Source organism: Paraglaciecola marina (genome assembly GCF_004360155.1).
Lineage (GTDB): Bacteria > Pseudomonadota > Gammaproteobacteria > Enterobacterales > Alteromonadaceae > Paraglaciecola > Paraglaciecola marina.
Map to the genome: position 1 here is coordinate 173,015 of NZ_SAIS01000001.1, position 115,343 is coordinate 288,357.

The following is a 115,343-nucleotide window of genomic DNA, read 5'->3' on the forward strand; positions in this document are numbered from 1 at the left end:
ATCTGACCAGAGTGTGGTGAACAAAACTGCATTGAGCTCTGATATGACAGTTAACAGCGTGTCCCAAGTAATAGATTTTGCTAGCACCCTTAGTCAAGCTTTAGAGCATAATCAAAACCAATCTTATAATAATCATGCTAGAGACGTTGCACAAATTCAAGGTGAGCAAAGCAAACAAGTGCAGCTAAATCAGCTAGAAACTAAGTATGATAAAGCGATTAATATTACTAAACCTGAAGGCCATCAACAATTAGCTGAAAAGGTTCGCTGGATGGTCAATACCAAGAATTTAGTAGCAGATATTCGTCTCGATCCAGCAGAGCTAGGCTCAGTACATGTTAAAGTCGCAATGTCTGGAGATTCTGCAACCGTCAATTTCGTGGTGCAGTCTCACCATGCACGGGACGCCATGGATTCAGCAACGCCGAGATTACGAGAAATGTTGGCTGATAAAGGTATAGAATTAGGGCAATCATCAGTACGCCAAGAAAGCAATGGTCAACAACAAGAACAAGGTGAGCTCGCCGGGAATGGTGGCGGATCTGAGCAAGGTATAGAAGAGCTTGAAGTGCCTGAGACTATGTTATCTCAACAAAATGTTGTGAATGGGGCTTTAGGTGGAATAGATTATTTTGTGTAATCGGATACTAAAAGTGTAAAGCACGTTGCCAAATTTTATTTGAACATGATAATAGGCAGAATGTTGTTTAATTTGAGAGAGCAGAATGGCTGAAGAAGAGTTACAGATGGAAGAGGGGGGCAAAAAAAGCAAGCTGATGATCATTATCATTGCTGTGGTTGTCCTGATAATTGGTGGTGGCGCCGCTTATTATTTTTTAATGGGCTCTGAAGAGCCTGCGCCTGTAGTTGAAGATGGAGCAGCGGTAGCAGGCTCTGAAGGTACTGATAACGCAGCGTCTGCCAATACATCATTGGTTAAAACGGGTACGGCTTTATATGTAGCAATGCCAAGGCCGTTTACCTTTAATGCCCCTGGTGCAACTCGGGATAGATATGTAGAAATTAAGGTGCAATTGATGATGCGTGGCTCTGATAACGAAGAGCAAGTAAAAATGCACATTCCCTTAATTGAAGGCACATTATTAACATCTTTCAGTACTGCTAATGCAGATGATTTAGCTACAGAGGCCGGTAAAACTGCTATTCGAGCTAATGCTTTAAAAGAAGTACAAAGAATTATGGCTGATTTAACTGGTAATCAAATTGTGGAAGAAGTTTTGTTTACTGGGTTCGTAATGCAGTAAATGGCATTGATTAAATGAGAGAGTAAGATTGAGCGATTTATTATCCCAAGACGAGATTGACGCGCTACTTCATGGAGTAGATGACGTTGAAGAAGAGGACGTTTCCGAAAGCGTATCCGAAGGGTCTGCGATGGAATATGACTTTTCCTCGCAAGATCGTATCGTCCGAGGCCGTATGCCAACACTAGAGATCGTCAATGAACGGTTTGCTAGACACATGCGGGTGAGTCTTTTTAACATGATGCGCCGTTCAGCTGAAGTATCGATTAATGGTATTCAGATGACTAAGTTTGGAGAATATATCCATACTTTATTTGTGCCGACAAGTTTAAACATGGTTAGGTTTCGCCCATTAAAAGGGACTGGCTTGATCACTATGGAAGCTAGGCTAGTGTTTATTTTGGTTGATAACTTTTTTGGAGGTGATGGTCGTTATCATGCCAAGATAGAAGGTCGGGAGTTTACGCCTACCGAACGGCGAATCATTCAAATGTTGCTTAAGTTAATATTTGAAGATTATAAAGAAGCATGGGCACCAGTAATGGATGTATCCTTTGAATATCTTGATTCCGAAGTTAACCCCGCTATGGCCAATATCGTTAGCCCAACAGAGGTAGTAGTAATAAGTTCTTTCCATATTGAACTTGATGGTGGTGGAGGCGATTTTCATGTGTCATTGCCATATTCAATGTTAGAGCCCATTCGAGAGTTATTAGACGCTGGTGTACAAAGTGACAAAGAAGATACAGATTTAAGGTGGAGTAAAGCGTTACGTGATGAAATCATGGATGTAAAAGTTGAACTGTCAACGCACATGATGGATATCGATATGACGTTGGAAGAGGTAATGGATTTTGAAGCGGGTCTTATTATCCCCATCGAAATGCCAGAGCATATTACCGTTATGATTGAAAAATTACCGACATTTAGGGCAAAAATGGGTCAATCAAGAGAAAGTCTTGCCCTTAAAATAATAGAAAAAATTCCGCGACCGACTTCAGTTAAGTCTGAGTTGCAATTGTTAACTAAAGGTGGACGTCGCATCGATAACGACGCCGAACTGCAAACCCTCGAAGATGATTGGTAAGTCTGTGTCATCGAATCGAGTATGGAGTAGAAAATGAGTGAAGAAGATGGTTTAGATGATTGGGCTGCGGCTATGGCTGAGCAAGCAGATGAAGAGGCAAAAGATGAAGAAGCTAAAGACGATTTTGGTTTAGCCGCTGAAGTCGCAGAGCTTGACGAGTTTGATGAAGATAGAGAAATTACGCCTAAGGAAAAACGTAAGCTCGACACCATATTGGATATACCTGTCACTATTTCTATGGAAGTAGGCAGGAGTAATATAAGTATTCGTAATTTGTTACAGCTAAACCAAGGATCTGTTGTTGAATTAGACCGCGTAGCAGGTGAGCCATTAGATGTTTTAGTTAATGGCACGTTGATTGCTCATGGAGAAGTAGTAGTGGTCAACGACAAATTTGGTATTCGCTTAACAGATGTTATTAGTCAATTGGAAAGAATCAAAAAGCTTAGGTAAAAAAAACACATGTAAAACATGGGCTTGGCGTATGCTTGGCCCATTTTTATTGTTCTCTAATCGAGCGTTTTCAGCAGCGCAAGACCTCACAAATCCCTCATCTATACTGTCAATTTTCCTCTCTTTATTGCTTGTTGTAGGCGTGGTTTTTGTGATTGCCTTTCTAATGCGACGGTTTAACGTCACTCAGTCTGGTTCATCAAACTTAAAAGTAGTTGCTTCAATGATGGCCGGCACAAGAGAAAGAGTGATGGTGATCGAAGTGGGCAATGAACAACATTTAGTAGGGGTAACCGCCCACAACATTAATCATCTAGCTAAACTTAGTCAGCCTTTACCTGATGATTCAGCAACGGGTAACGATAAGTTTAAGGGTAAGTTAGCCTTGTTCATGGCTGGAAAGCTCAGTCCTGCGATAGCTGATAGCCAACAAGCCAAAACTACTGAGCCAAACACACCTAAGCAAGGAGACATGCCATGAATAAAAATGGGCTAAGGATTTTGCTGGTTTTGGCGTTGGGTGCCTTTAGTTTTTCTGTCTATAGTGCTCCAGGTATTCCGGCGTTAACGCTTACTGATAATCCTGATGGGACTCAAGATTACACCATGACCTTGCAAGTTGTGGCAATCATGACAGCTCTCAGTTTATTGCCAGCCTTTGTGATGATGATGACGTCTTTCACGCGAATTATTATCGTCTTGTCTATTTTACGGCAAGCTATAGGTTTGCAGCAGTCTCCTTCAAATCAGATATTAATTGGCGTTAGCTTATTCTTGTCTATGTTCATCATGGCTCCAGTTTTTGAGAAAATAAATGAAACAGCTCTTCAGCCATACCTAAATGAAGAGATTACGTCTATCCAAGCTTATGAAATCGGTAAACAGCCATTAAGGGCTTTTATGTTGGCACAGACTCGGGTTAAAGATTTAGAAACGTTTGTGCAAATAGGCGGTATGGATGGTCAGTTTCAAGATCCCGCAGATGTCCCTATGAATGTACTAATCCCCGCTTTTGTGACCAGTGAGCTAAAAACCGCCTTTCAAATTGGCTTTATGTTGTTTATACCCTTCTTGATTTTGGATTTGGTGGTGGCGTCTATTTTAATGGCCATGGGTATGATGATGTTGTCTCCTATGATTGTATCTCTGCCATTTAAGCTAATGTTATTTGTGCTAGTAGATGGTTGGAATCTTATATTTGGAACTCTAGCTAATAGCTTTGGAATGGGGTGACCAATGTCAATCCTTGTAAGCATAATGGAGTATTTTGATGAGTCCTGAGGTATTCGTAGAGATTTTAAAAGAAGCACTCCAAATGGTGATTTTGTTGGTGTCGGTTATTATTTTACCTAGCTTATTTGTAGGTTTAATTGTGGCTGTATTTCAAGCAGCCACATCAATTAATGAGCAAACAATGAGTTTTTTGCCTAGGTTGATTGTGACCTTGTTAGCCTTAAGTTGGGGAGGACATTGGCTTGTGCAGAAGTTGATGGACTTCACTTTTACTATGGTTGAACGTATACCTGAAGTGGTTGGTTAATTTTAATGAGTATAGAAGGTAGTATTTAAATCGTGGAATTCGCTACTTCTACTATCACCCAATATTTAGCAGATTTACTGCTACCGTTTATGCGGATATCCGGTATGTTTGCTTCCATGATTGGTTTGAGTGCTCAAAGTGTACCGCCCACCACAAGAGCTTTATTGACGCTATTTCTTACCTTAATCATCATGCCTGTTATTCCTCCTGTTCCTGTTGTGGAAGTATTTTCGGTGGGGACTTTTGTATTAGTGATTCAGCAACTAATAATTGGTATTGCCTTAGGGTTCTTATCAAACATGGTATTGAATACTTTTGTATTAGCTGGGCAAATTGTGGCTATGCAAACCGGTTTAGGTTTTGCATCCATTGTCGATCCTGTTAATGGCATTAATGTACCAGCTGTTGGGCAATTCTACTTAATATTAGCGACATTACTGTTTTGGTCTTTGGATGGGCACTTAGCCATGATTAGAATGGTCGTAATGAGTTTCGAGGCTTTTCCTATTGGGGAGGCGTGGTTCTCACCCGAGCAGTTTAAAGAGATTGCCCATTGGGCTGGTTGGATGTTTGTTTCCGCACTGACCTTGTCTTTAGCTCCTATTGTTTCGTTACTCATTGTTAATTTAGCTTTTGGGGTAATGACGAAAGCTGCCCCGCAGTTAAATATTTTTAGCATTGGCTTCTCTATTGCACAGATTATGGGCCTATTCATTATGTGGTTAACGCTAGGGAACTTAACACACCACTTTGAGTTATTGTGGAACCGTGCACAAACTACTATGTGCCAATTGGTTTTAGTGTGTTCTTAAAGGAGGAAAGCTATGGCTGATGCAAATGAAAAAACAGAAGACCCCACCTCCAAAAAAATTGAGGACTCCCGAAAAAAAGGACAAGTTGCAAGGTCTAGAGAATTATCAACCACTCTAGTATTAGTGGCCAGTGCCATCGCTTTTTTGATGATAGGAGCGCAAATTGCCAGTGCTGTTTTTGAAGTCACACGTCGAACTTTTACATTATCTCGAGATGAGACTTATGATTTTAAACACATGTTTCAGGTCTGGGGGTTTGCGATAGAAACCATAAGTTTTCCAGTTTTGTTCTATATGCTGATTGTCACCGTCGCAGGTATCTACGGGAATATAGCCCTAGGCGGGTATAACTTTACATGGCAGGGAGCCTCGCCAAAAGCGAGTAAAATTAGTCCTATTGCTGGGATAAAGCGTATGTTTGGTATGAATAGTATTGTCGAACTATTTAAAGCGATTGCAAAATTTTTGGTAGTGGCCACCATGGCTTATATATCGCTTATTATTTTTCAAGATGAAGCGTTACATTTAGATTTAGAGCTTTACCCCCAGAATATATTTCATGCGCTTGATCTTATTGCTTGGGCTTTTCTACTCATGTGTTGTGCACTGATACCCATTGCAGTTTTCGATGTACCTTATCAAAGCTTTAAACATAATAAAGAAATGAAAATGTCGCTGCAGGAAGTTAAAGACGAACGGAAAAACTCTGACGGTGATCCACAAGTAAAAAATCGTATTCGTAAATTACAATACCAGGCTGCGGCCAATCGAATGATGCAAGAAGTGCCCAATGCTGATGTGGTGGTGACAAACCCAACTCATTTCTCTGTTGCTCTGAAATATGACCAATTAGGTACAAGAGCCCCAACACTTGTAGCGAAAGGTGTAGATGAAATGGCCATGCATATACGTAAAATTGCTAAAGCTCATGATGTACCCATTGTGGCGTCTCCCATCCTAGCTAGGGCTATTTACTATTCAACAGAGGCTGACCACGAAATTCCTGAAAAGTTATTTATGGCGGTTGCTCAAGTGCTGGCTTATGTATATCAATTGAAAGCCTTTAAACAAGGTAAAGGGAAGCGACCTAATCCTCTCAAGTCTAATCTGCCTATTCCACCAGAATTACGAAGATAAACTAAAATTTAGGGTATATTCGAATTTTGGCGCACTAGTTGCTTTTGTGTAAATAACTCATAGATTACAAGTAGAAGCGTCAATATTTCGTTTATGGAACTCACTCCTTACCTAAATAGATTTAACAAAAATAATCTTAAAACCGCGGCATCAGGTTTGGGCGCGCCAATTGTATTATTGGCTATTATGGGGATGGTTATTTTACCTATGCCCGCGTTCTTATTAGATATTTTGTTCAGCTTCAATATCGCACTTTCTCTGGTTGTTATTTTGGTTTCAGTGTTTACTAAGAAGCCCGTTGATTTTGGGATTTTCCCCTTAGTGTTGTTAATCGCCACCGTTTTACGGTTAGCATTAAATGTTGCCTCTACGCGAATAGTATTACTTGAAGGGCACGAAGGTGGAGACGCAGCAGGTAAAGTTATTCAAGCATTTGGTGAAGTAGTCATTGGCGGAAACTATGCGGTTGGTATAGTGGTATTTGCTATCTTGCTAATCATTAATTTTAAAGTAGTCACTGCAGGTGCTGGCCGTATATCAGAAGTGAGTGCTAGATTTACCTTAGACGCTATGCCTGGTAAGCAAATGGCTATAGATGCTGATTTGAATGCTGGTTTTATTGATTCAGATGAAGCTAGAAAGCGCCGTATTGAAATCACTAGCGAAGCTGATTTTTATGGTTCTATGGATGGTGCGTCGAAGTTTGTAAAAGGTGATGCTGTAGCTGGCTTGTTTATTATGTTGATCAATATAGTCGGTGGGCTCTTTATTGGCATGATCCAACATGACTTAAGTTTTGGGCAGGCAATTGAAATATATACTTTATTAACAATTGGGGATGGCCTGGTAGCTCAAATTCCTTCACTACTTCTCTCAGTTGCAACCGCTATTATAGTTACTCGAGAAAATGACTCACAGGAAATGGGGTCAGAATTAAGTAAACAGCTTGGAAACCAACAGGCCCTGTATATTACATCTGGTGTTTTATTTGTGATGGGAATAGTTCCAGGTATGCCGCATGTCGCTTTTTTAGGGTTTAGCGCTGTTGTTGGTGGATACGCCTATTATAACTATTGGCGAGCACAAAAAATTGCAAATGAGCCTAAGACAGTTAGTAACTTACCAGAGCAAAATCAGCAACCCGCTGAAGTAAAAGAATTGGGATGGGATGATGTTCAACATGTTGATACCATTGGACTAGAGGTCGGTTACCGTTTAATCCCTTTAGTTGATAAAGCCCAAGGAGGTGAGTTATTAAACCGTATTAAAGGGGTGCGGAAGAAATTATCTCAAGAGTTGGGCTTCTTAATCCCACCAGTACATATCCGTGACAACTTAGATTTAAGTCCAAATAATTACACCATAGCTATGTTGGGTGTCACGGTAGGTGAAGCCGAAATAAGTCATGATGATGAACTTGCTATTAATCCGGGACAGGTTTTTGGAAAGCTTGAAGGTAAAGTAACAAAAGATCCCGCTTTTGGGTTAGATGCTGTATGGATTAGAGCAAACCAAAGGGAGCATGCGCAAACCCTTGGTTATACAGTAGTGGATGCCGCAACTGTAGTGGCAACGCACTTGAGTCAGTTATTAACTAATAATGCATACCAATTGTTAGGGCATGAAGAAGTACAGCAATTGTTAGATATGTTAGCTAAAAATAGCCCTAAATTAGTGGAGGGCTTAGTACCCGATATCTTACCCCTGAGTACAGTGGTTAAAGTTCTACAAACTATGTTGTATGAGGGTGTACCTATTAGAGATATGCGAAGTATAGTGCAAACTTTGTGTGAATTCGGACCCAAAAGCCAAGATCCTGATGTACTAGTGTCAGCAGTCCGAATTGCTCTTAAGAGATTGATTGTTCAAGAAATAAATGGCGGCACAATGGAAATCCCAGTGATCACTCTAGCGCCTGAGTTGGAACAGATGTTGCACCAGTCTTTACAAGCTGGTGGTGCTGATGGGGCTGGTATTGAACCAGGCCTAGCAGAAAAACTTCAAAGCTCATTGAATGAGGCTTCACAGCAACAAGAATTGGCTGGTGAACCAGCAGTTTTACTGACTTCAGGTATGCTCAGGCCTGTGCTGTCTAAGTTTTTGAAACATTCTGTGAGTGGATTACACGTTTTGTCCTATCAGGAAATTCCAGATGACAAACAAATTAAAATTGTAAGTGCAGTAGGTCAATAATCTGACGGTTAAATATCGGATTAATGAGCTAAAGGGGGAAATGTGAAGATTAGACGATTTTATGGCAAAGACATGCGAGAAGCACTTAAACAAGTTAAAGACGAGTTAGGTGGCGATGCGGTAATCATGTCAAACAAAAAGCATGCTGATGGTATAGAGATTGTTGCTGCATATGACAAAGAGCCTGATGCTCAGTTGGTTAGTAAAAATAGCAATGATGAAGCCAATCTAAAATCAACCAATAAAATCCCCTCTTTAAGTGAGATTATTGGTGATACTGCTCCCGATAGTTTAAAAGCTCTATTAGAAAAGCAATCCCAGTCTGCCAGTAAAAAAACTGAGGCCTTAGAAGCTTACCAACCACAAGAGTCCACGCCCCAAAGTCCTAGCCGAGCAGAAAAGCAACGACCAAATAATCAAAATGATGCACTTTCAGAAATGAGACAAGAGTTATCTTCCTTAAGAAATATCCTGCAATTCCAGGTGTCAGGGTTAATTGCTCAAGAAAAGCAAAGGCAGCATCCTCTACACGGCTATCTATTAGAAAAATTACATAATATGGGAATTTCAAATAATTTGGCTGAAGAGGTGGTTTCATATACACCTGAATCGTCAGATGAGCGTCAGGCTTGGTTATTTCTTCTAAAGTTACTCGCAAATAAGTTACAAACCAAACAGGATGATATTTTATCGCAACCTGGCGTAGTTGCTCTAATGGGGCCGACTGGCACAGGAAAAACTACAACTATCGCAAAATTAGCGGCTCAAGCTGTAAAAAAATATGGAGTTGAAAATGTTGCGGTGATTACTTTAGATAATTACCGAATTGGTGCGTTTGACCAAATTGCTACTTACGGTAAAATTATTGGGTGCCCTGTGAAGCAAGCTCAGGATGCAAGTCAATTAACTGATTTACTTTATCAATTTAAAAATAAACGCTTAGTATTAATTGACACTGCGGGTTATAGTCAGAAAGATGCAAGATTAATCAAGCAGTTAGATACAATAAAGCAAAATTCATGTGTTAACATACGTAAATATTTAGTCATACAAGCCAATTGTCAGTATCGAGCAATGCAACAAACAGTAAATGAATATAGGAAGATTTCTTTGCATGGGTGTATATTGACAAAATTAGATGAATGTTACAGTTTAGGGGAAGCCATAAGTGTGGCAATAGAAAACAAATTACAGATTTGTTATTTAGCGGACGGACAAAGAGTGCCAGAAGACTTGCAGTCAGCCAGTACAAAACATTTAATAACAAGCGCAGCGAAGCTTTATAAAAAATATGCTTTAATTCATACTAGAGCTAGTAAAGTTAATAGTGAAGTAGCGGCAATATGATTGAGGACCAAGCGAGTAGTCTAAGAAGAATGAATCAATCTAGATTAATTAAAGTTATTGCTGTAACAGGCGGTAAAGGTGGAGTAGGGAAAACTAATGTTACCCTAAACACGGCTATTTCAATGGCGCAACAAGGCAAGCGAGTTATGGTACTTGATGCCGACTTAGGTTTGGCTAACGTTGATGTGTTATTGGGGTTAAGGGTTGAAAAAAACTTATCGCATGTATTATCGGGTGAGTGTACTTTAGACGATGTACTAGTAGAAGGACCTTACGGTATCCAGATTGCACCTGCGACTAGTGGTAGCCAGTCAATGACAGAGTTGACACCAACAGAGCATGCAGGGCTTATTCGGGCCTTTAGTGAACTCCAATCTCAGATAGATGTGTTGATTGTAGATACTGCAGCTGGTATATCGGATATGGTTTTAAGCTTTTCTAAAGCAGCTCAAGATATTTTGGTCGTAGTGTGTGATGAGCCCACCTCGTTAACTGATGCATATGCATTGATAAAAATATTAAATAAAGAACACGGGATCTTTCGCTTTAAAATTGTAGCTAATATGGTGCGCAGCTTACGTGAGGGTGATGAGTTGTTCTCCAAACTTACTAAAGTGACTAATAGGTTCTTAGATGTAGCACTAGAGTTAGTTGCTGTTGTGCCTTTTGATGAAAATGTACGTAAGTCTGTAAGAAAGCAAAAAGCAGTTGTTGAGGCCTTTCCCGCAGCTCCTGCCGCTAAAGCGATAAGAGGGCTGGCCCAAAAAGCAATTAGTTGGCCAATACCAAATCAACCAGGCGGACATTTAGAGTTTTTCCTTGAGCAATTGGTAACCAAAAAAGCAATGGATGACAACAGGTGAGTAGTAAGGCTTCAGCTTATCAACAATTGGCCGATAAAAATGATCTGGTAGAACGCCACGCATCATTGGTTAAACGTATCGCCCATCATTTAATGGTGAGATTACCGGCGAGTGTTTTGGTTGACGATTTGATTCAAGCTGGGATGATCGGACTGCTAGAAGCCTCTAGGAATTTTGATGGCAGTAAAGGTGCAAGCTTTGAAACCTTTGCTGGTATTAGAATTAGGGGCTCGATGTTAGATGAAATAAGAAAAGGTGATTGGACTCCTCGTTCCGTTCATAAAAATGGCAGGGCTATCACTCAAGCTATAAATGAAGTAGAAAGAGCTACAGGCAGAGATGCTAGAGATATTGATGTTGCCGAAAAATTGCAAGTTAGTATTGATAGTTACCATCAAATGCTGAACGAGGTGAATGCTGGTAAGATAATTGGTATGGAAGACCTTGGAGTAACCGAGGATGTAATTGGGACCGAGCAAACAAAAGGATCTGATGCTCCTTTTGAGGATTTAGTACAAGGTTCTTTTCAAAAGGCTCTTGCGCATACCATTACTACCTTGCCAGAGAGAGAAGCAATCGTTCTCTCTCTGTACTATGATGAAGAATTAAATTTAAGAGAAATAGGTGAAGTGCTTGATGTTAGCGAGTCTAGAGTTAGCCAGATACATAGCCAAGCTATGTTGAAACTTAAGTCTCGCATGCAGTATTGGCGTTCACAGGAAAATTAAAATGATAATAAATGGGTCAAAACAGTAGGTTTTGATTCTCACCGGAGGTGTTTTTTGGATAAGAACATGAAGATTCTTGTTGTTGATGACTTTTCGACAATGCGTCGCATTATCAAGAATTTACTTAAAGATCTTGGTTTTACAAACATACAAGAAGCGGATGATGGCAGTACTGCATTACCCATGCTTCAACAAGCTGCTTTTGATTTTGTTGTAACAGACTGGAATATGCCTGGGATGCAAGGTATTGATTTACTTAGAGCTATCAGAGCAGATGACAAATTAAAACATATTCCCGTTTTGATGGTAACTGCAGAAGCTAAAAAAGAGCAAATTGTTGCTGCAGCGCAAGCAGGGGTTAATGGCTACGTCATTAAGCCTTTTACTGCCGCCACTTTGAAAGAGAAATTGGCGAAAATTTTTGAACGTCTAGGTTAAATTCAGGCTTCCCTGAGTCCGAGGAGAGACTGTATGACTACCGTAAGTTCACCACCAATTTCTTTAGAAGATGCTAAGAAGTTGGTAAATTTGATTGAAAGTGGTGATAACCAAGCAGCCCATGAGCTTCTTGATAACGCTGGAAAACATAACTCAGTTGAATTATTTGCAGAAGTAGGAAAACTAACAAGGCAATTACATGATTCGTTAAATCATTTTCAACTAGATCCTCGAATTGCTGATTTGGCAAATGAGAGCATTCCAGACGCACAGAGCCGGTTAACATATGTTATGGAGGCGACTGAAGAAGCTGCCAATAAAACTATGGATCTAGTGGATTCTTGCATGACAGTTGCAACAGACTTAAACACTGGTTTTTTAAACTTACAACCTGATTGGAAAAAGCTAATGGCACGAGAGCTTAAATTGGGTGAGTTTAATGAGTTAGTAAAGCGTATGGATGACTTTTTGTTAAGTGGTGTGGATTGTACGAGTAACCTGACGGGGTTGTTAACAGAAGTGTTGATGGCTCAAGGTTACCAAGATTTAACGGGTCAAGTGATCCGCAGAGTGATTGAGTTAGTTAAAGAAGTTGAAGATAGTTTAGTTGATATGTTGACTATATTTGGTGGCCTTGAATTAAAGGCTAATGATCAGCTAAGCGAAAAGTCTAACAAATCTGATAACAAGGCCGATAAAGTTAAGGCTGAAGGTCCAATCTTGGACGCAGACAGTAGAGAAGATGTGGCGTCTAATCAAGATGACGTCGATGATTTGCTTTCGAGTCTAGGGTTTTAGGGGTACTGAAAATATGGCGTTTGATGTAGATGAGGAAATATTACAAGATTTTTTAGTGGAAGCTGGTGAAATCTTAGAGCAACTGCAAGAGCAGTTAGTTGACTTGGAGAACAATCCAGAAGATGCTGATTTACTCAACGCGATATTCAGGGGATATCATACAGTTAAAGGTGGAGCTGGTTTCTTATCTTTAACTGAGTTAGTAGAGATATGCCATGGCGCTGAAAATGTTTTTGATATTATGCGAAATGGTCAGAGAACGCTTACCCCTGAATTGATGGATGTTATTTTGCAAGCCACAGATTGTGTGGTCGTGATGTTTGATAATGTAAAAGCTGGTGAGCCTTTAGTGGCAGCTGAGCAGTCTCTTATAGAAACACTTACTAGGTTAAGTAAGCCCGAATCTGAAGATGAGGTGGCCACGGTTGAAGAAGTGGTTGAAGAAGTAGTAGAGCAAATTCCTGAAGAGGCCCCAGAGCCAACGAGCACGGCATCAGCAGATTCTGATGATTTCAGTGAAGATGAATTTGAAGCACTTTTAGATGAACTACATGGAAATGGTGCTCCAGTGTCGAAAGAAGACGCGCCCCCTGCAGGTAATGCAACGGATACTGGTAGTGATGAAGATATCAGTGATGATGAGTTTGAAGCTTTATTGGATCAGTTGCATGGCAAAGGCCAATTCAAAGCCGAAGAAAAAACAGAAGCAGCATCATCTGATAGTAATTCTGCACCTACGAACGCTTCAGGTGATGATATTACTGATGATGAATTTGAAGCACTACTAGATGAATTACACGGCAAAGGCAAAGGGCCTGTTGACGAGAAAAATGTCGCCAAGCCTGAAAATAAAGCTGTAAAAGAAGTTAAGAAAGCTGCAACACCAGCTAAAGATTCTGAAGCTAAAGTTAGTCAGGCAAAAGCGCCTGCTAAAGCTGCAAGTAAACCAGTAGCTAAAAAAGAAGAGAAAAAGCCTGCCGCACCAGTACAAGGTGAAACAACAGTTCGTGTTGATACTAAGCGTTTAGATCAAATTATGAATATGGTGGGAGAGCTAGTTTTAGTGAGAAACAGGTTGCTAAGTCTAGGAGTTAACGTCAATGATGAAAGTATGTCAAAGGCTATAGCTAACCTAGATGTTGTTACTGGTGACTTGCAAGGCGCTGTAATGAAAACCAGAATGCAGCCAATTAAGAAGGTATTTGGGCGGTTCCCCAGAGTTGTACGTGACCTTGCTAGAACTTTGAAAAAAGAAATCACCTTAGAATTAGAAGGTGAAGAAACAGATTTAGATAAAAATCTAGTTGAAGCATTAGCAGACCCTTTAGTGCATTTGGTCCGAAACTCTGTTGACCATGGTATTGAAATGCCAGATGAGCGTAAGGCCGCAGGAAAGCCAACTTTGGGTACTGTTAAATTATCGGCATCACAAGAAGGAGATCATATTCTTCTAAGTATTGTTGATGACGGTAAGGGCATGGATCCAGATAAACTAAAAGAAATTGCAATTTCTAGAGGTGTATTGGATGCAGATGCCGCTGCTAGAATGACAGATGTTGAAGCGTTTAACCTAATTTTTGCTCCAGGCTTTTCGACTAAAACTGAAATATCAGAAGTGTCAGGACGTGGCGTTGGCATGGACGTGGTAAAAACCAAGATTAATCAATTGAATGGTACGGTAAGTATTGATTCTCAAATGGGGGTTGGAACAACTTTAGAAATAAAAGTCCCATTAACTCTAGCTATTCTACCTACTTTGATGATTGTCATTGGAGAGCAAACATTTGCTCTGCCATTAGGCTCAGTAAATGAAATTATTAATATGGATGTTGAAAAGACAAATACAGTGGATGGTCAATTAACCATGATCGTTCGTTCTAAAGCTATCCCGCTGTTTTATTTGGGGGAGTGGCTTAATAGAAGTAACGCTGGGTTTGATAAATCTAAAGGTCATGTAGTGGTAGTGCAGATTGGTACCCAGCAACTTGGCTTTGTAGTTGATGCTTTGATTGGTCAAGAGGAAGTAGTAATAAAACCTTTGGATGAATTGTTACAGGGCACACCCGGTATGGCGGGAGCTACTATTACAAGCGATGGTGGCATTGCCCTTATTTTAGATATCCCTGGGTTACTTAAAAGATATGCGGCTAAGAAAACATAAGCAGTGAAGTTCAGATATGCCATCTAAAACCTCATGTAAAGTAAAGTTTTAAACAAGGTAAGTAGGCGAAAATGGCTTATAGGATTCTAATTGTTGATGATTCAACTTTTTTTCGTCGTAGAATCACCCAAATACTAGAGCAAGATAATGAACTTGAAGTAGTTGGTGAAGCGAAAGATGGTCTAGAGGCTCTAGCTGAAGTTAAACGGTTAAAGCCAGATGTAGTAACTATGGATGTTGAAATGCCAGTTTTAGATGGTATTTCAGCAGTAAAAAATATAATGGCGATGGCTCCTGTTCCCATTATTATGTTTTCATCATTAACGAGTGAAGGCGCTAAGGCTACGTTAGATGCTTTAGACGCTGGAGCTTTAGACTTCCTACCTAAGAAATTTGAAGACATCGCTTTAAATCGCCAAGAAGCCGTGCGTTTATTGCAAAGCCGTGTGAAAGCGCTATGCCTCAAGAAAAGTGCTTTGGGGAAGTCTAACACTAGTATTTCTAGACCGGCAAATAATGAATTTCTTCTAAGTCGACCACCCCCTAAGGTGGTTACACACACTAGCCAAAATAGTCGCAAAGAGGCTAGCCAAATTACTCACAATTATGGGTGCTTGGCTATTGGGGCTTCAACAGGGGGGCCTGTTGCTCTTCAAAAATTATTGACTGCTTTGCCGGCAAGTTTTAAGACCCCTATTATAGTGGTACAACATATGCCAGGGACGTTTACCAAAGCATTTGCTAAACGTTTGAATGATTTATGCAAAATACAAGTTAAAGAAGGTGAGCAAGGAGATACACTGCTGTCAGGTGTTTGTTATATTGCACCTGGTGGCAAGCAAATGAGTGTTCAAGGACGTGCGAACTCTGCTAGGTTAATTGTTTCTGAGGCAGAAAAATTCCCCGAATGCGTTTATAAACCAAGTGTAGATGTAACTTTTGATTCTATATGTGATGTTTACGGTGGTAATGTTTTAGCTGTGATCTTGACTGGTATGGGGGCTGATGGCAAAGAAGGGTGTCGTAAACTAAAACATAGAGGCGCTACTATATGGGCCCAAGACGAGAAAAGTAGTGTTGTTTATGGTATGCCGCAGGCTGTTACGATAGCAAAAATAGCACAGCATAATTATGACATAGAACAAATGGCCGGACGCATTAAAGCCGAAATGCTAAAGTAAAATTGAAGGTGCATATTTGTGTTTTTAAAAATGAATAGAATTACCCAATTTAACGTTAAGTTTATATTTTTGGTTAATGATTGGGTCAAGGCTTAAATTTGATTACTTGGACTGTTGCTAATCAAAAAGGTGGAGTAGGTAAAACCACTACAACCGTTACTCTCGGTGGTCTACTTGCGCAAGCTGGAAAAAAGGTTCTTTTAGTAGATACTGATCCTCAAGCGTCTTTAAGTTACTATTTTGGTGTTGAATCGGAGCAGCTTTCGTCCAGCTTGTATAATGTATTCACTGCAGGGCAAGCTCTAACTAAAGATAATGTTCTAGACTGTTTGTGCTCAACTAAACTGGACTCACTTTTTATTCTGCCAGCGACTATGGCTTTGGCTACACTTGATAGAAAGCTAGGTTCTCAAAGTGGTATGGGATTAATTTTACGTCAAGCTTTAGACTTGGTTGCCGATGAGTTTGATTATGCGTTAGTGGATTGTCCTCCTGTATTGGGGGTTTTGATGATTAATGCTCTAGCTGCGTGTGATAGAGTTATTGTACCTGTGCAAACTGAGTTCTTAGCATTAAAAGGGTTAGAGAGAATGATGCACTCTATGGAAGTTATGCAAAAATCTCTATTAAAGCGCTTTGTTTATACGATTGTGCCTACAATGTATGATAAGCGTGTCAAAGCTGCGACTGGTTCATACAGTACTTTAACTCGTACCTATAAAGATAAAGTATGGATTGGGCTAATTCCTATTGATACCAAGTTTAGAGATGCTAGTGAAGCGCAGAGCCCGCCCTCAGTATATTGTCCTAAGTCTAGAGGGGTGTTTGCTTATACTAAGCTTCTAACTTATCTAGAGAAACTGGAAAATGAAAAATGAGTAGTAGGTCTTTTGCCGAAGAAGAGGTGATGGAAGATTACATGTCTGCACTTTTGACCGAAGGGCCATCATTAGAAGTGTCGCAGACTCAAGCTGTAGAGCAGCTATTAAAGTCAATACCGGCGCCAAGAAGTGAGCCTTTTGAAGTTTCAAAAGAAAAATCTGTAGAAACAGAGCCTGTTGTAGCTAAAGTTGTCAAGCCACAGGTCGAAAAGAAGATAGCAGCTGTTATAAAACCAGTTAATGAGTTAGTACAGGTTTTACCAACTGAGAATTTTCAGGTATTGATCTTTGAAGTTGCAGGGATGACTTTAGCGGTGCCCTTGACTGAGTTAGGTGGAATACATGAGTTTGAAAGTGTAAATCAACTTTTTGGAAAACCTGCTTGGTTTGAAGGTGTGATGTTACTTAGAGATGAAAAGTATAATGTAGTGAATACCATTAAATGGTTAATGCCAGAAAATGTTGTAGAAAAAGTGGCAGAATCTACAAAATATCAATATCTTATAGTACTAGGGGAAAGTAATTGGGGGCTAAGTTGTGAAAGCGTAGTCAACAATGTAACTTTGTCACCAGATGATGTGAAATGGCGTAACCTACAAGGTAGCCGTCCATGGGTATCTGGTATGATTAAAAAGAAAATGTGTGCTTTGGTTAATGTTAAACAATTAGTTAGTATGTTAGACCAAGGCTTAAGCAGTAACGATTTGCCTGATTCAGGCCGGAGCAATTTGAATGAGTGACGAAAGAAGTGCAAGCAATACGGTAGCCGCTAATGGTGATGAAGTTTTGCAGTGGGTGACTTATAAACTAGGTGAAGAAACTTACGGAATTAATGTAATGCAGGTACAAGAAGTACTGCGTTACACTGAAATAGCGCCAGTCCCTGGGGCCCCTGAATACGTTTTAGGTATTATCAACCTGAGAGGAAACGTAGTGACGGTTATTGATACCCGATCGCGTTTTGGTTTGCCGCCTTCAGAAATGACAGATAATACACGTATCGTGATTATAGAGTCAGACGACCAGGTAGTGGGTATCTTAGTTGATAGTGTTGCAGAAGTTGTTTATTTAAGGTCTTCTGAAATAGACAGCGCACCTAACGTTGGTACCGAAGAAAGCGCTAAATTTATTCAAGGTGTGAGTAATCGAGATGGTCAGCTACTTATCCTTGTTGATTTAGATAAACTACTAAACGATGAAGAGTGGAACGAAATTACAAATATCTAATTACTACCACGAGGTTTGGATTAACTAAGACAAGGTTAGACGTTTTAGATTGTAATTGAGAGTACATTACGAAATAGAGAAGTTTATGAGTCTTTCATTATTATTGGGCGTAGTAGCTTTGTCTATAGCGATGTTTTGCTTAGGTTTGTTTTTTAAGGTTTATAAACAAAGCAAGAGTGCTGAGGCTAGCACTCATATTCAATCAGATTTAATATCTGAGTTAACAAGGGAGGTTGATCAATTGCGGGAAGAAATCCACGAAGTCCGCAGTGGTAACTTTGGAATAAACAAACGGGTTAAGGACCTAATGCAAGAAATCGCAGCACTGCAATCCGCCCAGCAATTCTTAGCAGAACAAGATCCACAAAGTCGCTTCTACAATAAAGCAGCTAAACTGATTAATGAAGGTGCAAGCTTGTCTGATATCATTCAAGAGTGTGATATGCCAAAAGCTGAAGCAGAGCTTCTTTTTAATTTGCATCGAGATAAGAGCTAACTTCAGCTGCAACCTTAATTACATCCCCATAAGCGTTTTATAAGTCCCTCTAGGCCATTCATTTCGTTCCTTTGATTAAATACAAACATCGCTATTTTATTGAATATTGATGGCGGTTTGTTAATAAATAACCTTTAGTTCTACTCTCTACCGAGTATTTTTTGCTATTGGCTATACCTTTTCGTTTAGACGTCTAGACGTAAAGATGTTGACTTTTGCACGGTATTTGGCAAGATTGAATTTCAATATCATTAGCAGTGGAGCCATTATGCCTATTAGAATTCCAGGTAATTTACCCGCACAAAATGTCTTAAATAAAGAGAATATCTTTGTAATGGATACTCAGCGCGCTGCTCAGCAAGATATAAGGCCAATGGAAGTAGGTATCTTAAACTTGATGCCCAATAAATTGGAAACAGAAGAGCAGTTTTTACGGTTACTTTCAAATACGCCATTGCAAGTTAATATAGATTTGATCCGTATAGATAATCAAGCTCCAAAGAATACTCCTGCAGCCCATATGGACAATTTCTACGTTGAGTTCGATGCAATTTCACATAAGCAATATGATGGGTTAATTGTTACTGGAGCGCCATTAGCTCACTTAGCCTATAGTGATGTGAAATACTGGGATAAAATGACAATAATCATGGATTGGGCTCGTCGTAATGTTCAGTCAACTTTGTTTTCATGTTGGGCTGCTCATGCCGCTATCTTTCACTATTTTGGCATTAACCGTCGCATACGCGAACAAAAGTTAAGTGGGGTTTATCGACATTTCGTACAAAGCGATCATGAAGAACTATTAAGAGGGTTTGATCATACCTTTAATGCCCCGCAGTCACGTTATGGGGAAATTAGTATTGAAGAGTACAACTCGGTACCTGAGTTGAATGTATTAGCTAGCTCAAAAGAAGGTGGTGCCTACATAGTCGCTTCTGAGGATAAAAGGTTGGTTTTTGTGACAGGGCACCCTGAATACGATCAAGATTCTATAAAGTTAGAATACCAAAGAGATCTATTAATTAATAGAGATGTGCAAATCCCTGTAAACTACTTCACTGATAATGATCCTAGTAAAGAGCCTATTTTAAGTTGGCGAGCACATGGCAGTTTATTGTTTACCAATTGGTTAAACTACTATGTTTATCAAAATACACCGTATGATTTAGCAAAACTTTCTGAATAATAGAAAATTGTTAATAGAAGAGTAATAGAGAGGGTTAACTTTGAGTCACCGTATACCACAGCAGCAATTGATAGAAGCTGCACAGCAAAGAATATTAATACTCGATGGTGCTATGGGTACTATGATCCAAGAGCATAAATTGGAAGAGGCTGACTATCGAGGTGAGCGCTTTGCTGATTGGAAGTCTGATGTAAAAGGTAATAATGACTTATTGGTACTGACGCAGCCTAAATTAATCTATGACATTCATTGCGCTTATTTTGAAGCCGGAGCAGATATTATTGAAACTAATACCTTCAATGCAACTGCAATTTCAATGGCTGATTATCATATGCAAGAGTTAGCTAAAGAAATTAATATTGAAGCTACTAAGTTAGCAAGAAAAGCAGCAGACAAATTCACCGCTAAAACTCCAGATAAGCCCAGGTTTGTGGCGGGTGTTCTAGGGCCAACTAGTCGTACCGCTTCTATTTCTCCAGATGTAAACGATCCTGGGAAACGTAATGTCACTTTTGATGAGCTAGTTGAAATCTATGTAGAGGCTACCCATGGATTAATAGAAGGTGGTGCTGATCTTATTATGGTAGAAACTATTTTTGATACCTTAAATGCTAAAGCTGCAGTGTTTGCTGTGCAAACTGTGTTTGATGAGTTAGCTGTGACCTTGCCTGTAATGATATCAGGAACCATTACCGATGCTTCTGGAAGAACCTTATCAGGGCAAACAGCGGAAGCTTTTTATTATTCAATGAATCATGTGGACCCTTTTTCGTTTGGGCTTAATTGTGCATTAGGGCCTGACCTGTTGCGCCAGTATGTAGATGAAGTGTCTCAAATTGCTGAGTGCTTTGTTACCGCTCACCCTAATGCCGGACTTCCTAATGAATTTGGTGAATACGATATGGAAGCTGTGGAAATGGCTGAGCACATTGAAGAGTGGGCTGCTTCTGGGTTACTAAATATTGTAGGTGGATGCTGTGGTAGTACCCCTAACCATATAAAAGCTATTGCAGATGTCGTTAAAAAATATGCACCTAGAAAAATTGTCAAGCGAGAAGTTAAAATGCGTTTGTCTGGCTTAGAACCTTTTGTATTGTAGGCGGTTGTGATGAGTAAAAATGAAGTAGAAGTTGAACAACCTTCTCAAGCATCGGCGAATTTTGTCAATGTTGGTGAGCGAACAAATGTCACCGGCTCAGCAATGTTCAAACGTTTAATCCTTGAAGATGATTATGAGAAAGCGTTAGATGTTGCCAGGCAGCAAGTAGAGAATGGCGCGCAGATTATTGATATAAACATGGATGAAGCCATGTTGGACTCAGAAGCTGCAATGACTAGATTTTTAAACTTAATAGCCTCTGAACCCGATATCTCAAGGGTACCTATCATGATTGACTCTTCTAAATGGTCAGTCATTGAAGCCGGTTTGAAGTGTGTGCAAGGTAAGGCAATTGTTAACTCTATTAGTCTAAAAGAGGGGGAAGAAAATTTTCTCCATCAAGCTAAATTGCTTAAGCGATACGGTGCTGCAACTGTCGTTATGGCTTTTGATGAAGTAGGCCAAGCAGATACAGAAGACCGTAAGTTTGAAATCTGTGAGCGTAGTTATAAATTACTTACTGAAAAAATTAATTTCCCTCCACAAGATATTATATTTGACCCAAATATTTTTGCTGTGGCAACGGGCATAGAAGAGCACAACAATTATGCTGTCGATTTTATAAATGCCACCCGCAGAATTAGGCAGCATTTGCCCCATGCTCATATTTCTGGTGGGTTATCAAATGTGTCATTTTCATTTCGTGGTAATAACCCCGTTCGAGAAGCGATGCATTCAGTGTTTCTATTCCATGCAATTAAAGCTGGTATGGATATGGGGATAGTCAATGCTGGGCAGTTAGAGGTTTATGACCAAATTCCCGCAGAGTTAAAAAAAGCAGTAGAAGACGTTATTTTAAATCGTCATGATCAGGCAACAGATAATCTTCTAGAGCTTGCTCCAAAATATCAAGGTGGCGGTAAGGTTCAGGTAAAAGATAATTTAGAGTGGCGTCAATTACCTGTAAATAAACGTCTAGAGCATGCTTTAATCCGCGGGATCATGGATTTTATAGAAGAAGATACAGAAGCAGCCCGTTTAGAGGCAGATAAACCATTACATGTTATTGAAGGTCCGCTAATGGATGGCATGAACGTAGTGGGTGATTTGTTTGGTGAGGGTAAAATGTTTTTGCCTCAGGTGGTTAAATCAGCTCGAGTAATGAAAAAAGCGGTCGCTTATTTGAATCCGTTTATCAAACTTGAAAAAGACCAAGGAAGTAGTAACGGTAAAATCCTTCTTGCGACCGTGAAAGGGGATGTTCATGATATCGGCAAAAATATCGTGGGCGTAGTTTTACAGTGTAATAACTTTGAAATTATAGACTTAGGCGTGATGGTACCCTGTGCGAAACTACTTCAAGTGGCAAAAGATGAAAATGTAGACATGATAGGATTGTCTGGTTTGATTACCCCTTCCCTAGATGAAATGGTTCATGTTGCAAAAGAAATGCAGCGTTTAGATTTTGATTTACCCTTATTAATTGGAGGGGCGACGACATCAAAAGCACATACGGCAGTAAAAATTGAGCAAAATTATCAGCATCCTGTTGTTTACGTGCCCAACGCAAGTCGCGCGGTAGGTGTATGTCAAAAACTTATCACTCCTGAAAACCGAGCTGCTTATGCGCAAGAGTTATCTGCAGACTACGAGAAGGTTCGGGTGCAACATGCTAAGAAACAACCACGTACAAAACCTATAACGTTAGAACAAGCTCGTGCTAATGGTTTCCAGTACGATTGGCAAAACTATGAACCGCCTGTACCGAATAAGTTAGGGGTGACCAATGTCTCTTTAGGGTTAGCTGAACTAGTTGATTACATTGATTGGACGCCATTTTTCTTAACTTGGTCATTGGCTGGGAGATATCCGCGCATCCTACAAGATGAGGTCGTTGGTAAAGAAGCTCAAAACCTTTTTGATGACGCTCAAGCAATGTTAAAGACACTATGTGATAACCCTAAGCTTAAAGCTTCGGGTGTAATGGGGATCTTTCCTGCGAATCGAGTACAAGATGATATCGAGATTTATATCAATGAAAGCCGTGAACAAGTCGCCTATATTGCTCACCATTTACGACAACAGACAGAAAAACCTAAAGGGCCTAATAATTGTTTAAGTGACTTTGTTGCACCCAAAACATCAGGAAAAGCAGATTATCTCGGTGCGTTTGCAGTAACGTCAGGAACATGGGAGGACGAATTAGCAAAAGCGTATGAAGATGACGGAGATGACTACAATTCTATAATGGTTAAAGCATTGGCTGATCGCTTTGCTGAGGCGTTTGCAGAATATTTACATGAAAAAGTACGTAAAGAAATTTGGGGATATGTACCAGATGAAGCACTTTCTAACGAAGAGCTTATTCGTGAGAAATATCAAGGTATTAGACCTGCCCCAGGCTATGCTGCTTGTCCAGAACATACTGAAAAGCAACTAATATGGGATCTGCTTGATGTAGAGAAGAATACGGGGATGAAACTCACTGAGAGTTATGCAATGTGGCCAGGAGCCGCCGTTTCTGGATTTTACTTTTCTCATCCAGAATGTAGATACTTTGCAGTCGCTAAAATTCAGGAAGACCAAATGCTTGATTACGCTGCTCGTAAGGGCTGGGACAAAGTAGAAGCCGAAAAATGGTTAGGACCAAATTTATAATGACATTAATAGATAAGCCATTCAGTCAGTCTTGTGAAAATAATAAGCAAGTTATCCTTAATGTATTAGAGCTGGTTTTAAAAGACAGCTCTAATTTGCTAGAAATAGGCTCTGGAACAGGGCAGCATGCGGTATATTTTGGTGAACACCTCAGCCATTTAAAGTGGCAAACGAGTGATATGAAACAGAATCATAAGGGAATACTCGCTTGGTTAGCTGAAAGTGCAGCCAATAATATATCTGCTCCTGTTGAGTTTACACTTGGCAAAAGTGATTGGCCACAAGGTGAGTTTGATGCAGTCTTTACTGCGAATACTACTCATATTATGCAACCTTCAGAAGCTAAGATAATGATGCAGATGGTGGCTCAAAACTTATCTGACGGTGGTATATTTTGTCAGTACGGACCATTTAATATTGACGGCCAATATACAAACGAATCAAATAAAAGGTTTGATCAACATTTACAAGCTGAAGGCTGTGGAGGTATCAGAGATATTGCAGAGTTAGTGGGTTGGGCTAAAGGGGTGACTCTTGTAGAGAAAGTCATAATGCCAGCCAATAACTTTCTGCTGATTTGGCGTAAGTAGGTAGTTATTCTTTACTTGGTATTTGTCTGTAGGGCAAGAGTAATTCTGCCTGTGCCTTATATTGTTGTAAGCCTTCAGTCTCTTTATCAATGAATTTTGCTACTGCATCATGAAAAGCTAACTCAGCTAAAAAATGGTTGGAATAACAATAAATGGGTTCGAACCCCCTTAATATTTTATGTTCTCCTTGGGTGCCAGGGTTAAATGTATCGATATTGTTTTCTATACAAAACTCGATGCCTTGATAATAGCAACATTCAAAATGTAAATTTGAAATATCTTCTAAAGCGCCCCAGTAACGTCCACAAAGTTGATGGTTATCATAGATAAATAACGCACTTGCTATTGGTTTCTCCGTTTTATAAGCGACTACTAGCATGAGATTTTCTAGCATGTTTATATATAATTGTTCAAAAAATTGCTCTGTCAAATACCCCTCATGTCCACTTCTTTTTAAATAAGTTTGTTTGTAACAATGATAGAAAAATTTCATATCTTGTTTAGTTAACATATCACCATGGAGGCGTTTTACTTCAACCTCTTGCTCAACAACTTTTAGGCGCTCTTTTTTAACGCTTTTACGTTTTCTTGAATTGAAGGTGGTGAGGTAATCTTCAAAGGATTTATATTCTTTGTTAAACCATTGAAATTGTACTGAATGACGCATTAGTTGTTTGTGTTTGCTTAAGTTTTCGCTTACTGACTTTTCGACAAATAACCAATGCATTGACGACATTGCTAAATTTTTTAGTTGTTGTTCGATGGTCTCGCATAATGCTGTTAACAACACATTTTTGTCGAAACACTCTGCAGTCATCAATTTTGCTGCTGTTACAGGAGTATATGGAATGGCTGATACCAGTTTGGGATAATAGTTAATGCCATATTCTCTGTAGGTATTGGCCCAAGCAAAGTCGAATACGTACTCACCATAACTATGGGTTTTCTTATACAATGGCAATACGCCTATTGGCTCTGCGTCCTGATAGATGACTACATGCTGAGGATGCCAACCTGTTTGCCCACCAACACAACCAGTAGTCTCAAGATTATGTAAAAAATTATAATGACAAAATGGGCTCTGTTCTTTTGCGAAAGCATTCCAAGTGGTTTGGCCAATTTTTTCAATAGATGTGAAAAATTTGAATGTAAATAATAATGTGTTGTTAGATGACAATTATCAAATCTTCCAGAGTGATATTTTATCCTAAATATGACAGAGAAAGCCTAAAAAATCATTAAATTTACACTAATTCGTTTATTAGCGCAGCGTAAGCATAGTAAACACGAGCCTCAATGTGATAGTCGCTTTGTAGATTAGTTAGTTTGAATATGTGTCAATAAAAGGATTGCAGAATAACGGATCAGCAAATGATTTCAATAAACATAAAATTTCGCAAGAATTGATAAATTATTTCCTTCAGGAATGCCCATTTGATTCGTTCGAGTTAGCACAAAAAGTATTCGGAAAAATTTTATAATGACTTTTCACTAAGGTTTTATTTTATAACAGGTAGGGTATACCTGATAATTGGCTAAAAAATAGTCATTTGTTGTGGCTGATTGCTACTAGAGCTTTAGTGTTGTTAACAAGGGCTACTTAATCATGTTATCGTTGCAGGCCATGCGCTTTCCGATAAAGGCTTGCGCTAAATTGATTAGCCAGTAATTTTAGTTATTCAGGATTGTAAATGAGTAAGTCAACAGCCGATATTCGGCGCGCTTTTTTAGATTTTTTTGCAGCACGTGGCCACCAAAAGGTTTCTAGTTCTTCTTTGGTGCCAGGCAACGATCCCACGCTTTTATTCACCAATGCAGGCATGAATCAATTTAAGGACGTTTTCCTTGGTTCAGAGTCTCGTAGTTATAATAAGGCCGTTTCTTCTCAACGCTGTGTACGCGCGGGTGGGAAACATAATGACCTTGAAAATGTTGGTTATACCGCAAGACATCATACGTTTTTTGAAATGTTGGGAAATTTCAGCTTTGGAGACTATTTTAAAGCCGATGCTATTCAATATGCATGGACGTTTTTAACTGAAGAATTAGGCTTACCAAAAGAAAAGTTACTTGTAACGGTTTATCATGAAGATGATGAAGCCTTTGATTTATGGGCTAACACTATTGGTGTACCAGAAGAAAAAATAATCAGGATCAGTACCTCTGATAATTTCTGGTCTATGGGTGATACTGGGCCATGTGGTCCTTGTTCTGAAATTTTTTATGATCATGGTGAACATATATGGGGCGGACCTCCAGGTTCACCGGAAGAAGACGGCGATAGATTTATCGAGATATGGAACTTAGTTTTCATGCAATACAATCGTCAAAGCAATGGAGATATGCTGCCGCTTCCAAAGCCTTCTATCGATACAGGTATGGGGTTAGAGCGAATCTCAGCTATTTTGCAAGACGTTCATAGTAATTATGAAATAGATATTTTTGTTAATTTGATCGAAGCCGCAGCAAATATTACGAGAGCGTCTGATAAAAATGATAAGTCTCTTCGAGTTATCGCAGACCACATTCGTTCTTGTTGCTTCTTAATTTGTGATGGTGTTTTACCTTCAAATGAAGGTCGCGGTTATGTTTTAAGGCGTATTATCCGCAGAGCTGTACGCCACGGAAACAAACTTGGTGCAAATGGTGTTTTCTTTTTCCGTTTGGTTGCAGCCCTAGAAGTTCAAATGGGGGAAGCTTACCCAGAGTTAGCAGCTAATCGAAAACTGCTTGAAAAGGTATTGAAAACCGAAGAAGAGCAATTTTCCCGCACATTGGAAAGAGGCTTGAATATTTTAAATGAGGCCTTAGCTAACTTGTCATCCAAGGTAGTGCCAGGAGAGCTTGTTTTTAGGTTATACGATACTTATGGTTTCCCTGCAGATTTAACCAATGATATTGCTCGTGAAAAAGAACTAACTATTGATGAGGTTGGATTTGAAGCTGCTATGGCTGAGCAACGAAAAAGAGCTCAACAAGCTAGCCAATTTGATACAGACTATAATGAGCAACTCAAATCAGATTTAGTTTCAGAATTCACTGGGTATCATTCTACAAGCGGAACGGCAACAGTAGTCGAGCTGTTTAAATCTGGTGAGTTAGTTCGAAATCTAAATGCAGGTGACGAAGGTATTGTTGTTTTAGACCAAACACCATTCTACGCAGAATCTGGTGGTCAAGCTGGAGATGTTGGTTTACTTGAAACACCAGCTGGAAATTTTATTGTTAAAGACACGGTCAAATTGAATAGTGCCATAGCTCACAAAGGTATAGCTAAAACTACTATAAAGTTAGGAGATGTGGTTGAGGCTAAGTTTGATGTAGAAAATCGTCAATCAACAAAGATCAACCATAGTGCTACCCACTTGATGCATGAAGCTTTAAAAAGAGTGCTAGGTGACCACGTTAACCAAAAAGGATCGCTAGTAACAGCCGAAAGATTACGTTTTGACTTTTCACATTTCGAAGCGGTAACAGCTGATGAAATACAGCTGGTAGAGAAATTAGTAAATGAACAAATAAGAGCTAACCATAGTCTTGAAACTAAATTAATGAATTTAGATGATGCAAAGGCTGCAGGTGCAATGGCGCTATTTGGTGAAAAATACGAAGAAGATGTTCGAGTTGTATCTATGGGCGATTTTTCCTTGGAGCTCTGTGGTGGTACTCATGTCAGTCAAACAGGTGACATTGGATTATTTAAAATAGTTTCAGAAAGTGGTATCGCTTCAGGTGTTAGGAGAATTGAAGCTGTAACGGCTGAGCAAGCACTACAGTTAACTCAGGATTACAGTGAGCAGCTAATTGAGATTGCTAGTTTGATTAAATCTGAACCAAATGCAATTTGTGGCCGTATACAACAACTGATTGAGCATAATAAAGCTACAGAAAAAGAATTAGATAAACTAAAACAGCAGCTTGCATCGAACGCTGGGGCAGATTTGTTGTCACAAGTGTACGAAGTAAATGGTGTTAAAGTGCTGTCAGCTAATTTGAAAGGTGTTGAGCCTAAAGTTCTTAGAACTATGGTCGATGATTTTAAGAATCAACTTGGTAGTGTTGTAGTGGTATTAGGGTTAGGTCAGGATAATAAAGTTAGCCTGATTGCCGGTGTAACTAAAGATTTGGTATCAAAGGTAAAGGCTGGCGAACTAGTCAACTATATTGCTCAGCAAGTTGGTGGTAAAGGCGGTGGAAGACCTGATATGGCTCAAGCTGGTGGTAATCAACCTGATAATTTAGAAGCGGCGTTAGCTTCTGTGAAACCTTGGCTAGAAACCAAACTTTAAGTAAAGAATTTTTCGGTTGCTTTTTGTGGTGACAACAAAAATAGGGAAAAACCGATTGTGTCGATAGCTAGTGAATCTAGGTATTATCACTAACTTTAGTAAGGGACTGATTTTTATATTAACGGAAAAGGAGCAAGAGAATGCTTATTTTAACTCGTCGTGTAGGAGAAACTCTAATGGTTGGTGATGATGTAACTGTCACTGTGTTAGGGGTTAAAGGAAATCAAGTAAGAATTGGTGTAAATGCACCTAAAGAAGTATCTGTGCATCGAGAAGAAATTTATATGCGTATCCAAGCAGAAAAAAATGTTCAACTTGCAGCCCATGAACAGGCTTCAGGTGTTGAACAGGATTAATTCTGTTTTCAAGTTAAAAAAAGCTGGTTATTCCAGCTTTTTTTATGCGAGTAAGTTATCGCGCTAACAAGCTGTAAAATTATAAAAATTAGCGATAATTAGTCAAATAATAAGCACTTAGATTATTATCGTTTAAAATCTCAGCAAGCAGACATTTAGTTCATAAAAAGTGTTTGACTTACGTATATGGTTCGGTAAACTTCGGCTCCACATTTAGGAGAGGTGGTTCAGATGTTTTAAGGGTCAAACCTTGATATCTCTGGGTAATTTTAAAGCTTTTAGATTACAAATTGCTTCTTAGATGTGTTGATAAATTGTGTTCCGGAGAGGTGGGTGAGTGGCTGAAACCAGTTCCCTGCTAAGGAACCGTACGTTAATTCGTACCGAGGGTTCGAATCCCTCCCTCTCCGCCATATTTATCATGTTGATTTCAACGCGTGTGTAGCTCAGCTGGATAGAGTACCTGGCTACGAACCAGGCGGTCGGAGGTTCGAATCCTTCCACACGCGCCATATTTTATCAATGCAAGATCTTGCTTCTTGCATTGTATACAAAAACTAATGAGCCTATCATTAGAATACAAGTGTTATTACGCGTGTGTAGCTCAGCTGGATAGAGTACCTGGCTACGAACCAGGCGGTCGGAGGTTCGAATCCTTCCACACGCGCCATATCAAGAAACCTACTGTTTAGTAGGTTTTTTTTTTGCTATAAATTTAGGTCGTGTGGGTAATTATTTAGAATTCGTGAATTTTTTCTTATTTTTTATGCACTTTTCCTCTTGCCTATTTGTTGTGTTTTTAAAGCTTGCATGTAACCATCGATTCACTAAATATTTTAATTTTGGGATTTGCTGTTATGCAATTAGAAGTCGCCGATGCACTCCTTGAAGCTGCAAACTTATTATTAGTTGGAATGGTCGTTGTATTTTTATTTTTGACCATGCTAATTGGGGCAATTAATTTGATTGCTTGGTTAAATAAAATTATTCCTGATCCCAGTTTAACCACGTCATTACAAGAGTTCAAAACTAAGACGCCAATTACGCCAGACCAGGATGGCGTTTCTCCCAAAGTAGTTGCCGCTATAAGTGCGGCTCTTCAGCTACATAGACGATAGAATTAGTATTAAATTTTGAGGATATACCCCAATGAGTAAACCATTAGCGATTACTGACGTTGTACTCCGTGATGCACATCAATCATTATTAGCAACCAGAATGCGATTGGAAGATATGTTGCCAATAGCGAGCAAGTTGGATGAAATAGGCTATTGGTCATTAGAAACATGGGGGGGGGCTACATTCGACTCGTGTATTCGTTACCTAGGTGAAGATCCTTGGGATAGAATTCGCCAGCTGAAAAAAGCCATGCCAAAGACAAAGCAACAAATGTTGCTGCGTGGGCAAAATTTACTAGGTTATCGCCATTATGCTGATGACGTCGTTGAAAAGTTTGTTGAGAGAGCTCATGCCAATGGTGTAGATGTTTTCAGAATATTTGACGCAATGAATGATATTCGTAACTTGCAGACTGCAATAAAGGCCACCCTTAAGCAAGGGGCTCATGCTCAAGGTACAATGTCTTATACTGTTTCTCCCGTACATACGCTGCAAACTTGGTTAGATATGGCTAATGAGCTACAGGACTTAGGCGTTCACTCAATTTGTATTAAAGACATGGCTGGTTTACTTAAGCCATACGAATGTGAAGAGTTAGTTTCAAAGTTAAAAGAATCAATTGAAGTTCCAATAGCATTACATTGTCATGCAACCACAGGCTTAAGTATCGCTACAGCACAAAAAGCAATAGATGCTGGAATCGATATTTTGGACACGTCAATTTCTTCAATGAGTATGACCTATGGACATTCTGCGACAGAAACAATAGTTTCGATTGTTGAAGGGACAGAGCGAGATACTGGGCTAGATTTAAATGCCTTTACGGATATTGCTGCATACTTTCGAGATGTACGTAAAAAGTATGCTCAGTTTGAAGGCAGCTTGAAGGGCGTCGACGCACGAATTTTAATTGCTCAGGTTCCTGGTGGCATGTTAACAAACATGGAAAGCCAGCTGAAAGAACAAGGTGCTGAAGATAAAATGGATGAGGTCTTAACCGAAATACCTAAGGTTAGAGAAGACTTAGGCTTTATTCCTCTTGTGACACCTACGTCACAAATAGTAGGTACTCAATCTGTAATTAATGTTCTTACTGGAGAGCGATACAAAAGTATCAGCAAAGAGACGGCTGGTGTATTAAAAGGTGAATACGGTGCAACAGCGGCTCCTGTAAATAAAGAACTACAAAAGAGGGTTCTTGAAGGTAAAGAAGCTATTACATGCCGTCCAGCTGATCTGATAGAAGATGAGTTGACTTCTTTGACTACAGAGTTATCTGAATTAGCTCAGAAAGAATCCTTCGAGACTTCTGATGATTTATTTGATGATGTGTTAACTTACGCGCTTTTCCCTCAAATCGGATTAAAATTTCTTAAAAATAGAAATAATCCTGAAGCTTTCGAACCAGCCCCAAGCAAAATGTCAGAGACTACTACAAATGCACCATCATCACCCCAAGCTTCGACGCCTGCAAAATCATCAGCATATTCTGTACGTGTTGATGGGCAGGTATTTTCTGTTGAAGTAGCTGAAAATGGTGTGTTAACAGAAGTCCAGCCTGTTGCAACTGCCACTAATGCTAAGCCTACAGCAGCTTCTGGAGAACCTTTACATTCCCCTCTTGCTGGTAATATTTTTAAGGTGTTAGTGAAAGAAGGAGATGTTGTGAACACGGGCGATGTTGTTGTTATCATGGAAGCTATGAAAATGGAGACAGAAGTGCGGGCTGCGTCTTCTGGAGCCGTGTCAAATATTTCAATTAAAGAAGGGGATGCAGTGCAAGCTGGACAACCTTTATTCTTAATAGGTTAAGGGTAATCATTTAATGGAAAAGTTAGAGATATTATGGCAAAGCACGGCGCTAGCTCATTTTGAGTTGGGTCAGGTTATCATGATGAGTGTTGGTACTCTGTTGTTATACTTAGCTATAGTCAAAAAATTTGAACCGCTTTTACTATTGCCTATCGGATTCGGGGCTATATTGACAAACATACCACTTGCTGGGTTTAGTGAAGTCGGTGGCTTGTTGTATTACGTTTATCATGTGGGGATTGATACTGGTGTATTCCCGTTATTAATTTTTATGGGGGTTGGGGCTATGACTGACTTTAGTGCTCTAATTGCAAACCCCAAAATGTTATTGCTTGGCGCCGCCGCTCAAGCTGGAATATTTGCGACATTATTTGGTGCTATTGCATTGAATCTAGTACCCGGGTTTGAATTCACCTTAAAAGATGCTGCAGCGATTGCAATTATCGGTGGGGCTGATGGACCTACGGCGATCTTTTTGGCTTCTAAGTTAGCTCCAGATTTACTGGGTGCTATTGCTGTAGCGGCTTATTCTTATATGGCTTTGGTTCCCCTAATTCAGCCCCCTATCATGCGTTTGTTTACCACAGAAGCTGAGCGAAAGATTGAAATGCCTCAACTTAGACTCGTATCTAAGAGAGAAAAGGTAATTTTTCCGTTAGCTGTATTACTACTTACCATTTTATTTTTGCCGACAGCGACCCCTTTAGTTGGGATGTTTTGCTTAGGAAATTTAATGAAAGAGTCTGGTGTGGTAGATAGGCTTAGCAATAGTGCTCAAAATGAGTTGATAAACGTAGTGACAATTTTCCTTGGTTTGGCAGTTGGTTCTAAATTGTCGGCCGACAAATTCCTAACGGTCGAGACTTTGGGAATTTTAGCTCTCGGGGCAATTGCGTTTTCGATTGGTACTGCAGCTGGTATTTTAATGGCTAAAGTCATGAGTAAGTTTAGCAAATCTAAAATTAACCCTTTACTGGGAGCTGCTGGTGTATCCGCAGTGCCTATGGCTGCAAGAGTCGTGAATAAGGTTGGTCTTGAAGCCAATCATCATAACTTCTTACTCATGCATGCTATGGGACCCAATGTAGCCGGCGTATTAGGATCAGCCGTGGCGGCTGGTATTCTTTTATCTTTGGTGGGGTAATACAGTACCACTTAACAGTCGGGTTCTAGGGTACTACCTAGCTGTTAAGTTTATTATTTTAAGAGCCTTGTCGGTTAACTAATGCTTGGTGAGCATCTACTAATTTTTTAGTGTATTCGGCTTTTGGCCAAGTGAATATAACTTCAGTTTTTCCTGATTCAATGACTTTTCCATCTTGCATCACAATAACTTTATCTGAAATATGTCTTACTATTCCTAAATTGTGAGATATAAAAATAAAGCCAATCCCCAAATCCTTTTGTAATTGCATCAACAAATTAACAGCTTGAGAGCGTACAGACGGATCTAGGGCTGCAAAAGGTTCATCTGCTACAACAACTTTAGGGTTTAGAATTAACGCTCTTGCTAAGGCTACACGTTGTCGTTGTCCATCTGATAACATGTGACGGTAAAAAAATTGATGATCAGACATCAATCCAACTTTTCTTAAGGTTTTTACTACAAGGTTATTGCGTTGTTGGGTATCAAGCTTTGTATTCAATCTCAAAGGTTCTTCTAAAATAGCCCCTAAGGTTAATCCTGGGTTTAAAGATTCGTTACTATTCTGAAAAATCATTCTGATGTCATGGCAGCTTGAAGTAAGATCGGCATTATTTATTTCTACACCGTTCATAAGGATCCTGCCACTATTAGGCCTTTCCAAGCCAACTAATAATTTTGCTAATAGTGACTTACCTGAGCTGTTTCCTCCAATTATGGCTAGTGTTTCACCTGCTTTAAGGTTAAAGCTAACTGGACCTAACTCATAGGTAGCGGGAGTATTTGACCAAAAATTTTGTTTTTGGTTATTGAATATTAAGTCTTCTACTTTAAATAATTCCACTATTTAGTATCCCTATGGATGGGAAAGTGGCAGCTATAATAATGATTATGTACTCTTCTAGATACAGGCATAATAACACATTCCCGTCTAGCTCTTGGGCATCTTGGCCCTAACCTGCAGCCTGTGGGTAAATGATGTAGGGTAGGGATTGTGCCTTCTAAAGATGTTAACGCTGACTTCGCTGGAAGGTCTTTTCTGAAACTAGGGGCGCTATCAAGTAGTGCTTTTGTATAAGGGTGGAAAGCTCGCTTTCTTAGCAACCGTAAGTCACCACTTTCAACGGTTTGTCCGCAATATAATACTGTCATATATGAAGCCATACTCGATATTGCTAAAAGATCATGGCTAACGAATAATATACTCATATCACGAACTTGATTAATTCGGCTCAATAAATTTAGTATCTGTGTTTTGGTTGTGACCTCCATACCTTTTGTAGGATTATCAGCAATGATCAATTTGGGCTCTGACGCTACTGCCATTGCAATCATAAATTTTTGAATGACATTACTTGCTATTTGATGAGGGTAACTCTTTAAACATAGTTCATGGTTTTTAATGCCTACTTTGTGCAGCAAACTAATTGCTATGTCTTGCTTTTGTTTATTTCGCTCCCAAAACCAACCCTTAGTTAGGTTTGTTTTTGGGATCATTTCTTTTAATTGATCTCCTAGTGTTAATAAGGGATCGAGGGAGTCGATAGGGTTCTGAAAAATCACTGAAATGTCGTTACGTATCAGCTGCCGACGTTTTTTTAAAGACATGGTTAATAGGTTTTGCCCACGCCATGTCATTCTATCTGCAGTAATCCTCCAATGACTTGGCAAAGCACCTACGATTGCTTTTACTATAATACTCTTTCCCGAACCAGACTCCCCAACAAGCGCGTGAATTTGCCCTTCGTTTATGACTAGGTTTACCTTGTCCAGCGCTTTTATCCAGTCTCCAGCAATATCCATTTCTAGGGTAAGGTTTTTTACATCCAATAATATCATTAGTGAAGTAGTCTATTTTTTAATGCAGAGCGTAAACCATCTCCAACAATATTCACAGACACTACCATAAGAAAAAGTGCGCCTCCAGGTAAGGCAATATTCCATGGGGCGATATAGGCAACTTCAATTCCTTGCGATAATAATGCACCAAGTTCAGAAGAAGGCGCTTGTGCCCCTAGGTTTAAAAAACCTAAAGCGCTAATGTCTAGTATAGAAATTGATAGTGCGAGTGTTGCTTGCATGACTAAGGTTTCACCCATATTCGGCAGGATAGAGCGAGCAAATAGTTGTATTTTACTTGCACCATCTAGTCGCGCTGCCATGACATATTCCTTGGAAAGTTCACTTCGAACAAAATCACGAGTTTGGTGCACAAACTGTGGGATAAGTGCTAATACGATTGCCCACATGCTGTTTACTAAGCCTGTCCCTAATATTGCTATGATTATGATAGCGATCAATATTGTGGGAATAGCTTGGATTGAGTCTAAGGTATGATTTAAAAAACTAGATCTAAATCCTTTGCTCATTCCTGCTATTGCACCTAAACCCACACCAACTAAAAGTGCAAAAACCACCAATAAAATGCTGATACCAAAGGTCATTCTACATCCATACAAGACCCTAGAAAGTATATCTCTTCCTAGTCCATCAGTACCAAATATGTGAGTTATACCGCCGTTAGCGTCCCATGAGGGGGGAACTAAAATGTTTCCTGTTTTCTGTAAGTTTGGGTCAAATGGTGCAAGCAGTGGACAAAAAACAGTGATCAAAATAAATAATACTAAACAGACTAAGCCACCCATGGCGATATGGTTCTTTTGAAACTCTAACCACGTATACTGGAGCGGTGAAGGGTGCTGCTCTTCTTGGTATAAATTAAATCGTGCCACGTTCAACCTTCTTACGTTTTGGATCTGTTAACCGCAGTAACATATCAATTGACATGGTAAACAAGACAACAAATACAGAAACCGCTAGCATTCCAGCTTGAATAGCGGAGTAATCTTGTTGATAAATTGCCTGAATTAACCAGCTACCAATACCAGGCCAAGAAAATATAGTTTCTACAATCATGGCGTTAGTGAGTAGGGTAGGAAACTGCATCGCCAATAGTGGTAAAATTGGAATTAATGCATTGCGGATACCGTGTCGTACTAATACTTGACGTGTTGTTAACCCTCTAGCGTATGCTGCTTGTATAAACTCACTATTAAGAGTTTCAATAACCGAGCGCCTTGTTATTCTTAATATTAAAGTGGTTGTAACGATAGCAATGGAAAGAGTTGGCAATATTAAATGTCTTAATGCATCAAGCAGTACTGCATGCTTATTGTCTATATCTGACATTAAAATATCGATTAGTATAAACCCAGTTTTATTTGGAACATCAAATATTAAACTGAGCCTTCCAGAAAGAGGTAACCAACCAAAATGCAAAGAGAATACTAAAATTAAAATAAGTGCTAACCAAAATACAGGTATGGAATACCCCACTACGCTAAAGGACAATAAAGTGTAATCAGGTAACTTATGGTGCCTCAATGCTGCTATAAAACCTAACGGCAGCCCTAAAATCAAAGAAATAGTAAGAGCATAGGCACTCAGTTCGATACTCGCGGGCAAAGACTGCATAATTTCTTCATATAAGGGTTGGCCTGAATTAAAACTGACCCCCCAATTACCTGAAAATAGTTCAGACATATAATGTCCATACTGAGAAAGTACTCCGCCTTCTGGATCATAGCCTATATTGACACTTTGGTTTTGTAGCTTTTGTAACTCTTCAAGCTTTAACCCAGTCATTATTTCAATTGGGTCACCGGGAAAAAGATAGGCAAGGGCGAATGATAATAAACTAAGAATAAATAAAGTTATTATAATCAAATTCGTATAACGCAATAGAATATTTAACATCAGTGCTTAGTTACTCCGCCAAATCTTATTCCGCCATAAGGATTGATAAGCAACCCGTTTAACTCTTTTCGGTGGGCTTGGTATTTAGACGCGTGGGCTATGGGTAACAGTGGCAATTGTTCAGCTAAAAGCTCATTTGCTTGTCCATAAAAGTATGCTCTTTCTTGAGTATCTGAATAATCTAATGCTTCGTTGATTATTTGATCGTATTTTTCAAAGCACCACATGGCTCTATTTGTACCTGATTCAATCGCTGCGCATGATAAAAGTGGGCGATAAAAATTGTCTGGGTCGCCATTGTCGGCTGACCATCCAATCAAAACTGAGTCATGAAGGCCTAGTGAAAGTTTCTCTCTAAAGATGGACCATTTATAACTGATTATATTTACCTGAATGCCAACATCCTGTAAATAACCTTTAATGAGTTCTGCCATTTTCATTGCGTTTGGATTGTAAGAGCGTTTTACTGGCATTGCCCATACCGTCATGCTGAAACCATCTTCAATACCATTTTCACGCAACATTTTTTTAGCCGCTGTAGGGTTGAAATTTACCTTTTTAACATCAGGTTGAAAGGCCCAAGATGTGGGCGGCACAATATTTTGAGCTGCTATAGCGCTGTCAAAGTAAATAGCTTCTAGCAAGGCATTCCGATCAACAGCCATAGATAAAGCACGGCGTATTGCGGGGTTATCAAAAGGGGGTCTGGATGTATTAAAAGCCCAAAACCCAACGTTTTGGCCTGGCTCTTCATCTAGTACCAAATTATCTTGTTGCCTTACAACTTCAAGTTCACTATGTGCGGGTAATGCAATGGCATCACATTCGCCTGTTATTAATTTCGCCAAACGTAGAGAGCTTGATGGGGTGATATCAAATATAAGTTTGTCGGTCAGCTTGTCACTACGCCAATATTCTGGATGTTTACTGTATTTTATATATTGGTCTTGTCTAAAGTCACTTAATTTATAAGGGCCTGTTCCCACTGGTACAGAGTCAATGAGTTGCTTTTGATTACGGGCGGTTAACGTCTTAGCATATTCGGCTGATAAAATAATAGCGAAATCAGTCGCAAGGTTCGCTAGAAATGAACTCTCTCGCTTTTGAAGAGTAATTTCGACTCTATATCCATTTAATCGTTTAACACTTTTGATGAGTTTATTCAGATTGAGGCTATCCGTATACGGATATCGACCACCTGATACTTGATGGTATGGATGAGTCGATAACCGCCACCTATTAAAGCTAAATAATACGTCGTCAGCATTAAAATATCGCGAAGGCGTAAATGTTGAAATATTATGAAATGCTACTTTTTTTCGTAGTTGAAAAGTGTAGGTCTTTCCATCCGGACTGATAATCCAACTAGTGGCAAGGGCGGGAACTATTTCACCAGACGTTTGATCAAAATCTAATAATCTGTCATACAGTTGATGGGAGGATGCATCAACCGTTGTGCCAAATGTATCTAACTGTGGATTAAAACTAGATGGACTGCCTTCAGAACAATATACAATTCCATTAGGATCGGTTTTTGAAGTAATCAATGCATCACATGCATGTAAGGTCATACTAAAAACAAATACAATTAAGGTTTTAGTTGAATAGGATATGTGGTGTCTCTTTATTATATTCACTGGTTTAACTTAACCCATATCCTCATTTGCTTGTTCTAACAAATTGTATTTTTTTAGGTAACCTCTTAATTGATGGTAAGTTAAGCCTAGTTTTTCTGCCGTTTTCTTCTGGTTAAACTGACTATCTGTCAGTGCTTGGTTAATAAGATTTATCTCAAAATTCTGGGATAATTCCTTTAACTCTACGGGAAATTCAAACTGTGAGGCTTCTTCTGCCGTTATTGTAGACTCTTCTTTTTGAATGATTGTTGTACTTTCAACTGGAGATTCTTTTTTATGGGGCGTTTGGGTTACTCTATCACTGGTTTTAATTCGGTTTTTGGGACGATATTCAGATTCAAATGGATCTAATATTATTTGGTGGACAGGAATATGTGGGTTGTTACTTCGATATACTGCTCGTTCAACAACGTTTTTAAGCTCTCTGATATTTCCGGGCCAATGATAATCAAGAAGAGTTCGTTTGGCTTTTTCAGTAAAACCACTAAATAACTCCATTTCTAGCTCTCTAGCCATATTGATAGCAAAGTTTTCGGCTAACATCATAATATCTTCTTTACGCTCTCTGAGAGGGGGCAGAGTAATAACGTCAAAGGCTAGCCTATCTAACAAATCAGCTCTGAATTCACCCGATTCAGCAAGCGCAGGCAAATCTTCATTCGTCGCAGCGACGAGCCGCACATCTACTTTAACACTGCGCGAACCACCCACCCTTTCAAATTCACCATATTCAATTACTCTAAGTAATTTTTCTTGGATCATTCCAGAAGTATTTGCCAATTCATCTAAAAATAGGGTGCCATTGTGTGCTGTTTCAAATCGACCTTCTCTACGTTTAGATGCTCCAGTAAATGCCCCTGCCTCATATCCAAATAATTCACTTTCTAATAAGCTCTCATTTAAAGCCGCGCAATTTAACTTTAAATATGTTTGATCCCAGCGTTTAGACAAAAAGTGTAATCTAGCTGCAACAAGCTCTTTACCAGTACCTCGTTCACCAATAATGAGCACTGGTTTATTTAATGGAGCTATTTGTGATATTTGCTCTAATACTTCTAAAAAATTATTAGATTGACCTAGTAGATTATCTTGTTGGCGAAAACGGCTCATCAATATCCTTAAAAATTGGTCTAAACGACTAAGTAATAGTGTACTTACTAATTACGCCAGATCCCAGTATTTATGATTTTATTTATTAATTAAATAAATTCAATAGCTTATAAGTTTTTATAGGTTGGCCCGGTAATTGAATAACCAGTACTTGTAATAATCAGGTTAAGTAATACCATTTAACTAACATTAGATAATAGAGGTAAATAATATGGGTATCTTCTCTCGTTTCACTGACATAGTGAACTCAAATATTAATGCCATTTTAGATAAGGCTGAAGATCCAGAGAAAATGGTGCGTTTAATCATACAAGAAATGGAAGACACTTTAGTTGAAGTGCGTTCTGCTTCAGCTAAAACGATAGCGAGTAAAAAAGAAATTTCGGCTTCAATTAATAAAATTCAATCTGAATCAAAAGATTGGAAGTCAAAAGCTGAGCTTGCTATTAGTAAAGAGCGTGAAGATTTAGCTCGAGCCGCTCTTCAGGAAAAGAAGAAGTGTGATGAGCAAGTGCAAATATTAACAACTGAGCTAAGCGTTGTAGATGAACAGATTACCAAACTTCAGAATGAAGTAGGACAGTTACAGGATAAGTTGGCTGATGCCAAAGCACGCCAGAAAGCCATTATTCTGCGTCAAAAAACAGTAAGCTCAAGGTTAGAAGTTAAGAAAAGTCTAGATAGCGGTAAAGTAGATGCAGCTATGGGGCGGTTTGAACAATACGAACGTAAAATTGATGACTTGGAGTCACAAGTTGATGCGTATGACTTAGGCAAGAAAACATTGGCAGACGAATTTGCTGAGCTTGAGTCTGACGATGATATAGATAATGAATTGGCAGCGTTAAAGAAAACAATGCAAAGTAAATCAGCAGATTCGAATAAATAAGTAGTAGTAAGGGGAGTCATTGTGGAAGGAATTATTGGGATTATAGTAACGCCAATCATTTTGTTTATGATTTTTGTCGCACCAATTTGGCTTATTTTACATTACCGCAGTAAGAAACAAATAAGCCAAGGGCTGTCAGAAGATGAATATGGAAATTTACAAGAGTTGGCTGACAGGGCAGAGAAAATGGCTGATCGCATTCATACCTTGGAGTCAATTTTGGATGCTGAAGCGCCTCAGTGGAGAAACAAAGTATGAATAATCGAGGAACCTTATATCGGGACCCAGGTAAAGCAAGAATTGCCGGCGTGTGCGCTGGCATAGCTGAATATTTTGGGCTTGAGCTATGGCTGGTTCGTATTCTTACCTTAACAGGGTTCTTTTTACTGGCCCCTCCATTTTTCTTTATTGGTTATATTGCTGGTTGGTTTATTTTAGAGAAAAAACCAATAAATATGGGGAGTAAAAAAGAGCACAATCAATTTACTGAGGCAAAGAGTACCAAACAAACAGGTAAAGGTTGGCATAACACAAATACAGATGAGCCAGAAAAAGTGGTTGTGAAATCAAAAATCTGGCAAGCAGGTGAGCCACCTCAACAAGCTTTTATCGATATTAAACAGCAGTTTGAGAACAATGAAAAAAGACTTAGAAAAGTAGAAAAATATGTAACTTCTTCTGAATTTCAACTCAATAGAGAGATAAACAACTTATAAGTTTCTACTAATTAGTTTTAGATATCATTTTTGTTACATTGATAAGGTTAATTTTGATTTAGATGGATAGCTCAATTTTACAACATCGGAATATTCAGCGAACAAAGCAAAAGTTAAAAATGACGGCCTCTAGATTAGTAGACCATCATGTTAACTTAGCGGTAACTGGTTTAAGTGGCAGCGGTAAAACAGCTTTCATTACTTCGTTAGTTAACCAACTGCTTGAAGCCAATGAGGAAGCAAACTTGCCTTTTTTTAATGTGGTTCGTGAAGCTCGATTAGTCGGTGTTAAAAGAGATGTGCAGCCTAATCTAACATTTAGACGGTTCGCATATGAAGATGCAATGATATCGCTGACAAACTTAGAGCCTGTATGGCCATTATCGACAAAAGGTATTTCACAGGTAAGACTGAAAATTAAGTATAAAAAGAGTAGTGGTGTCAGTAAATATCTGACGAAAGATGCGACGCTAACCTTGGATATTACTGATTACCCTGGCGAGTGGTTACTTGATTTACCTTTACTCGATATGAGCTATGAGCAATGGATTGAACATTGTAGTTCTGAACTAGAAGATCCATTAAGAGCAAAATTAGCAAAGCCATTTATTGATGCTATATCTAAGTTAAAGTTAGAAGAGTCAGGTGATGAGCTGGCGTTAAAAAATATTGCGGACCTTTATGCGCAATATTTAGCTAGCTGTCAAGAAAATGGGTTTCAACTACTACAACCAGGGCGTTTTATCTTACCTGGAGAATTAAATGGGGCGCCTGCGTTACATTTCTTCCCACTTATTTTTACTGATAACTCAGAATTAAAGCTCAATTTAAAGCATGTTAAAAAGGGCAGTAATGTAGATTTATTGATTAGTCGTTTTGAACATTATAAAGCTCGTGTGGTTCAGCCTTTCTTTCAAGAGCATTTTAGAAAATTTGATAGGCAAGTCATATTGGTTGACTGCTTAAGTGCTCTAAATAACGGATATAATTGTTATCAGGACTTACAGAAAGCGATTGACTGGATTTTGGGAAGCTTTCAATACGGCTCTTCAAGTATTTTAAATCGGTTATTCCACCCTCAGATTGATAAGTTAGTTTTTGCTGCTAGCAAAGCTGACCATATAACTCCAGACCAACAGGGAAACCTAGTCAAGTTATTGGAAAGCATGCTGCGCAATGCTAGAAAAAAAATTCAATTTAAAGGTGTGCAAACAGAGTCTACTGCTATTGCTTCTATTAGAGCTTCAAAGTCAGGAAGCAGTGAACTGGATGGCGCTAATATTCAAGTTTTACAAGGGCAGGATGAAAATGGAAATACTATAACTTTGTTTCCTGGAGAGGTACCCCAATGTTGTCCTCCCCCAAATTTTTGGATATCACAGAAATTTGAATTTCCAAAATTTTCGCCACCTCAATTAGGGGCAAGTTACTCGCTTCCACATATACGTATGGATCAGGTGTTAGATTTTCTATTGGCTGATAAATTAGCATGAAAAATAATGACTCAAAAAATGCTGATAACAAAATTAAAAGTGCTAAAGTAGTTAATAATTCAACCATTACAGAACCTCAACATAAGGATATTAAGCCAGCGAAAATACTAAATGAAATGGTGTCAACAGACATAATGGCTGAAAGTGTTTTTGAGGAGGAACAATTAGAATATAAGCCTCAAACTAAGGTTAAAACATCTCGTAAAAGATGGTTTATATTTCTTACATTAGCTGTAATTGTTGCGAGCATTGTTGAGCTTGTTATGTTTGTGATTGAAATTACTCGTAATTCAGATTGGTTAGGTGCAATTTGGTTGGGTATATTTGGTGTCGCTTTGATATTTTTTATAACCATGCTTTTGTCAGAATTGAGAGGTTTACAAGAACTAAGGAGGCAAAATGAGCTTAGGGAAACTTCTGATAAAATTACTAATAGCCCTACCATAGGGCTTGCTGAATCTCATTGCTTAAACTTAGCTTCTAGGCTACCGCAAAGTTATCAATTTTTAGTGACTAACTGGCAGGATAGTTTGGATGATATTCATAATGATCATGAAATTATGTGTTTGTTTGAACATAATGTCTTGACCCCTATTGACAAAATAGCGATTAAACAAGTTACAAATAATGCCTCAGCAGCGGGAGTTATGATCGCTGTCAGCCCCTTTGCCATGTTAGATATGTTTATCGTGTTATGGCGAAACATCAGGTTGATGAATCAATTAAGTGAAATATATGGATTACATTTAGGGTATTGGGGAAGGGTAAAACTTATTCGTAATATTTTTAATAATATGGTGTATGCAGGTGCTGCAGAAATTCTATCAGATGCAGGTAACTACGCATTAGGGGCTGGTATTACGGGGAAATTATCCACTAGAGTCGCACAAGGGTTAGGGGCTGGAGTTTTAACATCTCGTATCGGAATAAAAGCGATGGAACAATGCAGGCCGTTAAGTTGGAGCGCAGAAAACAAGCCAGGTATTGCCAATATTAGTAAGCAATTATTGACGGAACTAAATAGTAAAATAAACTAATTTTTATTAGAAATAGTCTCAACCAAAAATAACCAATTTAAACCTACCATATATCAATATGATAACTTTACAGTTCCGTTTTTAGTAATCGTCTTAGTACGCATGTACTTTTTGGGACCGCGCTAATTTCCTTTATCTTTTGTAATAATATCTTTACAGTTTAGCTTTTCTGTCATCATTTAATTAACCTTTTTTATTTGGAGAGCTCAATGCGTTTAGAAATTAATTGTCAGGATAGATTGGGTATAGCTCAAGATATACTAGATATATTAGTTGAGCATGAAATTAATTTGCGGGGTATCGAAATTGATGAAATGGGTAAGATATTTCTTAATTTCCCTAATATGGAGTTTTCAGAACTTCAACATTTAATGCCGAAAATCCGCAAGATTGATGGAATAAAAGACGTTAAAACCGCCCCTTTTATGCCAATAGAGCGAGAGCAGCATCAACTACAAACACTGTTGAAAACACTTCCAGATCCAGTGTTTTCGGTTAATACAAAAGGTAGGATCATTTTAATAAATGATGCAGTTTTGACCCAGCTATCATTACCACAAGAAATGGTTGTAAATCTTCCCATTGGTGACTTGTTGAAAGGTTTTAATGTTTCACGATGGCTAGAGAGTGAAAACCCCCAAGCACAAGTTCAAAAAATACGTTTTTTGGAACAAGATTATTTAGTTGATATGTTACCTGTAATGGTGCCGGATATAGGGGGGCAATCTATTATGGCTGGGGCTGTATTTTTACTTAAGTCAGAATATAGGTTAGGGCAACAGCTTACCGTATTTAATCAAGGAACGGCTGACAACTTTGTTTCAATCCAAGCAGATAGTAAAGCTATGAAAAACGTTATAAAAGACGCTAAACGTATGGCTGAATTAGACGAGCCAATAATGATGTTTGGTGAAACAGGGACAGGTAAGCAGCTTTTGGCTAAAGCATGCCATGAAGGAAGTAGTAATAAAGATGGCAAGTTCATTGTTGTAGATTGTCGAATACTAGCTGGAAAAGAGGCAAGTATAGAGTTTTTTGGTGAAAACGATGAAAAGTTGGGGCTATTAGATTTAGCAAATAGAGGAACATTGTTTTTGGATGAAGTCGCTGACTTACCTTCAGACATTCAAACTAAGTTTCTTAAAATATTGCAAAGTGGTTATTATCAGAGAGTTGGAGAATCAGGTAGTAGGCCTCTAGAAGTACGCATAATTAGTACTACTCAAAAAGATTTAGGCGCTTTGGTTCAAAGAGGTAGTTTTAGTGAAGATTTGTTTTATCGATTGAATGTTTTGAGTCTATTTTTACCTCCCTTGAGGGAGAGAAAGTCGGACATTATTGCTCTGACAGAGCGATTTATAAAGCAACATAGTATGAAATTAGGGCGTCAAACACCAAGATTGACTAAAGCTTGCACGGATTACCTGCAAACTTACCCTTGGCCTGGGAATATTCGGCAACTAGAAAATGCTCTTTATCGCACCGTTTCTTTATTGGAAGGTAATGAAATAGATAAGTTCCATATTCAGCTACCTTCATGCTCAGCAACAAGTAGTATTGTCTCTCAAGAATTCAACGGTAGTTTAGAAGATGAAGTTAAACGATTTGAAAAAGAAATTTTAATGCGCTTGTACCCTAGCTTTCCCAGTTCAAGACAATTAGCCAAAAGGCTAGGGTTAAGTCATACCGCTGTGGCTAATAAATTGAGAGACTATGGAATAAACAAAAAAACTGTAAAAATTATTTGATGAAGAATACCAAACTATTTTTACTCTGCTACCGCCCTACTATTTAGTCATTTATGAACTTTCTTCATTACACCCTAAGCTCTATAAGTTGTTGATTAATTCTAATCAAACCTAAGTTAAACGTCTAAAATATACACTACAAATTTTTGATTGGCAGTTCAGTAGTATTTTTAACTTGTTTTAGGGCAAAAGTAGAACTCAAGTGATCGACTAATGGTAGATTAGTGAGTTTGGTTTTTAGTAAGTGTTCATACTCTTCTATGCTTTCAACTATAACTTTCAATAAGTAGTCTTTGTCGCCACTGGTAGTGTGGCACTCTACTATTGCTTCAATATTTTGAACTGCTTTCTCAAAATCGTTCAATGACTCACCATCATGGTTTTTCAGGGTCACATATATGAAAACAGATACACCTAAATTTAACTTTTTATTGTCTAAAAGAGTTACTTTTTGAAGTATTATTTTTTCAGCAACAAGACGTTTTACTCTTCTCCAGCATGGAGTATGGGATAGTCCAACTTTCTGGCTAAGGTCTGCCATAGACACAGTGGCATCTTTTTGCATTACACGCAAAATTTCACGATCAAACTTGTCAAGTTTCATTACAAGGGCTCGACTAAATTAGGGTTTATAATTTGGATTGTAGCATGCTGAAAAAAGTACGTTTATTCAAGAATTAATTAGGATATTTGTCCTAGCATTGGTAGCACAGCCATGAAGAGATTTTAAAGGAAATTGACACTTAGCTGAAGTTGCAAAAGTTATCCTCCCAAATATCACTAGAATGCAGTCGCTAAATTAAAGGAGGTTGTGTTAAATGTCGATATTTGAACATAGTGAATTTGATAATCACGAACATGTAGCATTTTGTCGAGATAAGCGCTCTGGTTTATCTGCCATTATTGCTATTCATAATACTGGGTTGGGAGTAAGTTTGGGTGGTTGCCGTATGTGGCCATATAAATCAAGTGAGGATGCGTTACATGATGTTCTAAGGTTATCAAAAGGCATGACTTATAAAGCTGCTATGGCTGGGTTAAAACAAGGAGGGGGAAAAGCAGTAATTATTGGGGACCCAAGTACAGAAAAAACACCTGAAATGATGGCCGCTATGGGGAAGTTTATAGATAGTTTATCTGGAAATTATATTAGCGCTGAAGACTCTGGGATGACAGTGATTGATCTGAAGTTGATTGAAAAAACAACATCTTATGTTGCAGGTACACATGCTAAATATCACCTTGATAACAACTCAACCGATGGTAACCCCGCACCATCCACAGCATATGGTGTATTTGTAGGCTTAAAAGCCAGTGTTGATTATGCCCTCGGTCAAGAATTAAAAGATACCAGTATATTGATAGAAGGACTCGGTCAAGTAGGAATGCGCTTGGCCGCACATTTGTACAAGAGTGGGGCCAAACTATACGTTACTGACATAAATCAAGTGAATATAGAAAAGGCAGTTCAAGCCTATGATGCCGTGGCCGTTACCATCGAAGAGGCACATAGTTTAAATGTCGATGTTTATGCACCATGCGCATTAGGAGCTACTTTAAATGAAAACACAATTAATGAATTAAAAGTTAGGGTAGTGGCTGGGGCTGCGAATAATCAATTAGAAAAAGAGGAGTTTGGCGAAATATTAATGACAAAAGGTATTATATATGCGCCGGACTATGTCATTAATGCTGGTGGCGTGATTGATATTTATCATCAAAGTATCGTGAGTTCAAAACAAAAGCTTAAGGAACATATTGAGGCAATTGAACAAACGCTAATTGAAATTTATCGACGTTCAAAAGCTGAATCTAAGGCCACTAACCTTATTGCAAATAAGATTGCTGAAGAACGTTTTGGCAAATAAATAGCCAATTAGTCAATGTATTTAAAAATGATGTTGCATAACATTATTGCTTTGTTCATAATGCGCCGCCTTAGTGCTTATACACGCGTTAAGATTTTCAATGGTGGCCTTTTGGTCCCCTCGCAATGATACTTTGTGAACCCGGTCAGGCCTGGAAGGGAGCAGCCGCAGCGAACTACTCATGTGCCGAGGTGTGGCTGAGAGGACACCACCAATATTTCTATTTCTGCTTTGATGTTACTTCCTTGGTGTTTACATCTAAATACTCAACTGCCTGTTTAATGGCATTCACAGCATTCATTTGCATTTGTTGCCTTTCACTTTGAGGTAAGTAAAAAGACATATCCACTTCAAACCTAATATACCTTGGCGGGATTTGATTTAGTGCTAGGCAACACAAATCTGCCAAGTAGTCTTCACTTTTTACTTTGTGTAGGCCCAAAGCTTCTATTCTTTCTAAAACTAGATGTTCGTAATAATTGTGGATATCGTCGTCTAACTTCATATTTGGTTACCTCAATAAAGTAATAGTCAGATTTTAACTATATATGTATTTTTTAAAATATGAGAATTGTTTTTGATTAGATTAGAGTCAAGTTTGTTTATTGGTTGATATTCATACAAAGTGAACGATATATATTAGATTCATTGATAATAAGTTCGAATCTATTGAGGTTAGTCAGTTGACCAAGTGTATGCGTTATGTATATTATCGTATGTGAGGTTCACTACCTTTCAATATTAAAAAGTCGTTTTAACGACTTAACACACTAAAAATTGTGGTCCAGGGAGACATACATGTTTACAAATTCAAAATTGACGAAGTCGATTCGTTTAGCTATTGCTGCGGGTGCAGCTTCTACAGTTATGACTTTACCTAGTTTGGCTGTTGCTCAAGAAGCTGTTGACGAAGTAGAGAAAATTTCAATAACGGGTTCTCGAATTCAGAGAACAGACTTAGAAGGGTCTTCACCAGTTATTTCTATTACGGCCGCAGATATCAAACTTGAAGGTGATTTTACTGTAGCTGACGCTTTGCGTAGCAGTTCATTGAACTCGTTTGGTTCATTCTCTGAACGTTCAGGTAGTTCAGCTCAATCTCAAGCGACAATTAACTTAAGAGGGGCGGGCTCTCGACGTACTTTAGTTCTATTGAACGGCCGTCGTTTCCCAGGTTCTCCTACGCTAGGTGGTGCATCTGCTAACTTAAATGCGATTCCATTTGCTGCTGTTGAACGTATTGACATCATGACGGAAGGCGCCTCAGCTGTATATGGTTCAGATGCCATGGCTGGTGTTGTAAACGTTATACTAAAAGAAAACTTCGAAGGCTTAACTATTAGTGGAGGTGTTGGGCATCGTACAAACGATGAAGGCACTACATCAAAAGAGTTCTCTATTGTTGGCGGTTTATCAAACGACAAAGGCAACATTACCTTCGCTTTCGATCATCAGGAGCGTAAAGGTATTTCAGATGGCGCACGTGATTACACAAAAGCTAAAGCATCTGACCTAAATGGTGACGGTGTTATTCAGTATGAAGAAACAAGCGGTTATTCTTTCTACGGTGCAAATATAGTTACACCTGATGGAGACTTATTAGCATCTCCTCTTTGTGGAGATTTAATTTCCGAATATGGCGATGCCTTTATTGAAGCAAATGCTGATAATGCATGGGGCCCAGGTTCAACTGGTTGTTTCTATGGTTACGCTAACGTTTCATATAATACAGCCTCAATCGACCGTAATACTCTATACGTAAACTCTAACTATGAGATAACTGACGATATCGAATGGTTTGGTCAAGCAATGTTTGTTCAAAACTCTTCATTCGGTCGTTACGCTCCGCCTGCCGCTCCATGGTATGCCGTTCCTGTTTCTAGTGATCATAACCCTTTTGATGAAGAAGTATTTGGTTATTTCCGTTGGGTTGATATTGGTACACGTGATGGTAATACAGATGATTACAACCAAGATTATACCACTGGTTTTAGAGGTAACCTTGATTGGAATGATGCGTCTTGGGAAGTGTATTTCCACAACAACGTAGCAGATAATAAGCAAGTGGGTGAGTATTACCTAAGTTATGGTGGTTTAGCATATAACGAAGCTAACGGTATCGATTTAGGTAGTGAAGAAGGTGTTGCCAACATGAGTGCAACTACTTTAACTAGTTCGAAGTCTACCTTTAATCAGTTGTATGCTGGTATAGGTTTTGACATGTTCGAGTTAAATGGCGGAATTGTGCAGCATTATTTTGGTGCTGAATTTATGGAACAAACCTATGCTGATATTTATGATGCACAATCAGCTGCTGGCCTAATTGGTGGTTCGGCTGGTAACAGTGCAGCCGGTGAACGTGATATATCTTCTTTGTTCTTTGAATCAGTATTACCTGTAACAGATGACGTAGAAGTTAACATTGCTGTTCGTTACGATGACTACTCTGATTTTGGTTCAAACGTTTCTCCTTCTGCAAAAGTTAGATGGGAAGTGATGGAAGGCGTAGTATTAAGAGCGTCTTACTCTGAATCTTTCCGTGCACCTGGTCTTGATGAGTTAAATGCCGCAACTACCTTTAGTGCTGAAAGTGCTACAGATTACCAACAGTGTGCTGAAAATGGTATTGAGCCTGTAGACTGTACATCAGCTCAGTATGATACTTATTATCAATCTAATCCTGACTTAGGCGCAGAAACTTCTGACTATGTTAATTTAGGTGCAGTTTGGGATGTCACAGATGAGTTTGGTATTAAGTTAGATTACTTTAAGCTTTCTATAGACAACGTAATCCAAACTAAATCAGTGAACTCTTTACTACTAGATGAAGCTGCTGGTAAAATCACTGCATTTGATGCTGATGCTGACATATCTGAAGAAACGTTTTATTTAAAACGTTTAAATGGTGCTGATGGTGGTCGTTTAGTAGAAGCCGGTACTGGTTACTTTAACGGCGAAGGTTTCGAAATTGAAGGTATCGATCTAACCTTTACTGGTATGGTTGAAACTGAGTTTGGTGACTTCCGCTTCAACAACGTTAACAGTATTATCTTATCTTACGACCAAGAACTTGGTGGTGTTGTAGTCGATACTGCTGGTTGGTCTGGACAGCCAGAATTTAAGTCTGTTGCGACTTTAGCTTGGTCATTAGGCGATCACTCTGTAGCTTGGAACCTGACTTATACTGATAGTACTACGGAAGCCGAAGTATTAACTGACCCTGATGATAATGCATTGACTGATGGTGTTTGGGAAACTTCAGGTAAGTTAGATAGCTGGTTGATTCATAACCTTACTTATTCTTATAATGCAGGTGAGTACGGTACTGTATCATTTACAGTGAATAACTTAACTGATGAAGATCCTGTATTGTCTTCATCTGGAACTTGGGATAATGCTGACCTTTATAATAACTTTGGTCGAGATATCCGAGTTAACTATCAAATTAGTTTCTAATCTTTACGATTAATTACTAACTTAATAGTAAAAAGTCCGATTTACATCGGACTTTTTTTTGTCTTCTATTTGAGTGGATTAGATTGGATGAGTGATTATTGGAGTCAATACTGGAAACAAGGCCATTTAACCTCCTTTGGAGAAGAGATTAAGGGAAACTATCAGGGCTTATTAGCTGATACTTGGAAGGCCTTTTTTAAAAATAATGATGATACTGCAAGTATTCTGGATATTGGCACGGGCAACGGAGCTTTATTAGCGCTGGCTAGAGAGGCCAATAAGAATACCAACTTATTTGGGATTGATAGTGCAACTCTGAGTATTACACAGGAGCTTGCTGTTGATCCTCAAATGAAATTTTTTTCAAATATACAAGCAGAAAGTCTACCTTTTAATGATGCTAAATTCGATGTAGGCGTTAGTCAATTTGGTATTGAGTATTCAAATCTTACTTTAGCCATACCAGAGCTAAGCAGAGTGTTGAAGTCTGGAGCAAAATTTCAGTTTGTTTTACACGATAGCCAGTCGAGTATTGTAAAGCCTAATAATCTAATTTTGAAAGCTGCTCATGAATTAAATGCTCAGGAAGGGGCGTTAACAACAATGAAACGTATGATTCAGCAAATCGGTTCGCATGGAGATAGTTCCAAAGGAGCTGACGTTGAAAGAGTTAAGTTGAATCAATTGATTGGAGAGCTAGTGGCTAAAAATAGACAGGGTATTTGGGGGACTAATTTCCCATCATTCTTAAAGTATGTAATGTCTAAAAATTGGGGAGTAGAGAAACGTCTTGAAATGCTAAGTCTATTCAAAAAAGAATTACTTGGGCAAGTTGAGCGTTTAACTGATTTAATTGATGCTTCATTAAATGAAAAAAAATACCAGCTACTTACAGATCTATGTGCAGACAGCTCACTTGAGGTTTCTGAGTTTGCTTTGTTAAACGAACATGGGAATATAATTGCAAGGAAAGTTAATGGCTTCAAAAGGTAGGTCTTTAATCGATAGGCCTTTAATTATTCTATCTGCACCGAGGGCAGGTAGTACACTTTTGTTTGAAGCTTTAGCGAAGCACCCCAATTTATGGAGTATTGGTGGTGAAAGTCACGCGTTGATTGAGCATATTCCAGAGTTATCTACATTGAAACGAGGGTATGTGTCGAATAGGTTAGAAAAAATTGATGCTAAAAGTGAAGTCATCAGTGTTTTACACAATAAATTTTTACATCAAAGTATTAACCATAATGGTGATAAATATACTTTAGAAAATGGAGTTATTAGGTTACTCGAAAAAACCCCTAAAAACGCATTGAGGGTTAATTTTTTAAATGAAGTTTTTCCAGATGCCAAGTTTGTTTATTTGGCACGTGATCCTCTAGAAAATATTAGTAGTATTTTGGATGCCTGGCGTTCTAGACGGTTTGTTACCTATCCCGATTTACCTATGTGGCCGAAAAATCAATGGTCGTTATTATTGAGTGATAACTGGAAAGATCATATAGGTAGTTCATTAGTTGAGATTGCAACACATCAATGGAGCAATGCTAATAAAAGTATTATAGATTCTTTAGAAAAAATAGACTTAAATAGAGTGACTACTGTTTGCTACCAAGATCTCGTAAATACACCTAATTCCACTTTAAATAAAATTTATGAGTTTGCTGATTTAGAGTTAATGTCAGATAACACTAGTATGACGAGTACACTTCCCTTGTCACGATATACTCTTACTACTCCCCAAGCAGATAAGTGGCTTAAAAATATAACTGATCTTAGTAAGGTTAAATCACAGATTGAGAATGGCTTAAAACCGGTTAATAAATGGTTGAGTGAAAATGGTTTAGAACCATTTTTAAGTGATATTTCCACACGTTTTTCGGCTGAAAAATTGAGTAGTATTGATAGTGGTTCGGTAGAATCTAGACAGTCAAGAAATGAAATTTGTGCATGTGGCTCCGGAAAAAAGTTTAAATATTGCCATGGTAGATTAAGTTAAAAAAAGGAGTAGGTAATGAAGTTAGCGCAGGAATTTATCCAGCTTCCTATTTTGTTTGATGCAGAAAAGCTCAAAGCAGAGGTAAACGCTATTCCCAGAAGTCATTGGATTGCTCATCATGAAGGGTTTAAAGGTAACTTCTCTATACCACTAGTATCAGTTGGCGGTGGTAATAACAACGAATTTAAAGGTGAAATGGCCTGCACTCAGGTTTTAAAAGCTAGCCCATACTTAATGCAGGTTATTGGTAGTTTTAATGAGGTTATTGGTCGCTCTAGGTTAATGGGGTTGGAGCCTGGGTGTGAAGTGCCATTGCACTCAGATATAAATTATCATTGGTATAAAAGAGTACGTATTCATGTACCTATAATTACTAACCCAAAAGTCATATTTCACTGTGGTGATCAGCAAGTAAATATGCAAAGTGGTGAAGCTTGGATTTTTGATTCTTGGAAATATCACACAGTTAAAAATGATAGCGATGTTTTTAGGGTACACTTGGTTATTGATATTACAGGGTCTTCTAAATTTTGGGATGTTGTTAAACAAGGTCGAGTACCTTGGGACCTAGAGTATAACAAAAACTTTGGCGTGACTCATTTTGAAGGTGGAACGAAGCAGCAAGTCATGACAGAAGTGTATAATTCTCCACTTGTCATGTCCCCCGGTGAAGTGGATTATTTAGCTAATGAGTTAATACAAGAAATTCAAATTGATGATGTAGGCAAAGAATCCGATGCAGCTCAAATGATTGAGAAAATAACTCGGTTTTGTCAGGATTGGCGCTGCTTGTGGAGCCAGTACGGATTAAATCGTAAAGGTTGGCCACACTATCATGCACTTCGTCAAGCGGCTTATGAGGGGGTTATGAAATATGACTCAACAGTACTTTTGTCTAATGGAACACCTGCTCCTCGCATGTTTTTGCATTGCATCATCGACTCGGTGCTGAATGTCGAGGTTGAGTCGAGCTTTAATGTAAACCAAGATATAGAAATACCAAATAGCAAAGTTGATAAACCCATTTCTAGAAATGCTTTGTGTCCATGTGGCTCAGGTAAAAAATATAAATATTGTCATGGACATATTAGTTGATAGCTCCCTCCTTAAGTAATTTTTAGATTGGATATAATGGATGCATAAGGCTCCATTAACTCCCGATATGGTTCACTAGTATTAATTGATTTTGTAGACATTGGTTGTCTTACTTGGCTTGAACTAGGGGTTAATACTGGCCTTTTAGACTTGTGGAAATTCAAGCAAGACTCTTGAAAATCTAACTCACAATAGTTCAGAAGGTCTCTTATGTTTTTTTCTGGTTGTGTTACTAGCTCTTCATAACTTTGATGATATATTTTTTCTCCAAAACATGATGTCCAGTGATTCATTAAGTTGTAGTAACCTTGCATATAACAACTGATATCTTCAATTTTGTAACTAAAGTCATTTCCAGAACTAAAGTGTTGTTTAAAAACGCTAAAAGCGTTATCCAAAGGGGTTCGAATTAGGTTTATAATTTTAGCTTTAGGAAATAATTTAAGAATTAAACCCAGGTGTAAGAAGTTTGTTGGGTTTTTATCTATAAAAAAGGTACATGGACGATCAATATAGTTAGATGCTTGTTTTATATAATTCGATGCTAATTGTTGTCTAATTGTTTCCGGCATATTGGTGAGGTTATTGGCATAATTTCCGTTAAGAGATAAGGGGATTGCTGTTCTTTCTATAAAAGGGAGTTCGTCCGTTGCTATAACCTGATTATGGCTAGATAAAATCTGCTCCACAAGTGTTGTTCCTGAGCGAGGCATGCCAATTACAAAAATTGGATTAACTACTTCTTCATTTGTACATATATCTGTATATGTAGCCATGGTTTTTAGTATATCTTCTACAAGTTTAGTAAATGCTAATTTACTAAATTTTCGGTTTAAACCTATATTAGAGTTGCCTTCTTTTATCAACTCGAAGGCGAGTTTGAAGTTTTGCTGCTTATCATAATTGTTACCCATAGCTAATTGGGTTAAACCGTAATTTTTAGTGTCTTTTTGACAGTCACTACTCTTAAGTTTATTTTGTATTTCTAATACTTGGGTTGTTGTAAATTTGTAATTCTTTAAATCTGCAAGGCTCCAATAACCATAGCCAGATTGAGCTTGGGTTCTGTTTATAAATGTGTTGTAACATTGAGCTGCTTTCGTAAAGTTACCTTTAGCTTTATATGCGTGTCCTAAGTTTAGAAAAGCAAATTCATCTTCAAACTCTTGTTCTATACAAGCTTCTAATTCAGATATTGATTCTGCAATATGACCTATTCTAAGTAATGATAATGCATAGCGGTAATGTAGATTTAAATCATCTTGTTTCAATGTTTTTAATTTGACTAAAACCTCAATTATTTTAAAGTATAGCTCTTGTTTTTCGAATAGGATTAGTAATTTATCTAATATAGAATACTCGTTAGGCGCATGCTCAAGTGCTAGGCATAGGGTTTCATTTGCTTGAAAAAATTTGAGTTCAGCAAATTCTAGTTGGGACTTAACAATTAATGCGTCCGGTAATAGAGGACTTTTTTTTATTACTTTTCTGAGTGCTAAATGAGCGGAGCTAAGTTTACCATCTCGTATATACTGTTCAGCTTCTGTTAACAGACGTTTAAATCTTTCGTTCAAGAGGTTGCCTCAAAAAAGGTTAGTTAATTATTTTAATTAAATAGCCTATTGTATGTCATCAATATTAAGTTCTAAATAAAATTATAGAGAGATTTTCTTAAAGTTATTTCATGTTAACTAATCAAGCATCATTACAAAGTAAGTTAAATTTAGCGATGCAAAAAATGCATCAAGGTCAATATCAACAAGCTTTGGTAGTGTTTTCACAACTTGAAGAATCAGGTATGAAAGATTTTCGTCTATTTCTTACTATAGGTTCTGCATACCAAAGACTAAAGCAAGATATTAAAGCTCTAGAATATTTTAAAAAGTCACTATCTTTAAATGGCGAACAAGCAGAACTACAATTCATTGTGGGTAAAATGTTTAAAAAAATAGGAGAACTTAAACAAGGGATTGCTCATCTAGAGGTGGCTACCAAATTAGAATCAAGTAATGTTAATTATCTCCAAGAGCTAGGATTTATAAGGTTGATGAATAAGGACTTTCAAATTGCATTATCAATTTTTTTGCAAACTGTAAAATCAAACTCACATAAAACTTTAGCTCTACTAGGAATTGCTCGTGCTTACGCTGGATTAGGAAATGAAATTGAAAGAATTAAATATATAGGGTTAGCAGAACTGTCAGACCCTAATCATCCAATGGTAATAAATGATAAGGCTAGGTTGTTAAGTGAGCAGGGCGAATATGTTGAGTCTAAAGGTTACTTTAAGAAATATTTAGAGCAGAGACCCTCCAATGATGAGGGCTATGAAAATTTGGCTTTGATTGAGCTACAATTGAAAAATCCACAGGGAGCTCTTGATATTATTGATGCAGGGCTGAGTCGATTACCAAATAGTAGGTTGTTGCATAAATTTAAATCCTCTTTATCTTTTGAAATGGGTCAAGAAAATTATTTAGGCAATTATCAGCAAATTACAAGAAATAAAATGCCAATCAATCTTCACACAGATTTTATACAAGCTTTAGTGAAGTCTGGTAACTTTACAGCTGCAGAAGCTGAATTTGACTGGTTGGTTAAAAAGGCTCCCCCTAGTATAAATTTGCATGCTCTTTGGATGAGTATTCAAGAAAAACAACAGAATTACGAAGTAATATTAGACTTTTATCAAAAGCTAGGTACTGAGTTAAAAAGGCTACCAAACTCCGTATTAGAGATTTTGACAAGAACCTATTTTGCTCTAGGAAGCTTTAAGTTAAGTATAGATACTGTATCAGAGCTAGTGCTAAGAGAACCTAATAATCAATATTTTTGGGCGTTATATACTACGTCATTACGTTTATTAAGAGATGAACGTTATCATGAGCTATGTAATTTTAGTAAGTATGTTCAGTCTAGAGAGTTAATCTTGCCAAATAGGTTTACATGTATTGAAGATTTTAACTCAGAATTAAAGGTAGCATTACAAACATTACACGTAACTAAGGAGCATCCTTTAGAGCAATCTTTAATATCAGGTACTCAAACACCAGGGGAGTTACTTAATAGGCCTATTCCTATTATCAAAGAACTTAATAAAGCTTTGAGACTGACCGCAGAACAAGTGTTTTCTAATTTACCTAAGAACTTACCTAAGCCTTTGCTGCAGATGAAAAAAGAGTTTGAATTTTCTGCTTCTTGGTCTGTAAATTTGAAGAGTAGTGGCTACCATAAATCCCATGTTCATAGTAAGGGGTATTTTAGTAGTGCCTATTACGTGTCGGTCCCTAAAGACCTAAATCATAGTAAGCGCGCAGGGTGGTTATATCTCGGTAAGCCTGAAGTTGTTTCAACTGTTGAATTGAAAGCCGAAAAGTGGGTAAAACCAGAACCTGGAAAACTAGTTTTATTCCCTTCATTCATGTGGCATGGAACTGAGCCATTCAAAAGTATTGATAACAGGCTGACAGTAGCTTTTGATATTTTACCTAAATGATTACTATTTATCCCAAATAACCTTGCAAAAAAAATTGCAATAAAAAAAATAAGATAAATGTGAAGTTTAACCCGTAGTACATCCTTGACAGTTTGCCAACATCCGTGTGAATATTCGTACGTCTTAGTTTTCTATTTATAGAATGCTAAGCCCCTTAAATTATAGAGCTTAAAAGCCCCTTATCCACAAATTTCAAAGTGTGAAAAGGATTCAAAAAAAGAAAATTGGTTGGGAATTATGTCCAAAATGAGCAAGAGAAACCTTATTGCTTCTGCCGTCGTTGGTGCTATTGCACTCGGTAGCAGCGCTGTTGTCTCTGCAGATCCGTTAAATGATCTTCATAAAGAAGAAGCAAAAATTCATACGGCTGCAGCGAAATCCCAAGAGAAAATCAACAACCTGTACGAGCAGTCACAGGAATTATTTGTTGAATATCGTGGAATTGTAGACGAAACAGAAAACTTGAAAGTATATAACGATTACGTTGCAACCTTAGTTGCGGATCAACAACGTGGAATCGATTCTCTTCAAACTCAGATTGATGGTATCGATGGCATTAAGCGCGGTATCGTACCTTTGATGTTCAGAATGATTGATAGTCTAGAGCAGTTTATTGATCTAGATGTTCCAATCAACCTAGAAGAGCGTAAAGAACGTGTTGAACGTTTACGTGATGTTATGGCTAACTCAAACGTTACTACATCAGAGCAATTCAGACAGGTAATAGAATCCTATCAAATTGAAAATGCTTACGGTAAAAAAATAACGTCATATCAAGGGACATTTGATTATCAAGGCACTGAAGTGACAGTTGATTTCTTCAACTTAGGTAGAACTGCATTAATGGCTTTGTCTCTTGATCAGAAATCAGCTTGGATCTGGGATAACGATGCCAGAGCATGGGAAGTACTTGATGATTCATATGTTAGTTCAGTTGTATACGCTGTGCGTATGGCTAACGCACTAGTACCACCAGACCTTCTTGAACTACCAATTAAAGCAGCGGAGTAATATTGATGAAAACTGTATTTAAATCTATATTTGCTGCTGCATCTATTTCTCTTTTAGCAACTTCTGCACAAGCAGCTAGTACTCTTGAAGAGTTATTAGAAGATGTTAAGAAAAATCGTGTTTCTGAAGCACAAATCAATAAACAAAGAGAAGCTGAATTTCAATCTGAGCGTGCTGATAAGCAAGCATTAGTAAGAAAAGCGCAAGCTGACCTTAAAGCAGAAAAAGCTCGTGGTGATGCTTTAGCTAAGCAATTTTCAGATAATGAAGTTGCTCTCGCTGAAAAAGAGGCTGAGCTTGTTCAAGCAACAGGTACTTTAGGTGAAATGTTTGGTGTTGTTCGTCAAGCATCTGCTGAAGCTTACGGTCAAATTTCAACTTCTATTGTAAGTGCAGAGTTCCCAGGACGTGGTGAGTTTTTAAAGCGTATGTCTGAGGAATCTAAAGGTCTACCTAATATTAAAGAGTTAGAAGACCTTTGGTTTGCATTGCAAACAGAAATGACTGAGTCTGGTCAAGTTTCTAAATTTACTACTGAAGTTGTTAACTTAGATGGTGGTTCTCAACAGCAAGAAGTTTTACGTGTTGGTACGTTTAACTTAGTTGGTGAACAAGGCTATTTAGTTTATGACGACCAGAATAAAATGGTTCAACCTCTTGGTCGCCAACCTGATGGTTACCTAGTTAGTTCTGCTTTAGAATTATTAAACGCTAGTTCAGGTTTAGTTCCTTTCTATGCAGATCCATCTAGCGGTGCAATACTTGGCTTATTGAAAGAAAAAGCGACTATGATGGAGCGTTACCATGCTGGTGGATACGTAGGTTATGTAATTACTTTTATGCTAGCGATTGGTTTACTAATTGGTTTGTACAAAATAGTTACATTAACAATCATTGGTGGCAAAATCCGTTCGCAAGCTAAAAACGTTGCAAGTCCTTCTACTGGAAACCCTCTTGGTCGTATTCTTCAGGTTTATCAAGATAATAAATCTCAAGATGTTGAAACGTTAGAGTTAAAACTAGATGAAGCTATCATGCGCGAATTACCAAAAATCGATAGCGGAATAAACGTTATTAAGATCTTTGCTGCAATCGCACCTCTGTTAGGTCTTTTAGGTACTGTATTAGGTATGATTTTGACCTTCCAACAAATTACTTTGTTCGGTACAGGTGACCCTAAACTAATGGCTGGTAGTATTTCGATGGCATTGGTAACAACCGCTCAAGGTATTATCGCTGCATTACCTCTGTTGTTAACTCACAGTATCGTAGCTGGACGTAGTAAATCTATTACGCACATCTTAGATGAGCAAGCTGCAGGCATAGTAGCTGCGCACGCTGAGTCGGAGAAAGCTTAAGATGTTATACCTGATAGAACTATGGGAGTCTGTCAGGGACTTTATCGCTGCCGGCGGTGACGTTCTTTACGTTGTCGCCTTAACGCTCTTTCTTATGTGGGTTTTAATGATTGAGCGTTATTGGTATTTAGCTTCTGTGTATCCAAAAATTAGAGATGAAATTATTTCTAATTGGGATGCACGTAGTGATACTACTTCATGGTATGCGCATAGAATCCGTGACACATGGATTTCACAAGCATCCGATGGCTTAAGCGCAAGAATGATGTTAATTAAAATTCTTGTTGCTATGTGCCCTTTAATTGGCCTTTTAGGAACAGTTACTGGCATGATCGGTGTGTTTGAAACTATGGCGACTCAGGGGACAAGTAACCCTCGTCTAATGGCCGGAGGTATTTCTATGGCAACTATTCCAACTATGGCTGGAATGGTAGCGGCATTGTCTGGTGTATTCTTTAGTTCTCGATTAGAAGCTAAAGTTAAAATTGCCAGAGCTAAGCTGATAGACAGCCTGCCCCATCATTAAAGAGAGGATCTTATGGGTCGAAAAATTAGAGTAGAAGACGAAGATGCAGAAATTGATATGACACCAATGCTTGACATAGTGTTTATCATGCTGATTTTCTTCATCGTAACTACCGTTTTTGTAAAAGAAGCGGGTATTGATGTAAACAAGCCAAACGGTACTCAATCTATCATGCCTAAAAACGCAAACATTTTTATCGCAGTAACAGCTGATGAAAAAGTGTGGATTGATAAGCGTGAAGTAGATATTGATAGCGTTCGAGCTAACTTAGAACGTTTGATGGCAGAGCAGCCTTCTGATGTAATTATAATTCAAGCTGACAAAGAAGCCGAGCACGGTGTAGTTGTCGAAGTGATGGATCAAATTAAATCAGCTGGTATTGATCGAATCTCAATAGCAACGGCAGGTAGTTAATATGGGTCGATTAATAGTTTCTATATTAGTAGGGGCCGCGATAGCGTTTGGGCTTTTTGTATTGATGGCTAAACTCATATCTAATACATCTATGCCACCCAAAAAACAGACTGATTCGCCAATTATCGATATTGTTATGGCAACACCTGACGATGCGACGCAGTTGAGACAGCGAGTTCCGCCGCCTCCGCCGCCGCCGCCGAAGCAACCACCTAAAATTGAACCGGTTGAACCTGATGTAGCTGACGTTAATACTGATGGACTTGGTTTTAGTATGCCGAGTGTAGATGTTGGTGGAGCCTCAGTGAATATTGGAGGTGTTGGAGCAATGCGTGATGGTGAAGCGACACCAATCGTCCGTATTGAACCTAAATATCCTGTACAGGCTGCTCGTGATGGTAAAGAAGGCTGGGTAAAACTGTCTTTTACTATTAATGAAGTCGGTGGGGTTGAAGATGTTAAGGTTATTGAAGCCGACCCTAAACGTGTTTTCGACAGAGAAGCGCGTAGGGCCTTAGGTAAGTGGAAATACAAGCCTAAGATTGAAGACGGTAAACCAATGAAGCAATTCGGCCTAACTGTGCAATTAGACTTTAAGTTGGATCAATCATAATGAAGAAATATTTAAAACATTTGTGTGCGGTTTCAGCTCTAACTGTGGCTGTGGTTTCTCCTAGTGTTGTTTACGCGCAAGCTAAAGCAAAGCCGGTTGGACCAATAGCTTGTCCAGACTATAAGCGAGGGCCTACTAATATACCTAGCCAAAAGGTAGGTAAAAAAGTAGGTCAAGCTTTAGAGTTTTATAATAACGATCAAGTAACTGAAGCATTAGACGTTTTATATGAAATTGAAACGTCTGATGGATTTGACCGAGCGTTTACTGATAGATTTATAGGTAACTTACTTGCCACGCAAAATGGTCAAGGTAAGAAGTCTATAGAGTTTTTATCAAAAGCAGTGGCGTCAAATGAGTTAAATGACTCCGATCAAGTGGGGACTATTAAGTTAATTGCAGACTTGAGTCTTCAAGAAGAAGAGTATGACGACGCTATTAAATGGTATAACCAGTGGATGGACGTTACTTGTAAAGAAGATTTTGATGCTTATTTCAGAATATCTAACGCTTATTATCAAACTGGAAAGTTTGCTGAGATTATTGAGCCTATCAACAAAGCTATTAGCTTAGCTGATAAGCCAAATAAAACAGCCTATGCCCTGAAGATGACTTCTTATTACAATCGTAAAATGTATAAAGAAACTATCGCAGTTCAAGAAGATATTGTTAGGTTGTTCGCTGAAGATAAAGCGCAGTGGACGCAATTAGGATTCTTTTATTTATTAGTAGAAGACAATAAGAAAGCTTTATCTACTTTCGAAGTTGCTTATGGGCAAGGTTACTTGACTAAGGCAGCTGAGATTAAAGCTTTAAGTCAACTATATACAATGAATGATATTCCAATCAAAGCCGCCAAGATACTTGAAGAGCATATTGAGTCTGGGCTAATTGAAAAAGATGCAAAAATGCTAACAAGCATAGCTACGTCTTATCAACAAGCTAAAGAATTTAAAGAAGCTGCTAGTTATTATGAACAGTCAGCTCTTTTATCTTCTGACCCTGATATGTATCAGAAACAAGGAGTTATGCTTTATATTGCTGAAAGATATAACGAATCTTTAGTTGCCTTACAGAAAGCCTTAGATGGTGGTTCTGATAAGGTTGGGCGTATCCATTTGACTATGATGGAAGCGAACTTTTATAAAGGTAGTTTCAAAACAGCTTATAAACATGTGTTAGAGGCTAAAAAGGATAAATCAACGGCTCGTAGTGCGAGAAGTTGGGAACCTTATATAAAAGAAAAAGCCAAAAACCGTGGTATAACACTTTAGTTTAAAAAGCTCCTTAGGGAGCTTTTTTTATAGCCATTATAAGCTTTGTATCAAAACAAAGATCAAAGTAGTTTTTTAATACTTTGCCTTAGCATTACCTCAATCTGCTTTTTCCCTGTTAAATTAAACTCAGCGGCTAATTGTTCATACGTTTTAGATTGGAATATCATAGCGGTTAAAAATAGTGCTTCTGTAGTGCCTATGATGCTTTCGTAGTTTAGATTCGAGGATACAGTCAGATAGACATCCCTAAGGCAAGTAGATAATTGCCTGTTACCTCTTAAGAATTGGTCTAGCTTTCCTTCATTATAAGTATGTTTTTTAGCCTTCAAACTAAGAATTAAAGCTAGTGCAATATCAGTTGGTAGGCTCTTTAATGTTTTATTAAGGTTAAACCTAAGTTCATCAGAAAACTCTAAAGTTAATTTTGGGGTTAGATTTGTACTAAGGCTTTTTAAGGTTTTTATACAGATACAGTTATATTCCCCGCTAGAAATTTCAGGCTTTTGTCCTAAGTGAACTAAATCAAAGTTAGCTTTTTTCCAAAAAGTTATCATTTCAGAATTTGCACCAAAAGCTGCGCTTAGAAAGCCAATATCTCTTTTTAGAGCATATTGTTCTAAATAGGTTAATAGCGCTAGTCCTAACCCCCTACGTTGATACTTTGCATCGATAGCAATGCGGCTGATCCGCCATTGTTTTATGGTACTTAATTCAGGAATATTATATTGGGCAGTAAGTTGTTGGCTCACTAAATGCCCTTTAACACGCCTATAACAGCTAGCAATTTCATTTTTAATGGGTGCTAAATTTTCGCCACCTTCTTCGATAACCTGAACAACACCAATAATATTATCGGCTGTCATTAATACAAAACATGTTTGATCAGGAGAGTCTAATAATCGTTGGAGGTCATCAGGGCTAGTTTGGTAGTGGGCATTAAGTAACAACTGAAATATTTGCTCCAGTGTTTCATTATTTTTTAACAATTCCGACTTTGATAATTTTCTAAAATGGAAGTTTTTATTATCATTTGGTTTATGCGTTTTAGCTTTATAGTCATAAAACATAGTATTAAACCAAAAGCTTTCTAGCACATCTTCGTTATACCATCGAATTGGTTGTTTTAAATGAACTCTTTTATAGTTAGGCTTTAGTTTTTTTAACTGCTGAGTAAACTTTATCTCAAAGCCACGTCCACTGCCTTCATAACCGTGACTAGTTGAGCTAAAAATGATTCTTGGAAATTTTTGCAAGAGCTTTGTAAGAATATGTATTGGAATTGCGGCCGCTTCATCTACAAAGATAACGTTAGGTAATTCATCAGCTAACAATAGTTGGTCTATAGGTTTGAAAATAAGTGTGCTGTTATCTAATTTCAATGAGTACTTACTGTGTTCAATATTGCTTGGTAGAGATTTTTTTGCGTGTTTAAAAACTTGTTCGATATTGACAGCAAGCGGAGCACTAACCCATATAGTTATGGGTGCCATTTGCATTAATTTTGCTGCGGCGAGCCCTAGAGCAGATGATTTACCTCTTCCACGGTCAGCAGTTAGTAGAAGTGGTCTATTGGCACGGCCGTGGGCGTGTTTACATACTAATTGAACGGCATTTTCCTGTTCTAATAGTTGATTTCTTATATGTTCATCTTTGCTTATACATATTGGGGAGCGAAATAATTGTTCAGTTAACATAGCAACTGACGGATCATTTAAAAAAGCACTACTTAAATAATCATAAAACAGGTTTTCAACAGTGATCTGCTTAAGGCCGTAGGATATTCGATTAATATTCTCTGGATCTGCAAAGGTTTTCCATTCTTCGAAATCAGGACAAAGAATTATCATTAGGCCGCCAGCTTTTATGGTGCCGCTCAAGGCCATGGCGGCATTGGCTCTAAAGCCTTCGAAGCAATCTAGAATTAAATAATTATGCTCTTGTCCTAGTCTGCTTCGGTAATCCTTAATATTGATATGTTTGATATTTAACTGAGGGCTTCCTACCCATAAGGTTTCTTCATTAGCTAATTGAATGATTGGACTAAGGTTTTTGGATACCCAGTCTCTATTGCCACTTATAACTAATAATTGTCTATGACATTTTTCTTCATTTCGTTTTTGAAGCCAAATACTTAATTGACTAGCTGAATTCACTTATTTAGGATCCATTGTCCGCACCAATGTGTGTAGTGTATGCAAAGTTACTAAGGAATACGAATGCGCTTTTTATCTAGAAGGTTAGTCATGCCCAATGACTTAAATTATGCAAACTCTTTATTTGGAGGAAGGGCGTTAGAATGGATTGATGAAGAAGCTGCTATCTATGCTATTTGCCAATTAGATACCAATGTACTAGTAACAAAACATATTGGGGAGATTAGTTTTGAGTCTCCGGCAATGCAAGGAGATGTTGTTGAATTTGGACTTGAGACAAAAAAGGTTGGGCGAACCTCAATTACTATTACATGTTTGGTGAGAAATAAAATTACTAAAAAGACAATCTGTGTAGCAGATGATATTGTCTTCGTGAGTCTAGATGCTGAAACTAGGCAACCTAAACCCCATGGGAAGACAAATTCACTATTAGAGCAGTAATTTTAACTATAAGTTTAATCTAGTCTACCTGCGCTCTTGCTAAAGTGATTTAACGGATGAATACAATTGAAATTGTTTTATAGAATATTTCTACCCCTGTTTTTTAATATAGTCATTGTAGAAATGATATTTGCTACAGAAAATCCTGATTACACCTTTTTGGAAGAGTATATGCTGCCAGCAGAGCTAAAAGAAACATCGGCTCTGTTCTGTTCTAAAAATGAGACTGCCTTTACCTTGAATGACTCTGGAAATAAGCCAGTAATCTATGAAATAGATAGCAAAGCAAACATAGTTAATGAACGTTTGTTTAAAGTGAAGAACAGGGATTGGGAAGCGATAACAGGAGATGGTACTCACTTATACATTGGTGACATTGGTAACAATAGTGGGAATAGAAAGACCTTAAAAATACAAGAAATCTTAGAAAATGGAGCGGCACACAAACCCAACACAGTTCGTTTTACTTATCAAAATAATCCATTAAAAGAAAATAAGTATCTAAATCACGATTATGATGCTGAGGCGCTGGTAAATGTAAACGAGTTTTTGTATCTATTTTCAAAAAGTTGGGATACGGGGACATTATTTGTTTATCGCTTAGACAAAGTTAACCCCAATCAAGGCATTAAATCAATAGCAAAAGTTAATGGGCTACCTGGTGTAATCACGGGTGGAGACTATGATCACAAGAATAAGCGCTTTATCTTAGTTGGCTATAAAATGTGGTTATGGGGTTTCTTTTCACCTTTTATTACAATTTTGGACGAACAACTAAATGTAGTTAAATTTTTTGATTTGGAAGGGTATGGCCAAGTTGAAGGAGTTTGCGTTGCGAAAAAAGGAGAAGTTTGGTTTACGCAAGAAAGCTCATTTTTTTCCAAAAATAAACTTGTAAAAATTAAAGTGACTGAGTAAATATCATTTAGCTCTTTCACATGCATATACTGCTATTGCTAATCAGTTTGGCACTGTTAGACTATGCAAGCTGAGAACATTTGCTATGAAAGTATATTGATTGTTCTTTTCACCAGGGGGTGCCTTACTGGCTGAGAATTGAGCTTTGACTCATAAACCCTTACACCTGATCCGGATAATGCCGGCGTAGGAATGGTCAGAGTTAGTTATCCCCATTTACCTGCCGTAAAGCCGGATCTTTTCAAAACACACTGAAGAGATCCTCTTATAATGATATTTAGTAAAAAGCCTTTGGCTAGTTTAATTAGTTGTTTGTTAGTTAACACCTATGTTAACGCTCAAACCAGTCAAGACCAAACACCAGAAGAAAATATTGAAGTTATAACCGTTCAAGGCGCATTGACCGCTACGCCACTATCTAAAATGGCAACCAGCATTTCTGTTTTAGATGAAACGACGATTGCACAGAGACAAGCGCAACACCTTGAAGAAATTTTAAACCGTGCAGCTAACGTAAATTTTGCTAGTGGCGCGAGTCGTGGTCGTTTCATTCAAATTCGAGGCATAGGCGAACGTAGCCAATTCACCGACCCAGTTAACCCTTCTGTTGGCTATTTAGTTGATGGGATAAATTATTCTGGATTATTAGCTGGTGCTAGTACTTTTGATATAGGTCAAGTAGAAATATTCAAAGGCCCAAATAGTGCGCGTTTTGGTGCTGACGGCTTAGCTGGAATGATCAATGTAATTAGTAATGAAGCGAGTGACGAAACTAGCTTTGATGCACAGTTTGGGGCGGCTAATTACGGTAGTTGGAATATAGGCGCTGCAGTTGGGGGAGCAATTATTGATTCATTAGACTATCGCTTGTCGGTACATCAAAATACTAGTGATGGTTTTATTGAAAATATCTGGTTAGGTCGTGACGATACTAATAATGTTGATGAGTTGACCGCGAGAGGCAAGCTTAGTTGGCAGGTAACGGATGACTTATCCATCAATACAGTTGTTCATTTAATTGATGTTAATAATGGATACGATGCTTTTTCTCTAAATAGAGACAGAACCACCTTATCTGATGAGCCTGGTTTCGATACACAAGAGAGTGAAGCGGTTGCTGTTACCCTTGATTACGAAGGTTTAGAATCTGCTGACCTTAAGGTACAAACTAGTTTTATGCAAGCTGACTTAGGTTATGGATACGACGAAGATTGGAGCTACGTAGGTATCGCTCCAGGATGGGAATACTCATCAACAGATTATTACTTTAGAGATCGTGAAGATTCAAGCTTTGAAGCCAAACTAAGTAGTAAGATTAGCGAAGCTAACGCCTGGGTTGTTGGCTTGTATTTTGCTGATGAAACAGAAGACTTAACGCGAGAATATACCTGGCTAGCTAACCCTTTTGAAAGTCAGGTTGACCGTGTTGATTTTGCGTTATTTGGAGAATATAAATTCAGTTTATCTGACACTCAATGGTTAACTACAAGTTTGCGCTTAGCTTCACAGACACTTGATTATGTTGACTCCAATTTAATTGATGAAAAAATCGACCATACAGATTGGGGAGCGGAAGTAAGCTATCACCAAAATGTAGGTGACACCAGTATGCTTTATCTTAGTTTATTACGTAGCTATAAGATGGGCGGCGTTAATGGCCAATCTCTTAGTAAAGTAGATGATGAAGATGTTGCAGAGTTTAGACAAACCATCTTAGATAATGCCATTTTTGATGCTGAATCTCTTATTGGAATTGAATTCGGAATAAAAGGTGCTAACCAAGATGGCACTTTGACGTTAGATTTCAGTACCTTTTATCAAAAACGCGATGATGTGCAATATAAAAACTCTATAGTTAACGGCCAGTCCTTTGTTGATTTTTATGAGAACTCTACCGATGGTAAAAACTATGGTATTGAAGCAAGTCTAAACTATATGTTATCTGAGAGCCTAAATACCTTCGCTAATATTGGTTATTTGAGAACTGAGATCAGTAATATTACCCGTCAAGATGGTTCAAATATTGATGGGCGTGATCAAGCTCATGCGCCTACATACCATGTAAATGCTGGCGTAAATTGGCAGCTCTCAGATAGTGTAAATTGGTTGATTGAATTTGATGCTAAAGATGAATTCTATTATTCATTCAGTCATGACAACAAATCAGATTCAATGCTACTTGTCCATACTAGCTTAGACCTTGAGCTATTCAATTGGCGAGTTAGCTTGTACGCCCGAAATTTATTTGATGAAGAGTATGCTAATCGCGGGTTTTATTTTCCTAACGATCCCCGTGACGAATACTTACCCCATGTATGGGAGCAGTTTGGTGAGCCCCGTCGTGTAGGTGTTAATTTTAAATACCAATACTAAGTAACCTTTATAAGCCGAGCTGAGAATTAGCTCGGCTTTTCTATCTGGAGTTAAGATGAAATTAGTCGCTGAATTATCTATGTATCCTTTAAAAGAGCAGTATATTGCTCCCATTCAAGATTTTATCGATCGTTTAAATAGTTATGACGATATAAAAGTTAGCACTAGTGCAACGAGCACAATTGTAAGTGGTGACTACTTACCTACTATGAAATTGTTAGCCGAAGAAATGCAACGAAGTCACAAAGAGGTGGGCCAGGCTATTTTTGTGTGCAAGTTTCTTAATGGTAACAAAATGAGCACTGAGGTGTGATTGAAAGCTTTTTAGTTCAGTTTCAGAGTACCTCTTGGCAGGAATGGATTGCGGTTATACTGGCGCTAGCCTATGTATACTTTGCAGCTAAACAGAATATTTGGTGTTGGCCCAGTGCACTAATAAGTACGGCTATTTACACTTGGCTTTTCTGGAGTGTATCTTTACCGTTTCATACAGTTTTGAATGCCTACTATTTGATAATGGCGGTGTATGGTTGGCGTAAATGGAAAAATAGTTATAGTGAAACGCTCGCTGTTAAAGTTTGGCCATTGCGCTATCACCTTACTAGTATTGTTTTACTATCCTGTACTGCTTGGGCTTTAAGTTATTTTGCTAGCTCTGTATTAGATGCAGACTATTTATATTTGGACGCCTTTGTTACTGTTTTTAGTGTATTCACTACCTTTTTAGTAACCCATAAAGTCAGAGAAAACTGGTTATATTGGATCGCCATTAACGTTTTTGGTGCCTATCTGTATTTTGCCAAAGGCCTTGCTTTGACTGGTGTTTTATATCTCTTTTATGCTGGGTTTGCTATTTATGGATTTATTCAATGGCGTATTCAGCCTGATGCAGCTAAAGATACCAAAGTTGCCACATGAAAGATTTAAGAGACAGAATGGAGCAAGAGTTAAGAGAGTTATCTTTTATTGATCCTGACTTTAACCTTATCCCTTTAAATGCCGGCGCATTGAACAGGAGTTATAGATTAGAAACCGCCGAGCAGTGTTACTTTATTAAAACATTTGAGTCTGATGAAATCGCTGGTTTAGATAGACAAGTCTTATTTGATATTCAGAAGCAGCTTTATGATCATAACTTATCGGTCAGGCCAATCTATTTATCGAAATCTAATCATTTTCAAATTGATAGCTGGTCAAAAAGACAAACATTGGAACACTCAAAATTATCGGTTAATGAGACTACGTCTTTTTTAGCCTCAGCTCTAGCCACAATACACAAAACAACAATTCACGCTCCAACTTTAGACATGCCAAAGCAGTGGCAGCATTACATTGATTTGTTGGGCTCTAATATCTCTGAGAATGATTTATTCCCATTAGATACTTATACAAAAACCTGGTATCAGGAATGCTCTAAAGGGCTAGTGTTTTGTCACAATGATTTGGCTTTGTCCCACGTTACTTGTCACGAACCGATAAAAATTTTTGATTGGGAGTATTGCGCAAATTCATCCCCTTATTTTGATTTGGCGTCATGTATTGCTATCAATAGTCTAAATCATAACGCTGAGGAAGCTCTGTGTGTGTGTTATGCCGAACTTATGGAGCAACGAGTATCTGATGTTGTATCGCGGGTAAAAGTAATGAAACCTCTAGTAGAGTTTACAAATCGGTTATGGTACTTGGCTGCAAAATTAACCGTTTAGTTTAAGATAGGGCTAAAATAGTGTATTAATTGTGCGGTTGATTACCAGATCATAAAGCTTAGGGTAAAATCACTTTACCTTTTACTTTGGGTCAGTATAATTCAGCCCGTCAGCAGGAGTGTAGTTCCAATTGGTAGAACAGCGGTCTCCAAAACCGATGGTTGGGGGTTCGAATCCCTCCACTCCTGCCAACTTAAACTCGTCAATATAGTGACAATCAAACCTCTATTCATGATATTGTTTTACGATGACAAGCTCTATCCAACCATCTATAAGCCCATACCAAAATGCGATTTTAACAGAAATGGAAATCTCAAATTGGGCACTATCTGTTTCTAATAAAACTGAAGCTCCTACTGTGAATGAACCCAAAGAGCTAGAGCCATTAACCTCTGAGCTTAAGTCATCGATTTCAAAAGTAGATGCATTAGCAAAGTTAAAGCAGTTAAAAAGTAGTTCATCTCAATTAAAAGAAACAACCGCAGTTTTAACTACTTTTAGCCAAGATGAAACTTCTAGTCCTTTATTTATCGATGTATTGCGTGCGCTAGAGATAACAATTGATAAAGTTCAGCACATTGAATCGGGGCAACAAAATGAATTTAGAGGCTATCCTATTGCTTTGCTTAAAGGCGAAGAGGTAAGTTTCAAAAACAAGCAATTATTAATACCAAGTTTAGATTTATTAGATAATCCAAACCTGAAGAAACACCTTTGGAGTATACTCCAAGTTACCAAAGACAATTCCTAATCACTTATCACAATTCTATGGATCTCACTTTTAACTCTGTCATTCCTCATTTTAATCAAGAGTGTTTTGACTTACACCAACTAGGTCAGTTTAGCCCTTGGTCTAAACGAATATTTGAAGATTGTCTAACTCATCCTTATTTTGCAAATTGTTTATTAGCTAATAATGAATTAGTTGGATACTACATCGGCATGTCAGTGTTAGATGAAGTAACTCTTATGGATATAGTAATCAACAAGGAATTTCAAGGAGAAGGCTATGGTAAAAAGCTACTTGAGCATTTTATTGATGAATGTAATGACAAAAAAGCCGTGCAGCTTTGGTTAGAGGTAAGAGAGTCTAATGAGGTTGCTATTCATTTATATGAACAACAAGGATTTGTACTTATAGAGCAGCGTAAAAACTATTACCCTACAGCCAATGGTAAAGAAGACGCATTAATTATGGGGTTATATATAGGTGGTTTTTAAAGGGAAGGGGCTAAAGCCCCGTTCTCTTTATTTACGTGCGGCTGTCACATTTAGGCTATCCGTTTGGCCTTCACTTTCAATTGCCATTTTCACAAATTTTGAAGAGTTGTAATTACAGCCAACACACATAGCGATAAATTGATTCATGCTAGGTGCGCCAATGTTTTTTTCCCAATTTTCGTAAGTTTTACGCGTCTTGACTTTAGCAAGCTCAGCCATTTTTACAGTTGTTAAGCCAGCGTCTTGACGCATTGCTCTAAGATCTGCACCGTTAATATACATATTTAATTTCTCCAATTTTATGAAACTACAGCAATGCTATTGTTGAAGTAAATGAGCCTTGCTTTCTCTGTCGCTTGGAAGTGTATAAAAAGAAATGTGGATTTGGTTCCACAAGGTGAAATAATTGCACTTTTTTAGGTAAGTTTATGATTCGTTGAGTATTCTTATGAAAAATAAAGGTTCGCCCTAATATGGGCGAAAACCATTATGATTTATTTTGAAGCTTGTTCCTCTAATTGCCTATGCCATGTAAGTAGACAATGGAACTTCACGGCTTGATTAGGCTAACATTGGCGGAATCTGGCGGCTTGATTGGGCTAGCATTGGCGGGATCTGACGGCTTGATTGGGCTATCATTGGCGGGATCTGGCGGCTTGATTGGGCCAGCATTGGCGGGATCTGGCGGCTTGATTGGGCTAACATTGGTGGAATCTGACGGCTAGATTGGGCTAGCATTGGCGGGATCTGACGGCTTGATTGGGCTAACATTGGCGGGATCTGACGGCTTGATTGGGCTAGCATTGGCGGGATCTGACGGCTTGATTGGGCTATCATTGGCGGGATCTGGCGGCTTGATTGGGCTAGCATTGGCGGGATCTGACGGCTTGATTGGGCCAACATTGGCGGCATCTGACTGTCTGATTGAGTGGGAATTAGTGACGTTGTTTGGCTTGTTTTAATAGAATTAGTACTCGCAAGAGCCAAACCAACTATAGTTGTGCTAATTAAAGTAGAAATTAAAAGGTTTTTTAAATCCATGATCATATCCTCATATGTTTAATTTATTATGTAGCGAAAACTACATACATGAGGATTATGCTTGTTTTAAATCAAAAGGTCAGTCCTAAGCCTTGAGCATTTTAGGAATAATTAATTTATAGCTTTCGTGAAATATTATAAATATCGAATATGTAGAGATAGCTTGCATTAAATAAGGGTATAAATTGTAAACAAATAAGATGTCATTGAGACCAAAAAACTTGCGTAAAAAATATTCACATACATTTGCCGTCTGAACAAACACAGCTAATGCATTCAATTTATATATTTGCCAATCTAGGTTTATTGATTTAGCTTTATTAGGATAGTAAATACCCGTATAACTGACTCTAAGAAAAATTAAATGCCTAGTTAGTAAATTAATCGTCAATACAACTAAGTACCAATGCAGTGCGGCAATACTTCCGGTTTTAATAAAAAGGTAAGCCTCTGTTGCAACAGTGAAAAGTAAACTAACAATAAGAAATTTAGATATGTTGTCATGTCTAAATTTGAAACAAGCGAAAATGATTATTGAATAAAAAAATATTGCTGCGGTTAATGGTGATAAAAGGTCACCGTTATTAAACGTAAACCAAGCTGTCTCAGATAGTATCTGATGGATTGCTATTATTGAAATGACGCCCAGAACATTAATGTTTTTTCTACAAACGATGGATGTGAATACTAGTATTCCAAAATATAGCAAGTCAAATATTTTAGCATCACCAAAAGTCAATATTCCAAGGGCGACAAAAAGCCCTCCGAAGAGTGCTGTGATTATTTTGGGGAGGTAGGCGCGTATTAACATTGGCCTAGGTTAAGATAAGTTTAGCTTAAGTTAAAGCCGAAATAATCCATAACGGTAGAGAAAAAAGATTCACGAGTTTGTTCTGAAGCTGTTTGACGACAAGTAGACCACCATTTACTGATAACACTTACGCCAATACTTTCCATAGTCTCAGGCTTTTCATTCTCAATTGCAGACACTGTTTCTCGGCTAATGCCAATGCGACTTGCTAATTCCTCTTGAGTGAACCCTGCTTCTTTTCGCAAAGACTTCAATTGAGCACCGCTAAACATTTTTCTACGGGACATGTCGTTAAATTTCCTAAAAAGTGATTTGGCAAAAAACTTACCTAGACGACTATAAAGTAAACTTTAGTATGAGTAAATTAAAAATTTATAACAAATATCTCGCGATACTATGGTTGTTAGATATAAATATCTTTAGATACTGTGAAAGTTATCGCTGGATCAGGACTTTTTACCTTAAGTCATATACAATGCGCGGCCAAAATCATTAGTCATTCGTTTAGCAAAGAGTATTTTCATGTCTTTTCAACAAGAAGTTGATAAACGCCGCACATTCGCGATTATCTCTCACCCAGATGCCGGTAAAACCACCATTACAGAAAAAGTTCTTTTGTTCGGTAATGCCTTACAAAAAGCAGGGACCGTAAAAGGTAAAAAATCAGGCCAGCATGCCAAATCTGACTGGATGGAAATGGAAAAAGAGCGTGGAATTTCTGTTACCACCTCGGTAATGCAGTTTCCATATCAAGACCATCTCGTTAATTTACTTGATACACCTGGCCATGAGGATTTCTCAGAAGATACTTACCGTACCTTAACGGCAGTTGATTCATGCTTGATGGTAATTGATGCAGCGAAAGGGGTTGAAGCTCGTACTATAAAATTAATGGACGTGACTCGTTTGCGAGATACGCCAATTATTACGTTTATGAACAAGCTTGATAGGGATACTCGAGACCCTATTGACTTATTAGACGAAGTAGAAAATGTACTTAATATCAAGTGTTCACCTATTACTTGGCCTATCGGAATGGGGAAAGAGTTTAAAGGTGTTTATCATTTATTAAGAGATGAAACTATTCTGTATCAAACCGGAATGGGCCATACCATTCAAGATGTGCGAATTGTTAAAGGGTTAGACAACCCAGAGCTAGACGAAGCTATTGGCAGTTATGCCGAAGAATTGCGAGAAATGTTAGAGCTTGTTCAAGGCGCTTCACATGAATTTAATCATGAAGAGTTTTTAGCTGGAGAGTTAACACCTGTTTTTTTTGGAACCGCAATGGGGAACTTCGGTGTAGACCACATGTTAGATGGCTTGATTCAGTGGGCGCCTTTGCCTCAAGGTCGCGAAACTAACGAACGTAAAGTCGAATCTAACGAAAAGAAATTTAGCGGTTTTGTATTTAAAATTCAAGCCAACATGGATCCTAAGCATAGAGATAGAATCGCATTTTGTCGTATTGTGTCAGGCAAATATGAGAAAGGCATGAAAATGCACCATAGCCGCATTGGTAAAGATGTACGTATTTCAGATGCTTTGACATTTTTAGCAGGTGATAGGGAGTTACTCGAAGAAGCCTATGCGGGTGATATTATTGGTTTGCATAATCATGGTTCAATTCAGATTGGTGATACCTTTACCGCGGGTGAAAAATTTCGTTTCGCAGGCATTCCTAATTTCGCACCAGAACTATTTAAGCGTATCAGGTTAAGAGATCCTTTAAAGCAAAAACAACTTCAAAAAGGCCTGATTCAATTGTCTGAAGAGGGGGCTGTTCAGGTATTTAGGCCTCTACAAAACAATGATCTTATTGTTGGTGCAGTTGGGGTGTTGCAGTTTGATGTTGTAGTTGCACGTTTGAAAGGTGAATATAACGTTGATGCCATGTATGAGCATGTAAATGTTTATACCGCGCAATGGGTTACCGCACCAGATGCCAGAACTTTAGATGAGTTTAGACGTAAAGCTGAAGCTAATTTAGCCTTAGATGGCGGTGATAACTTGACTTATATCGCCCCCACCAGAGTCAACTTGTCATTGGCCCAAGAAAGGTACCCCGACATTAAATTCCACACGACCAGAGAGCACTAGGCCTCGAGTTTTTGAGAAAAAATTTAAAATGAATTTACATACTTTTTTATTAGAAAAATTTAAAACCGCACTTACTGCTATTGGTGCGCCAGAGGGGACTGCTGCTCCATTGAGTCGAAGTACCCGTGCTGGTTTTGGTCATTATCAATTTAATGGTGCAATGGGTTTGTCTAAGGTTTTAAAGCAAAACCCTCGTGAAATTGCACAAAAAATTGTTGAAGCCGTTGATTTAGAAGCAGAAGTTGAAAAACTGGAGATTGCAGGACCTGGGTTTATTAATATTCATCTAAAGCCACTGTGGTTAGCTAAGCAGTTACAAGCTGCAAATGCAGATTCGCGCTTGGGTATTGAAACAGAGCAGCCTCAAAGTATCGTAGTAGATTATTCTGCCCCAAACCTTGCAAAAGAAATGCATGTTGGCCATTTACGCAGCACTATTATTGGTGATGCCGTCGCTAAAACGTTAGAGTTTCTAGGTCACAAAGTGATTCGCCAAAACCATATGGGTGATTGGGGAACACAGTTTGGTATGTTACTCGCCCATCTAAACGACAAGTTAGCGGCCAACGAAGTAGCAGAAACCGCATTATCCGATTTAGAAGATTTTTATCGTGCGGCTAAGGTGCGCTTTGATAATGAAGATGGCTTTGCTGACCGAGCTCGCGACTATGTCGTTAAGCTACAAGGTGGCGACCCGCAATGCATGCAGCTGTGGCAAAACTTTATTGATGTATCTATTGCTCATAGTGAAGAAGTTTACGACAAGCTAAATGTTACCCTGAGCCGCGCTGATGTAATGGGTGAAAGCGCCTATAACGACGACCTTGCAGCCACAGTTGCAGAGTTAAAGTCCACAGGAATAGTCGTTGAAGACCAAGGTGCACAAGTTGCCTTTTTAGAAGAAATGGCAGATAAAGAAGGTGATCCGGCTGTTTATATTGTACAAAAATCTGGTGGAGGCTATCTGTATGCTACAACTGATTTAGCCGCAATTCGTTACCGTAATGGTAAATTAAATGCTGATCGCACCTTAATATTTACCGATGCTCGTCAGGCACTGCACTTTAAACAAACTGAGATAGTTGCCCGTAAAGCAGGATTTATTAATCCAGATCAAAGTTACGAACATTGCCCATTTGGCATGATGCTAGGTAATGATGGTAAACCATTTAAAACCCGTACTGGCGGCACAGTCAAATTAGCTGAATTGTTAACCGAAGCTATCGAACGTGCAGAAGTTTTGATCAACCAACGTGAGTCAGATTTAACTGCTGATGAACGTAAAATCATTGCTAATAAAGTAGGAATTGGTGCCGTCAAGTATGCTGATTTAAGTAAGAATCGTACTACAGATTATATTTTTAACTGGGATTCAATGCTCAGCTTTGAAGGTAATACCGCGCCTTACTTACAGTACGCTTACACACGTGTTCAAAGTATTTTTAGAAAAGCCCATGCTGATGATATTAATTTACAAGCTGATATTGTTTTAACTAAAAATCAGGAACAATTACTCGCTGTGAAATTAATGCAATACGTTGAAGCCATTAAACAAGTTTCAGCCGAAGCGACACCCCACGTGTTATGTACCTATATTTACGAACTAGCTAGCTTGTTTATGAGTTTTTATGAAGCTTGCCCAATTCTTAAAGAAGGAATAGACGAGGGCACTAAAAATAGTCGTTTAATGTTAGCGCAATTAACCGCTAAAACCTTGCAGTCAGGATTAGACTTGTTAGGTATTGAAACCATGGAAAAAATGTAAATACACTATTTAATATTTCATAATAAATTCAAACAAAACGCTTCATTTATGAAGCGTTTTTTTATGGGTAAACTAAACAAGTAATTTAAGCGGGCTTACCTAATACAAACTCTAACTCAGGGTCAACAATTAATCGTCCTGACATAGCTTCTCGCCCCAGTAACATCAGATATTTCATTTCTGAGCGGTCAGTTAAAGTAAGTTCAATACTCCACTGAGTACCCGCTATCAAAATATCCGTTTCAATCACATGGCGCTTTTGTAATGTGGCATTTGAGCTTTTTACTCTACGAACGCTTTTTACTTTAGCTTCTCGCTGCACTACTTGAGACACATCGTGAATATCCGGGTGAATATCAAACTTAATCCAAGCTTCCCCCATTTTTTCAAATTCTAAGATATTATCCACGTGTAATGATGAAGTGGTGGCGCCAGTATCAACCCTTGCTTCAAGACCATTTAAAGACAAAAAGGGCAAGTCACATAGCTCTAAAGCACCCACTAGATGTTTGTTATTTGTCATACACTTTACTCATTAATAGACAATAGATGGTTCGTCTAATACTAGATTGTCTTGCAACAACTCTACATGTTCTGCCACAGAATCAGGTTTTCTAAAATAAGCAATGTGGTACATAGCTTCACCTTCTTGGGTAAGCGGGATGTTTTGTTTACCTATTATTACGCCTTCTTCTGGGCATATCACTGTACTTAGTTCTGTACCATAGGGGTCCGCAATGGTTGCTAAAACGCTCCCTTTAGGTACGTGATCACCAAGTTGTGCCACATGATTCACAAAGCCACTTTCTGTGGCTCTTACCCAGCCACTTTGCCTCGCAATAAATTTCGATATAGCATGGCCTTTTCGGGCTCGTTTATTGAGCATGCCCACATGGCGCATCACGCTGATGATGCCTTTTACGCCAGCTCTGATAGAAAACTCATCGTAGCGCAGTGCTTCGCCAGCCTCGTATAAAATTACTTTTACACCTAGGTCTCCAGCAGCTTGACGTAACGATCCTTCCCGTATGTCTGCATTTAACAATACTGGTAAACCAAAGGCTTCTGCCATTGCCAATGTTTCAGGGTCATCAAGGTCCGCTCTCACTTGAGGTAAGTTACTGCGATGAATAGCGCCCGTGTGTAAGTCAATACCCACATCACACTTGTTGACTATTTCTTTTATGAACAAGTTAGCTAAACGGCCCGCTAATGAGCCTTTTTTACTACCCGGAAAGCTACGATTCAAGTCTCTTCTGTCAGGTAAATAACGGCTTTGGTTTAGCACGCCGTACATATTTACAATAGGAACGGTAATTAATGTACCGCGCATAGACTTAATGGATTTACTTTTCATTAAGCGGTTAATGATCTCAATACCATTTAGCTCATCACCATGAATTGCACCACTAACAAACATAGTAGGGCCGTCTCGCTTGCCGCGCTGCACATGCACAGGCATAGACAAAACAGTGTCTGTATATAAAGGAGGCATAGGTAGCTCTATGCGCTTTGTCTCTCCAAGGAGAATACTCACACCACCTATTTCAAGAGGCTTCATTTAGCCTTTTCCTTTTGTTTTGTTGCTATTAGGTTTGGCATTTTTTTCAATACACTGAATAATCATGCTTGCCACATCTTTACCTGTAGCTGTTTCGATGCCTTCAAGCCCTGGTGAAGAGTTAACTTCCATAACAACAGGGCCAGAGCTAGCTCTGAGAATATCCACACCACACATACTTAGCCCCATGGTTTTTGCCGCATCTACAGCCGTTTTTCGTTCTGCTGGAGACAAGCGTACAATACTCGCTGAACCGCCTCTGTGTAAGTTGGAGCGAAATTCACCCGGAGCAGCTTGGCGTTTCATTGCAGCTATAACTTTGCCATCTACTACTAAACAGCGAATATCAGCACCACCGGCTTCTTTGATATATTCTTGTACTAAAATGTTCGCTTTTAACCCCATAAAGGCTTCAATAATTGCCTCGGCAGCTTTTTGGGTATCAGCCAAAACAACGCCAATACCTTGAGTACCTTCAAGTAATTTAATAACAACTGGAGCGCCACCTACGTTTTTAATTAGGTCGTCAATTTTATCCGGATGATGTGCAAAACCAGTACGGGGCATGCCAATCCCTTTTCTAGATAACAATTGTAATGAGCGCAACTTGTCACGGGAGCGACTAATGGCTACTGACTCATTGATACTATAGGTGCCCATCATTTCAAATTGTCTTACAACCGATGTTCCGTAAAAGGTAACCGAAGCACCAATACGTGGAATAACAGCGTCATAATAGGGAAGAGGTTTACCATTATATCTAACCGATGGACGATTACTCGTAATGTCCATATAACAGTGCATAGTATCGACTACATCTACTTGGTGACCAAGTGATGTTCCAGCTTCAACTAAGCGGCGAGTAGAGTAGAGTCTAGGATTCCTAGACAAGATTGCGATACGCATGATTTTTGTCCATATGTGATTTGTGGCGCATAGTACGACTAGATAATCGTCTAGGTAAAGACTTATATTATTAAATAGTTACATAAGATTCTGTATAATCCATTTTTTATCATCGATACATGAAAAAGTCATTAATGGAACACGTTTACCTCATTTTGCAGAACCAGTTTATTCTCACATTTTCTCTAGTATTTATCGCTCTTTCGACTAAATATTTATCGGTTAAATGGTTGCGTAGCCACGCCAAAAGTAAAGGGGCTGATAAACGTGATTTAGTGAATAATGTTAAGAACTTTCTGAATTTTGTTCTTATTGTACTGATACTCGGTATTTGGTCAGATGAAATTCAAAAGTTTGCTTTTTCAATTGCGGCATTTTCTGTTGCCATAGTATTAGCGACCCGAGAGTTTATTCAATGTGTAATTGGCTTCTTTTACTTAGTCTCTACTCGCCCATTTAGAATTGGAGACTGGATAGAAGTAGGTGAGTTTGTTGGTGAAGTGTCGGCAACCGATTGGATCAAGAGCACGCTGTTAGAAGTGAATATAGAAAATTACGAATATACGGGTAAAACCTTGTTTATTCCTAACAATAAATTAATTACTAGCCCAATTAAAAACCTAAATTTCTTAAAACGCTATGCTACTCACCACTTTATTATTACCAGGGACCAAAGCGTAAACCCCTTTGTCTTTATTGAAAAAATAGTAGAAAATGCCAAAGCATACTGTGAAGATTTTTATGACGTAGCAGTGCGTTATAATCAAATGATAGAAAGACGTTTAGATGTACCCATTACAGGTCCTGATCCCAAAATAAAAGTATCTACCACTGAGCTAGGTGACACAGAAATAGAAATTACAATTTTCTGTCCAACAGAAAGAGCCATTGAAATTGAACAAGCAATTTACGCAGACTTTATGCGCCATTGGTATGCTCAAAAAGATAAATTGAAAGAATTAGCTATAGAAAGTTAATTCTAGTTTTGAGCGCTGTTATTAGTAGCTAAAATCCGTTAAAATCGCCGCCCTTTTATACTGAGACTATCTCGATAATTTATGTTTGAAATAAACCCAGTAAACAACGCTATAGCCGATATACGCCGACGTGCCTTGTCGCTTCGGGGGTATCTTTGACTATGATCAAAAGAAAGAACGCCTTGAAGAAGTAAACCGCGAATTAGAAAGTCCCGACGTTTGGAATGAACCCGAACGTGCTCAGGCACTTGGAAAAGAAAAGGTTGCCTTAGAATTAGTGGTCGAAACCATTGATGTGTTAGACCAAGGTACTGAAGATGTTGAAGGCTTAGTTGAATTAGCTGTAGAAGCAGAAGACCAAGATACCTTTGATGAAGCTGAATCTGAATTAGCAGAGCTAATCAAAAAGCTAGAAGTACTTGAATTCAGACGTATGTTTTCTGGCCCCAATGATGCTAACGATGGTTACATTGATATCCAGTCAGGCTCTGGCGGTACAGAAGCCCAAGATTGGGCCAATATGTTATTGCGTATGTATTTACGCTGGGGCGAAGCCCATGGCTTTAAAACAGAATTAATTGAAGTTTCAGATGGTGACGTAGCAGGTATTAAAAGTGCCACTATACGCTTTAGTGGTGATTATGCCTTTGGCTGGTTACGCACAGAAACTGGCGTACATCGCCTAGTACGTAAATCTCCCTTTGATTCGGGTAGCAGGCGTCATACTTCTTTTGCCTCTGTGTTTTCATATCCAGAAGTAGATGACGATATCGAAATTGAAATTGATCCCTCTGATTTACGCATTGATACCTATCGTGCATCAGGTGCGGGTGGGCAACACGTAAACAGAACAGACTCAGCGGTACGTATTACCCACGAGCCCACCAATATAGTGGTGCAGTGTCAAAATGACCGCTCGCAACATAAAAATAAAGCCCAAGCCATGAAGCAACTTAAGGCAAAGCTGTATGAGCATGAGATGCTGAAACAGAATGAAGAAAAACAAACTATGGAAGATGGCAAGTCTGACATAGGGTGGGGCAGTCAAATTCGCTCGTATGTATTAGATGACTCACGAATTAAAGATTTACGAACTGGGGTAGAAACCCGCAACACACAAGCCGTACTAGACGGTGATTTAGATAAATTTATACAAGCCAGTTTAAAATCTGGCTTGTAAAACACAACAAATTACAGAGATACCAGGAAAGTCGATGACCGATCAAAACCAAGATGAAAACAAATTAATTGCAGAGCGCCGTACTAAACTTTCTCAAATACGAGAAAACTGCAAATCTAATGGTTTCCCTAACGACTTTCGTCGTGAATTTTACAGCGATGAACTACATAAAGAGTTCGGTGAGCACGAAAAATCAGCCTTAGAAGAACTTGGCAAAGTGGTAAGTATCGCTGGGCGTATTTTGGCTAAGCGTGGTCCCTTCTTGTTGTTGCAAGACATGACTGGTCGTATTCAATCTTATGCATCGAAAGATACCCAAAAAGATATTAAAGCCCGATTTGGCAGTTTGGATATTGGCGACATTATTGGTGTTAAAGGTGAGTTACATAAATCCGGTAAAGGGGATTTATATGTCAACATGACTGAATATCAGTTGTTAACTAAGTCTTTACGCCCACTGCCTGAAAAATTCCACGGTCTGGCCGATCAAGAAACAAAATATCGCCAGCGCTATGTAGATTTGATCACCAATGAGCAAACTCGCGATACGTTTATGATCCGCAGTAAAGTGGTAAGTGGTATTCGTAACTTTTTAACCGAGCGCAACTTTATGGAAGTTGAAACGCCTATGTTGCAAGTTATACCAGGTGGTGCAACAGCTAAGCCTTTCACTACACACCATAATGCGTTAGATATTGATATGTATTTACGTATAGCGCCAGAGTTGTACTTAAAGCGTTTGGTTGTAGGTGGCTTTGAGCGCGTATTCGAAATAAACCGTAACTTCAGAAACGAAGGTTTGTCGACTCGTCATAACCCTGAGTTCACCATGTTAGAGTTTTATCAGTCTTATGCTGACTATCACGACTTGATGAACCTTACCGAAGAAATGCTACGTAAAGTGGCACAAGATGTTTTAGGTACCACAATAATTAAGAATACTACTAAAGACGCTGAAGGCAATGTGGTAAGTGAAGTGGATTATGATTTTGGTCAGCCATTTACACGCTTAACCATGAATGAGGCTGTCTTAAAGTATTGGCCAGAAGCTAACGCAGAAGCTATTAACGACCCAGAAAATCACTTGCCAGAGCTAAAAGCTATGGCCAAGCAACTACACATAAAAGAGCCAGAAGTCGAAGGTATTTGGGGTGCAGGTAAATACTTGTGTGAGATTTTTGAAGCCACAGCTGAAGAAAAACTCGACCAACCTACCTTTATCACGGCTTACCCTTGGGAAGTATCTCCATTGGCTCGCCGAAACGACGACAATGCCTTCATTACAGACCGCTTTGAGTTCTTCGTTGGCGGTCGTGAGCTAGCCAATGGTTTCTCAGAGCTTAATGACGCAGAAGACCAAGCTGCGCGCTTCCGCAAACAAGTGGAAGAAAAAGACGCCGGTGACGACGAAGCGATGCATTTTGATGAAGATTACATACGCGCTCTAGAATATGGTTTACCGCCTACAGCAGGTGAAGGAATTGGTATTGATCGTTTAGTGATGTTGTTTACCGACAGCCCAACCATTAAAGATGTGATTTTGTTCCCGCACATGAAGCCTGAAGTTCCAGCGGAATAGCTGTTTGTATGGTTTCGTATTATCGTGATGAGGACGCTTAGGCGTCCTTTTTTTATGTTTACCGTATCGGAAAGAATACTAGCTGAGTAGGCGCTTTGCCCACAGGCCGCGCTTCGCGTTAAGGCATTCCGATATACACATTCAGAGATTAAGGAGTCACTAGACTTTAAATTGTGAGGATATGTTGAATTAATTGACTTTGAATATAGAGATTATATTGAAATTTACTTTCATCTAATCACTGTGCTGCCATCAATTCTTCGTGTCGTTATCATCTTTTTATTCAAAAGGGGGAGCTGACTTGGTTACATTTGTTTTCTATTTTAATCATTATGTGAACTCGTGCCTAGGTTTTAGCTTTTCGTAAAGGTAATAGTAAACGCCATTCTCGATTTAGGAGCAGTGCATATATAGGTACGTTTTTTTCTGTATACATAGCAGACGTAACTCCTAGTTGGTTTCTAAGCCGAGTCCCTTTTTTAGAAAATCTCAATTGGAATGAGTCTGCTGAACATTAGTAGATTGAACCCTGTTACTTTTTCATGTCTTCCTACGTCATTTTTTTGTTACTCCTAACTAGCTCCTCATGTAAAAATTACATTTTTTGTGAAATCTTGTCTTGATTGGGTTTGTTTAGCTTTTCAGGCTTTTTCTTGAATAGGTTTGTTTTTGATTGATTTGCACTCATAAATAAGGGGTTTGATGTGTATTTTGATTGAAAAGTGTTCGCTTTCGTTTTAGGCATGGGCTTTGCTCTTGGTTATGTGAATGCAACGCTGCTAACGCGGCTTTATTTCACTTTAATTTTCTAAGAGCTAATTTAAATGAAACACAAAACTAAAATTCTATCTAGCCTAACAGCCATTGCACATGCTACGTCTTTTAATTCTTTTGCACAAAGCAATTCAAATGAGGATCTTAACGGCAGTGGATTTTATTTAGGTGGTAATTATGGTTATCTAAGAGTTGAAGGTGACGATGACTTTGATGAAGATAAGAATGTTTTTGAAGGAATTGTTGGGTATCGCTTCAATCAATATATTGCATTAGAAGGTAGCTACATTAATTTTGGTGACTATGGCACAGATATAGCCCGCGCTGATGTTGATGGTTATACTGCCGCCATTAAAGGTACCTTGCCAATTAACGATACTTTTTTGTTATTTGTAAAAGCTGGGCAATTATGGTCTGAAACTGACTACAACGCATTAGATTACAACAGAACCGTTGACGATGAGAGTGTGTTTCTTGGTGGTGGTGTTGCAGTTAATATTACTTCTAACTTTGTTTTGAATGCTACTTATAGTGTTTATGACACTAGTTTAGAATTTGATGACGTTGATGATGAAAACTTTGATACGGATTTTAAACAGGCTAGTGTCGGTTTTGAATATCGTTTCTAATTAAAACGAATGTTAAGTCATCAGAAATTAAACTGATGACTTAACTCCTTAGCATTGCTTTGTCACATCAATTCCTTTAGTTTTTTCTCACTATTTTTTTGTTGTGCTAATAGTAGTTCGGCTGTAGCTATGGCGTCATTTAGGGCGTTGTGGGCAAAGTGATTGGGTAGGTTATGTTTTTGTCTTAAAGCTGCCAGCCTTAATTCTTGTGGGTCGTAGGCAATATCTCTTTGATCCAGTTTACGCTTAGCTAAGGCTAGGGTATCTATCGCCATAAAGGGCGGGGCTATTCCGTATAATTCTAGACAAGCTTGTTTTAAAAATTGTTTTTCAATTCGTGCAAAATGTACCAACATAACTCTTCCTGCTAATGCCTTTAATAAAGCCTCGACCACTTCTTGTAAAGGTTTACCCGCAGATTTTTGTTGGTCAGTTATTTGGTGAATTATCACATTGTCAGCTTCAAGATTTTGCTCGGTGTTAATGATTTGATGGTAACAACTACCAAGCTTTATTTTTTGATTGTCTATGCTCACAAACCCTACACTTAGTAACTTATCTGTGAGGGCATTTAGGCCAGTGGTTTCAAAATCAACAGATAAAATAGGTAGCTCAGACAAGGGGGTAGTCTCATTAGGAAAGGGCACAGATAAAAAGTCATGAAGGGCGCCTTTAGGTACTTTTTTTAAGAGTCGTTTTCTGCGAGCTTCGTATCCAAATAAACTACTAAGAAACATACTTGCCTCTAAATAACCGCTGATTGTCGATAGTCTTGCATCGACTTGATAACTTTAAATGCATCTTTTAAGTGTTCTCTTTCAAGTTTTGATATGGTTTTAGGATCAATGTAGTTGTTAACGGGGAGCTTTTTACAGAGTAGTTTGCCCTGATGTTCAAGCCGTACAGAGGTTAAAAACTCGTAGGCATCGATTAGGTTTTCAGCTGATGACTTGGTTAAAGATTTAGTGCCAGAGCATTGCTGTAAACGTTCTATGGTATTTACAGCTGTTATCCCTTCACTTAAGGCATAAATGCGGGCTAGGTCAACAATAGGGGCAATGCCGCTGTGTTTTAAATCGAGAGTTGAATTATGTTTGCCATCTTGGATCAGTACAAAGCCTCTGAAAAAGCCAAGAGGAGGCTTGGACCTTAAGGCATTTGCCGACATGTGAGCAATAAACAGTGTGCTGACTTTGGTTTTTTGTAACATTTTCTGACGAACAGTTTCGAGTAACGTGATATCACCATGAATGGTACTTAGATCAAAAAACACACTGCTATTTAGTAAGGCTTTAGGGCTTGGGGCATCTACCCATTTGTCAAAGTATTGTTGCCATACTTTTTGCGGTTGTCGCCATTTACTATTAGTGGCCATGATGTCACCGGGGCAATACACAAACCCACATTTAGCTAATCCATCACTTACAAAGGTTGCTAGTGCTTTAAAGTAAGCGTCATCTGCAAGCTGCATGCTATCAGATATTATTAGCGCATTGTCTTGATCTGAATGGGCTAGCTGTTCTTGCCTTGCTTGTGATCCTGCTGCTAACCAAGCATAGGGCACTGGAGCAGGCCCTAACTTTTGTTCGGCCATTTCAATTAGGCGTATGGTGAATGCCATAGTAATTGCACTGATGTTTTTACCTATATGATCAGCATTAGAGCCTAGTTTGGTAAGTTTAATTTGTAATTTATTTAATAGTTTACTGGTGGTCACTAGCTCTGCAATAGACTGTGCTTTGTGAATAATACTGGTGATATTGACGGCGTTATGTTCTTCGTTGTTGACTAAATCAGTGACGCTTACCATACCAATCAGCTTACCAAGTTTGGTGACGGGTAGGTGGTGGATATGTTTGCTGGTCATGGCAATTAATGCGTCGTAGGCATTGCGTTGTATATCTATGGTAGCAATGTCTTTTGTCATGATATCGCTAACGGGGTTGGTAGTGCTTAAACCAACTGCCACGCAGCGCCTTCTGATATCTTTGTCGGTAATTATGCCTAATTTAATGTCGGTAACTTGTCCATAGCTGTCCTTTTCATCCACTACTACTAAGCAAGAAAACCCTAACTCTGTCATTTTTATAGCCGCGTCTTGAATAGAGACATTGGGTGATACAGTGGCAACAGAGTGATGATAAAAATCAGCAACTGAAGTGTTACTAATTGAAGATGCTAAAATAGCTTCGTCATTGAGCTTTGCTTTCTTGTTATGGAGGCGTTGCTCTGAGGTATGCTCTAAAAACGCTATCGCTTCAGGTTTGTCTACTAATAGGGTTTTAAGTGGAGAGTAATCAAGGCTGTAAATTAGGCTGTCTTCATCAGTAATAAGGGTTATATCTTTAACTAAGCTTTGGTTTTTTTGACAATAAACCGCACAAATATCCCCTTCAGCATATTTTTCTATGAGTTCATTGTTTATACCTTCACACCGCAGCGCACCTTTACGCAATATGTACAATTGGGGCAATTCAAAATCATCCGGCGCTAGGTGCTCGTTCTCGCGCATGTAACTGATGCTAATTTCTTTTACTAGCTTATCTAGAAGGCTTTCAGGCAATAAATCAAAGGGGGGAATGCCCCCTACAAAAGCGCTGACTTCAGCTAATTCATTATCCATATAATACTTCCAAGTAGGGTTTGTAGCGCTAATTTGAGGTGACTTAAGCCTTAAGTCAACGGATAAATGGGGGTATAAGACCAAGGTGGTATATCTGATAAAAACAAAGCTTGCTAGTGTTGCTGATAGTTGAAGTTGTATATGAATTGTTATTTTTTTAACAAGTCGGTTACTTAATGCCTTGGTGACATTTCTATATTCAAACTTTTACTCAAAAAATATCGTTATTACAAAAATAGCAAGTGTAATAAATAAAACGGCATCAGTGCTAGGAGAATAAAGTGGAAAAGAAGACAACATATTGGCAGGAAAACCTGCGCTTGATAACAATATGTCTAGTCATTTGGTTTATCGTATCATTTGGCTTTGGCTTGTTATTAGTAGAACCACTCAACGAATTTCGTCTCGGTGGTTATAAACTTGGATTCTGGTTTGCACAACAGGGTTCTATTTACGTTTTTGTTGGTTTGATATTTTGGTATGGCTACAAAATGAACAAGCTTGACAAAAAATACCAAGCTGAGGATGAATCATAATGGATGAATTAAAACTATATACTTACATTGCAGTATTTGGTTCTTTTAGTATTTATTTTGCTATTGCTTGGTGGGCTCGTGCTGCTTCTACTAGTGATTTTTACGTAGCGGGTGGTGGTGTTACTCCCATGCAAAACGGCATGGCTATTGGTGCCGACTGGATGAGTGCTGCTTCTTTTATCTCTATGGCGGGTTTAATTGCCTTTTTAGGATACGGCGGTTCGGTATTTTTAATGGGATGGACGGGGGGGTACGTATTACTAGCTATGTTGCTCGCACCCTATATGCGTAAACATGGCAAGTTTACGGTTCCGGAGTTTATATCCGATCGTTATTACTCTAAGACTGCTCGTATTGTAGCTGTTGTTTGTCTAATACTTGCATCACTTACTTATATCATTGGTCAAATGAAAGGGGTAGGAGTTGCGTTTTCGCGCTTCTTAGAAGTAGATTACGGATTAGGTTTAGGCATAGGTATGGCTGTTGTGTGGTTTTATGCTGTTTTAGGTGGCATGAAAGGCATTACATACACCCAAATCGCTCAATATTGTGTGTTGATTTTTGCTTATACTATCCCTGCTATTTTCATCTCTTTCCAACTTACAGGTAATCCCATTCCTCAACTTGGTTTAGGCTCTACGTTAGCTGATGGTAGTGGTGTATATTTACTAGATAAACTTGATTTAGTGGTAACTGAGTTAGGCTTTAAAGAGTACACCACAAGTAATATGAATGGCTCGTTAGATATGTTCGCATACACTATGTCATTGATGATAGGTACTGCGGGTTTACCACACGTAATCATGCGCTTCTTTACTGTACCTACAGCACAGGCAGCTCGTTCTTCAGCAGGTTATGCTTTGGTATTCATTGCATTGCTTTATACGGTAGCCCCAGCTGTTGGTGCCATGGCTCGTCTTAACTTGATGAATACCATTGAACCTACGGCAGGTCAGCACTTAGAGTATGAAAAGCGTCCTCAGTGGTTTAAAGACTGGGAAAACACCGGTTTATTAGAGTTTGAAGATAAAAACGGTGACGGCAAAATTCAATATTCAGCAGATGCTAAAACTAACGAAATGGTGAAAGTAGACAACGACATTATGGTGCTAGCGAACCCTGCTATTGCTAATTTGCCTAATTGGGTAATTGCATTAGTGGCTGCGGGTGGTTTAGCAGCGGCATTGTCAACGGCTGCTGGGTTATTATTGGCCATATCATCTTCCATATCCCATGATTTAATGAAGGGGGTTCTGACACCAGATTTATCTGAGAAAAACGAGTTAATGGCGGGGCGGATAGTGATGACACTTGCTATTTTAGTCTCGGGTTACTTGGGGCTCAATCCGCCCGGGTTCGCCGCAGGGACGGTGGCGCTGGCCTTTGGTTTGGCTGCTTCATCCATCTTCCCCGCGTTAATGATGGGGATCTTCTCTAAGAAAATGAGTGGTACAGCAGCGGTTGCAGGAATGTGTTCAGGTATTGGAATTACCATGCTTTATGTGTTCCAACATAAGGGGATCATGTTTATCCCAGGTACATCATTCTTAGGTGATATGGCGCCAAATTGGTTCTTTGGTATTTCACCTAATGCATTTGGGGTAGTGGGGGCGATTGTGAACTTTGCTGTTGCCTTTATCGTGCTTCAGTTTACAGGTCCAGCACCTAAAGTGATTCAAGATTTGGTTGAAAACATGCGTAGTCCAGGTGGTGAGCAAGCAATCAGCGACCATTAGGTAAGTTAACTTGTAATAAGTTTTATTGAAACTAAAAGGCTAAAGAGATCCTCTTTAGCCTTTATTTTTATATATGTTTAAATTGAAATTCAGTTAGCATGAATTTTCAATAGTCTTAAAGGGTTAAATAAATAACACAATGAACAAACATACAAAAATTGCCTTTATGGTGGCACCTATTCTTGCTGTAATTGGCTATATCGCCGCCGATTATTATGTAGAGGATCAAGCTCAAGAAGACAAAGTAGTGCAACTCATCCCCCTTGGTGATTGTGATGTAATTTATCAAACCTGTGTTTTAAAATCAGGTGATTTTGAAGTGAATGTTTTTGATAAAGATAACCTAACCACTGTTAACTCAACCTTTCCCTTGGACAGTGCAACACTGTTTTTAGTGGATGAAAACAATCAAGCTACAGCGTATCCATTAGGTATGATTCAAAGCCCTTATTATTGGCATACAGAAACTAATTTACGCGGCTTAGTCGCTAGTGCAGGGCAAAGTTATAAACTGAGGTTGGTGTTAAATATTAAAGGTGGTAGTTATATCGCTGAGTTTTATACCCACACTAATTAGTAAGGTGTGAATATAAAAATCAGAGTTAAGGTTAACTCTGATTTTTAACTGTTATGCATTCAGAAATTAAGCTGAACGTTCAGTAATTTCTAATAAATGGTAACCAAATTGGGTTTTAATTGGGCCATGAACCACATTTAATTCGTCGTTAAATACAACCTTATCAAATTCAGGCACCATTTGGCCTTGGCTGAAACTACCTAACGCGCCCCCTTGGGCACCAGAAGGGCATGAAGATTGGCTAGCAAGCTCTTCAAATTTTGCACCATTGGCTATTTCTTGTTTCAAGGCTAAGCATTTCTCTTCTGTCTCTACCAAAATATGACGGGCACTAGCTGTAGGCATAGGGTTTTCCTTTCATTAGTTTAAAAATTTAAGTTGCTGTGTATTACAAATTGCGGTGGGCATTCTAGGGTAAATGGGTGTGGGGCTCAAGAGCTGGAGGGGCGCTGGGGTGAAGTTTAGTGTATGTACTTGATGTACTGCGCGTACTGCATCGTTGTGCGATGGGGTATGTACTTTTTACAGTAAGACTATTTAGCCATGTGCTTCTCACTTTTAGAGCATTCACTTTGTTCTTTGAGCGCTATAAATAACTGCACTAGAATGAAGAACGCTGAATTAAATTAACACTGTAAATAGGTTGCACTTAGCTGTAAATGTTTCACGGTTTGTCAACTTTATGCAAAACATGAATATCAAACGTTTATATAAATTCAATTTAAAACAATGGGTTATGTTTTTTGTGTTTGGGTATGGGGATTGCAATCTTAGTTGTGAAATTTAAATTTTGAGTGAATAACTTTCTCAAGTAAAAATATAGGAGTAAACATGAGTTCTTCAAAAGTAGCAAAATTTACAGCCCCAAGTGTAAGTAATGATTCTTCTCAACAAGCGATAGCTGCACTAGACGACAGGATGGTGGCTTTAATCGACCTACAACTTACCCTTAAACACATTCATTGGAATGTGGTTGGCCCAAATTTTATTAGTGTACATGAAATGCTAGATCCCCAAGTTGAAAGTGTTAGAGAAATGACAGACACCTTAGCTGAGCGAATTGCCACCTTGGGCGGTGTACCTGTTGGTACGCCTAAGTCGATTGTTGATAGACGTTCGTGGGGCGAATATTCATTAGGTAAGGCTATGGTAGCTGAACATTTATCTGCCCTTGATAACGTATATACAGGCATTAACAAAGACCACCGTAAAGCAATTGATACCCTCGGTGACATAGACCCTGTGTCAGAAGATATTGTCATCAGCCAATTGGCTGAATTAGAGCAGTTTCAATGGTTTATTAGGGCGCACCTTGAATCGGCTGATGGTGAGCTTAAACATTCATAGCTTGAGTTTGTAACCTTCTGCTAATAGGTTACTGCATTAGGCAGTAACCTTGTTATGGCTGTTGCAGTATCGCAGGGTATCAGGGACGGCTTTGCCACTTAATGTGTTAACTATAGAATTAATCAAGCAGCGAATTTTGCAGGCTATTGCTGATGAAAGTTTGACTTAGTTATTTACAGAAATTTTCTATTTTTGATAGTATACCAGCGCTATCTAGTCGCAGTTCTGCATACATTTCTTGTTGCGTACCTTGCATGATGAACTCATCTGGAAGGCCTAGTTGTAATAGCTTACAGCTGAGTTGACTTGCCATTAGGTATTCTGCCACAGCACTACCAGCGCCACCAATAATTGCACCATCTTCTAAGGTGACAAATAGCTCGTAGTTAGCAGCTAATTCATCAATTATATTGGTATCTAAAGGTTTAACAAAGCGCATATCAATTACAGTGGCGTTAATTTCTTCAGCCGCCTGTTGTGCTTGTTCTAGTAAAACACCAAAATTGAGAATCGCGATTTTTTGGCCTTGTCTAATAGTGCGACTTATACCTATTGTTAGCTCGGTCATGTTCGTTTCGGGATTAACCCCTGTCGCTGAGCCTCTAGGATAGCGTACTGAAGCAGGTTTTTGTAATTTATGCCCTGTGTATAACATTTGTCGACATTCGTTCTCGTCTGCAGGTGTCATGATCACCATGTTTGGAATACAGCGTAAAAATGGAATGTCGAAAGCGCCTTGATGAGTGGGGCCATCTGCGCCTACTATACCTGCTCTGTCTATGGCAAATAACACAGGTAAATTTTGTAAGGCTACGTCATGAATAAGTTGGTCATAGGCACGTTGTAAAAATGTTGAATAAATAGCAACTACTGCGTTAAAGCCTTCTTTAGCTAGGCCAGCTGCAAAGGTTACTGAGTGTTGTTCGGCGATAGCTACATCAAAATATTGTGCTGGGAATTTCTGTGAAAAGGTCACCATTCCAGAGCCTTCACGCATGGCGGGAGTTACTGCCATTAATTTAGGGTCTTGGCTTGCCATATCACAAAGCCAATCGCCAAATACTGCAGAAAAAGTTGGATCACTTGGAGGCGCTTTAGGTAGGTCTTGGGCATCTGGATTAAACTTAGGTACTGCATGAAACTTAATCGGGTCTTGCTCCGCAAGTTCGTAGCCTTTGCCTTTTTTAGTGACCACATGGAGTATTTGAGGGCCTTTAATACCACGCATATTTTTAAGGGTGTCTACTACCCCATTTACATCGTGGCCATCAATGGGGCCTATATATTTAAAGCCAAGCTCTTCAAAAATAGTGCCTGGTACTACCATGCCTTTAATGTGTTCTTCGGCGCGGCTAGCAAACTCTTTGATGGGAGGGACATTGCTAAGCAGCTTTTTACCCCCATCACGAATAGAGTTGAATACGTTACCCGTTAATAGTCTGGCAAGGTGGCTATTAAGCGCTCCCACGTTTTCTGAAATCGACATTTCGTTATCATTTAGAACCACAACAAGATCTTTGTTGATGTCGCCGCCGTGATTTAAAGCTTCAAAAGCCATACCCGCCGTCATGGCTCCATCCCCAATAACCGCTACCACTTTGCGGCCTAAGGCTTCTTTTTCAGCAGCCACTGCCATACCTAACGCGGCACTAATAGAGGTTGATGAATGACCTACAGCAAAGGTATCGTATTCACTTTCTGGCGGCCAAGGGAAGGGATGTAAACCATCTTTTTTGCGGATGGTTTGCATACGCTCACGACGGCCAGTAAGGATTTTATGGGGATAAGCCTGATGGCCTACATCCCACAATAATCGGTCAAATGGTGTGTTGTACACATAATGTAAGGCTATGGTTAGTTCAACCGTGCCAAGGCCAGAGGCAAAGTGCCCGCTACTTTTACTTACACTTGAAAGTAAATATTCTCGCAACTCTTTAGACAGTTGTTTTAATTTCTCTTTGGGTAAGTCTCTTAATTGCTCTGGAGTATTAGCTTCGGCAAGAATAGGGTAGTGGGCAATATCTAGTGTCATTAAATGTGTATCAACTCATTAATAGGCGCGATGAATAACAAAATTGGTAAATTCGGCCAGGATCTGGGTATTGTAAGGCAAAGTGTGCAAAGCTTGAAGTGCTTGTTTATGTAGATCGTCCAGATAACTTTGAGCTTGCTCTAAACCCAGCATCGCAGGATAGGTACTTTTATTTTGCTCTTGGTCTGAACCTTGTGGTTTTCCAAGCACTTCTGAATCTCCGATGACATCTAAAATATCATCTTGTACTTGAAAGGCTAGTCCAATAATTTGCGCATATTTTAGTAGGGTTTGACGACTATCTTGGCTTACATCTTTGGCTAAGACTATGGCCATTTCTACACAAGCAGATAGCAAGGCGCCTGTCTTTTTATTGTGAAGGGCTTCTAACTGAGCTTGGCTAATACGTTTATCTGTTGCCGCTAAATCCATAGCTTGACCACCGCACATGCCTAAATAGCCAGAGGCTTTACTTAAAATGTTTACTAGTTGAATGCGTTTGGCGTCATTGGTTGAGCTCAATGGATGTTGGCATAAAATTTCAAATGCTAAGGTCTGTAAAGCATCTCCCGCTAAGATTGCAGTGGCTTCATCAAATTGAATATGGCAAGTTGCGTGGCCACGGCGTAAGTCATCGTCGTCCATGGCAGGTAAGTCATCGTGTATTAGTGAATAGGCATGTATTGCTTCTACTGCAGTAGCTGGGCAATCTAGGTCTGATTCTGATACACCTAACATTTTGCCCGTGGCATGTAATAAAAAAGGGCGCATCTTTTTGCCTCCAATTAACAGCGCGTACTCCATTGCCTGTTTAAGTTTTTCGGCATGATTTGGCAGGGCTTGTATACTTTGGCTTAAAGCACTGTTGGTTCTATCGCAAACCGCTGTTCTGTAGGTATCTAAACTCATTTGATGAACTTAATTGCCTTCTTCGAATACATCAAGATTTTGCTGACCATTTTGACTAGTAAGTATTTGTACTTTTTGTTCGGCATCTTTTAACTTTTGTTGGCTGTGTCTGGCTAATTCAATGCCACGTTCAAAATTTTTTAACGCATCTTCTAGCGGTAAGTCACCTTGTTCCATTTGACTAACAAGGCTTTCTAATTCTTGCATGGATTGCTCAAAAGTAAGAGAGCCTGCTTTTTTACGAGTGGTCATAGTGTTCTTTATATCAATGGTGGTGAATGCTGTGAGCCACGCACCATACCTGAGCTCAAAAATTGGGTCAAATACTTTTAGAAATACCCATTATAAGTGACTTATATAAGATAATGTTTTTAATCCATCATTTATACTTGATGCCAGCTACAGAAAAAAAGAAGATAGTCGATATTATAGATTAACAACTGAGTCATTTGGTTAATTTTTAAAGTTGTATGTCGTTATAACAGGCATTAATCTTAACTAAATATTCAGACACGTTTTTACCATTGTTTTTGGAGCATAATGTGGATTTAGCAACCATAATCGGGATTCTTGGCGCCATAGGCTTTGTTGTCATGGCAATGATCCAAGGTGGCGATATTGCCATGTTTATCAATGTACCTTCTATCTTGATTGTATTTTGCGGTAGTTTATTTGTGGTTTTGTCTCAATATACATTAGGGCAGTTCTTTGGCGCGGGCAAGGTTGCCGGTAAAGCCTTTATGTTCAAAATCGACTCCCCTGAATCGCAAATTGAAAAAATAGTGGAAATGGCAGATGCGGCACGTAAAGGCGGGTTTTTAGCATTAGAAGAAGCTGAGATAGACAATCCATTTATGCAAAAAGGTGTAGATATGCTTGTAGATGGCCATGATGTTGATGTGGTTAGAGCTACCTTGGGTAAAGACATCGCTATGAGTGCCGAACGTCATGAGTTTGGTGCCACTATGTTTAAAGGCTTAGGTGATGTTGCCCCAGCTATGGGGATGATTGGAACCTTAGTCGGTTTGGTTGCTATGTTATCTAACATGGATGACCCTAAATCAATTGGCCCAGCAATGGCAGTGGCATTACTTACAACCTTATATGGTGCAATGTTGGCTAACCTTCTTTGTTTGCCTATTTCTGTTAAATTAGGAAATCGCTCGGAAGAAGAGAAATTAAATCAAAGCTTAGTACTCGATGGCATTATAGGCATTGCCGATGGTCAAAACCCTAGGGTGATTGAAGGCATTTTGAAAAATTATTTAGCCGCCAGTAAACGTGGTTCATCAGAAGACGCTGAGTAAAAAATGGAAGATGAATGCCCTAAATGTCCCCCCGAAGGACTACCTGCCTGGATGGGAACCTTTGCTGACTTAATGTCACTCTTGATGTGTTTCTTTGTACTATTGTTATCTTTCTCGGAGATGGATGTACTTAAGTTTAAACAAATAGCAGGGTCAATGAAGTTCGCATTCGGGGTACAGAATAAAATTGAAGTCAAAGATATCCCCAAAGGCACCAGTGTGATTGCCATGGAATTTCGCCCCGGCAGACCTGAACCGACTCCCATTGACACCATTCAGCAACAAACTACTGATATGACTCAAGAAATGTTGGAATTTCAAGATGGTAATGAGGACTCCGCTGGCGGGCGCCAAAAACAAAGGGGCGAACAAAAAGGTGGCGCGGCGCAGCAAACTGCTTCAGAACAAAGCACTTCTAGCCAAGCTGCTAGTGACCAAGAAGTTGCCGAACGTATGCGTAAAGTGGCTCAAAAACTAGAAAAGGAAATTGTTGATGGCGCCATTGAAGTTGAGTCCTTGGGCCAGCAAATTACGATTCGGATCAGAGAAAATGGCTCTTTCTCTGCAGGATCGGCGTTTCTACAACCTCAATTTGTACCAATTTTGCGTAAAATAGGTGTGTTGTTAGCAGATATGCCTGGAGATGTTGAAGTATCAGGTCATAGTGATAGCCAGCAAATTTCAAATGAGCTATATCGTTCCAATTGGGATCTTTCTTCTCAGCGAGCGGTCGCAGTAGCAGAAGAGTTAAGACGTGCTCAAGGATTCGATGAAAGTCGAATGTCTGTAGTAGGTAAAGCAGATACTGCGCCGTTAGCAGGAATTGATGATGCCGAAAGCCGTAGAAATAATCGTCGTGTTGAAATAGCAATTAACCAAGGTAAACCCAAAATATCCGAGCCTATCTCGGTACTAGAATAGTTCCTCTTTTTATCAAACAAATACAAGGATGTATTTTATTCAGCTTGCGTTTTTCATTGCTGCATATTCATGCAAAGTGTTTATTAATCCCTCGTTCTATGTTTGCTCTGTAGCAAGTTTTTTCTAAAAAGTTCAAATTAAATTTAACATTAATTTAACATTTGCTGAGAACTTGTTACGAAACCTTACATCTTAGGCATTAAATCCTTAAATAATTAATGCGTTGGAAAAATTAAGATGAAGTACTTTAAAAAATCAATATTGTTCTCTTCGATGATGATGATTGCCGCTTGCAATAATATCGAATCACAAGATGAAAATACCCTACCTGTTGTAAGTGCAGGGGAAAATCAACGTGCTGATGAGCGTTCAAACGTTGGACTTTCTGGCACAGCTCAGGATGCAGAGGGCTACGTTACCGCTATTTGGACTCAGGTATCCGGTACATCAGTTGATATAGAAGAGGCAGATACGTTGACTCCTCAATTTAGAACGCCGTCAACACAGCAGAATGAGACCCTAGTGTTTCGCCTCACAGTTACTGATGAAGCTGGTGAGTCTGTTTCTGATGATGTGGAAGTGTTAGTTACCGACCGTACCGCATCTTCTCAAGGTATCAATGATAATGCTGGTGAAAGGCGTAATCGTGCGAATGCAAACAGGGATGATGATGGAGATGGGCCTACAGTGGATAACCGAGAGGTCAGAACTTTTGATGGCTCGAATAACAATATTGAAAACCCGCTATGGGGAACGTCCTTTAGCCATCTTCAAAGGTGGGCTGATGTAGCTTACGAAGACGGTATTTCTTCTATGGCTGGGGCGTCACGGCCAAGTGCTAGGCTGGTGTCTAATAATGTTGCCAACCAAGATGCGGGGGGGGTTATTCCTAATACCTTTAATACCACTGATTATTTGTGGCAATGGGGGCAGTTTATCGATCATGATATCGGTGTTACCGATGGTGCCGAAGAGACGGCAGATATTATTGTTCCTAAGGGAGATATATATTTCGACCCGAACAATACAGGTAATGCAACTATTCTGTTTAGCCGTGCTTTATTTGACCATGAAACGGGAACAAGTATCTCTAACCCTAGGGAGCAAGAAAATGAATTAACCGTTTGGCTTGATGGCAGCATGATTTATTGCTCGGACGACATTAGAGCTGCGGCTTTACGTGTTAGTGAAAATAGCCCTTATTTAGCTACAAGCGATGGAAGTCTATTACCCTTTAATACTAGCGGCCAAACCAATGCGAATGCTTTTGGTGTGCCTGCAGATGCCTTATTTTTAGGGGGAGATATCCGTGCCAATGAGCAACTCGGTCTTACCACTATGCACACTTTGTGGGTTCGAGAGCACAATAGAATTGCTGCTATTTTGGAGGAAGAGTCACCCAACTCAACGGGTGAAGAAATCTTTCAAGCTGCTAGAAGGTTAGTGATCGCAAGGATTCAAATTATTACCTATGAAGAATATCTACCAGCATTGCTTGGTGAAAATGCCATACCAGAATACGGAGGGTACGATGCTACAGTGCATCCAGGACTATACAATGAGTTTAGTGTGGCGGCATATCGCTATGGCCATTCGTTATTGAATGAGTTTATTACTCGCCTAGATGCAGACTTAAATGAAATAGATGAAGGGCATGTGCCACTTAGGGGAGCGTTTTTTACTGGTCCTCGAATATTAACAGAAGAAGATAGCCTTGATCCTATTTTACGGGGTTTTGCGTACCAGTTGAGTCAAAAATTAGATACTAAAGTTGTGCCTGATATTCGTAATTTTTTATTTGGAGAACCCGGGGCTGGCGGTCTTGATTTGGTCTCCCTTAACATTCAAAGGGGAAGGGATCATGGAGTGCCTTCTTATAATGATATGCGAGAGGTATTTGGGTTGGAGCGTAAAACTTCATTTTCAGAAATTACATCTGATACTGCGCTGCAGGAGGCGTTAGAAACAACCTATGGCGATGTTGATGAAATAGATCTGTGGGTAGGTGGTTTGGCAGAAGATGCCCTATCAGAAGTAGGCTCTCAAATGGGAGAACTGTTTCGTTTGATGAATATTGTGCAGTTTTCAGCCTTCAGAGACGGGGATCGCTTTTGGTATGAAAATGATTTAACAGAAGATGAGTTAGAGCGAGTAGAAGGAACAACGTTAGCAGACGTTATTCGCGCAAATACTGATATTGGTGACGAAATTCAAGATAACGTTTTTGAATTTCCAAGTTCATAGGGCGCCAATCTTAGTTACTAAGATCAATTCCAATTTTTACTAAGATTTGTATTAATAACAATAAAGTCCCAAGATGGAGCACCTTCGGTGCTCCATTTTTAAGAATGCCTTGGTTATATTAGCTGTTATTGAGTTTGCTAGAGAGAGCTGTAAAGATTGACGAAAGATAAAACGGAAGTGAATGTTGCTTCTCCCTGTATCAGAAATTGCTGTCTAGATAAGCAGGATATGTGTGTGGGGTGTTACAGGCTAATAGATGAAATATTGATTTGGGGCCAAGCAGATGATCACCGAAAAACTCAAATTTTAAAGTTGTGCGAGCAACGAAAAACCCTAAAACCTTAGTATAAACACTAAGCTACTAGTTTGAGCTGTTGTTGGCTCTAGTGCTAATAAGCAATTGATATTACAATGCGCCGCTTTCTTGGCCTCTAACCTACAGTATCTTTATTAATGCAAATTACTTTAGCCCCGATGGAAGGGGTCGTTGACCATCTCATGCGTGATATGCTGACCCAAGTGGGAGGCTTTGATTTATGTGTTACAGAGTTTGTAAGAGTGGTGGAACTGCTTTTGCCTAGAAAGGTGTTTTATCGGCTCTGTCCTGAATTAAGAAATGGTGGCCTTACCCCAAGTGGTGTGCCGGTAAAAGTGCAATTGTTGGGTCAACATCCTAATTGGTTAGCTGAAAATGCCGTGCGGGCAATTGAGCTGGGCTCCCATGGGGTGGATCTTAACTTTGGTTGCCCTGCCAAAACAGTCAATAAAAGTAAAGGTGGGGCAGTGCTGTTAAAAGAGCCTGAAACCCTTTATCAAATCGTTGCTGCGGTGCGCAAAGCTGTTCCGGCAGATCAGGTTGTTACTGCTAAAATGCGCTTAGGATTTGAAGATAGCTCGCTGGCTATTGAGAATGCTCAGGCAATTGCTAGCGCAGGTGCCGACTCTTTAGTAGTACATGCTCGAACTAAAGTGGATGGCTACAAACCACCTGCCTATTGGGATTGGATTGCCAAGATAAAACAACAAGTAGATATTCCTCTTGTCGCCAATGGTGAAATTTGGAAAGGCCTAGATGCTCTAACTTGCCAACAACAGTCAGACTGCGAAAATATTATGTTGGGCCGAGGTGCTTTGGCTATGCCCAATTTGGCGCAAGTAATTAAAAACAAACAAGCCCCAATGGCTTGGGAGCAAGTACGTGAGTTGTTGATTCACTATTCAGGTTATGAAATTTATGGTGATAAAGGCAGGTATTATCCTAACCGCGTAAAACAATGGTTAGGATATTTAAGACGTCAATATACTCAAGCCGATACTTTGTTTATGGAAATCCGCGCTTTGCAACATTCCGAAGATATTTTGAAACATATTAACAGGTAAGTGGTTTTGGCTAGTAAGAATTAGTTAAATTCAGCAAACAAAAAACGAGCCAGGTGACTCGTTTTTTAGTTTGACGGAATGGGTATTAATTAAACTGTAGTATTTATAATGCTACCAACACGTTCGCTACTTTGAGGTGGCGCACTTTCTGTTGATTGTGCAACACTTACGTCGGCACTTTCTTGCTGCTCAGCTCTAACAACTTGCTGTTGTGAGCCCGTTTGTGTGGGGATGTTTTGTGAGATTGATCCTGCCCCTGCTGATCCTACGTCCATTATTTACTCCTCTTATTACCTATCAATACTTTGTAAAACCAGTGTAGTGGTTTGATTGCTTTTCCGCTAGGGGAAGATTAATACTTCTAAGGTTTGTTGCATACCTTTTGCTATTATCACCTGAGCTTCTGCAGTAGGATGAATACCATCTCTTTGCATCAAGTTTTCGTTTAATGCGATCTCTTCTAAGAAAAATGGCAAGAGTGGAATATCGTTTTCACTCGCCAATTGAGTATAGCTACTTGTAAATGACTCAGTGTAACGGCGCCCATAGTTGGTTGGTATTTGCATTTGTTGTAGAAAAACTTTACTGCCGCTTTTTTGGCTTAAATCAATAATACTTTGTAAGTTATCACGCATTTTATGGATAGGGTGCCCTTGTAATCCATCGTTTCCACCCAATTCAATAAATACGTGTGTTGGCTGGTGGGTATTTAGTAAACGAGGCAGTCTTGCTAGCGCTCCGTCTGTGGTTTCGCCGCTAATGGCAGCGTTTATAATAGTAATAGGTTTGTTTTGCCACGCATCTTGTAACAAACTAACCCAACCTTGTTCTTGCTTTAGCCCATAGGCTGCACTTAGGCTATCTCCAAGAATGAGTAACTTGGATTCTTTCGCCATTAACTGATCCGAAATCAGTAGTAAGGGTATAAGGATCACTAATGTATAAATTTTATTTCGCAACGAATTGGTATTAAGAAAAGCCACTATGACTCCTAAAGTAATGATTAAGACAAATAAAATAAGTAAAACAGTTAATACGTCTCAGGGTGAATTACAGATCCTCAAGCCTATTAGTTTCGAAGTCAAGGCCGGTGAGTCAGTTGCCATTGTCGGTGCGTCGGGCTCCGGTAAGTCTACGCTGTTAAGTTTATTAGCAGGGTTAGATGAGGTAAGTGAAGGCCAAATTGCACTTGATGGTGAAGCAATGGAAGTGATGGACGAAGAGCAGCGTGCGCAACTTAGGGGCGCAAAAGTTGGCTTTATTTTCCAAAGCTTTATGTTAGTTCAAAGCTTAACAGCCATTGAAAATATTATGTTACCTGCTGAGATAGCTGGTCATTCTGATGCCAGAAAAAGAGCAGAAAAAATTCTTACATTAGTGGGGTTAGAACACCGTGCCACTCATTATCCAAACCAATTATCTGGAGGCGAGCAGCAACGTGTTGCCATTGCAAGAGCCTTTATCAGCGAACCAAAAATATTATTTGCAGATGAACCTACGGGAAACTTAGATGCGGCCAATAGTGAAAAAATAGAAAAGCTTTTATTTGAGCTTAACCAAAACTCTAACACCACACTTGTATTAGTGACTCATGACCAAGGGTTGGCTGACCAATGCCAACGCCAACTGCATATGCAAGCGGGTGAATTAACCGAAGTGTTTTCTGAGTCAGACACTGAAAAGGTGGGTTAATGAATAACCAAGCATTTAGTTTAGCCTGGCGTTTATTTCGTCATGAAACCAAGCGCGGTGAGTTAACTATTATACTCTTGGCAATTATATTGTCGGTGGCTTCTGTTTTATCCCTTTCACTATTTAGTGAGCGCTTAGAAACTGCACTGACAGAAAAAAGTGCTGAGTTCATAGCTGCAGATAGAGTATTGGAGTCTGACAAACCTATAGATTTAGGTTGGATCGAAAAAGCCAAAGAAATGGGTTTAAACACGGCACATCAAACCTATGCCCGTTCTATGGTGTTTGCAAATGAGCAAATGGACTTAGTTTCTTTACGTGCAGCAGATACAGGTTACCCTTTGAAAGGCACGGTTAAAACCGCAGACGAGCCCTTTGTAGCGGGGAAAGCGACCAATAGCTTGCCAAATGAAAGCGAAGCTTGGATTGAGTCGCAATTATTTCAAACCTTAGGGATTAACCTAGGTGATTCTATTGAAGTGGGTGATCAAGTTTTTACCGTGACTAAGGTTTTAACTGAAGTGCCGGATGCGGGATTTAGCGTATTTGGGGGAGATCCTAAAGTACTAATTAGAAAAGCTGACTTAGCGGCAACTAATGTTGAAGGCCCAGGTAGTCGTATTGATTACAGTTACTTTTTTACTGGTGATAGGGATGATTTAGAAAATTATTATGATTGGTTAGAGCCGCAATTAGATAGAGAGATACACGATTGGGATTCTATCGAAGATGATGAGTCGGCGATTGGCCGCTCCGTTGGTAGAGCAGGGCAGTACTTTCTTCTAGCTAGCTTGTTAGCCATAGTATTAGCTGCGGTGTCAATTGCCGTTGCGGCGCAGCGATACAGCCAAAGGCATTACGACCCTGTTGCGATAATGAAAACCTTAGGGGCACCTAAGTCTATGGTTCAGCAAATTTATCTGCTGCAAATAGTCTTTATTACGACCTTAGGAATATTAATAGGTGTCGCCTTAGGTTATGCCATTCAGCAAGTTGTGGTGATGGCTGTCGCTGATAGAGTCGATGTATCCATAGATGCGTGGCATTGGAAACCGTTAATTATTGCTATTTTTACAGGCTCGATTTGCGCTATTTTGTTCTCTTTATATCCTTTGTTGAAGTTGTTCTCAGTATCGCCTTTGCGTGTATTACGCCGAGATTTAGGGGCAAGTTTAAGTTCTCGTATGTTGCAATTTCTGGCCTCTGGCGGTGCTATATTTTTGTTGATGTGGGCTTACAGTCAAAACCTTAAAATTAGTGCCATTTTATTCGTTTCTGGTATCACTTTAGTAACCACTTTAATGTTCGTTACCTTTGGGCTAATTAGAGTGGGTCGGAAGTTTGCTCAAGGCAAAATGGGACCTTGGCAGTTGGCTTGGGCCAGAATTAGTCGACGTGCCATGGATAATAGTGTGCAGCTAATTAGTTTTGCGGTAACCATAATGTTGCTGCTGGTGGTACTAGTGATGCGCAATGATATGGTGCAGCAATGGCAAAATCAGCTACCTGAAGGTACGCCTAATTATTTCTTAGTTAATATTAGTCATAGTCAACAACCCAATCTACAAGCTCATTTCTTAAAGCAGGACGTAAATATTGAGAAGTTTTACCCTGTAGTAAGGGGGCGTTTTGTTGCTGTTAATGATGAAAAAGTGAGAACGGCTGTATCAAAGGAAGATCCTGATGAAAGGGATAGTGGGCGTAATGGCTTAGGACGAGAAGCCAACCTAACCTGGAGCACAGAGTTACAAAAAGGTACTGAAATCATTGCGGGTACTTGGTTTGAAGAAGGGCTGACACTTACTGAAGCAGAGCGACCCTATGAAGTGTCTATTGAGAAAGGTATTGCTGAACGCTTGAGACTTAACTTGGGTGATATGCTGACTTTTAATATTGGTAGTGAAATTGTTAACTTAAAAGTCACTAGTATCAGAGATGTAAACTGGCAATCTATGCAACCCAATTTTTTCTTTGTGCTAGAGCCTAGAGCATTACAGAATTACATCCCTACTTATATCTCTAGCTTCAATCTACCGAGTGATAGAAAGTCAGATATAACCTCGTTAATGAAACCTTTTGCTAACGTTACTTTGATTGATGTTGATGCAAGAATTAATCAGTTGCGTAATATTGTGGATCAGGTGTCTGTGGCCGTAGAGTTTATTTTGGTGTTAGTTCTTGCTGCTGGGGCGTTAGTGTTAATTGCTCAGGTACAAGCGAGTATGGATGAGCGACAAGAAGAGCTGGCTATTTTACGTACCCTAGGAGCTAAAGGTTGGTTAATACGCTCCAGTGTGGTCTATGAATTTGTAATTATAGGTGTGGTGGCAGGGGCAATGGCTGCTGCATCAAATGAATTTAGTTTGTATTTATTACAAACCCAGGTGTTTCAAATGCCTGCAGGAATGCATTGGAAATACTGGGGAATTGCACCGGTTGCTGGGGCTCTTGTTGTAGGCTGTCTAGGAGCAATTGGTTGCTGGCGTCTGTTATCCTTGAATACTAGTCATTTGTTACGGAAAATGGTTTAACCCCTGCTTTTAAAGCAGGGCTTTATTTAGGGCTCTGCTTTAGGTGGCTTCCGTAGGCAATCGAACACCCCCGATAACTCTGGATACACAAATTTATATCCACTATCTAAGAGCCGAGTTGGAACAACTCTTTGACCATAAAGGATTAGGTCGGCCATTTCTCCCATCAGAATTCTTAACACAAACTCAGGGACTCTGAACAAGCAAGGGCGGTTTAACGACTCTGCAAGTTTTTGACTAAATTCTTTATTGGTGACTGGATTGGGGGCTGTAAAGTTGTATACCCCCCGACAGCCCTTGTTTTCGATTAGGTGTAAAATACCTTGTAGCATATCCTCTAGATGGATCCATGACATATATTGTGAACCGCTGGAAATTGGGCCTCCTAGCCCTAATTTAAAAGGTAATAACATCTTTGGTAATGCCCCGCCTCGTTTACTGAGAACTATCCCTGTTCTTAATATACACACTCTGGTTTTATCTGATTCGGCTTGCTTCGCTAAAAACTCCCAACGCTCACATAATTTATGACTAAATTCATCATTTGCTACAGTATAATCTTCACCGATAGTTCGATCATTTTGATTACCGTAATAACCAACAGCAGAGCCACTAATGAGTATATTAGGTGGATTGTCGCTAGCTTTGATTAAGTTGACTACTTTTTCGGTAAGGTCCCAGCGACTTTGTTCAATAACACGCTTTTGTTCAGCGGTCCATTTCTTGGCAACAATAGGCTCACCGGCTAGATTGATGACCACGTCATAATCGTTTAAATTTTTTAGGTGGGATAGGGTCGATAAAAAATGAATTTTGTGACCTAATATTTGTTCAGCTTTAGCCACATTACGGGTATAAACTGCTATGTCACTAGGTCTCAAAATTGGCACTAAATTAGAGCCAATTAACCCAGAACCGCCTGTCATTAATATCTTCATTTAAGTTTCATGGGAGCGTCTCCACCTCAATTTTTATTGCATGATAAACATAGGGATACTGAATCAGAAAAGCGTAAAGCATGGGGTTTATCAACTTCTACTTCAGCATAGTTCACCCAAGCATGTTCTGCAGCAATTGCTAACACATCCGCAGTTAATTTTTCGAGTAGAGAAAAGCGGTTGTTTTCAACTAGGTTGATAATACGCTTGGTAATGACTTTATAATTGAGGGCATCATCCATTTTATCTGAGTCGGTCGCTTGGTCAGCGTTATAGTGGATTTTAATGTTAATTACTACATCTTGCATATTAGCAATTTCGTCGTCGTTAATACCAATATATGTACGTAGTCGTAGGTTTTTAATTCTTATTATTGCTGGGTTTAACTTCATTGTTTTCCTACTATTTATTTTCTTTTAGTTCTTAACTACAAAATACCACATAGATCTGCTAGTTTGCTCTCAAGGTATTCATCTAGACTCATTTTATGCAAATCAATTCACAAAGACCCGTTAAAATATTATTAGTATTAGCTAGCATAGTTGTTATTTTAGCCGGCATTAAAGCTGCTAGTACGATTGTTGTACCATTCTTATTATCTGTTTTTATCGCTATGGCTTGTAGCCCAATAATTACCTGGGCTAATCAATATAAATTACCCAGAGCGCTTGCTGTCGTCATAGTTATACTCTTAATTGTTGTTTTTGGATTAGTTCTAGCTGGTTTGGTTGGGCAGTCTATGAATGAGTTTAGTCAAAATGTGCCTAAATACCGAGAACAATTAGTTCAGGAGTTTGGCTGGATCATCGGCCAGCTAGATAGAGTTAACATTTCTATCAATAAAGACGCGCTAATTTCTTATCTAGACCCCGGGGCTGCAATGAACATGGCAACTAACCTGTTGTCGAGTTTAGGTGGTGTACTAACCAATTTTTTACTTATCTTGCTGATAGTTGTGTTTATGCTTTTTGAAGCTGAGTCTTTCCCAAAAAAAATTCATATTGCTTTGTCAGATCCTGATATGAAAATGCAGCAAATAGATAAGTTTTTAGTATCGGTAAAGAACTACTTAGCCATTAAAACGCTTGTGAGTTTAGGTACTGGCTTAGTTATTGGTTTGTGGTTGTATTTCTTGGGAGTTGATCACTTTTTGTTGTGGGCTGTCTTAGCTTTCTTATTAAATTATGTGCCTAATATTGGTTCTATTATCGCGGCGATTCCTGCTGTACTCTTGGCGTTAGTTCAGTTGGGGCCAACTACGGCTGGTTTAACAGCAGTTGGTTTTTTAGTCACTAATATGGTGATGGGAAATGCAGTTGAGCCAAAATATATGGGCCGAGGCTTAGGCCTTTCTACCTTAGTCGTGTTTTTATCTTTGATATTCTGGGGCTGGTTGTTAGGAACAGTTGGTATGTTGTTGTCGGTACCATTAACTATGATCGTAAAAATAGCTTTAGAGTCGAACCCTGACACCCATTGGTTTGCATTATTATTAGCCAGTGAAGAAGTTACCCCTGAAGCCGATGAACAATAGGGAAGAGTTATTCTGAAGGGGAACGTCAGTCAGCTGTAATTGGCGAGTCGAATACTGACACCGCCAATGGCTAACTCAATTAATGCCTTATGTTTTATTACTAAACATGGTTTTCATTTGATTGGCAAAGGCTACAAACTTCTCCTTGATGGTTCGTCTAATCTTTATATCCAAGCCTCCAAATAAGACTATGCCTTCAATGGTAATAATTGGAGCCTGACGTGATGCAATTGATGGCGCTTTGTTGTCTACACCACCAAAAATGCAAAAGGCTTTAGATATCACGTTAACGTTTTCGGGTACATAAATCGTATCGCCTCCAAACAGACAGACTACTTTGATAGTGACATGTTGGGTGCTAAATATGGCGTCTGTAAAATCAATGTCCGAACCTCCAAATACTGTCAATACTCTGATTTCACTGGGCACCGCCCATTGGCCACTACGATTCGAACCTCCAAAGACGTTAACAATAGTATTTGTATCTTCGTTATTGCTAGCTGCATAATTTATATTGAATTGGCGTTCTTTTTGCGATTCGAACTCTGGGTCGGTGTTCAACTCTAAATCAGCAACTAGGTCAGCGATTTCTTGATGGTTGTGACTGGCCATGGCTGCATCTAATCTGCGTTCAAAAGCTTCGCTCGAAATCACACCATGGCTGTAATTATAAATAAGCCTATCTATGGTTTCTTCCCGAATACTTTCAATAGGCCTGTCTTCTAATTTTACCGCCATGATCATTCCTTATATTTTAGATTATTAAATACACCTTAACAGCAGATATTGTGCCAAACAAAAAAGGTAATAAAATCAGTTTGTTATTGAAAATGGGAAATAATTAAGTTGATAAATCAATCATTTTTTAGTGAGTTTCACACTTTAATGGGGAAGATAAATATTAGTTTGGCGCCACCTAATTTACCTTTATCTATCTCAAGTCGACCTTGATAGGCAGCGACTAGATCCGCGACCACAGCCATGCCTATACCTTGTCCTTCTTTGTAGCTATCTAAACGAGTACCTCTTTCTAATAATTTTTCTCGTTTATTTTGAGGTATACCTGGGCCATCATCTTCAACTTCAAAGGTTAATACATTTTTACTCGAAAAAGCAGATAACTTGACTTGGCTCTTGGCTGCTTTGCAGGCATTGTCTAGCACATTGCCAAGTATCTCCATTAAATCTGTCACATCGCCATGAAAGCCAATCTCCTCTGGCTGAATGATTTGGGTTAATAAAAGCTGTTTATCAGCATAGACCTTGGTCATAGCATTAAATAGTTTATCTACCACAGGTTTGATTGGAGTGGCTTGCTCAAATGAGCTGGAGCTGCCAGCCACTGCACGTTTTAACTGCCTTTGTATTTGTAGGTTGATTTGATTAATAGGCTCATTAGCTTGCTGTGGAAGTCCTTGTGTCCCTGATAAAACCGCCAATGGGGTTTTAAGGCTATGGGCTAAATCACTTAAACTATTTTTGTATCGGCTACGTTGCTGTTGTTCAGTGTCTAATAAGTTGTTAATACTACTTTTTAATTTTTCTAATTCAGGGGGGTAAGTTTGGTCAATTCGCTTTAATTGCCCACTCTCTGCCTGGCGTATTTGTTTGTTTAAGCGGCTGATGGGGAGTAAGGCTGCATTTAAACTTACTAACAATAATATAAGTAAAAGCAGGGCTATAAGTCCAAGCCAGTTCCATAATGTGGTCGCAAACTTTTCTTTTTCTACGTTAAAGGTTTGCTTATCTTGTAGAATATAAAAGCTTATGGGTTGGTATCCCTGAGAGGTTTCAAATTCTGCGGTATAGGCGTATAAGAAATAATTTCTCTGCATTGTAAAGTCTTCAATAAAAGACTCTGCGCCGATTTGAGGGGAAGAAAACTTCGGTTCTAGTTGCCAGTTTAGGGTCGATAAAGACTGCCAAAGAATGTCGCTTTTAAACTGAATAAAAGCATATAAGCCAGAGCCTGGGATATTGAATTCATCGTTGTATAGTTGCTCAGGCATGACTGCGTGACTACCACTGTCATCCATCTCAAATTCTGAAATCAGTGTTAAACTTTGTACCCTAAGTTGTTCCAGCATAGATTGGCTTAAGCTGCTATTAAATGCTTTTTCAAGGGTTACTGCGGTTAAAGGAATAAAGATTAACAACGCCAAAAGTGCGGCAGCAAAACTCCTTAGTCTTAAAGAAAGGCTACGCATTAAAATGGCAGGTGTTAAAGTTCACGGCTTACTCTGTAACCTCTCCCCCTGAGGGTTTCAATTGGGTTGACACTGCCGTCTGGGTCAATTTTTTTGCGAAGTCTACCTACAAAAACTTCAATGACATTACTATCAAGGTCAAAGTCTTGATCGTAAATATGTTCAGTGAGTTCTGTTTTCGAAATTATTTTTTGGGGGTTTAATAAAAGGTATTCGAGAACTTTGAATTCGTATGCCGTTAGCTCAACATACTCACCATTTACCGTGACTTCTTCGCTAAGAGTATCTAAGGTAATCGGTCCTTTTTCTATAATTGGGTGGGCTTTACCAGCTGCGCGGCGAATCAAGGCATTGATACGGGCCAATAGTTCTTCATCATGAAAAGGTTTAGTCAGATAGTCGTCGGCACCAGCATCTAGGCCTTCGACTTTTTCTTGCCACCTATCTCTAGCTGTTAGGATTAAAATAGGGCAAGATACGTCATTTTTTCGGGCATTTTGAATAACCTCAAAGCCATCTACCACGGGTAATCCTATGTCAATTATCGCTAAGTCATAGGAGTGTTCTTGCAGTAAAAACAATGCTTTAGCGCCATCATCTGCTAAGTCGACGCTATAGCCATTATTTCGCAATAATACATCTAGTTGAGTAAGTAAACGACTATCATCTTCAACAATTAAAATTCGCATGTTTGTGTTGATATCCCTAATTATTGACTTTTTTCTTACTAGTTTTTCCGGATTTTTTATTGATATCTACAGAAACAACTCGGCCTGATTTTTGGAGTACTTTGACTCGGTATTTATTTTTACTTTGAGCTACCTTAAGGACACGCCCACTGACGCGCTTCTGCGCTTTTTGCGCAGCCTCTGCCTTACTTTTTGCTGAGTCATCGCCAGCAAAAGCTGGTTGGCCACTTGATATGAAAAGGGCAAAACAACTCGCTAGCAAAATAGAGCAGGTTTTTAACTTCAAAATTTCACACTCGAACAATGTAAATAAAATTAGTTTACCTTAATCACGAATCGACGTAAAAGCTATTACTATTGTCGAGACATGATTAAGGTAAAGTGGGCTTGTAATTTATGTTAGTCGCCATAGGGAGTAATTACTAACGATGACGCTTGTTATGTGTAACCTTTTTATAGACCTTAGTATGGTGATTATCGGTCACTTTATCTATCTGATGTCCTAAGGCGCTACCAATAATTGCGCCTGCAATGGTGCCTAAAACCTTATTTTGATGGGTACTAGTGTTATGTCCAATCAGGCCTACTACGACACCACCTATGATTACTCCTGTATTTGGCTTTCTATGAGACACCTTTATCGTTTTAGCTTGAACATATTTCGGTTGCTTCACTACTTGATATTTATGAGCAGATACGGTTTTAACAACCTTAACTGTGTGGTTCTTAGCTTGGGCTAAAGGCGAAAGGGCCAACAATAATAAAGTACTCGTTAATAAAGTTTTCATGTCGTTACTCCGTTTTGAAAGTGATGACAATATTAATATCGCGGGCCTGAATTTTAGCTGAATTGATTTTGAACCTTAGCTATTTATTACTTAATTCTGTGTATAAAGCCTTAGCTGCGTCCTCATTTGGGAAGTTTTGCTTTTTGCTAAAAAGTGCTTCTAGTTCTGATTTTGCTTCATCTACTAAACCTAATTTATCTAAGCTGACTGCAATGTAATAGTGTAATACTAAATTTTGCTGATCCCGAAAATAGGCTCTCCTGAGTAACTCTAAACCTTCTCTTGGTTGGTTTTGTTGGGTAAGTAACCAACCATAAATAGTTAAGGCGTTAGGGTTTTTATTATCTAATTTATAGGATCTTAAAGCATACTCCATGCTTTTTTGTAGATCTGTTTCCATGTATATGTTTGCTAGCCTATTTAAAATCCCTTGAGGCTCTTTTAAGTCAGGGTGTTGTAATAACCGTTCATACTGTGACGCTGCTAATTCATAGCTTTCTTGATAGTAGTAATACTGAGCTAGTAAGTTACGAGGGAAAAAACGATTTGGGTACTTATCGACAATTTGATCTATTTTATTCTTAAACGGTGCAGCATCTATTCCATTTAGTGTCAACGCGTAGAGTTTTGCTAACGCCAATTCATAGTTTTCGTCCAGCTCAATACTTCTTAAATAGTGTTTATTCGCTTTGATTAAATCACCTTGCTGTTCAGCTAACCTACCTTGTAAAAAGAATACTTGAGCTTGCAGTGGATATTTTTCTGATAGATTTGAGAGGTGCTCTGCCGCGGTAACTGTTTGATTTTCATTAAGTAAAAATTCAGCCAATTGTAGTGCTAATCGCAAACTATTAGGCTGTAATATTTGCGCTTTAATGAGGGACTGCGTTGCAGCGTCTACATCGCCCGCTAGTAATTGTAATTTATGCAATGCAATCATGAGTGCGGCATCATTGTTTCCAAGCCGTTGCAGTTCTTGCATGGTGCGTCGGCTATTTACTTTGTCATTTTGCGCTATATATATCTGTGCTTTTTGAATCACATATTTGGGGTTTTCTTGATCACCGCTACTTAGTCGGCTTAGTTGCAGTAACGCACTTCTATATTCTTGTTGTGAGACATATATAGAGGTAAGGCCTTCAAGTGCTGCAACATTTGATTTGTCATTCAAAAGGACTTTTCGATAATTTTGAAGTGCATCATTTATTTGATTTTGTTTCACTTGCATTTCAGCAAGTAATAATAGTGCTGCAGGATAATTAGGCTTTTCAACTAATATATAGGTTATTAATTTTTTTGCTTTATCTAACTGACCTAGTAAGTACCAAGTTGATGCTAGGTTATAGCGTGCCGAAGTAAACTCAGGACTAATGGATAGGGCTTTATTAAAGTAGTCTTGAGACCCTTGAATTTGATTGAGTTTTATTAAAATAGCACCTTTTATATTTAAGGAAACAGGGTCTTTTGGATTCAAAGCTAATAATTGGGTAATACTGGTATCAGCGTTGTCAAAAAGTCCAGCTTGTAAATTTAAGATGCTATGCACTAGCAGCACTGCTTGATTATTTGGAGCTTTCGCTAATAACTTTTCAAGACTCTGTAATCCTTGTTGTGTCTTACCTCTCGCTATTAGTAACTTTGTTTGTAATAACTGCACCTGAATATTATCTGCGTAGTTCTTAGAGAGTGTTTCTATTAATGACAATGCTTTAAAATTTTTGTCATTATTGATATACAAATCCCCTAACATGATTAACGTGTCAGGTAGAGCATCAAACATGCTGACATTTTCTTCCAATAACTCCATTGCTTTTTTTTCTTTATTTATTGCAATGTAGCTTTTAGCTAAGTAAATGATTGGAGATAAATCGTTTTTATCAAATTGTCTTAATGCAGTGAAATCACGAATAGCAAACTCATAATTTTTTTGCCTAAACTCAATTAACGCCCTTAGAAATAACAGAGACTGATCTTCTACAACTAACTCGTTTGGATAGTTTTTTATTTTTGCTGATAATTCGTTAAACTTTTTTTCAGCAGCAGGGGCTAGATCTGTTCCTTGTTGTAACCAACTGTTTACTAAAATAGCAAACGGATCATTGGGGTCAGCAGTTAATATAGTATTGACGGTTTTCTTAGCTGCTTCTTGGTTGCTTGATGCAAGATAAACGTCTGCAAGGTGTCTCAATATGTAAGGGTCATTTGAGTTTAGTTCAAAAGCTTTTTCTAAGTAGGTAAGGGCATCTGTCAGGTTGTGCTGTTGCCTAGATACTAAGCCTTTTAATTGCCATGTAATAGCGTTACTTGGATCTATGTTACCAGCTTGAGACAAGTACTCTTGTGCCTCTGAATAATTTTTTAAGGTTAAAGCAATATTGGCTAAACCATTAAGTTGTTCCGTCTTATCTTTAGAAATACTTCCTAAATTTTTATAACTCGTAGCGGCACATTCATAATTTTTTGCCTGCATACAAGCGTTTGCTCTTAGTCGTAACCAGTCTTTTAATTGCGTATCTGGAAATGAATTAAAGCCAGAATAGTCGATAACTTGCTGATATTTTTTTAACTTTATTAAGGTGAGGCCCCAAGAGGTTGCAAATAAACTAACGTCTGCACCTTGGTTTATCGCTTCTGAAAACTCTACCTCTGCAGTTCGGTATTGACCTTGTTTAGTCAACAATTGCCCCATTAATACTTTAGATGGAAGGTTTTCAGGACTTTCATGGAGTGCATTTTTAAGGTGAATCATTGATTCATCAAAACGCTCAGCTTTGTATGCTGATAAAGCATTTTCATAGTGTAACTGAGAGTCGGCTAGTACTAGGGGAGAAACCAATAAACAGAATGCTAATGTCCATCTTCGTTTCCAAATATGAGGAAGAGTACCTCTCAATATCTCGTGCATTTAATTGACCTTTAAAAATGAAAAAAGACGGATAAATCCATCTTTTTAATCATATCAGCTTAGTCAATCTAACTGAAATCAAACATTACTTTTTGAACTTACGACGGGTAATAAATAAGATTCCTAACCCTATAAGTGCAAGACCAGCTGGAGCTGGAACTTCAGTAGAAGGTGTTGTACTGGTGTCTGGTGTATAAGCAAACAAAGAGTTATGAAGTTCAACATTACCACTATATGACTTGGCCGCTAATGCCCCTTCTAAATGCCCTGTTGAGCTTGATACATCTGCATAGGGAGCGAGTATAGAGCCAACCCAGCCATCACTTTGGAAACTAATAGAGGTGGCAGTATTAAAATTCCATAAAACTAAAGAGGCTAGTGAATCACCTTGAAGGCCAGCTCCTTTATTACCAATTTTAGTCGTAATTACTATATCTCCTCCACCTATTACATTAATTACCACTGGAACGTCGGGTAATTGTGCAAGGTCAAGTTCTCCACCATTACTTAAGTCACTAGCATTGATGTTAATAACATTTAAGCCAGAAGTTTCATTTGCTGTGATTAACTTGTTGTTTTGATCAGAGCCATCAAAGCTGCCATTTGTTTCTAAACCTGCAAAATAATTACTATCACTTATGACTTGGTCATAGATGCTATTAAATTCAGATGCGAGTGTAGCTTGCGAAACGTTAGTCGCACTGCCACCACCATTGAGGTTAAAGCCATTAGATGCGGAGCCCCCATAAACAGCATTATGTCCGTTTTGAATGGTTAATTTAGGACTAATATTGCCGACTACGGTTACGGCGTCAACATTTGGTTCAGAAGATAAGGCGGCTCCAAAAACAATCGTATTTCCATTTACATCCCCGCCAACAAATGCACTGCCTTCAACTTCAGCGTTTGTTTGTAGGTCATTTTGAAGAATTAAATTGTACGAACCTACATGAGCTTGGGTGTTTACAGTTGCATTGGCTTGACTAGAAAATAAACCTAGAAAAGTTAACGCGGTAAATAGAATTTTAAACTTCATAAAATATACCTTGAGAAATCGATAACAACATTTTCCTTGATTAAGCATTAATTGTGCCATGTATGTAAGTTGTTGTTTTATAATTTCTTTTAATTGTTTGTTTGTTCTTTTTATATTTTGGTGTAAAAATATTTGACAAATCAATACAAGTTAACAGACTAAATATTGTACTTTTGTTAAATTATTAGACAAGAGTGGTTGAGGTTGAAGTTTTATCTGCTGGTATTAATTTTGATACAAGAGTTGGCGTATTCTTAATAATCTACTTTACGCCTAAGGGCTTTAGTCTTTCCAGATTTTACTTTACTGTCGACTCGTTTTCTTTGAGAACTACGAGTGGGTTTGGTGGCTCGGCGGGCTTTTTGCAATTTACCTGCTTCTATTAATATTTCGGTTAATCTATCTAATGCATCCTGTTTGTTCATTTCTTGGGTGCGATGACTCTGCGCTTTGATGATTAAAATACCATCTTGGGTAATACGTTTGTCTTTAACAGATAAAAGCTTTTGCTTTACGTATTCAGGAATAGGCGCCTGTTTGATATTAAATCTTAAGTGAATCGCACTAGATACTTTATTAACATTTTGCCCCCCTGCACCCTGCGCCCGCATGGCGCTTAAATCGATAGCAGTTGATAAATGCTCTAGGTTAGGAATGTACACAGTTAGGATCCTGGAAAGGCAAGCATTTCACCTAAGCCTAAAGTGAATAACCATAAGCCGTAAGCTGAGTGCTCTAGGCTGGTTAATAATAAAGAACGGCTTTTTTGATAAGTTAATGCGAAAAACACCCCACCAATAAATGTCAGTAAAAATACCAGCCCATTTAAGAATATTAAATGAGCAAAACAAAATAATGATGCATTAAAAACGATTAATAGGCGCTGATTTAAAATCAAGCCACCGTAGCGTTTGTAA

The 115,343-nt window shown here is 38.8% G+C and carries 112 protein-coding genes, 4 tRNA genes, 1 other RNA gene and 1 riboswitch (2 of these 118 running past the window's edge); of the genes, 81 read left to right on the forward strand and 36 right to left on the reverse strand.

The window, feature by feature from the left end; translation table 11 throughout:
* From EOK74_RS06835 to EOK74_RS06955, 25 genes are all read left to right on the forward strand, one after another.
* Positions 1-640 carry the 3' portion of a flagellar hook-length control protein FliK gene (locus EOK74_RS06835; protein WP_133469245.1) on the forward strand. 1,541 nt of this gene lie to the left of the window's left edge, so only the last 640 of its 2,181 coding nucleotides appear in the window; its start codon lies beyond the left edge, outside the window; the stop codon is at positions 638-640.
* Between the two features lie 85 nt (positions 641-725).
* Positions 726-1,265 (forward strand): flagellar basal body-associated protein FliL, encoded by a 540-nt coding sequence (fliL, locus tag EOK74_RS06840; RefSeq protein WP_133469246.1) that lies wholly within the window; start codon positions 726-728, stop codon positions 1,263-1,265.
* Between the two features lie 28 nt (positions 1,266-1,293).
* The gene (gene fliM, locus EOK74_RS06845; protein WP_133469247.1) at positions 1,294-2,352 is read left to right on the forward strand and encodes a flagellar motor switch protein FliM; all 1,059 of its coding nucleotides are present in this window, start codon (positions 1,294-1,296) and stop codon (positions 2,350-2,352) included.
* A 33-nt stretch (positions 2,353-2,385) separates the two neighbouring features.
* Complete coding sequence (fliN, locus tag EOK74_RS06850; RefSeq protein WP_133469248.1) at positions 2,386-2,805, forward strand: flagellar motor switch protein FliN; 420 nt, start codon at positions 2,386-2,388, stop codon at positions 2,803-2,805.
* 31 nt (positions 2,806-2,836) lie between these two features.
* On the forward strand, positions 2,837-3,286 hold the full coding sequence (gene fliO / locus EOK74_RS06855; protein WP_133469710.1) for a flagellar biosynthetic protein FliO: 450 nt from the start codon (positions 2,837-2,839) through the stop codon (positions 3,284-3,286).
* Complete coding sequence (gene fliP / locus EOK74_RS06860) at positions 3,283-4,038, forward strand: flagellar type III secretion system pore protein FliP (protein WP_133469249.1); 756 nt, start codon at positions 3,283-3,285, stop codon at positions 4,036-4,038. Before fliO ends, fliP begins: the two co-directional genes overlap by 4 nt.
* Positions 4,039-4,075: 37 nt before the next feature.
* Positions 4,076-4,345, forward strand: coding sequence for a flagellar biosynthesis protein FliQ (fliQ, locus tag EOK74_RS06865; protein WP_133469250.1), 270 nt, complete (start codon positions 4,076-4,078; stop codon positions 4,343-4,345).
* Between the two features lie 32 nt (positions 4,346-4,377).
* Positions 4,378-5,157 carry a flagellar biosynthetic protein FliR gene (gene fliR / locus EOK74_RS06870; protein WP_133469251.1) on the forward strand — a complete coding sequence of 260 codons (780 nt, stop codon included), beginning with the start codon at positions 4,378-4,380 and terminating at the stop codon, positions 5,155-5,157.
* A gap of 12 nt (positions 5,158-5,169) precedes the next feature.
* Complete coding sequence (flhB, locus tag EOK74_RS06875) at positions 5,170-6,294, forward strand: flagellar biosynthesis protein FlhB (protein WP_133469252.1); 1,125 nt, start codon at positions 5,170-5,172, stop codon at positions 6,292-6,294.
* A gap of 93 nt (positions 6,295-6,387) precedes the next feature.
* Positions 6,388-8,487, forward strand: coding sequence for a flagellar biosynthesis protein FlhA (gene flhA, locus EOK74_RS06880; RefSeq protein WP_133469253.1), 2,100 nt, complete (start codon positions 6,388-6,390; stop codon positions 8,485-8,487).
* 42 nt (positions 8,488-8,529) lie between these two features.
* Positions 8,530-9,834 (forward strand): flagellar biosynthesis GTPase FlhF, encoded by a 1,305-nt coding sequence (flhF, locus tag EOK74_RS06885; RefSeq protein ID WP_133469254.1) that lies wholly within the window; start codon positions 8,530-8,532, stop codon positions 9,832-9,834.
* Positions 9,831-10,697, forward strand: a complete 867-nt coding sequence (locus tag EOK74_RS06890) for a MinD/ParA family protein (RefSeq protein ID WP_133469255.1) — start codon at positions 9,831-9,833, stop codon at positions 10,695-10,697. The genes flhF and EOK74_RS06890 overlap by 4 nt, the downstream gene beginning before the upstream one ends.
* Positions 10,694-11,425 carry an RNA polymerase sigma factor FliA gene (locus EOK74_RS06895; RefSeq protein ID WP_133469256.1) on the forward strand — a complete coding sequence of 244 codons (732 nt, stop codon included), beginning with the start codon at positions 10,694-10,696 and terminating at the stop codon, positions 11,423-11,425. The genes EOK74_RS06890 and EOK74_RS06895 overlap by 4 nt, the downstream gene beginning before the upstream one ends.
* A gap of 54 nt (positions 11,426-11,479) precedes the next feature.
* Positions 11,480-11,863, forward strand: a complete 384-nt coding sequence (cheY, locus tag EOK74_RS06900; protein ID WP_133469257.1) for a chemotaxis response regulator CheY — start codon at positions 11,480-11,482, stop codon at positions 11,861-11,863.
* Between the two features lie 33 nt (positions 11,864-11,896).
* The gene (locus tag EOK74_RS06905) at positions 11,897-12,661 is read left to right on the forward strand and encodes a protein phosphatase CheZ (RefSeq protein ID WP_133469258.1); all 765 of its coding nucleotides are present in this window, start codon (positions 11,897-11,899) and stop codon (positions 12,659-12,661) included.
* A gap of 13 nt (positions 12,662-12,674) precedes the next feature.
* Positions 12,675-14,822, forward strand: coding sequence for a chemotaxis protein CheA (locus tag EOK74_RS06910; RefSeq protein ID WP_133469259.1), 2,148 nt, complete (start codon positions 12,675-12,677; stop codon positions 14,820-14,822).
* Positions 14,823-14,893: 71 nt separating this feature from the next.
* On the forward strand, positions 14,894-16,003 hold the full coding sequence (locus tag EOK74_RS06915; RefSeq protein ID WP_133469260.1) for a protein-glutamate methylesterase/protein-glutamine glutaminase: 1,110 nt from the start codon (positions 14,894-14,896) through the stop codon (positions 16,001-16,003).
* 98 nt (positions 16,004-16,101) lie between these two features.
* Positions 16,102-16,881 (forward strand): ParA family protein, encoded by a 780-nt coding sequence (locus EOK74_RS06920; protein ID WP_133469261.1) that lies wholly within the window; start codon positions 16,102-16,104, stop codon positions 16,879-16,881.
* Positions 16,878-17,624 (forward strand): chemotaxis protein CheW, encoded by a 747-nt coding sequence (locus EOK74_RS06925; protein ID WP_133469262.1) that lies wholly within the window; start codon positions 16,878-16,880, stop codon positions 17,622-17,624. The genes EOK74_RS06920 and EOK74_RS06925 overlap by 4 nt, the downstream gene beginning before the upstream one ends.
* Positions 17,617-18,111, forward strand: coding sequence for a chemotaxis protein CheW (locus tag EOK74_RS06930; protein WP_133469263.1), 495 nt, complete (start codon positions 17,617-17,619; stop codon positions 18,109-18,111). Before EOK74_RS06925 ends, EOK74_RS06930 begins: the two co-directional genes overlap by 8 nt.
* Positions 18,112-18,196: 85 nt before the next feature.
* Positions 18,197-18,607 (forward strand): DUF2802 domain-containing protein, encoded by a 411-nt coding sequence (locus tag EOK74_RS06935; protein WP_133469264.1) that lies wholly within the window; start codon positions 18,197-18,199, stop codon positions 18,605-18,607.
* A 268-nt stretch (positions 18,608-18,875) separates the two neighbouring features.
* Positions 18,876-19,796, forward strand: coding sequence for a homoserine O-succinyltransferase (locus tag EOK74_RS06940; RefSeq protein ID WP_133469265.1), 921 nt, complete (start codon positions 18,876-18,878; stop codon positions 19,794-19,796).
* Positions 19,797-19,836: 40 nt separating this feature from the next.
* The gene (locus tag EOK74_RS06945) at positions 19,837-20,895 is read left to right on the forward strand and encodes a homocysteine S-methyltransferase family protein (protein WP_133469266.1); all 1,059 of its coding nucleotides are present in this window, start codon (positions 19,837-19,839) and stop codon (positions 20,893-20,895) included.
* Positions 20,896-20,904: 9 nt separating this feature from the next.
* Complete coding sequence (gene metH, locus EOK74_RS06950; protein WP_133469267.1) at positions 20,905-23,553, forward strand: methionine synthase; 2,649 nt, start codon at positions 20,905-20,907, stop codon at positions 23,551-23,553.
* Complete coding sequence (locus EOK74_RS06955) at positions 23,553-24,143, forward strand: DUF938 domain-containing protein (RefSeq protein WP_133469268.1); 591 nt, start codon at positions 23,553-23,555, stop codon at positions 24,141-24,143. Before metH ends, EOK74_RS06955 begins: the two co-directional genes overlap by 1 nt.
* 4 nt (positions 24,144-24,147) lie before the next feature.
* On the opposite strand, the gene EOK74_RS06960 is transcribed toward EOK74_RS06955, so the two are convergent.
* On the reverse strand, positions 24,148-25,320 hold the full coding sequence (locus tag EOK74_RS06960; protein WP_133469269.1) for a GNAT family N-acetyltransferase: 1,173 nt from the start codon (positions 25,318-25,320) through the stop codon (positions 24,148-24,150).
* Positions 25,321-25,834: 514 nt separating this feature from the next.
* Here EOK74_RS06960 and alaS point away from each other — a divergent pair.
* From alaS to EOK74_RS07000, 8 genes are all read left to right on the forward strand, one after another.
* On the forward strand, positions 25,835-28,432 hold the full coding sequence (gene alaS, locus EOK74_RS06965; protein WP_133469270.1) for an alanine--tRNA ligase: 2,598 nt from the start codon (positions 25,835-25,837) through the stop codon (positions 28,430-28,432).
* A gap of 140 nt (positions 28,433-28,572) precedes the next feature.
* A complete protein-coding gene (gene csrA, locus EOK74_RS06970) occupies positions 28,573-28,788 on the forward strand; it encodes a carbon storage regulator CsrA (protein WP_133469271.1) in 216 nt (71 codons plus the stop codon).
* Between the two features lie 323 nt (positions 28,789-29,111).
* Positions 29,112-29,201: transfer RNA gene (locus EOK74_RS06975), tRNA-Ser, on the forward strand.
* Positions 29,202-29,223: 22 nt separating this feature from the next.
* Positions 29,224-29,300: transfer RNA gene (locus EOK74_RS06980), tRNA-Arg, on the forward strand.
* A gap of 81 nt (positions 29,301-29,381) precedes the next feature.
* Positions 29,382-29,458, forward strand: a tRNA-Arg gene (locus EOK74_RS06985).
* A 187-nt stretch (positions 29,459-29,645) separates the two neighbouring features.
* Positions 29,646-29,906, forward strand: a complete 261-nt coding sequence (locus EOK74_RS06990) for an OadG family protein (protein WP_133469272.1) — start codon at positions 29,646-29,648, stop codon at positions 29,904-29,906.
* A gap of 31 nt (positions 29,907-29,937) precedes the next feature.
* Positions 29,938-31,719: a sodium-extruding oxaloacetate decarboxylase subunit alpha gene (oadA, locus tag EOK74_RS06995; protein ID WP_133469273.1), complete on the forward strand. Its 1,782-nt coding sequence runs from the start codon at positions 29,938-29,940 to the stop codon at positions 31,717-31,719.
* Positions 31,720-31,732: 13 nt separating this feature from the next.
* On the forward strand, positions 31,733-32,863 hold the full coding sequence (locus tag EOK74_RS07000; RefSeq protein WP_133469274.1) for a sodium ion-translocating decarboxylase subunit beta: 1,131 nt from the start codon (positions 31,733-31,735) through the stop codon (positions 32,861-32,863).
* A 58-nt stretch (positions 32,864-32,921) separates the two neighbouring features.
* Here the strand turns inward: EOK74_RS07000 and EOK74_RS07005 are convergent, their stop codons facing one another.
* From EOK74_RS07005 to pspF, 6 genes are all read right to left on the reverse strand, one after another.
* Positions 32,922-33,707, reverse strand: a complete 786-nt coding sequence (locus EOK74_RS07005; RefSeq protein ID WP_133469275.1) for an ATP-binding cassette domain-containing protein — start codon at positions 33,705-33,707, stop codon at positions 32,922-32,924.
* Complete coding sequence (locus EOK74_RS07010) at positions 33,707-34,702, reverse strand: oligopeptide/dipeptide ABC transporter ATP-binding protein (RefSeq protein ID WP_133469276.1); 996 nt, start codon at positions 34,700-34,702, stop codon at positions 33,707-33,709. Before EOK74_RS07010 ends, EOK74_RS07005 begins: the two co-directional genes overlap by 1 nt.
* Positions 34,702-35,595 (reverse strand): ABC transporter permease subunit, encoded by an 894-nt coding sequence (locus tag EOK74_RS07015; protein ID WP_133469277.1) that lies wholly within the window; start codon positions 35,593-35,595, stop codon positions 34,702-34,704. The genes EOK74_RS07010 and EOK74_RS07015 overlap by 1 nt, the downstream gene beginning before the upstream one ends.
* Entirely contained in the window at positions 35,582-36,619 is a 1,038-nt protein-coding gene (locus EOK74_RS07020) for an ABC transporter permease (RefSeq protein WP_133469278.1), read from the reverse strand. Before EOK74_RS07020 ends, EOK74_RS07015 begins: the two co-directional genes overlap by 14 nt.
* Positions 36,619-38,190: an ABC transporter substrate-binding protein gene (locus EOK74_RS07025; protein ID WP_133469711.1), complete on the reverse strand. Its 1,572-nt coding sequence runs from the start codon at positions 38,188-38,190 to the stop codon at positions 36,619-36,621. Before EOK74_RS07025 ends, EOK74_RS07020 begins: the two co-directional genes overlap by 1 nt.
* 75 nt (positions 38,191-38,265) lie before the next feature.
* Positions 38,266-39,366 (reverse strand): phage shock protein operon transcriptional activator, encoded by a 1,101-nt coding sequence (pspF, locus tag EOK74_RS07030; RefSeq protein WP_133469279.1) that lies wholly within the window; start codon positions 39,364-39,366, stop codon positions 38,266-38,268.
* A gap of 211 nt (positions 39,367-39,577) precedes the next feature.
* Between pspF and pspA the strand changes: the two genes are divergently transcribed.
* The 6 genes from pspA to EOK74_RS07060 all read left to right on the forward strand — a co-directional run bounded on the left by pspA (position 39,578) and on the right by EOK74_RS07060 (position 45,249).
* Positions 39,578-40,255 carry a phage shock protein PspA gene (gene pspA / locus EOK74_RS07035; RefSeq protein WP_133469280.1) on the forward strand — a complete coding sequence of 226 codons (678 nt, stop codon included), beginning with the start codon at positions 39,578-39,580 and terminating at the stop codon, positions 40,253-40,255.
* 21 nt (positions 40,256-40,276) lie between these two features.
* Positions 40,277-40,513 (forward strand): envelope stress response membrane protein PspB, encoded by a 237-nt coding sequence (gene pspB / locus EOK74_RS07040; RefSeq protein ID WP_133469281.1) that lies wholly within the window; start codon positions 40,277-40,279, stop codon positions 40,511-40,513.
* Positions 40,510-40,971 carry an envelope stress response membrane protein PspC gene (gene pspC, locus EOK74_RS07045; RefSeq protein WP_133469282.1) on the forward strand — a complete coding sequence of 154 codons (462 nt, stop codon included), beginning with the start codon at positions 40,510-40,512 and terminating at the stop codon, positions 40,969-40,971. The genes pspB and pspC overlap by 4 nt, the downstream gene beginning before the upstream one ends.
* Before the next feature lie 62 nt (positions 40,972-41,033).
* Positions 41,034-42,464 carry a YcjX family GTP-binding protein gene (locus EOK74_RS07050; RefSeq protein ID WP_133469283.1) on the forward strand — a complete coding sequence of 477 codons (1,431 nt, stop codon included), beginning with the start codon at positions 41,034-41,036 and terminating at the stop codon, positions 42,462-42,464.
* Entirely contained in the window at positions 42,461-43,501 is a 1,041-nt protein-coding gene (locus EOK74_RS07055; RefSeq protein WP_133469284.1) for a YcjF family protein, read from the forward strand. Before EOK74_RS07050 ends, EOK74_RS07055 begins: the two co-directional genes overlap by 4 nt.
* A 209-nt stretch (positions 43,502-43,710) precedes the next feature.
* Positions 43,711-45,249, forward strand: coding sequence for a sigma-54-dependent transcriptional regulator (locus tag EOK74_RS07060; protein ID WP_133469285.1), 1,539 nt, complete (start codon positions 43,711-43,713; stop codon positions 45,247-45,249).
* A 136-nt stretch (positions 45,250-45,385) separates the two neighbouring features.
* On the opposite strand, the gene EOK74_RS07065 is transcribed toward EOK74_RS07060, so the two are convergent.
* Positions 45,386-45,853, reverse strand: coding sequence for an Lrp/AsnC family transcriptional regulator (locus EOK74_RS07065; protein WP_133469286.1), 468 nt, complete (start codon positions 45,851-45,853; stop codon positions 45,386-45,388).
* Between the two features lie 214 nt (positions 45,854-46,067).
* Between EOK74_RS07065 and EOK74_RS07070 the strand changes: the two genes are divergently transcribed.
* A complete protein-coding gene (locus EOK74_RS07070) occupies positions 46,068-47,117 on the forward strand; it encodes a Glu/Leu/Phe/Val dehydrogenase dimerization domain-containing protein (protein WP_133469287.1) in 1,050 nt (349 codons plus the stop codon).
* A 109-nt stretch (positions 47,118-47,226) separates the two neighbouring features.
* Positions 47,227-47,323, forward strand: an RNA gene (gene ffs, locus EOK74_RS07075) — signal recognition particle sRNA small type.
* Between the two features lie 14 nt (positions 47,324-47,337).
* On the opposite strand, the gene EOK74_RS07080 is transcribed toward ffs, so the two are convergent.
* Positions 47,338-47,622, reverse strand: coding sequence for a late competence development ComFB family protein (locus tag EOK74_RS07080; RefSeq protein ID WP_133469288.1), 285 nt, complete (start codon positions 47,620-47,622; stop codon positions 47,338-47,340).
* Between the two features lie 293 nt (positions 47,623-47,915).
* Between EOK74_RS07080 and EOK74_RS07085 the strand changes: the two genes are divergently transcribed.
* The 4 genes from EOK74_RS07085 to EOK74_RS07100 all read left to right on the forward strand — a co-directional run bounded on the left by EOK74_RS07085 (position 47,916) and on the right by EOK74_RS07100 (position 53,664).
* The gene (locus EOK74_RS07085) at positions 47,916-50,573 is read left to right on the forward strand and encodes a TonB-dependent receptor domain-containing protein (protein ID WP_133469289.1); all 2,658 of its coding nucleotides are present in this window, start codon (positions 47,916-47,918) and stop codon (positions 50,571-50,573) included.
* Positions 50,574-50,660: 87 nt separating this feature from the next.
* Positions 50,661-51,566: a class I SAM-dependent methyltransferase gene (locus EOK74_RS07090; protein WP_133469290.1), complete on the forward strand. Its 906-nt coding sequence runs from the start codon at positions 50,661-50,663 to the stop codon at positions 51,564-51,566.
* Complete coding sequence (locus EOK74_RS07095) at positions 51,550-52,569, forward strand: sulfotransferase (RefSeq protein WP_133469291.1); 1,020 nt, start codon at positions 51,550-51,552, stop codon at positions 52,567-52,569. Before EOK74_RS07090 ends, EOK74_RS07095 begins: the two co-directional genes overlap by 17 nt.
* Positions 52,570-52,584: 15 nt before the next feature.
* Positions 52,585-53,664, forward strand: coding sequence for an aspartyl/asparaginyl beta-hydroxylase domain-containing protein (locus EOK74_RS07100; protein ID WP_133469292.1), 1,080 nt, complete (start codon positions 52,585-52,587; stop codon positions 53,662-53,664).
* Positions 53,665-53,675: 11 nt separating this feature from the next.
* Here EOK74_RS07100 and EOK74_RS07105 read toward each other — a convergent pair whose 3' ends face one another.
* Positions 53,676-55,238: a tetratricopeptide repeat-containing sulfotransferase family protein gene (locus EOK74_RS07105; protein ID WP_133469293.1), complete on the reverse strand. Its 1,563-nt coding sequence runs from the start codon at positions 55,236-55,238 to the stop codon at positions 53,676-53,678.
* A 110-nt stretch (positions 55,239-55,348) separates the two neighbouring features.
* Between EOK74_RS07105 and EOK74_RS07110 the strand changes: the two genes are divergently transcribed.
* The 7 genes from EOK74_RS07110 to EOK74_RS07140 all read left to right on the forward strand — a co-directional run bounded on the left by EOK74_RS07110 (position 55,349) and on the right by EOK74_RS07140 (position 62,356).
* Positions 55,349-57,160, forward strand: a complete 1,812-nt coding sequence (locus tag EOK74_RS07110) for a putative 2OG-Fe(II) oxygenase (RefSeq protein ID WP_133469294.1) — start codon at positions 55,349-55,351, stop codon at positions 57,158-57,160.
* 246 nt (positions 57,161-57,406) lie between these two features.
* Positions 57,407-58,171: a DUF3450 domain-containing protein gene (locus tag EOK74_RS07115; protein WP_133469295.1), complete on the forward strand. Its 765-nt coding sequence runs from the start codon at positions 57,407-57,409 to the stop codon at positions 58,169-58,171.
* A 5-nt stretch (positions 58,172-58,176) separates the two neighbouring features.
* Entirely contained in the window at positions 58,177-59,529 is a 1,353-nt protein-coding gene (locus tag EOK74_RS07120) for a MotA/TolQ/ExbB proton channel family protein (RefSeq protein ID WP_133469296.1), read from the forward strand.
* A 1-nt stretch (position 59,530) separates the two neighbouring features.
* Positions 59,531-60,055, forward strand: a complete 525-nt coding sequence (locus EOK74_RS07125; protein ID WP_133469297.1) for a MotA/TolQ/ExbB proton channel family protein — start codon at positions 59,531-59,533, stop codon at positions 60,053-60,055.
* Between the two features lie 12 nt (positions 60,056-60,067).
* Positions 60,068-60,469 (forward strand): ExbD/TolR family protein, encoded by a 402-nt coding sequence (locus tag EOK74_RS07130; protein WP_133469298.1) that lies wholly within the window; start codon positions 60,068-60,070, stop codon positions 60,467-60,469.
* A gap of 1 nt (position 60,470) precedes the next feature.
* The gene (locus EOK74_RS07135) at positions 60,471-61,082 is read left to right on the forward strand and encodes an energy transducer TonB (protein ID WP_133469299.1); all 612 of its coding nucleotides are present in this window, start codon (positions 60,471-60,473) and stop codon (positions 61,080-61,082) included.
* Positions 61,082-62,356 (forward strand): tetratricopeptide repeat protein, encoded by a 1,275-nt coding sequence (locus tag EOK74_RS07140; RefSeq protein WP_133469300.1) that lies wholly within the window; start codon positions 61,082-61,084, stop codon positions 62,354-62,356. The genes EOK74_RS07135 and EOK74_RS07140 overlap by 1 nt, the downstream gene beginning before the upstream one ends.
* A 62-nt stretch (positions 62,357-62,418) precedes the next feature.
* On the opposite strand, the gene EOK74_RS07145 is transcribed toward EOK74_RS07140, so the two are convergent.
* Positions 62,419-64,512, reverse strand: a complete 2,094-nt coding sequence (locus tag EOK74_RS07145) for a tRNA(Met) cytidine acetyltransferase TmcA (protein ID WP_133469301.1) — start codon at positions 64,510-64,512, stop codon at positions 62,419-62,421.
* Positions 64,513-64,575: 63 nt separating this feature from the next.
* On the opposite strand from EOK74_RS07145, the gene EOK74_RS07150 reads away from it, so the two are divergent.
* From EOK74_RS07150 to rimI, 9 genes are all read left to right on the forward strand, one after another.
* Entirely contained in the window at positions 64,576-64,953 is a 378-nt protein-coding gene (locus EOK74_RS07150; RefSeq protein ID WP_133469302.1) for an acyl-CoA thioesterase, read from the forward strand.
* Positions 64,954-65,019: 66 nt separating this feature from the next.
* Positions 65,020-65,871, forward strand: coding sequence for a hypothetical protein (locus EOK74_RS07155; protein WP_239024040.1), 852 nt, complete (start codon positions 65,020-65,022; stop codon positions 65,869-65,871).
* Between the two features lie 105 nt (positions 65,872-65,976).
* A riboswitch (TPP riboswitch) is annotated at positions 65,977-66,081 on the forward strand.
* A gap of 60 nt (positions 66,082-66,141) precedes the next feature.
* Positions 66,142-68,244 (forward strand): TonB-dependent receptor, encoded by a 2,103-nt coding sequence (locus EOK74_RS07160; protein ID WP_133469303.1) that lies wholly within the window; start codon positions 66,142-66,144, stop codon positions 68,242-68,244.
* A gap of 55 nt (positions 68,245-68,299) precedes the next feature.
* Positions 68,300-68,557: a hypothetical protein gene (locus tag EOK74_RS07165; RefSeq protein WP_133469304.1), complete on the forward strand. Its 258-nt coding sequence runs from the start codon at positions 68,300-68,302 to the stop codon at positions 68,555-68,557.
* Positions 68,557-69,162: a nicotinamide riboside transporter PnuC gene (gene pnuC / locus EOK74_RS07170; RefSeq protein ID WP_133469713.1), complete on the forward strand. Its 606-nt coding sequence runs from the start codon at positions 68,557-68,559 to the stop codon at positions 69,160-69,162. The genes EOK74_RS07165 and pnuC overlap by 1 nt, the downstream gene beginning before the upstream one ends.
* A complete protein-coding gene (locus EOK74_RS07175; protein ID WP_133469305.1) occupies positions 69,159-69,950 on the forward strand; it encodes a phosphotransferase in 792 nt (263 codons plus the stop codon). The genes pnuC and EOK74_RS07175 overlap by 4 nt, the downstream gene beginning before the upstream one ends.
* A 114-nt stretch (positions 69,951-70,064) precedes the next feature.
* Positions 70,065-70,141, forward strand: a tRNA-Trp gene (locus tag EOK74_RS07180).
* A gap of 113 nt (positions 70,142-70,254) precedes the next feature.
* Positions 70,255-70,701: a DNA polymerase III subunit psi gene (locus EOK74_RS07185; protein WP_166638728.1), complete on the forward strand. Its 447-nt coding sequence runs from the start codon at positions 70,255-70,257 to the stop codon at positions 70,699-70,701.
* Complete coding sequence (gene rimI, locus EOK74_RS07190; protein ID WP_239024041.1) at positions 70,665-71,171, forward strand: ribosomal protein S18-alanine N-acetyltransferase; 507 nt, start codon at positions 70,665-70,667, stop codon at positions 71,169-71,171. Before EOK74_RS07185 ends, rimI begins: the two co-directional genes overlap by 37 nt.
* A 27-nt stretch (positions 71,172-71,198) precedes the next feature.
* On the opposite strand, the gene EOK74_RS07195 is transcribed toward rimI, so the two are convergent.
* Positions 71,199-71,453: a helix-turn-helix domain-containing protein gene (locus EOK74_RS07195; protein WP_133469307.1), complete on the reverse strand. Its 255-nt coding sequence runs from the start codon at positions 71,451-71,453 to the stop codon at positions 71,199-71,201.
* A 260-nt stretch (positions 71,454-71,713) separates the two neighbouring features.
* Between EOK74_RS07195 and EOK74_RS07200 the strand changes: the two genes are divergently transcribed.
* Both EOK74_RS07200 and EOK74_RS07205 read left to right on the forward strand, forming a co-directional pair.
* Positions 71,714-71,896 (forward strand): hypothetical protein, encoded by a 183-nt coding sequence (locus tag EOK74_RS07200; protein WP_133469308.1) that lies wholly within the window; start codon positions 71,714-71,716, stop codon positions 71,894-71,896.
* A gap of 12 nt (positions 71,897-71,908) precedes the next feature.
* Positions 71,909-72,133, forward strand: coding sequence for a hypothetical protein (locus tag EOK74_RS07205; protein ID WP_133469309.1), 225 nt, complete (start codon positions 71,909-71,911; stop codon positions 72,131-72,133).
* Positions 72,134-72,297: 164 nt separating this feature from the next.
* Here EOK74_RS07205 and EOK74_RS07210 read toward each other — a convergent pair whose 3' ends face one another.
* Both EOK74_RS07210 and EOK74_RS07215 read right to left on the reverse strand, forming a co-directional pair.
* A complete protein-coding gene (locus EOK74_RS07210) occupies positions 72,298-73,023 on the reverse strand; it encodes a hypothetical protein (RefSeq protein ID WP_133469310.1) in 726 nt (241 codons plus the stop codon).
* 20 nt (positions 73,024-73,043) lie between these two features.
* The gene (locus EOK74_RS07215; protein WP_133469311.1) at positions 73,044-73,310 is read right to left on the reverse strand and encodes a helix-turn-helix domain-containing protein; all 267 of its coding nucleotides are present in this window, start codon (positions 73,308-73,310) and stop codon (positions 73,044-73,046) included.
* Positions 73,311-73,545: 235 nt separating this feature from the next.
* On the opposite strand from EOK74_RS07215, the gene prfC reads away from it, so the two are divergent.
* Both prfC and argS read left to right on the forward strand, forming a co-directional pair.
* Positions 73,546-75,123: a peptide chain release factor 3 gene (gene prfC / locus EOK74_RS07220; RefSeq protein ID WP_133469312.1), complete on the forward strand. Its 1,578-nt coding sequence runs from the start codon at positions 73,546-73,548 to the stop codon at positions 75,121-75,123.
* 28 nt (positions 75,124-75,151) lie between these two features.
* Complete coding sequence (gene argS / locus EOK74_RS07225; protein WP_133469313.1) at positions 75,152-76,888, forward strand: arginine--tRNA ligase; 1,737 nt, start codon at positions 75,152-75,154, stop codon at positions 76,886-76,888.
* Positions 76,889-76,973: 85 nt separating this feature from the next.
* Here the strand turns inward: argS and EOK74_RS07230 are convergent, their stop codons facing one another.
* From EOK74_RS07230 to rimK, 3 genes are read right to left on the reverse strand one after another with little or no spacing between them, the layout of a single operon-like run.
* Complete coding sequence (locus EOK74_RS07230; protein WP_133469314.1) at positions 76,974-77,411, reverse strand: ATP-dependent zinc protease family protein; 438 nt, start codon at positions 77,409-77,411, stop codon at positions 76,974-76,976.
* Between the two features lie 12 nt (positions 77,412-77,423).
* A complete protein-coding gene (locus EOK74_RS07235; RefSeq protein ID WP_133469315.1) occupies positions 77,424-78,449 on the reverse strand; it encodes a succinylglutamate desuccinylase/aspartoacylase family protein in 1,026 nt (341 codons plus the stop codon).
* Positions 78,450-79,355 (reverse strand): 30S ribosomal protein S6--L-glutamate ligase, encoded by a 906-nt coding sequence (gene rimK / locus EOK74_RS07240; protein ID WP_133469316.1) that lies wholly within the window; start codon positions 79,353-79,355, stop codon positions 78,450-78,452.
* 134 nt (positions 79,356-79,489) lie between these two features.
* Between rimK and EOK74_RS07245 the strand changes: the two genes are divergently transcribed.
* From EOK74_RS07245 to EOK74_RS07260, 4 genes are all read left to right on the forward strand, one after another.
* Positions 79,490-80,332, forward strand: coding sequence for a mechanosensitive ion channel family protein (locus EOK74_RS07245; RefSeq protein ID WP_133469317.1), 843 nt, complete (start codon positions 79,490-79,492; stop codon positions 80,330-80,332).
* Positions 80,333-80,413: 81 nt separating this feature from the next.
* Positions 80,414-81,512 (forward strand): peptide chain release factor 2 gene (prfB, locus tag EOK74_RS07250; RefSeq protein WP_133469318.1). Its coding sequence is split into 2 segments (ribosomal slippage): positions 80,414-80,488 and positions 80,490-81,512, totalling 1,098 coding nucleotides; the frame shifts between segments, so codons are not numbered across the junction.
* Positions 81,513-81,546: 34 nt separating this feature from the next.
* Positions 81,547-83,091 carry a lysine--tRNA ligase gene (gene lysS, locus EOK74_RS07255; RefSeq protein ID WP_133469319.1) on the forward strand — a complete coding sequence of 515 codons (1,545 nt, stop codon included), beginning with the start codon at positions 81,547-81,549 and terminating at the stop codon, positions 83,089-83,091.
* An 824-nt stretch (positions 83,092-83,915) separates the two neighbouring features.
* Complete coding sequence (locus tag EOK74_RS07260; protein ID WP_133469320.1) at positions 83,916-84,494, forward strand: porin family protein; 579 nt, start codon at positions 83,916-83,918, stop codon at positions 84,492-84,494.
* A 62-nt stretch (positions 84,495-84,556) separates the two neighbouring features.
* On the opposite strand, the gene EOK74_RS07265 is transcribed toward EOK74_RS07260, so the two are convergent.
* Together EOK74_RS07265 and EOK74_RS07270 are read right to left on the reverse strand one after the other, a co-directional pair.
* Positions 84,557-85,231, reverse strand: coding sequence for an exonuclease domain-containing protein (locus EOK74_RS07265; protein ID WP_133469321.1), 675 nt, complete (start codon positions 85,229-85,231; stop codon positions 84,557-84,559).
* A gap of 8 nt (positions 85,232-85,239) precedes the next feature.
* A complete protein-coding gene (locus tag EOK74_RS07270; RefSeq protein WP_133469322.1) occupies positions 85,240-87,117 on the reverse strand; it encodes a putative nucleotidyltransferase substrate binding domain-containing protein in 1,878 nt (625 codons plus the stop codon).
* A gap of 281 nt (positions 87,118-87,398) precedes the next feature.
* On the opposite strand from EOK74_RS07270, the gene EOK74_RS07275 reads away from it, so the two are divergent.
* The 3 genes from EOK74_RS07275 to EOK74_RS07285 all read left to right on the forward strand — a co-directional run bounded on the left by EOK74_RS07275 (position 87,399) and on the right by EOK74_RS07285 (position 89,966).
* The gene (locus EOK74_RS07275) at positions 87,399-87,653 is read left to right on the forward strand and encodes a DUF4212 domain-containing protein (protein ID WP_133469323.1); all 255 of its coding nucleotides are present in this window, start codon (positions 87,399-87,401) and stop codon (positions 87,651-87,653) included.
* The gene (locus tag EOK74_RS07280) at positions 87,653-89,389 is read left to right on the forward strand and encodes a sodium:solute symporter family protein (protein ID WP_133469324.1); all 1,737 of its coding nucleotides are present in this window, start codon (positions 87,653-87,655) and stop codon (positions 89,387-89,389) included. Before EOK74_RS07275 ends, EOK74_RS07280 begins: the two co-directional genes overlap by 1 nt.
* A gap of 139 nt (positions 89,390-89,528) precedes the next feature.
* Positions 89,529-89,966, forward strand: a complete 438-nt coding sequence (locus EOK74_RS07285) for a hypothetical protein (RefSeq protein WP_133469325.1) — start codon at positions 89,529-89,531, stop codon at positions 89,964-89,966.
* A 66-nt stretch (positions 89,967-90,032) separates the two neighbouring features.
* Here EOK74_RS07285 and EOK74_RS07290 read toward each other — a convergent pair whose 3' ends face one another.
* Positions 90,033-90,311: a peptidylprolyl isomerase gene (locus tag EOK74_RS07290; RefSeq protein ID WP_133469326.1), complete on the reverse strand. Its 279-nt coding sequence runs from the start codon at positions 90,309-90,311 to the stop codon at positions 90,033-90,035.
* A 486-nt stretch (positions 90,312-90,797) separates the two neighbouring features.
* On the opposite strand from EOK74_RS07290, the gene dps reads away from it, so the two are divergent.
* Positions 90,798-91,313 carry a DNA starvation/stationary phase protection protein Dps gene (gene dps, locus EOK74_RS07295; protein ID WP_133469327.1) on the forward strand — a complete coding sequence of 172 codons (516 nt, stop codon included), beginning with the start codon at positions 90,798-90,800 and terminating at the stop codon, positions 91,311-91,313.
* A 169-nt stretch (positions 91,314-91,482) separates the two neighbouring features.
* On the opposite strand, the gene dxs is transcribed toward dps, so the two are convergent.
* The 3 genes from dxs to xseB are packed head-to-tail and all read right to left on the reverse strand — an operon-like array spanning position 91,483 to position 94,506.
* A complete protein-coding gene (gene dxs, locus EOK74_RS07300; RefSeq protein WP_133469328.1) occupies positions 91,483-93,345 on the reverse strand; it encodes a 1-deoxy-D-xylulose-5-phosphate synthase in 1,863 nt (620 codons plus the stop codon).
* Positions 93,346-93,363: 18 nt separating this feature from the next.
* Positions 93,364-94,254: a (2E,6E)-farnesyl diphosphate synthase gene (gene ispA, locus EOK74_RS07305; protein WP_133469329.1), complete on the reverse strand. Its 891-nt coding sequence runs from the start codon at positions 94,252-94,254 to the stop codon at positions 93,364-93,366.
* Positions 94,255-94,263: 9 nt separating this feature from the next.
* On the reverse strand, positions 94,264-94,506 hold the full coding sequence (gene xseB, locus EOK74_RS07310) for an exodeoxyribonuclease VII small subunit (protein WP_133469330.1): 243 nt from the start codon (positions 94,504-94,506) through the stop codon (positions 94,264-94,266).
* A 290-nt stretch (positions 94,507-94,796) separates the two neighbouring features.
* On the opposite strand from xseB, the gene pomA reads away from it, so the two are divergent.
* The 5 genes from pomA to dusC all read left to right on the forward strand — a co-directional run bounded on the left by pomA (position 94,797) and on the right by dusC (position 100,106).
* Positions 94,797-95,561, forward strand: coding sequence for a flagellar motor protein PomA (gene pomA / locus EOK74_RS07315; RefSeq protein WP_133469331.1), 765 nt, complete (start codon positions 94,797-94,799; stop codon positions 95,559-95,561).
* Positions 95,562-95,564: 3 nt separating this feature from the next.
* Positions 95,565-96,482 (forward strand): flagellar motor protein MotB, encoded by a 918-nt coding sequence (locus EOK74_RS07320; protein ID WP_133469332.1) that lies wholly within the window; start codon positions 95,565-95,567, stop codon positions 96,480-96,482.
* A 237-nt stretch (positions 96,483-96,719) separates the two neighbouring features.
* Positions 96,720-98,726: a peroxidase family protein gene (locus EOK74_RS07325; RefSeq protein WP_133469333.1), complete on the forward strand. Its 2,007-nt coding sequence runs from the start codon at positions 96,720-96,722 to the stop codon at positions 98,724-98,726.
* A 177-nt stretch (positions 98,727-98,903) separates the two neighbouring features.
* A complete protein-coding gene (locus EOK74_RS07330) occupies positions 98,904-99,071 on the forward strand; it encodes a DUF1289 domain-containing protein (protein ID WP_133469715.1) in 168 nt (55 codons plus the stop codon).
* Positions 99,072-99,179: 108 nt separating this feature from the next.
* Positions 99,180-100,106 (forward strand): tRNA dihydrouridine(16) synthase DusC, encoded by a 927-nt coding sequence (dusC, locus tag EOK74_RS07335; protein ID WP_133469334.1) that lies wholly within the window; start codon positions 99,180-99,182, stop codon positions 100,104-100,106.
* An 89-nt stretch (positions 100,107-100,195) separates the two neighbouring features.
* Here the strand turns inward: dusC and EOK74_RS07340 are convergent, their stop codons facing one another.
* A complete protein-coding gene (locus EOK74_RS07340) occupies positions 100,196-100,381 on the reverse strand; it encodes a hypothetical protein (protein ID WP_133469335.1) in 186 nt (61 codons plus the stop codon).
* A 66-nt stretch (positions 100,382-100,447) separates the two neighbouring features.
* Positions 100,448-101,002, reverse strand: a complete 555-nt coding sequence (locus EOK74_RS07345) for an arylesterase (RefSeq protein ID WP_205964544.1) — start codon at positions 101,000-101,002, stop codon at positions 100,448-100,450.
* An 88-nt stretch (positions 101,003-101,090) separates the two neighbouring features.
* Between EOK74_RS07345 and EOK74_RS07350 the strand changes: the two genes are divergently transcribed.
* Both EOK74_RS07350 and EOK74_RS07355 read left to right on the forward strand, forming a co-directional pair.
* Positions 101,091-101,798, forward strand: a complete 708-nt coding sequence (locus tag EOK74_RS07350; RefSeq protein WP_133469337.1) for an ABC transporter ATP-binding protein — start codon at positions 101,091-101,093, stop codon at positions 101,796-101,798.
* Positions 101,798-104,329, forward strand: a complete 2,532-nt coding sequence (locus EOK74_RS07355; protein WP_133469338.1) for an ABC transporter permease — start codon at positions 101,798-101,800, stop codon at positions 104,327-104,329. The genes EOK74_RS07350 and EOK74_RS07355 overlap by 1 nt, the downstream gene beginning before the upstream one ends.
* A 26-nt stretch (positions 104,330-104,355) precedes the next feature.
* Here the strand turns inward: EOK74_RS07355 and EOK74_RS07360 are convergent, their stop codons facing one another.
* Positions 104,356-105,267 carry a TIGR01777 family oxidoreductase gene (locus EOK74_RS07360; protein WP_133469339.1) on the reverse strand — a complete coding sequence of 304 codons (912 nt, stop codon included), beginning with the start codon at positions 105,265-105,267 and terminating at the stop codon, positions 104,356-104,358.
* Positions 105,268-105,293: 26 nt separating this feature from the next.
* Positions 105,294-105,659: a dihydroneopterin triphosphate 2'-epimerase gene (gene folX, locus EOK74_RS07365; protein WP_133469340.1), complete on the reverse strand. Its 366-nt coding sequence runs from the start codon at positions 105,657-105,659 to the stop codon at positions 105,294-105,296.
* A 95-nt stretch (positions 105,660-105,754) separates the two neighbouring features.
* Here folX and EOK74_RS07370 point away from each other — a divergent pair, with 95 nt between their 5' ends.
* Positions 105,755-106,801, forward strand: coding sequence for an AI-2E family transporter (locus EOK74_RS07370; RefSeq protein WP_133469341.1), 1,047 nt, complete (start codon positions 105,755-105,757; stop codon positions 106,799-106,801).
* Positions 106,802-106,888: 87 nt separating this feature from the next.
* Here the strand turns inward: EOK74_RS07370 and EOK74_RS07375 are convergent, their stop codons facing one another.
* From EOK74_RS07375 to EOK74_RS07415, 9 genes are all read right to left on the reverse strand, one after another.
* The gene (locus tag EOK74_RS07375; RefSeq protein ID WP_133469342.1) at positions 106,889-107,539 is read right to left on the reverse strand and encodes a DUF1707 SHOCT-like domain-containing protein; all 651 of its coding nucleotides are present in this window, start codon (positions 107,537-107,539) and stop codon (positions 106,889-106,891) included.
* A 137-nt stretch (positions 107,540-107,676) separates the two neighbouring features.
* Positions 107,677-109,008, reverse strand: coding sequence for an ATP-binding protein (locus EOK74_RS07380; protein WP_133469343.1), 1,332 nt, complete (start codon positions 109,006-109,008; stop codon positions 107,677-107,679).
* Between the two features lie 14 nt (positions 109,009-109,022).
* Complete coding sequence (locus EOK74_RS07385) at positions 109,023-109,697, reverse strand: response regulator transcription factor (RefSeq protein WP_133469344.1); 675 nt, start codon at positions 109,695-109,697, stop codon at positions 109,023-109,025.
* Positions 109,698-109,713: 16 nt separating this feature from the next.
* Complete coding sequence (locus EOK74_RS07390; protein ID WP_133469345.1) at positions 109,714-109,983, reverse strand: PepSY domain-containing protein; 270 nt, start codon at positions 109,981-109,983, stop codon at positions 109,714-109,716.
* A gap of 136 nt (positions 109,984-110,119) precedes the next feature.
* A complete protein-coding gene (locus EOK74_RS07395) occupies positions 110,120-110,485 on the reverse strand; it encodes a glycine zipper 2TM domain-containing protein (RefSeq protein WP_133469346.1) in 366 nt (121 codons plus the stop codon).
* A 79-nt stretch (positions 110,486-110,564) separates the two neighbouring features.
* A complete protein-coding gene (gene prsT / locus EOK74_RS07400) occupies positions 110,565-113,390 on the reverse strand; it encodes an XrtA/PEP-CTERM system TPR-repeat protein PrsT (RefSeq protein ID WP_133469347.1) in 2,826 nt (941 codons plus the stop codon).
* 85 nt (positions 113,391-113,475) lie between these two features.
* Entirely contained in the window at positions 113,476-114,426 is a 951-nt protein-coding gene (locus tag EOK74_RS07405; RefSeq protein ID WP_166638729.1) for a choice-of-anchor A family protein, read from the reverse strand.
* 254 nt (positions 114,427-114,680) lie between these two features.
* Entirely contained in the window at positions 114,681-115,088 is a 408-nt protein-coding gene (gene arfB, locus EOK74_RS07410) for an alternative ribosome rescue aminoacyl-tRNA hydrolase ArfB (RefSeq protein ID WP_275404676.1), read from the reverse strand.
* Positions 115,089-115,090: 2 nt separating this feature from the next.
* Positions 115,091-115,343: the end of a CPBP family glutamic-type intramembrane protease gene (locus EOK74_RS07415; protein ID WP_133469348.1), read on the reverse strand. It continues 410 nt past the right edge of the window; the window shows 253 of its 663 coding nt (coding positions 411-663); its start codon lies beyond the right edge, outside the window; the stop codon is at positions 115,091-115,093.

Coding starts and splice junctions, on each gene's coding strand:
- fliL (WP_133469246.1), top strand. CDS start 726: ATGGCTGAAGAAGAGTTACAGATGGAAGAGGGGGGCAAAAAAAGCAAG.
- fliN (WP_133469248.1), top strand. CDS start 2,386: ATGAGTGAAGAAGATGGTTTAGATGATTGGGCTGCGGCTATGGCTGAG.
- fliO (WP_133469710.1), top strand. CDS start 2,837: ATGCTTGGCCCATTTTTATTGTTCTCTAATCGAGCGTTTTCAGCAGCG.
- fliP (WP_133469249.1), top strand. CDS start 3,283: ATGAATAAAAATGGGCTAAGGATTTTGCTGGTTTTGGCGTTGGGTGCC.
- fliQ (WP_133469250.1), top strand. CDS start 4,076: ATGAGTCCTGAGGTATTCGTAGAGATTTTAAAAGAAGCACTCCAAATG.
- flhB (WP_133469252.1), top strand. CDS start 5,170: ATGGCTGATGCAAATGAAAAAACAGAAGACCCCACCTCCAAAAAAATT.
- flhA (WP_133469253.1), top strand. CDS start 6,388: ATGGAACTCACTCCTTACCTAAATAGATTTAACAAAAATAATCTTAAA.
- EOK74_RS06890 (WP_133469255.1), top strand. CDS start 9,831: ATGATTGAGGACCAAGCGAGTAGTCTAAGAAGAATGAATCAATCTAGA.
- EOK74_RS06905 (WP_133469258.1), top strand. CDS start 11,897: ATGACTACCGTAAGTTCACCACCAATTTCTTTAGAAGATGCTAAGAAG.
- EOK74_RS06910 (WP_133469259.1), top strand. CDS start 12,675: ATGGCGTTTGATGTAGATGAGGAAATATTACAAGATTTTTTAGTGGAA.
- EOK74_RS06915 (WP_133469260.1), top strand. CDS start 14,894: ATGGCTTATAGGATTCTAATTGTTGATGATTCAACTTTTTTTCGTCGT.
- EOK74_RS06925 (WP_133469262.1), top strand. CDS start 16,878: ATGAGTAGTAGGTCTTTTGCCGAAGAAGAGGTGATGGAAGATTACATG.
- EOK74_RS06930 (WP_133469263.1), top strand. CDS start 17,617: ATGAGTGACGAAAGAAGTGCAAGCAATACGGTAGCCGCTAATGGTGAT.
- EOK74_RS06935 (WP_133469264.1), top strand. CDS start 18,197: ATGAGTCTTTCATTATTATTGGGCGTAGTAGCTTTGTCTATAGCGATG.
- EOK74_RS06940 (WP_133469265.1), top strand. CDS start 18,876: ATGCCTATTAGAATTCCAGGTAATTTACCCGCACAAAATGTCTTAAAT.
- metH (WP_133469267.1), top strand. CDS start 20,905: ATGAGTAAAAATGAAGTAGAAGTTGAACAACCTTCTCAAGCATCGGCG.
- EOK74_RS06955 (WP_133469268.1), top strand. CDS start 23,553: ATGACATTAATAGATAAGCCATTCAGTCAGTCTTGTGAAAATAATAAG.
- alaS (WP_133469270.1), top strand. CDS start 25,835: ATGAGTAAGTCAACAGCCGATATTCGGCGCGCTTTTTTAGATTTTTTT.
- csrA (WP_133469271.1), top strand. CDS start 28,573: ATGCTTATTTTAACTCGTCGTGTAGGAGAAACTCTAATGGTTGGTGAT.
- EOK74_RS06990 (WP_133469272.1), top strand. CDS start 29,646: ATGCAATTAGAAGTCGCCGATGCACTCCTTGAAGCTGCAAACTTATTA.
- oadA (WP_133469273.1), top strand. CDS start 29,938: ATGAGTAAACCATTAGCGATTACTGACGTTGTACTCCGTGATGCACAT.
- EOK74_RS07000 (WP_133469274.1), top strand. CDS start 31,733: ATGGAAAAGTTAGAGATATTATGGCAAAGCACGGCGCTAGCTCATTTT.
- EOK74_RS07010 (WP_133469276.1), bottom strand. CDS start 34,702: ATGATATTATTGGATGTAAAAAACCTTACCCTAGAAATGGATATTGCT.
- EOK74_RS07020 (WP_133469278.1), bottom strand. CDS start 36,619: ATGTTAAATATTCTATTGCGTTATACGAATTTGATTATAATAACTTTA.
- EOK74_RS07025 (WP_133469711.1), bottom strand. CDS start 38,190: ATGACCTTACATGCATGTGATGCATTGATTACTTCAAAAACCGATCCT.
- pspF (WP_133469279.1), bottom strand. CDS start 39,366: ATGAGCCGTTTTCGCCAACAAGATAATCTACTAGGTCAATCTAATAAT.
- pspA (WP_133469280.1), top strand. CDS start 39,578: ATGGGTATCTTCTCTCGTTTCACTGACATAGTGAACTCAAATATTAAT.
- pspC (WP_133469282.1), top strand. CDS start 40,510: ATGAATAATCGAGGAACCTTATATCGGGACCCAGGTAAAGCAAGAATT.
- EOK74_RS07050 (WP_133469283.1), top strand. CDS start 41,034: ATGGATAGCTCAATTTTACAACATCGGAATATTCAGCGAACAAAGCAA.
- EOK74_RS07055 (WP_133469284.1), top strand. CDS start 42,461: ATGAAAAATAATGACTCAAAAAATGCTGATAACAAAATTAAAAGTGCT.
- EOK74_RS07060 (WP_133469285.1), top strand. CDS start 43,711: ATGCGTTTAGAAATTAATTGTCAGGATAGATTGGGTATAGCTCAAGAT.
- EOK74_RS07065 (WP_133469286.1), bottom strand. CDS start 45,853: ATGAAACTTGACAAGTTTGATCGTGAAATTTTGCGTGTAATGCAAAAA.
- EOK74_RS07070 (WP_133469287.1), top strand. CDS start 46,068: ATGTCGATATTTGAACATAGTGAATTTGATAATCACGAACATGTAGCA.
- EOK74_RS07080 (WP_133469288.1), bottom strand. CDS start 47,622: ATGAAGTTAGACGACGATATCCACAATTATTACGAACATCTAGTTTTA.
- EOK74_RS07085 (WP_133469289.1), top strand. CDS start 47,916: ATGTTTACAAATTCAAAATTGACGAAGTCGATTCGTTTAGCTATTGCT.
- EOK74_RS07090 (WP_133469290.1), top strand. CDS start 50,661: ATGAGTGATTATTGGAGTCAATACTGGAAACAAGGCCATTTAACCTCC.
- EOK74_RS07095 (WP_133469291.1), top strand. CDS start 51,550: ATGGCTTCAAAAGGTAGGTCTTTAATCGATAGGCCTTTAATTATTCTA.
- EOK74_RS07100 (WP_133469292.1), top strand. CDS start 52,585: ATGAAGTTAGCGCAGGAATTTATCCAGCTTCCTATTTTGTTTGATGCA.
- EOK74_RS07110 (WP_133469294.1), top strand. CDS start 55,349: ATGTTAACTAATCAAGCATCATTACAAAGTAAGTTAAATTTAGCGATG.
- EOK74_RS07115 (WP_133469295.1), top strand. CDS start 57,407: ATGAGCAAGAGAAACCTTATTGCTTCTGCCGTCGTTGGTGCTATTGCA.
- EOK74_RS07120 (WP_133469296.1), top strand. CDS start 58,177: ATGAAAACTGTATTTAAATCTATATTTGCTGCTGCATCTATTTCTCTT.
- EOK74_RS07125 (WP_133469297.1), top strand. CDS start 59,531: ATGTTATACCTGATAGAACTATGGGAGTCTGTCAGGGACTTTATCGCT.
- EOK74_RS07130 (WP_133469298.1), top strand. CDS start 60,068: ATGGGTCGAAAAATTAGAGTAGAAGACGAAGATGCAGAAATTGATATG.
- EOK74_RS07135 (WP_133469299.1), top strand. CDS start 60,471: ATGGGTCGATTAATAGTTTCTATATTAGTAGGGGCCGCGATAGCGTTT.
- EOK74_RS07140 (WP_133469300.1), top strand. CDS start 61,082: ATGAAGAAATATTTAAAACATTTGTGTGCGGTTTCAGCTCTAACTGTG.
- EOK74_RS07150 (WP_133469302.1), top strand. CDS start 64,576: ATGCGCTTTTTATCTAGAAGGTTAGTCATGCCCAATGACTTAAATTAT.
- EOK74_RS07160 (WP_133469303.1), top strand. CDS start 66,142: ATGATATTTAGTAAAAAGCCTTTGGCTAGTTTAATTAGTTGTTTGTTA.
- EOK74_RS07165 (WP_133469304.1), top strand. CDS start 68,300: ATGAAATTAGTCGCTGAATTATCTATGTATCCTTTAAAAGAGCAGTAT.
- EOK74_RS07175 (WP_133469305.1), top strand. CDS start 69,159: ATGAAAGATTTAAGAGACAGAATGGAGCAAGAGTTAAGAGAGTTATCT.
- EOK74_RS07185 (WP_166638728.1), top strand. CDS start 70,255: ATGGAAATCTCAAATTGGGCACTATCTGTTTCTAATAAAACTGAAGCT.
- EOK74_RS07195 (WP_133469307.1), bottom strand. CDS start 71,453: ATGTATATTAACGGTGCAGATCTTAGAGCAATGCGTCAAGACGCTGGC.
- EOK74_RS07200 (WP_133469308.1), top strand. CDS start 71,714: ATGGAACTTCACGGCTTGATTAGGCTAACATTGGCGGAATCTGGCGGC.
- EOK74_RS07210 (WP_133469310.1), bottom strand. CDS start 73,023: ATGTTAATACGCGCCTACCTCCCCAAAATAATCACAGCACTCTTCGGA.
- EOK74_RS07215 (WP_133469311.1), bottom strand. CDS start 73,310: ATGTCCCGTAGAAAAATGTTTAGCGGTGCTCAATTGAAGTCTTTGCGA.
- prfC (WP_133469312.1), top strand. CDS start 73,546: ATGTCTTTTCAACAAGAAGTTGATAAACGCCGCACATTCGCGATTATC.
- argS (WP_133469313.1), top strand. CDS start 75,152: ATGAATTTACATACTTTTTTATTAGAAAAATTTAAAACCGCACTTACT.
- EOK74_RS07230 (WP_133469314.1), bottom strand. CDS start 77,411: ATGACAAATAACAAACATCTAGTGGGTGCTTTAGAGCTATGTGACTTG.
- EOK74_RS07235 (WP_133469315.1), bottom strand. CDS start 78,449: ATGAAGCCTCTTGAAATAGGTGGTGTGAGTATTCTCCTTGGAGAGACA.
- rimK (WP_133469316.1), bottom strand. CDS start 79,355: ATGCGTATCGCAATCTTGTCTAGGAATCCTAGACTCTACTCTACTCGC.
- EOK74_RS07245 (WP_133469317.1), top strand. CDS start 79,490: ATGGAACACGTTTACCTCATTTTGCAGAACCAGTTTATTCTCACATTT.
- lysS (WP_133469319.1), top strand. CDS start 81,547: ATGACCGATCAAAACCAAGATGAAAACAAATTAATTGCAGAGCGCCGT.
- EOK74_RS07260 (WP_133469320.1), top strand. CDS start 83,916: ATGAAACACAAAACTAAAATTCTATCTAGCCTAACAGCCATTGCACAT.
- EOK74_RS07265 (WP_133469321.1), bottom strand. CDS start 85,231: ATGTTTCTTAGTAGTTTATTTGGATACGAAGCTCGCAGAAAACGACTC.
- EOK74_RS07270 (WP_133469322.1), bottom strand. CDS start 87,117: ATGGATAATGAATTAGCTGAAGTCAGCGCTTTTGTAGGGGGCATTCCC.
- EOK74_RS07280 (WP_133469324.1), top strand. CDS start 87,653: ATGGATGAATTAAAACTATATACTTACATTGCAGTATTTGGTTCTTTT.
- EOK74_RS07285 (WP_133469325.1), top strand. CDS start 89,529: ATGAACAAACATACAAAAATTGCCTTTATGGTGGCACCTATTCTTGCT.
- EOK74_RS07290 (WP_133469326.1), bottom strand. CDS start 90,311: ATGCCTACAGCTAGTGCCCGTCATATTTTGGTAGAGACAGAAGAGAAA.
- dps (WP_133469327.1), top strand. CDS start 90,798: ATGAGTTCTTCAAAAGTAGCAAAATTTACAGCCCCAAGTGTAAGTAAT.
- dxs (WP_133469328.1), bottom strand. CDS start 93,345: ATGACACTAGATATTGCCCACTACCCTATTCTTGCCGAAGCTAATACT.
- ispA (WP_133469329.1), bottom strand. CDS start 94,254: ATGAGTTTAGATACCTACAGAACAGCGGTTTGCGATAGAACCAACAGT.
- xseB (WP_133469330.1), bottom strand. CDS start 94,506: ATGACCACTCGTAAAAAAGCAGGCTCTCTTACTTTTGAGCAATCCATG.
- EOK74_RS07320 (WP_133469332.1), top strand. CDS start 95,565: ATGGAAGATGAATGCCCTAAATGTCCCCCCGAAGGACTACCTGCCTGG.
- EOK74_RS07325 (WP_133469333.1), top strand. CDS start 96,720: ATGAAGTACTTTAAAAAATCAATATTGTTCTCTTCGATGATGATGATT.
- dusC (WP_133469334.1), top strand. CDS start 99,180: ATGCAAATTACTTTAGCCCCGATGGAAGGGGTCGTTGACCATCTCATG.
- EOK74_RS07340 (WP_133469335.1), bottom strand. CDS start 100,381: ATGGACGTAGGATCAGCAGGGGCAGGATCAATCTCACAAAACATCCCC.
- EOK74_RS07345 (WP_205964544.1), bottom strand. CDS start 101,002: ATGGCGAAAGAATCCAAGTTACTCATTCTTGGAGATAGCCTAAGTGCA.
- EOK74_RS07350 (WP_133469337.1), top strand. CDS start 101,091: ATGACTCCTAAAGTAATGATTAAGACAAATAAAATAAGTAAAACAGTT.
- EOK74_RS07355 (WP_133469338.1), top strand. CDS start 101,798: ATGAATAACCAAGCATTTAGTTTAGCCTGGCGTTTATTTCGTCATGAA.
- EOK74_RS07360 (WP_133469339.1), bottom strand. CDS start 105,267: ATGAAGATATTAATGACAGGCGGTTCTGGGTTAATTGGCTCTAATTTA.
- folX (WP_133469340.1), bottom strand. CDS start 105,659: ATGAAGTTAAACCCAGCAATAATAAGAATTAAAAACCTACGACTACGT.
- EOK74_RS07370 (WP_133469341.1), top strand. CDS start 105,755: ATGCAAATCAATTCACAAAGACCCGTTAAAATATTATTAGTATTAGCT.
- EOK74_RS07375 (WP_133469342.1), bottom strand. CDS start 107,539: ATGGCGGTAAAATTAGAAGACAGGCCTATTGAAAGTATTCGGGAAGAA.
- EOK74_RS07380 (WP_133469343.1), bottom strand. CDS start 109,008: ATGCGTAGCCTTTCTTTAAGACTAAGGAGTTTTGCTGCCGCACTTTTG.
- EOK74_RS07385 (WP_133469344.1), bottom strand. CDS start 109,697: ATGCGAATTTTAATTGTTGAAGATGATAGTCGTTTACTTACTCAACTA.
- EOK74_RS07395 (WP_133469346.1), bottom strand. CDS start 110,485: ATGAAAACTTTATTAACGAGTACTTTATTATTGTTGGCCCTTTCGCCT.
- prsT (WP_133469347.1), bottom strand. CDS start 113,390: ATGCACGAGATATTGAGAGGTACTCTTCCTCATATTTGGAAACGAAGA.
- EOK74_RS07405 (WP_166638729.1), bottom strand. CDS start 114,426: ATGAAGTTTAAAATTCTATTTACCGCGTTAACTTTTCTAGGTTTATTT.